Below are 112897 nucleotides of genomic sequence, written 5' to 3' on the forward strand. Positions count from 1 at the left end.
TCGAGCGTGCGGCGGTGGTCGGCCCATCGCCGCCCGCGGACCGGATCGGCCGGCATCAGCGGCTCGATCCGGTCCCACATCGCATCGGTGATCACCAATCGGACGGACATATCCGATCAACTGACCAATCCATCAAAGAGACACGCTCTAGGCCTATGGCGTTGTGTCCGGTGATCGCAGGATCGGGTTCCAGGCGAACCAGCCCAGGTTTCCTGCGCCCAGTTCCCACGGGGACTCCAGCAGCAGTTTCCGGGTTGCCTCAAGGTCCGCGGTGACCGAAGCAGGAACGGGACCGATGCGGGTCATCAAGTTGCCCCGTGCGTGCCAGAACTCCTCGTCCTCGCCGCGCAGCCTGCGTATTGCCGCGTCCACGCAGGCTGGCCATTTCGGCATGCCGTAGTGGTCGTGGTGGGTCCCGATCCGGGGAGCGCCGGCAAAGACGAGGAAGTCGTCCGGCGGCAAAACCTTCTCGAAGTGCCAGAACATGTCAATGCGCTGTTTCACCTGCTTCTTGATCTCCCCGAGGAATCCCCAGCCGAAGTCTGTCAGGGTCCCCTCGCATCCCGGCCAGACCGTGTCCCGGTCCAGAAGCAGGTCCTCCAGCTCATAGAGACGGAACTGATCGTCGGAGCCCAGGACGTCGAAGGCCTGCCGGGTGAGCCAGGTGTTGCGGGCGAACATCGTCCCGTCGTGCAAGGCCCTACGTCGGCTGGTCGGCCGGGAGGGGTGCGCGTCCTCGATCGGACCGTTGCGCCACACGGACAGGACGAGCCCGTGAGCCGCCGCCCACCGCAGTCCGTCCTGCGTCGTGAAGACACCCAACTCCTCAAGGCGCTGCCGTGCCCAGCCCAGCGCATCCTGAATGTCATCGCTCACCGGCTCGCTCTCCCCCATGACTCCCCGCTCCCCGCTCTTTTTGGGTGTTCGTGTCATCAGCGATGCCGCGCCCGCAGGAAGGGCCGGCTCGTACGCGAGCCTCGCCGACACACCCCTGTGCCTCTTCTGGGACAGCCGTGGCGCCCGGCACCCTGCTCTCAGGCGGATGGGGGCCGTTGGGCGGCCGTGCCGAGCCCGCGCAGTTCAGCGCGGCGGGCCTGCATGAGTTCTTCCGGCTGGCGCAGGGCGGTGTCCAGGAGCCACACCCCGCGGCGGAACGGCTGGAAGCCGATGCTCTCCCACAGTGCAGCGATCTTCTTCTTCGCCTGGAGCCGATAGGTCTCGGAGACCTGCTCGCGGTCCTCCGGGTACTCGCCCATGCCGGGAAACACCGCTACCGCGCAACAGCCCCCGGACAGGCGGCGGATCGCCTCGCTGGCCAGAGCCGGGCCCAGCCCGAAACCCCTCCACGCCTTGTCGAGACTGACGCGGTCGAGGATCAGCAGATCACCAACGGGATGTGTGACCGCTTTCTCGAACGCGGCGCTGTAGCCCGTGCGTCCGGAACGGCCAAGGACCACGGAGACAATGACCTCAAGATCGCCGGATTCGGCGTCCGCCGCCTCCCACCGATTGTCGCCGGTGCAGTCACGCAGCCTCCACAGGATCAGATGCCCGATCTTGGAGCCCGCGGCTGGGGCCTGGCCGCCCCCGTCCTCCTCTTCGTCTTCCCACTCCTCGTCACCCACCGCCCCATACGTGACCGTGACGTGCCAGGGTTCCAGCGTGTCCTCGTAGTCGTACGGCACCGCGGGATGTCCATGGCCGTAATGGAGGTGAAGACGGGCGGGATCTCCCGGGAGTTCACTCACCGGCCGTTTAGGCATCCCTGATGTCATGCCAGAGAGACTAGGATCAGGCACTGACATCCCACCGGGAAACGGCATGAACAAGACTGCGGACCTGGGCTGGTCCCGTTTGGGCTGAGCGCCTTGGCCCGGCTTCTTGACCGAGGGCGTCACTTGACGCCGGATGTGCCAGCTCGTCCATTCGACTGCCGTACGGATCGTCAACTCCGCACGGCAGCTGACCCAGGCGACGAAACGGCACCAGCGGAGACGCGCGCGTCGTGGAGCGCTATCCGCCCGTCGCCGACCACGGGCCGATCGGGACCTCCAGACCGCCGCGCTGGTGATCTCCGAGAGAGTCGCCGCCTGAGGGGCGACGCCCACGCTTCGACTCGCCCAGCGTCTTCGCGTCCCGGCAGTCCGCACCTACGCCACCTCACCAAGCCGTCGGACAGGCAACGTGGAAGAGGGCAACCGCAGCGTTCCATCGACCACCACTACCGGCGGCTCCGCAACGCTGAGCAACCAACGCCCGCATTGCGCAGATCTAAGAAAACTGCAGGTCAAGGGACCTAAGCCAATGCAACCCCAAACATTACCCACCAGTAGATCTCGGCACGTCCCGCTCACCGAACCGAGCAATGACCCGGTCAGCCTCGAAGGACTGCTCACTTCGAGCAGGGCCGCAACAAGAGGTGGACCATCTGCACGTCGCGCCGTTCGGAGGGTTTCTCGTCGGTGTCGTCGTCGGCTGTGATCGTGTGAGTGTGTGGCGGGGTCAGCAGGGACTGGACGTCTTGGACGATTCGGGGCAGGAGGCGTAGGAGCCGGAGGTTGTCACGGAAGCGGCGGCGTACTTCTTGTTCGGGGTTGTCGGAGTTGTGAAGGGCGAAGGCGAGAGGGAGCGTGATCTCGGCTTTGTAGAGGTCGGCGATGTCGTAGACGAAGGCGTGCTGGGTGCCCGTGTGGACGTAGCCGAGGGCGGGAGAGAGTCCGAGGGCGAGCAGGGCGGCGTGGACGACGCCGTACAGGCAGGCGTTGGCGGCGGACAGGGCGAGGTTGACGGGGTCTTGAGTGTCCCATTGGTCGGGCCGGTAGTTGCGGCGGAAGCGGCCGATGCCGTGCTGCTGCGCGAGGATCCTGTAGAAGGTCTTCATGCGCTCGCCTTCCATCCCGCGGAGCTGTTCCAGGGTGACGGATGCGGGTACGTCGGCGTCCTTGAAGCGCTTCCGGTACATCTGGACGGCGATTTCGAGGCGCTGCATCGGGTTGGACCATGTGGTGACCTGCTGGTGCAGCCAGTGGGTCGTGAGGGAGTCCGGGAGAATGCCGGCGTAGGCGCGGACGCCGCCCGCTCCGACGCAGACGACGCTGGTGCCGTGGCGTGCGAGGGTGGTCAGGGCCGGGGTGGTGATGGAGACGCCCGGGCCCAGGAGCAGGCAGGACAGAGCTGCGGTGGGGATGTAGACGAGGTCGGTGTGGTGTTCGTCAATCTGGATCTGCGCGCACACTCCGGTGTCGTCCTGTACCACTCGGACCATGTCCAAGTGGAGGAAGGACAGGGAGTCAGAGTCCTCCCCGCCGATGCGCGAGTGTTCCGATCCGCGAGCTGAAGGCCAAGCGGACCAAGCTGTGCTCCCCGCCGACGCGGGGGTGTTCCGTACCGGATCGACACGCCGCATCGTGACGGTGTGTCCTCACCGCCGACGCGGGGGTGTTCCGCCCAACCAGCTCATGGTGTACGGACAGACCTTGCCTTCCCCGCCGACGCGGGGGTGCTCCGCCCGGATCGCTGCACGACGCCATCGCCGCGCCGGGTCTCCCCGCCCAACCTGGGTGGCGTGCGGGTACTGAGCGTCCTCTCCGCCGACGTGAGGGTGTGCCGTCATTCTGCTCGTCCGTGAGCTGGAGGGCCGAGTCCTCCCCCACCACTGGGGTGCTCTGCCGACCAGCGACACCGTCCCCTCGGCACTGCGGTCCTCCCCGCCGGCGCGGGGTGTTCCGGCGTCCCACTCGTACGCGTTCGCGCCGTGGGGTCCTCCTCACCGACGTGGGGGGTGCCTCTTTCCCACGGGTCGCCCCCGGCATCGGCGGGGGGCTGAGCGATCCACACGCGGGGTCCGGACATCCTCCCTCCGGCGAAAAGGACGTCGAGGTACAAGAAGCACAGGAAGTCGGCGACGCCGGGGATAGCAGGGCCAGGGCGGTCGCGGCCAGGCGCTTATGGGCCTGACCGCCGTCGAACGTGGGCTCATGCGGCCGCGCGGGCAAGGCTGAGCAGCCCAGCGCCGTAAGACTTGGCCCGTCCGATGCCGACCAGTACGGCCTCGGCCAGGGCGTCAGGGTCGGTGACAGTGGCGGTGCCGTCGTAGCGCACCAGGTGATGCCGCACGGCGGCGGCGCTGTCACCGCTGCCGTGCACGGCAGCGACCAGGGTGGGCAGCGCTGTGGTCAGGTGCAGTCCGGCCTCGTGGGCGCGGCGTGCCCACCACTGGTCGGCGTCCGGTCCGGTGAGCGCGATACGTTTGCCACGTCGGCCCTTGTTCTCCAGTGGCAGGCGTTCGGTTTTGACCGGGTTGACGACGATGCGGTAGCGGACGGCGAGGCCCTTCTGAAGGGCGTTGAACACCGGGGTGAGGTCTTTGACGTCGGTGTGGCCGTAGTCGTCGGGCAGGCGTGTCGGGTCGAGGGTGGCGGCCTGGACCAGGAGCGTGCTGAAGGTGTCGGTTACGTCGAGGCGGTACAGGAGCCCGGCCGCCTGTCGGGGACTGCCGCCCAAGCCGTCGGGTACCAGACGCATAAGGGTGCGGTGCATGTCGGTAGCGTTGCGCAGGTCGCGCTGGACGGCGCGGCTGTGGGGATTGAGGCGGATGCGGGCAAGGGCCGCGCTGGGGCTCATGCGGCGCCCTCCTTCATGGCGTAGTGGACCAGCTTTGTGGGCAAGGTGTGGGGCCGGTAACCAGGTGCAGGGAGTAGCGTTCCCCGGTGCGGTGGAGCTGGCATCGTGCGTAATTGCGGCCGTGCAGGGCGAAGCAGAGGGGCATGTCGTACACGGTGTGCACGTCTGCTTCGCCGACCGCCGGGCCGGTCCACCCGGACGGTGAACTCCAGAGCCGCGTACCGGTCGAGTGCGCCTGTGTCCTGGTAGGTGATGCCCTGCGCCGCGGCAAGCGCGCCGAGCAGCGCGGAGCGCCTGGGGGACGGGGCGGTGTCCCCGTCGGGGGTGAACGCCGAGCGTTCGCCCCCCCGGACTGCATCAGGCCGGCCAGCCGGAGTACGAGCCCGTTCGCGCCCGCGCTCTGGCGGAGCAGGCAGCGTCGATGAGGGTGTAGCAGGAGTCGTACGCCGCTTCGAGCGCGTCGGGGAACATCTGCACCATGCTCTGGCACGGTCGAATGCCCTGCACATTGCCGCTCAGTTCGGCGAGCCTCGCGAGAGCAGGGCACGATGGGGGCTAGCCATGCAGTCACCCGGTGCTCCTTTCCGCCGTCGCGAAGTGGGTGTCGATGTAGTTCTGGAGCGTCTCCAGGTAACCGGTGCCGAAGCCTTTGTAGGCGGCGTCCGGTAGGTGCACGGCACGCCGGTACAGCGGCCGAGGCCGGTACCGGCGTGCCAGTGGTGCGTAAGACATAGGCTCGTCGGTGACCTCGCTGCTGTGGTGATCCCCGTCGCCCTTGTCCGGGGCGTCGGAGTTCACGGGGAGCGCACCGAGCGGTCTGTCGCCGTAGAACTCAACCGGCTGCCGGCCGCTGCGCGGCCTCTTGGCAGCCAAGGGCAGCTGTACCAGGTGGCGCAGCGGATCTTCCCCGCAGCCCAGCAGGATCGGGCCTTCCGGCGGGCATGACCGGCGGCCGAGAAAGAGCGGCCAGTACGGGTCACGCAGGGCAGCGGCGCACGCGTGCAGCAGCGCTTCATCATCGGACGTCAGCGCGAGCGTGAAAGCAGCGTCGGCTAGGTACTGGCGCCTGGATACCAGAGTGCCCTTACCCTCGGGGCGGTGTTTTCCGTCGACAGTGATCACTGTCTCATCGGCAGGCAGTCCACCGCCGACGGTGTGGAAGTCGGACAGCACGACACCGGGTCGGTCGACACGTACGGTCATCGACAGCTCCGTGAGGTCGCCCAAGGACGCCTGGCGCACTCGCCCAAGACCTGCGGCTAGCATGCCCACGATGCCCGACCGGGTGGGGAATCGGGCTGTGTCACGTCGCGCGTACTTGCTGTGCGTGCCCCAGGACTGGAGTGGGCCTGCCAGACGCAACAGCAGCCCTCGGGAGGGGCGGTCGGTCACTGCGGGGCCTCGGCGAGAGCGAAGTCGACGGTAGCGGTGACGAGAGCGTCGAAGGACGAGTGACGCTCGCCGAGGTGCTCGAGCTTGTCGAACTGGAGGGAAGCATGTGCCGCGTGCAGAACTCGGTCGGGGCCGAGGAGAGTGTTCGCGGCCTTGGCGTACGCATCGATGCCTTCCACGGAGCGCCCGACGAAGCCGCCGTGTCCGGCTGATCGTACGGGTTCCTCGAAGGCTGCGGCGAACGACAGCGGCCGGTCGGAGCGGACCGCCACGTGGACCAGATGCGGGATGGTGTGCGGGGCGGTGGAGTTCTTTTTCGCCTGCGGCAGGGACTCGATGAAGGAGAGCAGGAACTGGCCGACGAGCTCGCGGGCGGCATCGAGTGCGATCTCGCTGTCATCGCTCAGATTCTTGATGAGTTCCTTGAGATCGACGGTGGCGAACCGGTAGAAGGTGCCGGTGCTGAACTCGGCAGTGCCCATGTGGCCACTGCCCGTTTCATCATCCTTCGCTTCGGTGACATCGTCGACAGCTGCGAAGTAGTCGAGTTCGACCTCAGTGGTGTGCGTGGTGAAGGCGTGCGCGACTTGGACGGCACCGTCCACATTGGCCTGGTCGACCTCGGTGAGCATGCGGCCGAAGAGGTTGATGACCCCGTTCCTTTTGACAAGGATCTTGTCGATCTTCCCTTTCAGGGCGCTTTCGGGCTTGTTCTTTCCTTTGCCGGTGAAGTCGGTCGTGAGCGCGTCCTTGTTGGCTTCGGCGATGTCGGCCAAGTCCTTGACAGCGTCTTCGGGAAGATAGACGAGCGCGTTGGTCAGGACCTTGTTCGTGATCGGTTGCCTGTCCTTCCCCTTGGCCACCTCCCACTTGATGCTGCTCCCCGCCGCAACATGCGCGCCCGCGCGTTCGGCAAGCGCCTTGTCCCACCCACGCTCGCGAAGCACCTCGGCGACCCGCTCGCCGATACGGCGTGTGCGCAGCGCGTTCTCGCTGAGCGTGTCCTGGAAGTGCTTGCGGGTAGCCCGCTTCCAGGACTGGCTGGAGATGCGGGTACGCAGGGCGTCGCCGTAGAGCATGCTTTTCACCGAATTGGTGTCGTCCCGATTCAGGTTCGCGTAGGGGACTGGTTGGACGACGTGGATGTCGATGAAGCGTGGCTTGAGGTTCATCGGGGATCTCCTGTGGGTGAGGGTCAGTCCTGGTCGGCGCCGGCCGTGATCCGGTAGAAGTCCTGCAGCCAGCGGCGGCTGATACGCCCCGACTGGTACGGCCAGTCGACGAGGTCTGCCAGCAACTGTTCCCAGTCGATTGAGGCGTCGGTGGTGCGTACCTGATTCACCGCAGCAGGGAGGTGCAGGTGGATACCGCGGAGGCTCTGCCGCGTCAGGAGGTTGATACGGCTTTCTGCGGCGCTCATCCGCATTGAGGCGCCCTTTGCGGTGACGGCTTGGCCCAGGGTGGCACCGAACGAAGAGCCATACGGGGTCGGCCCGGGCGGAGTCCCCCTCTCGTCCGGTTCTCCCCCCTCCCGAGGAGCCTGCTTCTTTGCCGCCCCGTGCTCATCTGCGGTGTCTTCGTCGTCTCCCTGGTCGGGTGAGAAGGCGTGTCGGGGCTGAGCCGCGATCAGCGAAGCTACTGTGTAGTGAGCCTGCGCTGTCTTGTCGTCGCACCCTTCCGGCAGTCGCGGCGTCAGCAGCCGGTGCATGGGGCGTGTGCGCGGGTGGTCCAGGTCGCGGCGCAGGCCCGCGCGCAGCGCCGCACGGGCACCGGGGTCTGTGCGGCACAGATGTTCAATGTGTGCGGTGAATGCGGCGTACGTGGCGCGATTCCTCTGCCGCTTGCTCGCTTCAGAAGCTTGGAAGGTCACAGCTTGTCCTCGGGTCGGCGGGCGACGGTCACGACTTCTTGGCCGCACTTTTCGTCGCCAGTTGCTCCATCGCTTTGTGCGGGTCTTTCAGGGCGGCGAGAATGATGGCCTTCGCCCTGGTGACGGCCTTGGCGCCTCGTGGTGTGCGCGTCACGGAGCCGGTCACTGCCTCGTAGGCGTCGAGCGCGTGCCGTCCGAAGGCTCGGCACGCGGCCTCGAAGTCGAATCCGGTGTCCATGGGTCCGCCAGAGCGTGTCAACTGCCGGAACCGCGACCAGAACTCGTCCTCCGCCGACGGCCAGTACCGTGCCGCGACCGCATCCAGCCAGGCCCCCGGATCGTTCCTCTTGTCGTCCGTGTACTTCAGCCAGGCTTCCTTGGTGGCCTGCTCCAGCCGGTGCCCGAAGAGCTCGCCGAGTTCGCGGAGCTGGCGTACGGGCCGCTCGGTGCTCGCCGCATCCTCTTCCACTCGGGATAGGAGCACCGGGGTCACAGAGTCGAAGTACTGGTGGTTGGCTGCCTGGCTGGCGTCCTGTTCGAAGCCGAGGGCGCGTACCCGTAAGTACTCGCTGACGTCGAAGGCATGGTCCATGACCTTCGGCTGGATGGGGTTTGCGTCGTCCAGTTGCTTGAGCAGGAGGGCGTCGATGTCACGCCACAGAGAACGGGAGGAGCATGCGAGCCGGGGGGATGTCTTCCCGTCCTTGGCGATGTCCCAGATCAGGTAGTCGTCTTCCGGCCGGATCCGCTCGGCGTCATAAGCCCAGGTGATGTACGCGTCGGCCGTATGCTCGCCGTCCGGGGCGGGGATGAGACAGAGTGCGTGCTGTGAACAGGCGGTGAGCCGTGAGCACGGGCCCTGCGGCTCGGGCATCGGCTTGAGCGGGTCTGGGAGGTCTTCGCGCTCCCATGGGCACAGGTCCGTGTGCCGGCTGACGTCGCCGTCCGGCGGTGTGAGACCGGCCAGCAGCGTCAGGAGCAGGTTGTCGCACTGCGGGTGGTACGACAGCGCGGCTCGCAGTGGTGAAGCTTTCGCATAGTGGCTCCTCACTTGCCCGACCGCACGTCTCGAAAGGGCGCCGGGGTCTCCCCAGTAATGCCAGGTCAGCAGCGATAATGCCGTCTGCGAAAGATCGAGAGGTACGGGAGTGTCGTGGCTCCAGTGCTCGAACCAGGAGTGGTTGTTGCCCGCTGCCCGGCTCATGACCAGCTTGTGGACGCCGGCAGTGTTGTTCCTATCGCACTGGTCAGGGAGGCGGGGGTCCTGGAGCCACGGACGATCGCCGTCGAACAGATTGAAGCGGTGACTCCACTGACCGAAGTAACCTTCGATGCCGGCTTGGCGGCCGTCAAACAGGTCGATGCTCTGCTCAGGAAACCCTTGTTCGAGGACCTGTTCCCGCCGGTCGCCCCAGCTTCCGGGCCCTGCCTCGTCCAGAGCGGTGATCCGGGCGGTCAGCGCGTACAGCAAGCGCAGCAGCGCCGAGTGAGCCGGAGCCTCCGGGATCAGCAGAGTACGGATCTCTCGAGCGTGCACAAACAGATCCCTGAGCCCCACTTCAGGTGGGCCCGACTGCCCGTTCACCCATGCGACCGGAATCCATGGCTGGCCGATCAGATTCGACGCAGACGTGTTCACGCCCCTCCCCCATCATTGCGCGTCACCAGATCCTAGAAGGACAAGCGGGGAGGATGTGGGCCGTTAGGGCAACCGGTCGACAGTCAGGCCCAGTTCGCTTACGTGGAACCGGTGCCTCTCGCCGGTTCGCACCCACGTACCGTCTTCCCAGGTCATGTTCAGCCGGAGGACAGTCTTGAGGGCGGCCATGTCGCGCCAGACGCTGTTTGCATCGCCCGCCACGCCGTCGACGAGTCGCTGCGGTACTGGGATCAGGTAGGGGACAAGCTGGCCCGGCTTCGGTCTGCGCTTGGAATCGTGTGCAAGCTTCTCCTTGAGGACCCCGTCCTCAAGGAGAGACCCCGGGTACAGGCACACCACATGCACCATCTCCTCGCCGAGCACGGAGGAGAGCAGTTCGGGCTCCATACCGGGGTGGTCGCGGCTCAGCAGGCCGAGGTCGCCATCCAGCTCCCGCGGCCCCGGCACCTGCAGCCAACCTGCACTACCGGTGGCTCTTCGTTCTCGGACCGTCCGCCGATTGTCCAGCTGCTGAAGCTCACGCGCCGCAGCCTCCCCCAGCCTGTCGACGAGTTCGTCGGCGTACACCTCATCCAACAGCAGGGGCACTTCCTCCGGCATGGAAATCGTCCTGCCTGCCCCCAGGACTAAGTCAGTACGCCGCACCAGGGCGGCGTCGTCCAGTTCAGACTTGTTGTCCGCTCGGAGCACCACGAGCCGCGGCTGGTCACCCGCGCCCTGTGCCGCACGGGCCAGCAGGTCCGCGAGCGGCGCCGGCCCCGATACGACGAGGTCGAATCGCAGACCTCTGACGTGTTCCAGCATCGGCGTCGTCACCAGCGCGGAAGGGCCGCTGATGCCGCCGTGGGGAGAGAAGGTTTTTCGGCAGGCGGCGAGACGCCGCCATCGGTCCTTGTTGCGCATCTGTTCATGAACCAGGGTCACATCGAGTCCGGGCAGGTTCTGCGAGAGCTGACGGAACGTACGGATGGCTTCCGCAGGCGTCGACCGGTAGACGACGGCCCTGCCGTTGCCGGCCTCGACCAGGGGCACAAGAGCCGCCTGGATCTCGTCGTACGGTGCACCATCAAGGACCTTGATGCTGAGCGTGCTAGCACGAACGGCTCCCGCAGGCTGCCAAGGCAGGTGCCCGCCTCCGGAATGAGCATCCACGAACGACCACGCCGGCAGCCGGCGAGGCTGCACCATCGGCTGCCTACCCCCTCCAGCGCCACGGCGATAGGCCGCCAGCATCGCATCAACCGATTTGTCCGCAGACATCGCGGCCAGGACAACTGGAATCCGCAGCGCAGCGGCCCACTCCAGAAACCGGAGCATCAGCTTCTGCCCCCAGGCACCGCGGGCATGGGCCTCGTCCACCACGACGACCTTGCCGGAGAAGGCAAAGAGTCGCATCACGTTGAACTTCACCGGCATGACCGCCTGGAGAAGTTCGTCCACCGTCCCCGTGCCCAGCGGGGCAAGCAGTGCGCGGTGATGGGAGTTGAGCCAGCTGTTCGCTGCCGGGGCCCACTCCTCACCAGGCTCCGCGCTGACATCACCGGTCGCATGGGCCTGCGCCCACTGCTTCGCGGCTTCCGCCGGCTTCAACCGCGAAGAGCTGTGAAGCAGGAGCGACCGCCAGGGGCCCGTCAGGGCCTGCTCAGCGAAAGCATGCACCTGCGCCATGTGGCTGTCGGCCGATGAACCGGTCGGCAGCGCATAGAAAAGACCGCGCGCGCCCGCTGCATGCCCGAGGACCGCCGCTGCGCGAAGAGCCGCTTCCGTACGCTCCTCCGACGGCGAAGACGTCACCACCACCAAGCCCGGACCGTGTCCAGTCACCAAATCAGGCAACTGGCCCTCCATGCTGGCCAAAAGGCTGGTCTCATCCGCACACTGAACCGGGTCTGGCCGGGCGAAACCCGTCCCGAGCAGGTCGGTCTTCTGCACCAGACGGAGAGCCGCCTCGCGGGCGATCTTCCAGTAAGCGTCCAGGTCTTCAGGAGCCCCAGCCCATCCCTCCTCCCTGAGCCTGGCCCGGATCTCTACTTCGATGCTGGCCAGCCAGTCCGACAGGGTCACCAACCCCGTCAGAACGACAGCCGCTCCGGGCGTCATCCGCCCTTGCGGAACCGAGGTCGCCCCTGTCACTCTGCGCACCTCATCAAAGTGGGCCCGCCGCTGCTCCTCCCAACTACTCGTGCCCAGACCGGGGTGACGGGCGACCGGGCACCTGTAATCCTTGCTGTAGACGGTCGGGTGGTAGCGACCGCCGTGCCCCCCGAGCATTTGGGCCACCGCGTGACTGAGCTGGGACTGCGGACGCCGCTTCGACGACGGATAGCCGATCTCCTCGAAGATCCCCGCCAGCCACCAGTGCGCTGCCGCCTCGTGCGACTGCCTGTCCTGCGCGGCGTCAGCCGCGAATCGGTACCCCTGCTCACCGCCCAACTCCTGCGCCAGCAGCTCTCCATCCGCCTTCTTCGGGCCGCTCCGGTGGAGCTGGAACGGCACGCTGATCTTCCCGATGTCGTGCAGTCCCGCCCAGAACGCCGCGAGCGCCCGCACCTCCTGGTCCGGAACCTGCAGTGCCCCGACCACCACGCTCCGCTGGTGCGAGGTCAGCAGTTCATCCCAGACGACCTCCGCAACGGCTGCCGTATCCAGCAGATGACAGATCAAAGGGTGCGTGCGGTGAGCCCCGCGGGCGTTCTTGCCCAGCCCGGCAGCCTTGCCCCACAGGCGGGAGTCCAGGGACATGGGGTACTCCTTGTCGCGGATGCAGTGCAGGCGTGCCTCAAAAGGTCGCGGCAAAAGGACTTGACCACAACTCCCCCTTCATCCTGCTGCACCTCGTTGAAGACCGGAGGGGGGAAATTCCCTCAAGCACTGCCACACCAATGTGTTTCCGCCGTAGAGTACATACCGCTGCACGCCTCCCTGGGAGGTGCGCGGAGCCTGATTGACTCTCCAGGCGACGACAACGCCGAGACGAACGCACGACCCTCCCGAGGGATGTGGCGCAACCTCGGCCCAGTTTGCGCTCTGGAGATGCAGTGTCCCGGTTCCTGCACAGGTTCGTCCTGCGCCGTGAGGCACTTCTCGGTACCTCACGCGTAGTGGTCAGCGCGGTGATCCGTGCTCTGATCAACGAACTCGTCAGCTGGCTCTTCTGAGCCAACGGTGACGGACCCCAGGGGTCCGTCACCCCTTATGTGTCTTATGTGCAAACGCTCCCGCTTGCCGAACACATTGTGCGCAGCCGGGTTACCCCGCAAGACGAGACGTCCGGCTACAAGCAGACGATGCCGACTCCACACGAGCGGAGGTGATCCCGCCCTCGCTGCTGCGCTGGACGGCACGCGTCGCCTCGAGCGTGTCGAGTCGACGTACCTGGGCGTGCAGCAGGGCCCCAACAGCACGCTCGTGTCCTACTTCAACAAGCTGGCCAGGTGGCCCGCCCCTCCGAGACTTGTCCTCCCCGCCGACGCAGGGGTGTTCCGTGTGGCATGCAGAACGCGGACACCGGATGGAAGGCGTCCTTCCCGCCGACGCGGAGGTGATCCGCGGTCCGGGCGACGGCCCAGGTTCTTCTCGTCGTTCTCCCTGCCAACGCAGGGGTGTTCCGCTCTGCCCACGCCACCAGTCGCCAGCCTGGTCGTCCTTCCCGCCGACGCGAGGGTGTTCCAGCCCAGCCGGTTTGATTGATGTCCCACCGGTAGCCTCCCTGCCGATGCGGGGGTGTTCCGATCGCACTCGACAAGCACGGCTTCGCCACACCGTCCTCCCCGCCGACGCGGGGGTGTTCCGCGGTGGGCTGTGAAGGCCGGCATCACCATCGAGCCCTCCCCGCCGACGCGGGGGTGTTCCGGAACTCGACCTCTGCGGATTCTGCGCCCTCGTGTCCTCCCCGCCGACGCGGGGGGTGTTCCGTGGCTGGCCAGACGCTCGGCGCCCTCAAGCGTGTCCTCCCTGCCGTGGCGGGGGTGTTCCGTCGGTACCGAAGAGCACCGCGTCGCGCTCGTCGTCCTCCCCGCCGACGCGGGGGTGTTCCGCCGTACCCGTGGCAGGTCCCGCCCGAGCACATGTCCTCCCCGCCGACGCTGGGGTGTTCCGTTGATCTGGTTGATACGGCTCACGCCCGCGACGCCCGCCCCACCGACGCGGGGGTGCGCCGAAGTCGCCGTCCAGGCCCAGCTCCTCGTTGACCGGCTCCCCGCCGACGCGGGGGTGCTCCGCGGGCCATGCCCACCCCGCCCGGGTCGGCGTCGTCCTCCCCGCCGACGCGGGGGTGTCCGTTTCCGCCACCGCTCGGGCAACTGTGGCCGCAGTCCTCCCCCGCCAACGCGGGGTTGTTCCGGCGACGCCTCTGCCCTTGGGCAGGTGGAGGGCGTCCTCCCCGCCGACGCGGGGGTGTTCCGTCCGCGAACGAGCGGCTCCTGCTGCTCGCCGAGTCCTCCCCGACGCGGGGGTGTTCCGGTGATCGCCGCCCCGAACGCGTCCAGCAGCACGTCCTCCCCGCCGATGCGGGGGTGCTCCGTTCGCCGAGATGCAGGCCGAGCGTGAACGCAAGTCCTCCCCGCCGACGCGAGGGTGTCCCGCCGACCCCATGTCGCAGGGCGCCGGCCTGCACGCCCTCCCCGCCGACGCGGGGGTGCTCCGATCGTGGCCCTGCCAGAACCCGTCAGGTCCCGGTCCTCCCCGCCGACGCGGGGGTGTTCCGGTGCCGTCCGGGCTGGCGATCGAGGTCGAGGAGTCCTCCTCGCCGACGCGGGGGTGCTCCGTCGAGGTGTCCATACGTGAGTAGGAACTGGTCCTCCCCGCTGACGCGGGGGTGTCCCGTCCGGGGCGATACCGAACCGTGCCGGGTCGTCGTCCTCCCGCCAACGCGGGGGTGACCGGTCACCGTGGCGACCCCCATGCCGAAGCGGGGGTGTTCCGCTCTCGGGGCGCGGGACGTCGAGGGCCAGGCGCTCCTTCCCGCCGACGCGGGGGTGTTCCGGTGATGCATCCGCCGTCGTTGTGGTGCAAGAGGTCCTCCCCGCCGACGCGGGGGTGATCCGTCCCGGCAGGTGCACTGCAGGGTCGCGCCGTCGTCCTCCCCGCCGATGCGGGGGTGTTCCGCGCATCACCTGGTCGAGCTGGTGCACGTTGAGGTCCTCCCCGCTGATGTGGGGGTGTTCCGATGCCTGCGGCTAAGCCAGCCACCTCCGGGAATGTCCTCCCCGCAGTCGCGGGGGTGTTCCGTAGTCGGTGCCCTCGGTCGTGAGGTTGAACGTGTCCTCCCCGCCGACGCGGGGGTGTTCCGTACTCCTCAGGACGAGCCGGGTCCCAGCCAGCGTCCTCCCCGCCGACGTGGGGATGTTCCGCTGGCGATTGCTCTGGACCGCCGGGTGGACAAGCCTTCCCCGCCGACGTGGGGGTGTTCCGAAGGCGTACATCCTCGTCCCGGCCGGGATCGCCGCGGTCCTCCCCGCCGACGCAGGGGGCGTTCCACCTGTCGGCGCGCCAACGGACCCGATCCAGTGGTCCTCTCCGCCGACGCGGAGGTGTTCCGTCGGTCAGCAGCTTCCTGTGGAGTGAGTGCTGGTCCTCCCTGCCGACGCGGGGGTGATCCGGACTGCGTTGTGGCAACCACGTTGCCGGGCAGGTCCTCCTTGCCGACGCGGGGGTATTCCGTAGTAGCGCGCCTCGTTGTCCTGCAGCAGGTCGTCCTCCCCGCCGACGCGGGGGTGTTCCGGAGGCTGGTAAGGCCGTCGAGCTCACGGACAAGCCCTCCCCGCAGACGCGGGGGTGCTCCGAGGTGGCGAGGCTTGCGTGTCTCTCTTTCTACGGTCCTCCCTGCCGACGCGGGGGTGTTCCGGTGGGGGCCTCCGGCCAGGAGGCGGAGCCGACGTCCTCCCCGCCGACGCGGGGGGTGTTCCGACGCCCGAGCCGCGGGAAGAACCCGGGGCCCTGTGTCCTCCCCGGCCGAAGCGGGGGTGTTCCGCAGCTGGCACCCCGAGCCAGATCGGCGCCTTCGACCTCCCCGCCGACGCGGGGGTGTTCCGCAGACATGCGGCCCGGCCGGTCCAGGTGTCGAGTCCTCCCCGCCGACGCGGGGATGTTCCCACGACGCCGTCACCCACGCCCAGGACGCCCCGTCCTCCCAGCCGACGCGGGGGTGTTCCGCGGAGGGTGAGGTTGGGGTCCTCGATGAGGACGTCCTCCCCGCCGAAGCGGGGGTGTTCCTTCGGACGTCCTCGGCGGTCTGACGATCGGGTTGCCCTCCCCGCGACGCGGGGGTGTTCCTCCCTACCAATGGGCCGGCAACGGCGACCCGTCGTCTTCCCCGCCGACGCGGGGGTGTGCCGTTCGCCGAGGACTACGACCTGCTCCACAGCGCGTCTTCCCCGCCGGTGCGGGGGTGTTTCGCTGGCGATCGTCCAGCGGTGCGCGTCGACCTGGTCCTCCCCGCCGACGCAGGGGTGTTCCGTACGTCTACCGCGACGTGCGCATGTGCCTGGAGCCCTCCCCGCCGACGCGGAGGTGATCCGATCTGGAACAACCTGACGAAGCCGATCCTGATGGCCTCCCCGCCTACGCGGGGGTCCGGTCTGGACGACGGAGATCGGCGGGTGGCTCCAGTTCTCCCCGGCGACGGGGGGGTGTTCCGTCATTCGGGTCCGTACCGGGGTGGCGGACGAGTCCCCTTGCCGACTACCGCGACATGGACCTGCTGGCGGTCCTCCCCGCCGACGCGGGATTCCGATGCCTTGCGCGCCGCGATGCCCGCCGCCGTGCCGTCTTCCGCCGACGCGGGGGTGTTTCCGCAGGTCGGGCCGGTTCAGTGGTCCTCCCTGCCGACGCGGGGGTGTTCCGTCATCCAGCCAGTGAAGGACGTAGACCCCGTCGTCCTCCCCGCCGACGCGAGGGTGATCCGTAGCAGCCCTGGACCAGGATGTTGCGGGCCGGGTCCTCCCCGCCGACGTGGGGGTGTTCCGCCCGACCCCGCCGGCCCCGTGGCCGGATACTGGTCTTCCCCGCCGATGCGGGGGTGTTCCGTCGTGGCAGTAGCCCTCCACGTACACGCCGGTGTCCTCCCGGCCGACGCAGGGGTGTTCCGGTCTACGGCAGGGAGCCGACCGTGTGGCTGGCGTTCTCCCCGCCAACGTGGGGGTGTTCCGTTCGAGGCGCAGCTGGCGGCTGAGGCGCAGGGGTCGTCCTCCCGCCGACGCGGGGGTGTTCCGTTCCGCAGAATGCCCGAGTTGCCGATCGCTTCGTCCTCCTCGCCGACGCGAGGGTGCTCCACCTCCACAGGGCAACTCCGGCAACGCAAACCGGTCCTCCCCGCCGACGCGGGGGTGTTCCATTCGGGGGACAGCGCCCCGTATGAGTTCGGGGTCCTCCTCGCCGACGCGGGGGTGCTCCGTACGGCGTCACGAAGGGTGCCGTCTACCTTCAGTCCTCCCCGCCGACGCGGGGGTGTTCCGGCGGTGCCGGACCAGTTGGAGACGATGAGGTCGTCGTCCCCGCCGACGCGGGGGTGTCCCGTCGAACGCCTCGTGTGCGAAGACCTCGGTACGGTCCTCCCCGCCGACGTGGGGGTGCTCCGGCGATCCGGCTGACGTTCCGCGTCGCGGACGTGTCCTCCCCGCCGCCGTGGGGGTGTTCCGTGGGTGGCGTACCGGCCGTAGGCTCGCTGCACATCCTCCCCGCCGCGGGAGTGTTCCCTTCTCCCCCGCCGTGGAATCCGAGGTGGCCCGGCTCTCCCGCCGACGCGGGGGTGCTCCGCCGATGCTTGATCGCTGAACATCGGTGAGGGCGTCCTCCCCGCCAACGCGGGGGTGCTCCGCCGGGGTCGTCGTGAGTGCGGCGGATCCGCATGTCCTCCCCGCCGACACGGGGATGCTCCTGCCCGCAGCCTGGTCCGCAAGGACGACGCGGAGTCCTCCCCACCGACGTGGGGGTGTTCCGGCCGGCTACACCCGGTCCGACAGCACCTTCCGGTCCTGCCCGCCGACGCGGGGGTGATCCGGACTGGGCGGTCGGAAGGCGCTGGAGCTGGTGTCCTCCCCGCCGATGCGGGGGTATCCCGTAGGTCATGGAGCGCGGCACGTCCGGGAGCAGGTTCTCCCCGCCGACGCGGGGGTGTTCCGTTGCGCCGCACGGGCGGGACGAGCAGGGGGTTGTCCTCCCCGCCGACGCAGGGGTGTTCCGGTCGGGAGGGACGGCGGAACCCCTGAGCTGGTGTCCTCCCCGTCGACGCGGGGGTGTTCCGTCCCGCTTCTTCCCCTTGGCGACGGACCAGTTGTCCTCCCCGCCGACAGGGGGGTGCTCCGATCAGTTCGAACGATCTCGCCGGACGTTGTGGTGTCCTCCCCGCCCACGCGGGGGTGATCCGGACCAGGCGAAGGCCCTCGCCGACCAGATGGGGTCCTTCCCGCCGACGCGGGGGTGCTCCGCGCTGGCCCGTCGGGTGGCAGGTCCAGGTGGTGTCCTCCCCGCCGACGCGGGGGGGGTCCGCTCTACGAACGCTTCACCGCAGTGCAGGAGGCGTCCTCCCCGCCGACGCGGGGGTGTTCCGATGCTCACGCAGGACGCCACCGTGGCGCTCCCGTCCTCCCCGCCGACGCGGGGGTGCTCCGGTTCGTCCGTGAGCATGGACGTCGCCGCCATCGTCCTCCCCGCCGACACGGGGGTGTTCCGTCCGCGGTCCTCCTCGGCATCCGCGAGACTGGGTCCTCCCCGCCGACGCGTGGGTGTTCCGCCGTCCTTGCCGAACTGGTCGAGGGAGGGGACGTCCTCCCCGCCAACGCGGGGTGTTCCCCTACACGGTGCGCTCGGGTGACACCCTGTGGGGTCCTCCCGCCGACGCGGGGGTGATCCGATCGGCGCCCTGAACGCGGTGGTGCTCGCCGGGTCCTCCCTGCCGACGCGTGGTGTTCCGCGGATTCCGCGGGAGACGACGAACTGTTGCCCGTCCTCCCCGCCAACGCGGGGGTGTTTCGACGACCGGGGCATCGAGGTCATGAGCCAGATCGTCCTCCCGCGGACGCGGGGGTGCTCCGCGCTCGGGTGCCCGGTACACGGTCGCCGTCGTGTCCTCCCCGCCGACGCGGGGGTGTTCCGTTGATGCAGGCCCGGTTGTTGACCGGCAGGTAGTCCTCCCCCGCCGACGCGGGGGTGTTCCGGTGTTGCCCGAGGCGTCAGCGAACCCCTTACGGTTCTCCCCGCCGACGCGGGGGTGTTCCGGCCATCAGCCTGTCGGCGCGGGACCGGGCGTCGTCCTTCCCGCCGACGCGGGGGTGTTCCGCCGCAGGCGTTCCACGCCGTGACCCAGATGCCGTCCTCCCCGCCGACACGGGGGTGTTTCGCTGGATCGTCCAGCGGTGCGCGCCGACCTATTCCTCCCCGCCGATGCGGGGGTGTTCCGGACCCGACCATGGCCGTGATCCTGTCCCTGGAGTCCTCCCCGTCGACGCGGGAGTGTTCCGCCGACCGCCGCCGGATGGAAGGCGCTCGTGCTGTCCTCCCCGCCTATGTGGGGGTGTTTCGTGCGTCGACGTCGACGGCAAGGTGATGTACTCGCCTCTCCGCCGACGCGGGGGTGTTCCGTTCATCGACGCGAGCCACTTCGGTGCCGGCGCATCTTCCCCGCCGACGCGGGGATGTTCCGTCGCCGTTCTGCGCGAGGATGCCCGTGCCGCTGTCCTCCAGGCCGACGCGGGGGTGTTCCGGCCATCGGCAACACCGGACTGCTCAGGAACTTGTCCTCCCCGCCGACGCGGGGGTGCTCCGCGCACCGACTCCCGGATAGCCAAGGAGATCCGGTCTTCCCCGCCAACGCGGGGGTGCTCCGATCCCGCTGATTACCCAGCCGGGCCAGGCCTGGCTGTCCTCCCCGCCGACGCGGGGGTGTTCCGCGGATCACGTTCGTCTTCTGCGGCTCCTCGACGTCCTCCCCGCCGATGCGGGGGTGCTCCGGGCTGGGGCAAGGACCCGTTCCTCGCGGTCCTCTCCTCCCCGCCGACGCGGGGGTGTTCCGGCCATCGGCAACACCGGCCTGCTCAGGAATTTGTCCTCTCCGCCGAAGCGGGGTGCTTCGTCGGGCAGGGGGCCAGGACGGTGTCGGTCTTGTCATGCCCGCCGACGTGGGGGTGCTCCGCGCTTCAGTCACTGTCCGAAAGCGATCGGTCGGCCCTCCTCGCCGAGGCGGGGGTGTTTCGAAGCGGAAGGACCCTCCGCGTGGACGAATCCTCCCCGCCGACGCGGGGGTGTTCCGGCCGCTCCGCCGGTCCTCCGCCGGTTCTTCCCGCCCTCCCCCGCCGACGCGGGGGGTGTTCCGACGCGCATGGAGGCTTGCACGGTAATGAGTGAGTCGTCCTCCCCGCCACGCGGGGTTGTTCCGCTCGTGACCTGCACATTCGCGGCAGGAAGGGCGTCCTCGCCCAGCCGACGCGGGGTGTTCCGTGCAGGATCTCACCGTTGGCCAGTCCGAACCCGTCCTCCCCACCGACGCGGGGGTGCTCCGATCCAGCCGCGCGCATCGATGAGCCGTCCCATGTCCTCCCAGCCGACGCGGGGGTGCTCCGCCGCGCTCCCTCGCCCAGCTTGGATGGCCTCGTCCTCCCTGCCGATGCGGGGGTGTTCCGCCGTAGATACGGCCGACAGTCGCCCGACGCAGGTCCTTCCCGCCGACGCGGGGGTGTTCCGCGGTGGGCTGTGCAGGCCGGCATCACCATCTAGGGACTGTCTCGTTGAAAGGCTATGGGCGCCATTCCTGCTGGTAGGCGGGGTGTTCGGCGTATGACTGGCCAAGGACTCGCAGCGCATATGCCAGGCCGGCCGAGCGGGAGTCCGAGGGGTCCATGGCCTTGTAGGCATTCGCCAGTTGCTCGATCAGGTCGAGCATGGGGAGATGGCTGTCGAGAAGAGCTTCGCCGCCCAGGGTGTCGGCCACGTAGGCGTAGGCGTGGTTGTCGTCCATGATGCGTGCGAAGAGAAACTCCACAAGATCGTCCATGTGGCCATCCTCGCGGGCAAGGTGGTTGGGCGGTCAAGCAGCTGTCCAGATGAGGATGGCGGCGAGGTGGAGTGCGGCCTGGTAGGCGATGGCGAGCTTGTCCGTTCGCATGGCCAGGCCGCGCCATTGCTTGAGTCGGTTGATGCACCGTTCGACAGCGTTGCGCTGCTTGTATGTCTCGGCGTCGAAGGCTGGTGGGCGGCCTCCGTCGCGGCCTCGCCGCAGCCGGTGGCCGACCTGGTCGGACAGCTGGGGGATGACAGCGCGGATTCCACGTCGCCGGAGGCGATTGCGGATCGCGCGGGATGAATACGCCCGGTCCGCCAGGACGGTATCGGGTCGGGTTCTGGGTCGGCCGGGTCCGCTTCGCAGAACACGGATGCCTGCCATGACGGTCTCGAAGGCCGGGGCGTCGCCCGCCTGGCCTGCGGTGACGCGAAGGGCCGGGGGACGTGCCCGGCTGTCGCTGGCGAGGTGAACTTTCGTGCTCAGGCCGCCGCGGGAGCGTCCGAGGGCGTGGTCTTCGGGTTCGGCCCGGCCTGGCGCCCCTTTTTCCTGGCACCGGCAGCGTGCTGGTGAGCCCGGCAGACGGTGGAGTCCACCGAGACGGTCCAGCCGATGTCGGCATCAGCGTCGGCTGCTGCCAGAACTGCGGCGAGGATGCGTTCCCAGGTGCCGTCCATAGCCCACCTGATCAGGCGTTTGTGAGCGGTCTGGAACGAGCCGAGCTGGTTTGGCAGGTCCCGCCAGGGCGAGCAGGTGCGGTACTTCCACGCGATGGCTTCCAGGGTTCGGCGGTGATCGGCCCATCGCCGACCGCGGATCGGATCGGCCGGCATCAGCGGCTCGATCCGGTCCCACATCGCATCAGTGATCACTAATCGGACAGCCATATCCGATCAACTGACCAACTGATCAAAGAGACACGCGCTAGTACTGCAACGGTGCTTGCCGTGACTGATGGCCAGGTCACGGGCTGTGTCCGCGTCGTTTGTAATCCGTCTTCAAAGATCATCCGGGTGGTAGATCACGGTGTCGTGGTACGTCGTCATGTCCCCGGGCCGTTGCAGCACTCGCTGGCCGTGCTGTTCGCTGCCAAGTGCGCCCCGGGCGGGGGCTGGGACAGTGTGGAGACCGAGGGTCAGGCCGGTGTGGTGTCTTTTGGGTCGAGCCGCCGGAGGGTGAGGAATCAGCCGTCCGACGGTCCGGTCTCCGAAGGGGAGCTGATGTCGGTGTTCGCGCGGCTGGCGAGTGCGGCCCTTCGCGGAGTTCCTCAGCGAGCTGGACCAGGTGCCGCAGGACGTGGACCGGCTGACGACGGCGCACTGGAATGCGTGGCGGCTGAGCCTGCCGCCGATCACGACCGGGTACAGCAAATACTCCATCGTGGCGGGCCTGCTGCAGCAGGATGCGCGGCTGGCGCGGCCGGTGCGGGAGGCGATGGCTCAGCGGTTCGCGTGGACACCAGGCCGCGAACTGACGTATACGCAGGAGGAGTTCACGGCCATCCGTGTGGCAGCGCGGCGAACGTTTCGTACGGCGCTGCTGCGGATCAGGGAGAACTCCGAGCACCTGGCTGCTTGGCGGGCGGGCCGGATCGAGGCGGGCGGCACCGCCTGGCTGCTGGGCGAGGCGTTGGACGTCTTGCCCCGCACTGGTGACGTGCCCGTCTATGACAAGCCGCGCACGATCCGCAGGCGCTACCGGGCGGCGCTAGCCGGCGGCTCGTCGCGGTGCACCTGGGGGCGGCTCTATCTGAGCCGCAAGGAGACGGCCGCGCGTGAAACTCGGACTGCCCGACGACCGTAAGAAGCCCCAGCACAAGCAGAAGGGGGAATGACCGTGACCACCGCCATCGACACCCTGCTGAACGAAGCGCAGATTCCCGTCTCCAGCACCAAGCGCTTCGATGTCGCCGCCGCCCTGCGGCGGCTGGCCGCCGACGCCTCCCGCCGGACACCCACCGTGGAGACCGCCCGCGCCGCCCAGGCCGGGCAGCGCCTGGAGGTGGTGTGCCGGTGGCTGCTGAACGAGCCGGACGCCGCCGCCCATGTCGACAAGATCGCCGACGGCCCGGGCCGCGGACCGCTGACCGGAGAACAGATGGACCTCGACGGCGCGCTCGTCTTCGCCTGCCTGCTGTACCTGACCGGCCACCAGGAATCCGCCCAGTTCTGGTGGCAGCTCGCCGCCGGCGCCGGCAGCCGCGCCGCCGCCTACTGCCTGCACCTGCACCACCTGGCCCTCGGCGAGACCCGCGCAGCGTGGCACTGGTTCCACCAGCTCACCCATTCCATGGCCGACACCACCCCGCCCGACGCCGCCTTCCTCGAGGGCCTGGAGATTGTCGCCCGGTACGTACGGCACAACGGATCCCGCGCACTCGCTCCCAGCGGCCGCCTGGAGAGCGAGGTCGACCGGCTCGCCGCACGCACGCCCGACTGCTCCGTCATCGTCGCCCGGCCCGACCGCCAGCTGGTCGCCCGCCTGGAGGAGTTCACCGCAGGCCGCTGACCAGGTCATCCAGCACAGCAAAAAGGGGAGCCCCGCCCAGGCCACCGGTTCCGAGGCCACGGCCAGGCGGACTCCCCACACAACGCCGCTTCAGACAAGGACGTCTGCCATGCAGCCTAACTACCACCCACCCCACGCGGGCAGGAAACGACTCACCACGCTCCGGCAGCGGATCGCCCGCCGCCGGCGCATCGCCCTGTCCCACATGCTGCGCGGCGCCTGTTACGGCATCGGCACCGGAGCGATCGGCCTCGCCTTCATCTGGCTGGAACGCCTCATGTAGCCGCCCTCATTCAGATGCTCTACCAGTTGGTCAGGTCCACGAGGAGCTCGCAGTGTGGGTCGTCCAGAGACGGTCTCTGGTGCTGCGCTTCCTTGATGAGACTCGGAAGGGAAGCGATCAGGGCGGTGGTCGCGTCGGTCAAGCGAACGTCGACGCCGACGGCTCCTGGGCGTTCGGGGTGCTGGACGTACAGGCGCAACAGGCTGTCGCCCAGCATCAGGAACCCGATCAGGAAAGGGTTCTCCTCGTCGTCGGGCTCGGACAAGGCGCGTACGGCGGTGAGGGTCTGGCCGTACTCCGCTTCCGGGTCCGGGGTGATCTCCTCGGGATGGAGGCGGACGACGGTCATCCCCATGGCTTCGCTGATGTCGCTCGTGCCGTAGAGCTGAGTCCCCGCCAGCACGGTGCGCAATATGCCGGGGATGTAGTACGGAGCAACGGTGTCGTGGGGGATCTCGTACAGGAAGGTGGTGCCGTCCTCGTCGTCCCCGGCATGGACGGCGACCCGGACAGCGCCGGGCGCGGGCAGAACTCCGCGAAGCCGGCAGCCCTCGGCCAGGGGGCTGTTGAGGTAGTACAGCAGCAGGCGGCTGACCGCCGCCTGCTGCTCACGGTCTTCAGAGTCGATCACTGGTTCATCCATGCAGGACACTTGTTGTGCGGCTGTTGCGGCAGAAGGCGTTGATGACGCCGATCTTCTCTCCGCGGCCGGCGTCGTACTTCTTGTCCTTAGGTCTTACGCGAGTACTGAACGATCACCACGAACTTAACCTGCGCTGGGCGCCCGCCGGTCCTGATGGCGACGCCGTCGTACTCCAGTCGTCCGTGACCGTCGTCTTCGTCGACCTTGTCTTTCAGTGCCGCGTTGAGGATCGAGCACTTCTTGATGTTGTGCCGGTGGGTGAAGTGGTTCCAACCGAAGTCGGAGTTGCCGTATCGGGTGACGATCTTACGCCCGTCGGCGTCGGTCGACGTGCATTTGACCCTGTGGTCCCAGGGGTGCGGTACGACCGGGGCGGGCCTGGCCTGCGCGGGCAGGGCTGTACCGGCCAGGAGAGCTGCGGTGGTCAGGGCAGTGACCCCGATCGGAATGATCTTCCTCATGGCGTGGGCATGGCATTGATCTAATGTGTCCGCACTACAGTTTTGGGCCGCATCATCCTTTTCCGGCCACCTCTATGAGGCCAGGCGGAACGCGGGAACGAAGTCGCTCGAGGAGCGAGGGCCGCACGCGAGCGGACGCTGGTCGGGCGCAGATGGGCCCCTTTCAGGGCTTCAGCGCAGTTGCACGATGTCCGGTTCGTGATCATCTGAGGCCGAGGAGTGCGAGGGGCGGCGAGGATCGCGGACTTGCGGCGAAGGCCGGCCGCGATGTTCTTCACTCCGGCCGTGCGGTCATGGTGCAGGTCCTCGACCTTCCAGTGTTCGCGGACGAGTTCGGCGAGCTGGGCCGTGGTGGCCTGCTCAGCGGCCAGGCTGGCGACGGCGTAGACCGTCTTGACTGCGCAACGCTGGGTCGTGGAGCGCGCGTTCGCCCATCTGCACTGGTTCAGCCGTCTCTGGATCCGCTGGGAGATACGCGACGACATCCACGAAGCCTTCCTCAGCCTCGGATGCGCACTCATCTGCTGGCGGCGCCCGGCCGCAGTTCAGCGCCGCCACTCATAGGCACCCGGTGAAGACTCCAGCACTTCGCTCGGCCACTCCTGCAGCACCTGCCCGAGCAGCTTCCGCTGCTCGTCGATCCAGCCCTCTTCTAGACTCATGGGAAGGAACACGGAGACGCACGAACTGCCCAGATCTTCTACGCGGACAGCGACAGTCTCATGCTCCTCGTTGTACGGCTGGATCTCGATCTCAGGGCTGTGGTCGTCATCCCTCCAGCAGATGTCCTGACCAGCAGCAAGCAGGTCCAGAGCACGCGACCACGCTTCCAGGTCGGAAGGGAACAGGGACATGGCCAACCGACCGCCGACGAAGCTGCTGGTCACAATGACCTCTGCGTCGAGCTGGTCGTGAAGATGCAGCACGCCCGGCGACCTACGCCCCAGCACACGCACCCGGAAGCTGTTGTCGCCATCCGAGAGGCTGATCAGTTCCACCCTGCACCCTCTGCCCTGCCCGCTCACTTCTGTCAGAGCTCAGGGTCCCTGAACCAGATCAACAGGCACAAGCAGGTTGTCCCCGCCTCATTCCGATAGGAGTTCTTAGAGGGCATCTGATCAACGTTCAGGCCGTTGTGGTAGTCATGTCCGTTTCGATACGCCAGGTTGGCGCGGATTCTCCCGTCAGTTCGCGGGACATTTTGTTAGCCATCGCCCAGTGGATCATTGCTCGAGATCTCTGGGGCAGGGCTTCGTAGTCCCGGGCCAGGCGGCGGTGCTGCATCACGCAGCCGAAGGTCCGCTCGATCACCCACCGTTTTGGCAGGGGCTCGAACCCCTTCGCTCGAGGTCGCTGCACGACTTCCAAGTCGATGCCGAGGAGGGCGCCGTGGTTGAAGATGCTGTTCTGGTATCCGCCGTCGGCCCAGACTTGGACACGCTTGGGTGGTTCGCAGCCACGCCGTTGAGCAGGAGCTTGCCGCCGGTGGTGTCCTGCACGTTCGCGGCGATGATGACGACGGCCAGCACGAGACCGAGCGTGTCCGTGATCAGGTGCCGTTTGCGTCCTTTGATCTTCTTGCCGGCGTCGATGCCCTGGCTGGTCTCGGCCACGTTTGCCGAGGTCTTCACGCTCTGCGCGTCGATCACGGCCGCGGTCGGCTCGCCTCTGCGGCCGTGGGCTTGGCGGGTCTTGTCACGTAACAGGTCATGCACCTGCTGGGTAGTGCCGTCCGCTTCCCACTTCGCGTAGTAGTCGTAGACGGTCTTGTACGGCGGGAAGTCGTGGGGCAGGTACTCCCACGGGATGCCGGTGCGGTTGACGTACAGGATCGCGTTGACGATCTCCCGCAAGTCATGCACCCGGGCCGCCGTGCCGGGACCGGTCCGTCTCGCCCGCCAGGCGGCGAAGACCGGCTCGATCAGAGCCCAGCGGGCATCGGACACATCACTGCGGTACGGACGGCGAGCACTCACGCACCGTGCAACGACCGCCAACGCCGCCAGTCACAAAAGCATCCCAGAACACCAACTACCTAGATCAGATGCCCTCTAAGTAAGACATCAGGGTGGTGACGGCTATCACGTAGGTGGGCAAAGCCGTATGCAGGCACGTCCGCTTCCTTCGTTCGCTCCAGTAAGACGACTTGAACGTAGCCACCCGCCTTGCACGCCGCGATCTACCTTCGAGGTAAGCCCCGGACGGGCCGCTCAGACCCGACCCCGTGGCTCACCGCAGACCACTGGGCGGCCAAGATTGCGGCATTCGGTGCCACTCAGTGCGGCAGCCCTGCCGCGTAGATCCAGTCGAAACCGTCGTATCCCGCTCCGTCGAGGTGCTCTGCCCGGGTCAGTCCAGCGCGCACAGCCACGCGTTGAGAGGCGATGTTGTTCGGCCTTACACGGGCGATCAGCGGGATGTCGGGAACGCCGCGGAACGCCCAGGTGGTGACCGCAATTGCGGCCTCGCTGGCAAGGCCCTGGCCCCAGGCCGAAGTGGCGAAGCGGTAGAAAAGATTGAGGACCTTCATGCCGTGCAGTTCCATGGGCTTGATCCCGCAAAAGCCCGGCTGCAAGGCGGAGCCGTGGCGCCGGACGACCCAGTACCCGTATCCGCGCTGCTGCCACTGATCATTCCAGCGGCGATACAGTTCCCTGGCCTCCTCGAGCCGGGTGAGAGCGTCGGAGGGGTTGTGCAGACAGGTCTGAGGGTCACGATGGAGGGCCAAGATCGCGTCGATGTCGACTTCGGTCGGACGCTGCAACGACAGTCGGGAAGTGTGCAGCTGCTCGCCCTCAGGGCTCCGGTCACTCATGTGAAGGTCGTAGAACTGCGCCACACGGCCCTCCCCAAGTCCCGAGCGGGCAAGCACGCCGCGTTCCTGCCCTCAGCTCCGCCGGCACCTCCAGTGGTTCGCCGAGAACGAATGGGACGGCCTGATTTTCCTCGGGGACAAGGGTGCCCCTTTCCCGCACTCGGCCTTCGGCCGCAAGTGGCGCGGGGCGAGCACCAAGGTCGGCATGCCGTGCCACTTCCGCTTCTCCCTCCGGCCCCCGTGGGCGTACTCGCGTGAACAACGCTCCGGGTCAATACACCTAGGGACCAGCGAAGCGCCCTCGTCACCGCCCCTGCGGGCATCGGAACCCCCGGCCAGAAGATCGGCGCTACGGAGGACGTGGTGGGCCCAGGCTCGGCCCACCACTGGTTTCGGTGCCGGGTTTCCCACCAGAGGATGATCAGGGTGACGATGCCGCTGCCGAGTTTGTATGCCGCGCCCTGCAGGAACTGGGACGGGACGCTGTGTCGATGGCGTCCGATCGCTTTTCGCAGGTAGCAGGCAGTGATGGTGCGCCATCTGCCTAACTGACCAGCCGACTGCGCCAGTTCGAGCGGCACGGCATCGTCACCCGCACGACGTATGCGGAGATCCGCCGCGCGTCGAATACGCGCTGACCCCTCTGGGCGACGGGCTGCGCGAGGTCCTGGAGGCCATGGGGACGTGGGCCATGGGGGTGCCGGACCCCGAGTCCGGCGTCACCGCCTGGCGCACGCCTGGTCCGGCGCCCCGGACACGGTCACGATCACAGTCATGCCGAGGATGCGAGCCTCTCCCACAGGGCGTGGTTGTCGTCGTGGTGGACGACCTCCTCGAAGCGCAGCCGCAGCCCGTGTCTGTGCAGCAGCTCCGCCACGATCGTGTCGAGTTGTTCGCGGTGCTCCTTCGTCCGCGCCTGGAGGTACGCCTCGCGGACGTCTTCGGGCTCGTCGGCGAGCACCTGGTCCATGCGCTCGCGGATGTACCGCTTGAGGTTGATGTGCTCCATGAACACCTCCCCGATTCCTGCCTCGACGAGCTGCCCGAAAAGGTCGTCCAGAAGCTCGGGCTGGGTGGCGAAGTGGGGCAGAAGCGGGCCGACGAAGGCGTAGGTGGGGATGCCGGCCTCGTTCAGCTCGGCCAGGGTGCGCAGGCGGCGGGAGGCGAGCGGGGCGCGGACCTCCAGCCAGCGGCTGACGTTGTCGTCGGTGGTGGTCACGGTCATGCCGACCTCGGCGCGCGGCAGACCGGTGAGCAGGTCGACGTCGCGGGTCACGACGGGTGACTTGGTCAGGATGCGCACCAGGCCCGGGTACTCGACCGCTTGAAGTTCGCGCAGGATGCCGCGGGTGAGCCGGTACTTCGTCTCGTGACCCTGGTAGGGGTCGGTGACCGAGCTGAGCAGCATCGTGCCCCGCCGTTTGTCCTGCGGCATCTTCGCCAGCTCCTTGCGGGCGAGTTCGACCGCGTTCTTCTTCACGTACAGGTAGTCGCCCCACTCCTTGACGGACCGGCCGAACTGGCGCCCGGCGAAGCTGGCGAAGCAGTAGGCGCAGCCCAGCACACAGCCGGTGTAGGGGTTGATGACGTAGTCGTTCGACGGGGTCTTCGACTTCTGGATCAAGGTCTTCGCTTCGATCTCGACCGGTTCCATGGCGGCTTCCTTCCTGCTGGCCCGGCGGTCCCGTACGAGGGGCCGGGTTCCTCCACCGTCTGCGGGCCGGTCATCCGAGAACCACCGAACCCACACCCGTGGAACAATAATCTAAGGAAGTTGCTTCCATGGAATACAAATGGTTTGCTGGACCCCGGGCCGGTTCCGGGCCCTGCCCCCTGCCGGTCAGGCATGTCGCCCCACTGCCGGGTGGCCTTCATTGCCTGGATCCGGCATGCCACGGAAGACACATTTGCCCCTACAGGGCGTAAGGAGTGAGCGCCATGACCCTTCCCGCCTTCAACTCGGTGGCCTGGTTCGAGTTCGGCACCGACCAGCCGGAGAAGGTCAAGGAGTTCTCGGCGAGCTCTTCGACTGGCAGTACATCCTCACCACCAACACCCCGGGGGTCGCCTATCACTCGGTGATGACGCCGGGCGCCCAGCAGCCGGCCGGTAGCGTATGGGAGTCGGAGGGCGGCTTCCCCGACTACACGATCTTCTACGTCTTCGTCCAAGACGTCGCCGCAATTGTCGAGCGCGCCGAGAAGCTGGGCGCAGAGGTGCTCATGGCGCCGGTCTCCGACTCCGCGGGTTTCACCTTCGCGCGGCTCAAGGACACGGCGGGCCACCACTTCGGCGTGTTCTCCGTACCCGCCCCGTAAGCCCGGCCCTGGGCCGCCGGCCCGGCTCAGAGAGCGGGCGGCCCCGTAACCCGCGCGTGCCTCTTGCGCCCTGCCTCCCCGCCGGAGCACGCCGCAGGGCCACGTACACCGTTCACCCGACCGAGAGGTTCCGATGTCCGGCGCCAGCGTCACCGGCGAAACGATCCCCGTCCGCGTCTACGGCGGCCCCACCGCCCTGATCGAGTACGGCGGACTCAGGCTCGTCACCGACCCGACCTTCGACCCGCCCGGCGAGTACCCCATGCCCCTCCCCGGCGACCACAAGCTCGTCAAGACCGCTCCGTCGCCGGTCACCGCCGCCGGCCTCGGCCGCGTCGACGCCGTCCTGCTCTCCCACGACGAGCACGACGACAACCTCGACAACGCCGGCCGCGGCCTCCTGGCCGAGGTGCCGGTCGTCTTCACCACCGAGAGCGGCGCCGGCCGCCTGGGCGGCAGCGCCCGTGGCCTCGCCCTCTGGCAGACCGCCGAGCTCAAGCGGCCCGACGGCGGCAGCGTGACCGTCACCGGCGTGCCCGCCCGGCACGGCCCCGTGGGCTGTGAGCCGATCACCGGCGACGTCATCGGGTTCATGCTCACCTCCGACGACCTGCCCTCGGTCTACGTCAGCGGCGACAACGCCGCCCTGGAGCACGTCAAGGAGATCGCCGAGAGGTTCGCACCCGTCGACACCGCGATCCTCTTCCTCGGCGGCGCTCGCATGCCCTTCGCCTTCGACAGCGCCCTGCTCACCCTCGACAGCGCCCAGGGCGCCGAGGCCGCCAAGACACTCGGCGCCCGACGCGTCGTCCCCGCGCACTACGACAGCTGGACCCACTTCCAGGAAGGCCACGGCGAGATCCAGGCCGCCTTCGCCGAAGTCGGCCTCGCCGACCGCCTCGACTTCGCCCGATGACCCCGACCGAACCCACGGAGACCACGATGACCACTGCCAACCTCGACCTGGCCCGCGCTTACTTCCAGGCCGTGCAGACCGGAGACATGGCCGCCCTCGGCGGCCTCCTCGATGAGCAGATCGTCTGGCACCAGCCCGGCGCCAACCAGTTCTCCGGCGACCACAAGGGCCAGGGCGCCGTCTTCCAGATGCTCGGCAGCATGATGGAGGCCAGCCAGGGCACCTTCGCCATCGACAAGATCCACTCCCTCATGGGCAACGGCGACCTGGTCGCCGCCACCATCCACTTCACCGGCCGCCGCGGCGACACGTCCATGGCCATGGACGGCGTCGACCTCCTGCGCATCCAGAACGGCAAGATCACCGAGATGTGGCTCTTCTCCGGCGACCAGAGTGCCGAAGACGCCTTCTGGGGCCGCTGACACCCACCATGTGCCCCGAGGCCGACCCGGCCTCGGGGCTTGGCGACGGCCCCACCAGTGAAAGGCATCGCATGCGGAAGATGACCGACGAGCAGTGGCGGGCGTTCGTCACGCACGGCACCCGCACCGGCAAGCTGTCGACCGTCAAGGCCGACGGCAGCCCGCACGTCACACCGGTCTGGTTCCTCCTCGACGGCGACGACATCGTGCTCACCACCGAGAAGGACGGCGTCAAGGGCCGCAACCTCGCCCGCGACGGACGCTTCGCCCTCTGCGTCGACGACGCCCCCCCGTACGCGTTCGTCATCCTCCAAGGGCATCGCCGACTGAACGACAACGTCCCGGGCACGGCAGCGGGGCAGGCAACCGTGGTTGCCTGCCCCGCTGCCGTGCCCGGGACGTCCTGGCTCACGAGGCCGGCCGGCCGGGCTGCTTCGGCGCCCGCATCGCCGGCACCGGCGTCTGACCCGCGGCCCTCCGCTCCGCATCCAGAGCACGTCCGGCCGCCCGCAGCGTACTGAGGACCGCGGTCACCTCGCGTACCGACTCCTCAGGAATCACCGACCCGATCCTCAGTTCCAGCTCCTCCTCGAAGACCTTCAGCGCCCCCTCCACCAGCTTCCGCCCCTCAGAGGTGAGCTCGACGATCGAGGAGCGGCGGTCGTTCGGATTGGCCCGCCGCCCGCACAGGCCTGCCGCCTCCAGACGGTCGACGACCTTGCTCGTGCCGCCCACCGTGATCGAGAACTCCTCCGCGATGTCCTGGATCCGCCGCCCAGGCCGCCGCAACAGCAGGTGCAGCACCTCGAACGAGGTCAGCGCCAGGTCATACTCCGCCCGCAACCGCCCCTCGATGCCGTCCCACAACTCGATCTCCAGCGAGACCAGCTCCCGGTACAGCAGCTTCAGATCAGCGCCAGCCATCACTCATCTTCCAAAGAATTATCTTCCACAGACAGTTGATTGTAGGCCACCGGTATCGGGACTCTCAGCCAACGCCAGGGTGTTGGCACCGATGCGGGCGGGTTGAGGCCAAGATCTCAGCCGGTCGGTGGTGGCAAAGGGCTTGTCATGTGCCGAGGGTGGCCTGCGCGGGCAATGTGCGGACGACGGCATGGCGATCGGCGAGTTGCTGGTTCAAGTGGCTGTTTTCCATCGTGACCTGGTGCAGGGTGCCGACCAGTGCTTCGACGTCGGCCTTGAGCTGGGCGATCTCTTCGGCGTCCGCCGCTCGCAGTTCTCTTCGGCGCCGAACCTGCTGGCACAGCCGTTTCTCGCTGTCGGGGGTATGCCCGCGGGCGCGGACTTTGGCGTAGGCGTCGTTCTTCAGATCCTGGTGGCCTTGGGTGAGGGCGTTGCGGGGGACCTTGGCTTCGGCGGCCAGGGCGACGATGGTCACGGTCATCCGTGGACTGGTTGGTCGTTCTCCGCCAGGTGGGGCAACCGGGAGACGTTGAACGTCACGCTGGTGGAGCCCGAGCTGGTGGTGGAAGTCGGCGTCGATGTCGCCCGCGTTGCCTCCGACCGGTGGCGCCAGCCCGCACGCTGGCACCGTGCCCGCCCCGACCTCTCCCCGCCGACATCCCGACCTTCTGACGGCGACGTTGCGCAGCAAGGGCCTCCCGCTGCTTGGCCGGGTCGCCACCAAACGCCCAGGGTCACCGCCCGGGAGTGGTCCGTCCCGTCCCTGACGCTTGTGAGGCGTCGGTGAGGTCGGCGCCGGTGGCGGCGTCTCGCTGGAAGTGGTTAATGCCATGCCAGTCCAGGCACATGACGGTCGCGTCGTCCTGCAGGTGGCCGTCGTTCGCGTCGACGATCGCCGCGATGAGAGTGCGGGCGGCCTCGCGGGGATGCAGCGGGCGGGTGCGCACGATCAGGTCGGACAGGTTGAGGCTGCCTGCGTTGTGCTCCAGCATGCCGTCGGTCAGCATCACCAGCCGGTCGCCCGGACGCAGGTCCAGCGACTGGACCCGGTAGGTATGAGGGGCGTCGAAGCCGAACGGCATATCGACAGTCGGAGAGATCTCCCGCACCTGGCCGTCCCGCATCCGCAGCGGCCAGGGGTGCCCGGCGTTGACGAACTCGGTCGCGCCGTCGATCAGGCTGATACGCAGGAGCTGGCCGGTGACGTAGCCTCCGTGGCCGTGCTCGCGCATAGCCTGGTCGGCCTGGCGGGCCTGTTCGGCGAGATCGGCACCGGCCCGCCGTGCCCGGCGCAGGGCGCCCACCGCAAGGGTGGCCAGCAGCGCGGCCTCGACATCGTGACCCATGGCATCGGTCACGGAGAGCTGGACGGTGTCCCGGTCGATCGCGTAGTCGAAGGTGTCACCCCCGACGTGGTCGGCCGGCTCCAGCGCCCCAGCCACCGCGAACTGCGCCGCCTCGCATGCCAGCGACGCCGGGAGCAGCCGGTGCTGGATCTCCGCGGCCAGACTCAGGGGCTTGGTCCGGCGGCCCCACTGGTACACGTCGGTGAAGGACCGGTTCGCGATGACGATGTACGCCAGCGCGTGCGCGGTCTCACCGATCTCCCGCATCACCTCCGCGTCAGGCGCCGCCGGCAGGAACAGTTCGAGGAGCCCGATGGCGTCCCCGCGGTTGGTCACCGGGGCCACGATCCGCACCAGAGCGCCCTCGCCCTCGTCCTCCGCGCCCGGCCGCTGGGTACGGATCACATCGTCGTACAGGGTTCCCCGCAGCGTGATACGCCGGGCGGGTTCGTCTGTGTCGACGCTGCCCGCCGCCCCCAGCCGCACGACCGAACTGCCGGTGAAGTCAGTGATCAAAAACGACACCGACACCGCCCCGAGGCGCTCCTGGAGCATGCGCGCGACCACATCGAGCGACTCCACCGGCGCCGCTGCCTCCGCCGCCTCCAACGTCCCCGCCAACGTCATCACCCTGCCCCGGCCACTCCCGCCCCGGAGAAGACGAGAGACCCGCCCACCATCCGGCCCTCCTACCGTCACAGCGACTCCTCCATTGCTCGATGACGCTCAGGACTTCGCCGAGAAAGACGCGGAAGACCAGTACCGATCCCGGTACCCGGACAGGTCACATTGCACCCCCGGGCCCGACTTCTGCCCGCAAACACCGTTACTGGGTGGCTGCGAGGAGGATGGCCGTGTAGTGCGCGGTGAAGGCGGCGATGGTCAGGGCGTGAAAGACCTCGCGGAAGCCGAACCAGGCCGGAGATGGGTCCGGGCGCTTGAGTCCGTAGACGACGGCGCCCCCGGTGTAGAGCAGACCGCCGGCGATGACGAGGACGACGACGCCGGCACCGCCGGTGCGCGCGAAGTCGGGCAGATTGAAGACGGCCACCCAGCCCAACGCGATGTAACACGGCGTGTACGGCCACCGGGGAGCCCCGATCCACAGGACGCGGAAGGCGATCCCGGCCAGCGCACCCGCCGCCCGCTCCACCCCGCCCTCCAGCCGGTAGCGGCAGTCAGCCGGCCTGTTGCGACCGGAGACGCATCCATCGCCGGGATACGCAGGGTGCCGGGCGGGTTGCCCGCGCCAGGCTGGGGCTCCCGTCCGTTTTGACTTCGTCACGGAGAAGCCGCTCGAGGCGACCGCGGCCATGCCCAGCCGGCCGCCGCCTCCGCAGGACACGAATCCGGACGGCTCGCCCACAGGCGGTGTCCTCTACTCGGCTGTCCAGCCGCCGACGTTCACCGCAGGCGACATGCGGGTCGACTTCACGGCATTCCCGCCCAACGTCGGCCAACTGCCGTCGTAGCCCTGCCCTGTCCGGGTGGGTTCAGGCCGGGCAGGCCAGGTTCGCTGAAACGGGCGACCGTAGTAGTGCGACGAGGAGCCCCGGGGCATTGCCCGGGGCTCCTCATCATTGCTGCCGAGCACCCGCTGGAGACGTTGACCCGCTGGTCCCTCGGCTGGGGCGGGCGTCAGGGGGACGTCGCGTATCCCGCTGCCGGCTGGCCGAACATCTGGGCGAGGTGCCAAACGGCGTGGTCCGTCCCGTGGAAGAACACGTCCAGGCGTCCGTGTCCGTCGGCCTCGACGACGGGCTCGCCGCCGATGTTCTGCGCGATCTGCTCCCAGGCGCTCCAGTCGGTGCCGTTGACGATGGTCTGCTCGTTGACCCACAGGTGGCCGCCGCCCCAGTGGAAGGTGGCAAGCCTGGCGTCGGCGGCCCGGGCGACGGCCGGGTTCCCGGTCAGGGTGCCGCCGAGGCTGCTCAGTGTGGCCCAGCCGTTGTAGTCGTCTGTCTGCGGCAGGTGCCACAGTGCGTTGTCGGTGCCCCGGAAGAACACCTCCAGGCGGCCGTCGGCGTTGGTGCCGACGACGGGGTCGCCGCCGACGTTCTGCACGATGTTCTGGGGGCTTTCCCAGGCGTTGTTGTTGACGTCCCGCTGTCGGACGACCCACAGGTGACCGTCGGTACCGCGGAAGAACACCTGCAGACGGCCGCGGGCGTCGGTCGCCACCGCCGGGTCGCCCGACAGGGTGCCGCCCAGGGCGGCAGGGCCGGTCCAGTTGCCGTAGCCGGACTTGGTGGTCTCCCACACATGCCACAGGGCGTTGTCGGTGCCCCGGAAGAAGGCTGTCGGGCGGCCGTCGGCGTGCAGCCCGGGGACCGGGTTACCGCCGATGTTGTTGGCCAGCACGTTCCCTGCGCCGTAGCCGCCGTTGATGACCGTCTGCCAGGGATGTGCGAGGTTACCCTGCCCGTTTTTGAAGAACACCCCGATGCGCCGCGCGGCCGTGTGCAGGGCGGAGGGATCGCCGGCCAAGGTGGCGGCGCCCAGGTTCTCCCACTCCGACCAGCCGCCCCAGGTCTGCTGGTGGCAGTGCGACAGCGCGTTGTCCGCGCGGCCGCAGGCGAACACCTCCAGCCGGCCGTCCGAGGAGAGCGCCACCGTCGGATTACCCGTCAGCTGCCCGCCGAGCGAGGCCACTGGGCCCCAGGACATACCCGGCGTCGAAGGAACCGTCATGTTCTTCCCCTCCTGCTTTCGCCCCCGGAACTCTGACCAGGGGAGCCACACCTTGGGTTTGTTCAACTGCCTTTCGTGACCGCAGGGCAGGCGTGCCCCGCGGTTCTGTGGCGGAGCGTCGACAGCCGCCGGGAGCCGGCGTCGGCCAACGCACCCCTGTAAGGGCCCCGTCACCGCCCCAGCGAGCCCTTGGTAAGGGGCTGGCAGGAATCACGGGTCCGCGGGACGATTCGAGGCAATGGTCGGAGCGCTCGCCGGCTCCCCGACCTCGCCCGGGCGCTGCGGTTCGGCAGGTACGACACCGAGGGACCGCTTGGTCATCAACCGCACCACGGCCCTTCAGGCGGTAGGCGGTGCGGTCGCCGGCCTGCGAGCCGCCGGGCGGCGCGCCATGCACCGACAGGCTGGTTCAGCGCCGGCCGGGTGCGACGGTGATGTTGCGTTCGCGGGCATTGGTGTCGAGTTGGACGGCCTGGTAGCCGCCCTCGCCGCCGATGGCCGGTCGCCGTGCTGCAGCGGTGGAGGGCCTTGGAGGATTATCGGGTTCTGAAGCGGCGGAAGAGGTTTCGGGCCACGTACACGCCCGGCCCGCCGAAGCCGACGATGTCGACGCGTCCGTCACCGGTGATGTCGGCGACGAAGCGGGGGTGGTGGCCGACCCGCCAGGCGCCTGCGTCCTCGTTGTAGCCGAAGCCGCGGCACACCAGCTGCGCCTGCTCGAACCGGCCGTCGCCGCAGTTGCGCGACACCCAGACCCCTTCGTCGCCGAAGCCGACGATGTCCGGGTTGCCGTCGCCGGTGACGTCGGCGAGGAACCGGAGGTGCTTCTTGCCCGTCCACCCCTGGGCGAGCCCGAAGTCGTTCAGGACGAGCTGGGAGGGCTCGAACGTGCCGTCGCCGCGCCCACGCGCGACGACGACGCCCTGCGGGCCGAACCCGACGAGGTCCACAGCTCCGCCGTCGGCGGTCCGGACCAGGGCCCGGGGATGCTCCTCGACCGAGCTCCACCCCTGGTCGACCCCGAAGTCGTCGAGGACCCACAGAGGGTCGGCGAACTTTCCTTCCTCGTCCTGGAGTGAGATCCAGACGCCGTCGTCGTGGAAGCCCACGACGTCCGTGCGGCCGTCACCGGTGGTGTCGGCAAGGAAGCGGGGATGCCTGTCGGCAACCCACCCGCCCGCCTTCTCGTCGTGGCCGAATGCCCGGAGAGCCGGTTCCGCGGCGAGTGGGGCGAACTTCCCTTCCTCGTCCTGAAGTGAGATCCAGACGCCGTCGTCGTGGAAGCCCACGACGTCCGTGCGGCCGTCACCGGTGGTGTCGATGACGAAGCGGGGATGCTTGTCGGCAACCCACCCGCCGGCCGGCTGCCCGTGGCCGAACGCCTTGATGACCGGCTCGCCGCCCGCGGACGCAAATTTCTTGTTCTCGTCCTGCAGGAACACCCGGACACCGTCGGCGGCGAGGACGACGACGTCGGGCCTGCCGTCACCCGTCGTGTCCGCGAGGGTCCACAGGTCCTTGGGGCTCGGGGAGGGTACGGATGGGTGCAGGACGCGTTCGTCGTCCGCGAAGGTGCCGTCGCCTTCGCCGGCGGCCGTCACAGCTCCCTTCGCAGGTTTGAGCCCGACGATGTCCGCTTGCCCTGCTCCGGTGGTGTCGGCGAGGAACCGGTCACCGAGCCCGGCCCACCAGCCCGACTGCGCGCTGGGAGTGCGGGTGGCTCCGGCGCTCTGCCATGCGCCGGCGTCCTGGTCGCTTCCGAACCGCTTGACGACCAGCAGCATGTCGCTGAAGGAGGGTGTCGCTGCGGGGGCCGGCCGCAGCGCGGCCGAGCGGGACAGTCGCCAGGACTGGCGGCTGTTCCAGTGGCTCAGTGGTGCCCAGCGCAGGACGGGGTCGCTGGTGCGCTCGGGTGTGGCTGTGATGAACCGCCAGCGCTGGCTTTCCGCGCTGTCGTCGTACGCGCGCAGGACCACCCGGATGTCGTCCGCCGTGGGGTCGGCGAGGTCGAGGACGACCCCGTCGGTGGCGCCCTCGATGAAGTAGAGGCCGGCTTCGCCGTCGACAGGGACGACGTGCCAGTGCTGGTCCTTCTTGCCTGCGGTGGCGTCCCACTGGCGGACACCGCGGTCCGCGGCGGCGGGATTGTCGAGGACCTTGCCGCTGACCGCGTTGCGGATCACATAGGCCCGCTCGCCTTGTGTTTGTCCGCCTTGCGTGGCCTGTACGGGCGTGAGCTGCCACGGTTCCGGGCTCGGGCCACCGTCAGGAAAGTCGCGCACGACCAGTGCCCCGTCCGTTCCCGGCGTGGACCTGGCGCCGAGGATCTTCCCCGTGGCCGCGTTGACGATCTGAAGTTTCATTTCTTGCGTGGGCACGGGCATCGTGGTGCCTCTTCCAGGCGGTAGGGGCGTGGACTCGGGACAGGTGTGACGGAGAGGCGGCCGCGGCTCATGTGAAGACGTGGTGGTAGGGGACGTTCCACTCGTTGGGCAGCCGCGGGTAGAAGGTGTTGATGACCGTCCCGGTGAAGTCCCCGCCCCAGTTGTAGGTCACGCGCACCTCGCTGTCGGCTGCCACCGCGTGGTCCTTGAAGCCGAGGATGGCGTCGGGGTGGGTGATCGGCACGAAGGTGATCCCGCCCCACGGCGTCAGCGTGACGACCCAGAGCTGGGTGTCCTCGGGCGCGCCGTTTTTCCCGCGCCACAGGTCACCGACCTTGTCGGGCAGGCCCACCTGGACGGTGTCGGCCGTTGCCTCGGGGGCTTTCTGGTGGACGGTGATGCGCCGACGCTGCGGCTTGGGCGCGCCGTCGTCGCCGCGCCCGGCATCGGCCTGGCCGGCGCCGGTGGGCTTGGGTGTCACCTGGCCCGCGGCGCTCTCGATGAAGTACAGCGGTCGCTGTCCGAAGAAGCCGGCCGGGGTGATGTACCAGAGGTGGCCCTGCGCTTCCTTGGTGGCCGAGTCGAGCGCGGTGGACAGCTTGACTCCCTTGTCGTGGACGCTGTCCTTCAGGTCGGCGGGCCGCAGGAAGCCGCCGTTGAAGGCGTGGACGAGCATGACCGGCCGGTTCTCGACGAGCGCGGCCACGATCGCGTTGTCATAGCTGTTCACCGCCACCGGGCCGCCGACCACGAGGTTCGACATCGTCGTGCGTTCTTGGGTGTACATCGCGGGACCTCACCTGTTCTTGAAGTGGAGAACCATAAGCCAGCCACAGTGCAGCGCTTTTCCGTGCGACATTAGCGACGGTTTCAACCGCCCTGGATCGAAATAATCCGGCCTTTATGGACGGCCGAATCAAACACCCCCTACCGCCACATGAATCACGTCTGCAACAATCGTGTGCAAGACCTTTCGAAGCCGCTGATCGAGCGGCCGGCAGCGCTTCAACTTACCGTGTTTCTCGGCGACTTGGGAATGGCCGGTGCATTCCTTTCACTCGATTGAGCGTGATATGCCAAGGCTTCTTCCCGGAAAATGAGGCCGCTGATAGCTTCGAATTTCGAAAAGCGCGCAGATGCCTGTTCGGTTCCATCGAGCGCGTTTCGGAGAGAATCAGCCGAGGACTGGGAATGCCTTCCACTGCTTACAACCTGGAACGGTTCAAGCGCCATCCGCTGACGAAGAAGAACCTGCGGGAACTCAGCATCGACCTGCCGTCCCTCCTGAACCACCCCAACCTGGTCTACACCGACAACAACGGCGTGCAGCACAAGCCCGTCGGCATCTCCATCAACAAGTCGAGCTCCGGCACTTTCGCCGGCTCCGCGTTCGATCTGGGCTGGCTGGCCTACATGAATCTCGGGGAACCGCTGATCGAAGAGCGAGGCGACGTCACTCCGCCCCCGCCGGACACGTTCTCCTCACGCGCCTACGTCAACCGCAGCGACACGCACGAGATGACCTTCACCGACTCGGTCGAATTCACCGTGTCGAACGGAGTGACGTGGTCACTCCACGGGGACGCCAAGCTCACCTTCGGCGGCAGCATCGGCGCACAGCTGCAGCTGCAGCTGCAGAACCAGCTCAAGATGGACCTTCAAGCCCAGTTCGGGACGCAGCTGCGGAACGACATGGCGAACAAGAACGCCAACACGGTGACCAACAAGAACAGCAAGGACAGCGTCGGGGTCGACAACGCCAACGCCAACGAAACAGCCACAACGAACTCGACGGGCAACTCCGCGTCCAACTCCATGACGAATTCGGTGGCGTTCACCACCCAGGGCAGCGCCACCGGCAGCGCTTCGCTCAACGCGCAGCTGGCACTTGGCCTCGCGGCCACCGTCGGCGGCTCCCTGACGACCAGCTGGACCTCAAAATCCCAGATCTCCGGCAAGGTCCCGAAGGACTCCCGTGTGGAAACCATCGCCACGCAGCGGCGTGCCCACAGGCATTACGAGTACGAGATCCCGGTGACCTTCGCCGGGTTCCTCGCGGTGAGATACGCCGTGCCGGTTCCGGTCCTGTCTCCCCCGCAGCCCGGGGCCTTCCCCGGCCTCGCCCAGGTGGTCGCCCGCGACATCGCCGACATCAACCTGGCCGGCGGCGGATACCGCATGAAGGGGCGGATGGAGGTCGTGTCCTCCCTGGACGTCCACCACACGATGTTCGAAGCCGAGCCCCTGACCTTCAGTCCACGAGCCCTGTACAAGGGACCTTGACCGGCCGGCAGCACCGCCACGACGACGACCAGGGGTAATGACCATGGTGTTCGACAATATTCTCGGTTTCGCGCAGAACAGCGCGGGGCTCTTCTCGGTGAAGGCCGGCGCAGCCGAGTCGCAGCCGGGTGCGGACGTCGACTTCGAGGACGCCCAGGAGGACACATACGACGACAAGAACACGAGCCTGTTCGTCCAATCGATCCACGGGGCATCCTCCCGGGCGAAAGTCGTACAGGAGCAGTCACCCGAAGCGCGGGTCATCATGGGCATCCTCGGCTCCTTCATCCAGACCACCCGGGACTCGGCCCGTACGCAGTCCCAGCACGCCCACGCCGACTCGGTCTCCGGCACAGCGTCCGCCGGCATGTCAAAGGCGAGTGAGACGGTGAAGAGGGAAGGCGGCCTGCAAAAGAACGAGGACCTCCAGGACAAGCCGGACAAGGAGGCTTACGCCAAGGTCCCCGAGGCTCCGGAGTCACCCACGGCCGCACCGCCCCCCAAGGCGCCCCAAGCGGCCGCAGAGCCTCCGCAGAAGCTGGGGAAGACCAAGACGACCGAGACGACCACCGAGGAACCGTCCGGCTCCCAGTAGCGCTCAAGCCACGAGGAGGCAGGGGCATGACCGCCCCTGCCTCCTCGTGCGTCACACCGGGAGCAGGTGCCACTGACGGTCCCTGGGAGGACCCGCCGCCTCGTACTGCTTGATCACCGTACGGGCGTTGGTGTCGACTCCCAGGAGCAGACCACTGTTGCGGTTCGCGATCTCGTACACCCGCGGAGTGCCGGTCACCGCGCCCACCGGGATCAGCCGCCAGTGCTGGTGGTGCGCGTCAGCGCCCTCATAGGCGCGCTGCGCCACCACCGCCCCCTTGGTCTCCTGCGCTCCCACAATCTCCAGGACCTTGCCGCTGCGCACGTTCTCGATCCGGTACAGGACCTCGCCGTCGTCCTGGCCCGCCGCGATGAGCCGCCACCGCTGGTGATCCCTCGGGGCGGAGAGGATCTGGTGGACCTCGGCCCCGTCCTTGGTGGACTCACGCACGACCGACATCCGCAGCCTGCTGCGGACGTTGGCCCAGGAGACCACCGTGCCCGAATCGGGCAGCCCGGCCAGCTTCGCCGACGTGACCTTTCGGACCCGGTTGTTGGTGTAGTCAGCGATGTAGAGGGTGTCGACGCAGTCCACAGCGAGCCCGTGCGGGGAGCTCAGCTTGGCCGAAGCGGCCGACTCGCCGTCACCGCCGAAGGTCGCGGCGCCCGTGCCGGCGAGAGTGCTGATCTTTCCATCGGCCGCGACCTTCCGAACCCGGTGGTTGTTGGTGTCGGCGATGTAGAGAGTGTCAGTGCTGTCCACTACCACTGCCATAGGCGAGAACAACGGTGCCAAGACGGCCTGGACGCCGTCACTGCCGAAGGTCGCGGCACCTGTGCCGGCGACCGTGTTGATCTTCCCGTCGGCCTTCGTGACCTTCCGGACCCGTTGGTTGCCGCAGTCGGCGATGTAGAGGTCGCCTGCACTGTCCACCGCCACGGCGGTGGGGTTCTTCAGCTGGGCGGAGGTGGCGACGGTACCGTCAGGGGCCAAGGCCGGGGCGCCCGTCCCGGCGACCGTTCTGATCTTCCCATCAGCAGCCGTGATCTTCCGGATCCGGTGGTTGCCGTAGTCGGCGATGTAGACGTCGCCCGCGCCATCCACCGCCACACCGAACGGCGTGTTCAGATGGGCGGTGGTGGCGGAGACGCCCTCACCGCCGTAGGTCGCGGTGCCGGTTCCGGCGAACGTGTGGATCTTCCCATCGGCCATGGTGATCTTCCGGATCCGGTGGTTGCCGGAGTCGGCGATGTAGAGATCGCCCGCGCTGTCCACGGCAATCCCGCGCGGGTAACTCAGCGGGGCTGAGACGGCGGACACACCCTCTGCCCCGCGCCCTGCACTCCCCGTTCCCGCGACCGTGCTGATCTTCCCGTCAGTCGTGACCTTCCTGATCCGGTGACCGCTGTATTCGGCGACGTAGAGGGTCCCGTCGCGGTCCACCGTCATCCCGTACGGACCGCTCAACAGAGCCGAAACGGCCAGCTCCTTGTCCCCTTTGGGCGCCCCCGCGGTACCCGTTCCCGCGACCGTGCTGATCAGGGCAGTGAACTCCTCGCCCGCTGCAGCTCCCGTGCTACCAGTGCTCATCTGCATCCCTTCACCGTTCACCCGACCGCCGACCTGATGATGACGTCCACGGCGGACAAACAGAACGAAAAGCAGGACCCCGGATCACACCTCCGTCTGGAAACGGAGCGTTTGCCCATCTGGGGCTTTGCGGCGCCTCCCGCACAAGGCCAACCACTCGCCGACACACGGCCGAAAGGCCAGCCACCCTCACGAGGGAACAACAGGCGCGGCATTGACGAAGCCCGGCTCCACTTTCGCTTTGCGTCGCGGTATGCGGCGGCGAAGGCGGTGAGCCTGGTCGTGGTCCCGGCCGCGACGCCGGCTACACCGTTCTCGGGAAGGTCGTCAAAGGCATGGACGTGGTCGACATCATCGCGAAAGGCCACACGACAATCAGGCAGGGCATGCAGGACGTGCCAATCGACACCGTGGTCATCAGTTCCACCCAGCTCGCCTCCTAACCCCAAGACTGCAACCGTGATGTGCCGGGCAGCGGGACGGTGTCGGGCTGGCGGAGGTAGTCAGCCGTGACGGCGGTGGGGCTGCATGCCATGAGCTTGCTGACTCCGGCGGCCCGGACGCATCCGTTGTCCGGTGAAGGGCGGCGGGTGGGGATGTGCTGGCCGTACATCCATACGGTGTGATCGCTCGTTGGTGAGTTCTCCCCCCTCTCCACCTGGTGTGACACGACGCTGGAAGACGCGGCGCTCAACCGGCGCCTTCACATTCTTCCGTGGGTGGGGGTAGGCATGACACGGGGAGCGGAACACCGTGGAAGTCCGGAACAGCAAGTGGTGCTGCTGGTGGCGGGGCTGGCCGATCTGGCGGTGAGCACCTTGGGTTCGGCGCTCGGCACGGTGCGAGGGCTGCTGCGTCGCTCGGACACGGCGGAGCTGGCGGCTGAGGCCGAGCAGGACCTGATCGCGCGCGGTCGCCTGGTGCTCGACCAGTACGCAGCCGCGCCACCGGCCCATCTGGAGGTGCTCGCCCGGCAGGCCATGGCCCGGCAGGCCGGCGATGGTGTCTGAACGCTGGGAGCCGCTTGCGTTCAAAGCGCGCGTCGATGAGGTGCTGTGCGACTTCGTCGCCCGGGAGGCCGACCAGTTCGCGGCGGTCGATCCGGCTCTGGAGCCCGTCGCCCGGCAGCTGGAGCAGGCGGTCGCGGAGGGCAAGCGGCTGCGGGCGGCGTTTTGCTACTGGGGCTGGCGTGCGGCTGGGCAGCCGGACAGTGATGCTCTGGTGCGGGCGGCGGCTTCCATGGAGCTGGTGCACGCCGCCGCGATCGTGCACGACGACCTCATCGACGACAGTGCGCTGCGTCACGGCCGCCCCACGGCGCATGTCGCCCTGCGGATCGCGTTGCGGCGCCGGCCGCGTGCGGTGAACGCGGCCCGCTCGCTGGCGATGCTGGTGGGGGATCTGCTGATGTCGCTGGCCGGTCAGTTGTTTGTCTCCAGCGGTTTGCCGGCCGCCTACCTCGGTCGGGCCCGCCCCCTGTGGGTGGCGCTGGCCCGCGAGCTGATCGCCGGAGAGTGCCTGGAGATTCTGCACACCGGTGCCATGCCGGACACCTCCGCGTCGTTGAAGGTGATCCGGTACAAGACCGCCAAGTACACCGTCGAGCAGCCTCTGCTGATCGGCGGCGCGCTGGCCGGCGCCGGTGAGCGGCTGCGGGAGGGGTATTCCGCGTACGGGTTGCCGCTGGGCGAGGCATTTCAGCTCAGGGACGACCTACTGGGCCTGTTCGGAGATCCGGAACGCACCGGCAAGGCCAACCTCGACGATGTGCGCGGCCACCGGCCCACCGCCCTGCTGGCGGAAACATGGCGTATCGCCAGTGGCGAGGAGCGGGAACAGCTGCGTGCCCTGCTCGGCCGACGCGACCTGAACGGAGACGGTCTGGAAGCCGTGCGCGCGCTGATGCAGCGGCTGAAGGCGCCGGACCGCATCGAAGAAATGATCACCGCGCGCGTCGAAGAAGCCACACGCTGCCTGCACGACCTGGACCTTCACGGTCACGCCACCGCTGCCCTGACCGCCCTTGCTCAGTCGGCGGCGGTCCGCCACCACTGACGCCCTCGCAGCACGGCCGCACCGCACCGCCACATGCCCGCGACGGCGCCCCGCTCGCCCCGCACGACCAAGGAGCCCTGTGATGAGCTACACCGAGGCATCGATGGACGCCCTGCGCCAAGCCGGTGACGAACTCGCCGACGCCACCGTCGCCACCCTGTTCGAGCGCGGCGAGGTCGGCACGTTCAACACCCTCATGCGGTACGTGTCCACCGCCGGCGCTCCCCTGCCCGACGGGCTGCCCGACGTGGCCCGGGAATACCTCCAGGTCACCAGCGCCCCGCCGGCCTGGGTGGACTGGACCGAGATGGAAAAGGCCCGCCTGTTCTTCATCGACAACAACGTGCACATCTCCACCGCGCTGTCGTTCGCCTCCATGCCAGCCTGCTACGTCGTCCCGCACGTGGCCCAGCTGCTGTCGGCCACCCACGGACTGAAGTACCCCTCCAAGCGGATGGCGGAGACCGGCCAATTCACCGTCTACCTCATGCAGCCAGGCGCTTTCGAGACCGGCAGCCGCTTCATCCCGGCCGCCCAGAAGGTCCGCCTCCTGCACGCCTCCATCCGCCACCACCTCAAGCGCGAGAACCGCTGGGACACCACCGCACAGGGCGTGCCGATCTGCCAGGAGGACATGATCGGCGGGCAGATGTTCTTCTCCTTGCTCGTCCTGGACTCCCTGCACCGCCTCGGCATCCACATGTCCACCGAGGGCGCCGAGGCCTACTTCTACGCCTGGCGAGTCGTTGGAGCGATGCTCGGCGTCGACCAGGACACCGTCCCCAAAACCCTCGAGAAGGCCCGCCAGTTCCTCGACCTGTACATGATGCGGCACATGGGCCCGTCCGCGGAGGGCACCCATCTGACCCGGCAGCTGATCGACCTGTACGAGGAAGTCGTCCCCGGCACGTTCTTCGACCCGATCGTCTCCGCCCTGATCCGCCACCTGATCGGCGACACCTGCGCCGACTGGCTCCAAGTCCCGCGCACCCCCTGGGACACCGTCGTCAAAGCGGTCCCCCACCTGCTCGGCATCCTGGAGACCATCGAGGACCGCTCACCGCTCGGCGCCTGGGCACTAGACCGCCTCGGCCACCTCACCACCATCCTCGAACTGTCCTCCCTCACTCGCGGACGCGTCATGCACTACGCCATCCCCGAACAACTGAAGAACGACTACGGCGTCACCCCCACCATGCCCCGCACCCACCGCTGGACCCCACCCGCACCCAGCATCACCTGACACACAGCGCAGCCAAAACGCCACGGCCACAACGACCGCGACCCGAGTGGAGACGAGCCCTGACGATGCCCGTCATTGGTTGTCCCATCGGAACAGGCGGACCGCGAGAGCGGCGGTCACGGCCCCGAAGCAGGCGAGGGCCATGGTCGGATGGATGGGCGTCGTCGTGGGGTTGTGCTCGCTGGAGAGGGTGGCGAGTAGTGCGGTGTTGAGGTGGCTCAGGGCATCGGTTCGGCGGTCTGCCGCAGCCCCGTCGGCGCCTGGGCGAGGTCGAAGAAGGTACCGGACAGCAGGGCCATGGGCATGACGAGGAAGTTGGCGAGGGCAGAGGCCGCTTCCTCGCTCTGACAGACGGCTCCGACGAGCAGTCCGAGGGCGGAGAAGGCGATGGCGCCGAGAAGGATCACGGGCAGGCTCAGACACCAGTGCTCGCCGAGCCGGACGTCGAAGACGGGGAGCAGGGCGACGCCGAGGAAGGTGGCCGTCTGGGCGAGGGTGACCGGGAGGTTGGTCGTCGAGCGGGAGAGGAGTACGGCGGTCACGGTCACGGGGGCGAGCCGGATGCGACGCAGCAGTTGGCGGCGGCGCCAGGAGACTACCGACATGCCCATCCCGAAGAGAGTGGTCGTCGACGGCAGAGTGGACGTAGTCGACGTGGTGCCGCGGCGGCCCGGGCAGCGGAGGAGTGGCTGGCCCACTTCGTCGCCTTCGATCTGCTGCGGCTGTCCGGGACGGACACGACCTCTAGGCCATATCGGGGGCGCAGGGCCGCGCTGGAGTCCGTGTTCGTCGCCGGTCGGCTGTCGGCGCCGTGGGCGCTGTGCCCGTCGACCACCGAGCCGATGTCGTCCGCGAGTGGCTGACGTCGGCGCCGGTCGGCATGGAGAGGGTGGTCTGCAAGCGGCTGGACGGCGCCTACGAGCCGTCAGGGGCTGGTTGAAGTAGGTCCGCGAGACGAGCGGGTCGGGCGGCCACCCGGGCAGGTGACCGCCCGCGCGTTGTCACACGCTGAAGTAGAAGCGCACGGCCGTACCGTCGTCGCCGCCGCGCCCGACGTACCGGACAGCGCACCCGGCCGGTCGCTCGCCACGCCGTCCGGCATGAAGTTCGACGGCACCCGGCAGGGCGTCACCGCCACCTGGAACAAGGTCTTCGGCGCGCACACCTACGACGTTCAGTGGCGTGAGGTCACCACCGACTCGAACGCGGACTGGCAGGACGTGGTGCCCGGTGTGAGCGCCCCGCGCTACGACCTGTCCTGGCAGTTCACCGACCAGCCCTACGACGGCCACACCTACGAGGTGCGGGTCCGCGCGGTCGCCGGTGACGGCGCGGCCAACCGTTCCCCGTGGTCCTCGGTGGTCCGGGGCAAGGCGGCGCCGACGACGGCGGGGCGGCCGCCGGGGCTCACCGCGACGGCCGGCGCGGGCTCGATCGACGTGCGCTGGTCGGCTCCGACCGACTCGCACAGCGGCTCGATCGTCCGGTACGCGGTATGGGTGTACGACAAGAGCACCCCGGTGAACCACTCCCGGATCATCGGCTACCCGGCCTCCGCCCGCTCCGCCCGCTCCGCCAGGATCACGGGGGTCACCGCGGGTCACGCGTACGTGATCCTGGTCTGCGCCTGGAACGCGTCGGGTGAGGGGAAGCCGAGCATGAGCGACACGGTGGTCCCGGGCTAGCGACCGGGTGCGCCGTCTGTGCCGAGCGCTCCGTTCGGGGAGACGGGTGGGCTGCCGGCGAGTGTCATTTTGTCGGCGTGCCGATCCGAAGCCGGTTGCCGTCAGGGTCGCGCAGCTCAATCTCACGCGCCCACGGAGCGTCCTTCGCCTGCACACCGAACTCGGAGGCGATGGCCTCGACATCACGCATGCGGAGGTAGACCAACGTGTCAGGGCGGGCATCGCCCTTGTGCTCCGACAAGAACAACCGCACCCCGCCCCGGGCGACCTCGACGAACACGGGAAGCCCCGGTTCGAAGCGATGTTCCCACTGCTTGACGAAGCCCAGCCGCTCGTACCACGCGAGCGCCGCCGCAGCGTCCTCGACGCGAAGAATGGGAATGACTTCCTCGTTCATGGCGCCATCGTACGCAGACCGCCCAGGGCGAACGTTGCCTGCCGCGGCACGATGCCGTGCTTGAGATGCGGTGACAACGCATGGCGTATCAGCGTGAGTTGGACGATGGCTTCGCAGCGGACGGCGAGTTTTTCGTAGCGCGTCGCGACTCCTCCGGCCTGTCTGAGGAGCCCGATCCGGCATCGGACTTTGTGCCTGGCCTTGTATCGCTCACGGTCGAAGCCGGGCGGGCGGGCACCGGTCGAACCTCTGCGAAGGCGGTGCCCCGCCTGGTCGCGCTTCTGCCCAAATGGTGTGCGGGATCTGCCGGCGCCGCAGGTAAGGCGGATCTGACAGGAGGAGTATGCGCGGTCGGCCAGGACATGAGCTGGCCGGGTGCGCGGATGTCCGCCACCGATCCGCGGAACACTGATGCCGTCACGGCCGCCGGGCCGTCCAGCAGGAGGGTGATGAGCGGCGGCTCGTGCGCGACCAGAGCCGTCACGTCTGCCGGATACTTCGCCACGACCTCGAGCGCGGTGACCGCTCCCCCACTGCTGGCGAACATCTCAACCGGCCCGTCCCCGAGCGCCTCGATGACAGCGTGCACGTCGTCGGCCTGAGCCTGCGGCGTGTGGTCGACCCGCCCGTCCTTACGAGCGCTGCGACCCAGGCCGCGCGGGTCATAGGTGACCACGGTCCGCTCAGGAAAGCGCGCGGCGAGCGCGACGAAGCCACTGGCGTCCATGGGTTGCCCGATCATGAACAACGGCGCGCGTCCCTCTGCCGCCGGCAGCGGCCCGCGAACGTCATAGACCAGGTCCGCGCCGGCTGTTTCGAGCGTGTGAGTCTCCATACCTGTGCAGACCGGCCCCGTCCCCGAAACTCATCGGCGCGGCAGGCACCGCTCCGCGAGAGGGCCACGCTCCCACCTCGGAGCGCGCCCGCGCCTGATGACAGGAGTGCTACCGGGAGCTCCGGCGCCGCGGCGGCCGACGACCCGGACGCGTTCATCCGTACCCGGAACCGCCCCTGATGTCCGCCATCACATGCCGTCCCACGGCATCACGGACCCAGCGCCCCGCCTGCGAATCCTCCACGGCAGCGGACCACCACACCCAAGCGCCCTCCAGGCGGGCTCTGCGTATCCATGCCGACAGGTTTCCATGAGTGCCGCCATCAGCCTTCATACGGACCCTGGGGTCGGGTGTACGACCTGTTCCGTCGCCGGCAGCGGGACGGCACCCGGCGGCGGATCTTCACCGCGCTGCAGGCACGGGCCGACACCAAAGGCCTGATCACCTGGGATCCCAACGTGGACTCCACGGCGTGTCGGGCTCACCCGCACGCGGCCCGGGCGAGGAAAAGGCGGACCTCCCAAAAAGAGCCGGCCGGCGGCATCGCCACCGAGCCGGACGACCACGCCCTGGGAAGCGCTCCGGCCTGACCGCCAAGCTCCACCTGATCACCGAGCAAGGACAAAACCCCCATGCCGGACGTGGACGCCGCTGCGCAGCCCGGGCCCCCCGCAGTTCGAGCCCGTCCTGGAGAAGGCCCGCGTGCCCCCCCATCGGGACAGGCCGCCCCCGCGCCCGGCCCGATCGTGTGCGCGCCGACAAGGCGTACGCGTCGGGTGCCTCTGCAGAGACGGCACACGTTGATGAGGGACGCCGCGGTCCTCCCTCCGGGATTGATCGTTCTCACGGGTACGGTCAGCCCCTCCGCCCGGACCGCTGCAGAACCCGTCAACTACGAGAATCATTAGGTGCGCGGCTCCGGCAAGACGGCGTCGGCGGTGATCGCATCGGCTATCTGTTCGACGGTATATCCGTCGGTGTCTATGCGCAGATCACCGATCCCGGCATCTTCCAGGCCGGCGGCCGATGCCACCGCCTGGTCGGCGACGTGGAGCAGGCGTGTGACGGACTGCCCCCGCAACGGGTCGCCCGGTTGGGCCCAACTGCCGCCTTGTCCACGGGACATGATGCGTTCCGTCAGGTGCTTCCGTCCGGCGTGCAGTCGGCACAGCGTGAGCTCGGTCGCAGGCAGTGCCTCGGAGTACGCCTTGACCGTGGCCTCGTCCTCGACCGGGCCGGACATGATCAGGCACTGGGCCCCGGCCGCACGGTAAGTCCGCCAGACGGCGGCCAGGTTGCGGGCCTTGACCCGGTGGTTGGCGGGATCATCCGGAACCGGGCGGCAGAAGCCGAGCTGGTCGAGATCAAGGTACGCGGCGGTGGCACCAGCGCCCAGGACTCTTTGGTAGACCTCGAAGCCGACCGTCGACTTGCCGACGCCGGTCGCGCCGCACAGCCACAGAACCGGAAGATCAGCGGAAGGCTCCGCCTGTGCCAAGGCCGAGCTCCTGCCCGCAGCGGTGACCGCCGACGGCTCGGGCGGGTCAGCTGACCGGCCGAGAGCCGAGGCCGGCCATCCGCCGGTTCGCTCCCCGACACGCCGCGCCACCTCGTTCACCAGCGATTGGCTGGTGTCGACGCAGGCATCTGCGAAGGTGCTCGCATCCAGGGCGTCGGCTTCCCGCAGCACCCCGTCGACCAACTCGGCAGGATTCGCACGACCGGTGAACCGCTGCCGAAGCACCTCCCGGTCGGCACGCAGGCGGCAGACCGTCACCGCGGCCTGCGGAATCTGGTCGACGTGCACTCCGCAGGCGGGATCGACGACACCCGAAACGATGAGACACCGGACGCCGGCCGCCCGGAAACCGGCCACCACCGCATCAACGTTGCGTGCCTTCATACGGTGCCGCCCTGGATCTGCCGCAGGCTCGGGGTAGCAGATCCCCAACTGGTCAACATCAACGAAACCGATCTCGATCCCGGCCCTTTTGAGGTGGGAGTACATCTGCCAGGCGACCGTGGTCTTCCCGACTCCTGGCGGACCGCAGAGCCACAGCACGGGGAACACAGGGCCCCTCACCAGCTTGCCGCCGGATCCGGGCGACGCGCCCCGAGCTTTGGAAGCGCGGGTTCGATGAAAGAGACCATGGCCCCGGATTCTCTCCATCGCGCACGTGCCTGTCGACAGACTTTGGCGCGCTCGCGGAACGCCCCAGCGAGGAGCAGGAACAGGCACTCATCAAGGGCTGTCCCGTGAGCGGTGCTTCAGTCGGCGGGGCAGGACGCAGGTGACAGGAGTCGGTGGCAACGCTGACCGCCGGTAGGGGACGATCACGACATGCACGGCCCTGCTCTCGCCGGACGGCGTCAGAACACGTCGAGCGGTGTGGTGCCCTGCTGACGTCGGATCGATGCTCGGCTCGATGCTCGGCCTGGCGCTTTCCACGCCGGGCGGGAGAGGACGGGTGTGTCGCTCACTGTTCAAGATCGCCTGGCCGTCATCGACTGAGTTCCTCTCCTCGTCAGCATCGCAATACCGGCTGCACGAGGTCCGCGGGACCCTGATTCTCGACCGCGTGCTTTTCGAGCGCATGCGGCAGACGGCCACTGCCGTCGGCCGCAGGAGCGGCCACGTCCCGGACAGTTCGGTTGCCGCCTGGATCTGGACGGATGGGAACCGGAACGCCTCACCGCCATCAGGTCTGCCTTTCCTTCATGCACGCCGCCGCCGAGCCTCCTCGTGCCGCTGCGCACCTGCTCGAATGCGCGTTGTTCACCACCGTCTGGGAGACATCCGACGAGCAGCACCACAGCGCGCGCCGTTCACAGCCCTGCTACTCCGAGCCGTGCCGGGGCGTACTCGGTGTCTGGTCATGACACGGTCGACGAACGCCTCCGTTGGCGGCCGGTTTCGGCCGGTAGGCTCTGGCCCCGACGGAGGCCCGCGAACCGCCGCGCCACGGCCATTGCGGAAGGGGAACGTGATGATCGCTGCGGAGTACGGCTACGAGGTGCTGCCCGGAGCGGCGGTGGACACGCCGGGCGTGCAGGACGTCCTGCGGCGGCGTGAACGCGGCCTGCGGTGGGGCCTTTTCGCATTGACCGCCGAAGTGCTGCTGCTGGCTGCCGTCCTCTCTCTTGCGGGCCCCGGCTCCGCCCCGGGCTTGGTCACCGCCGCCTGCATGATCCCCGTCATCGCGGTCACGGCCGGCCTGACGCTGTTGTGGCGCCGGGCGCGACGTCGGGAGCGGCTGGTGATGTCCACCTACGGCTGGCAGGTCTGGCCCGTGCGGACTCAGGACGTCCGGGTGGTGGCCGCCGAGGGTGAACGGGTCCAGGGCCGCCGCTGGGGTACGGACGGGCGGGTCGTGCTGCTCCAGCCGGACGGCCAGAGCCACTGCTCGTTCCCCCTCCCCGCGGACGGCTGGGACGGCCCCCGTCCGCGGGGGTCCCGCCCGCCGGAGCGAGTGTGGTTCGCCGGTGACACCCGGTTCGGCGGCATGGTCGCCGAACCGGGCGGGCTGCCCTTCCGCTACGTCGTCCGCTCCGTGCCGGGCACGCGTCGTGGCACCAAAGCGGAGGACGAACTGGCCCGCCGCGCCGGACTGATGCCCCGCAACCGGCGGCGGTAGGCGTTTTGGACGCCTGTCAGCCGGATGTCGGGTGCTGGAGCATGCTGGGCCTGACGAAGACGGCGTGCGGCAGGCCTGTGCCCGGCCGCTGCCGAATGCAGGCGCCGGTCGGGCGGTCGGTCCGGCTGTGGTGGGGCGCTCAGTCGAGGAGGCGGCACAGCAGCAGATACCGAGTCCGCCGGCCCTGCTCCGCACCTGCCCCAGGAAGACTGAGCCCCTTGCCGGTTTCGTCCCCGCCGCGGGCCTCTGGTCTGACGTCCTCCCCGGAGCCCGTGCCAGGTTCGCCTCCTGCTCAGGCCAGCAGGACATCCTCACCCGCCGTCACAGGGACGATCTGCTCGGCCGACGGCGCCTTGGCCTTCACCGGCGTCCCGAAGTTCGACAGCGTCATCGTCGTCATGGCCTTCACACCGCCGAAGCAGGACAGCCGGACCTGAACGGCGCGCCCCTTCCCATCGACCCACACGTCCGCGTAGACGGGCATGTCGTCGCCCAGCTTCTCACGCAGGTCGTTCAGCCCTCGCTTGGTCTGCGCCGTCATCCGCAGCGTCGCGGTGGCGTGGTCGATCGTGCCCCGGTAGTGCACCGCAGGGGCGCCGTTCACCTGTTCCTTGCCCTCGTTCGACACCTGCCGCATCGCCTTCACCTGGCGCAGCAGGTGCTCCGGGTCGTTCAGCGGCGCCCGCAGGAAATAGCGGGTGAGTGCCTCGCTGCGGACGGCCGAGGCCCACTTGTCCTCGCCCACCTCCCGCGAGCCCCGCACATAGACAGTGTCGCCGACGAAGACCTCCTCGACGGGGTCCATGCCGCTGTCCTCGAACTCCACCGTGAGCCGGCCCCTGTCACCCGCCAGGTCGAAGGCGCCGGCAATGGCGAACACGTAAGTCCTGGGGCTGCCGACGGACTTCAGCTCGATCTTCTCGTCCACACGGGCGCTGTCCGCGCTCGTCCTGTCGATCGCGGCACGCACGGCCGCCCCGTGATCCTTGGTCTTGTCCGCACTCTCCTGCGAGTCACTGTCCGTGCTGCCGGAACAGGCGGTGCACAGCAGGAGGACAGAAGCGCAGAGGAGGTGGGCGCGGCGCATGAACTCTCCGGGGAATCGTTACTGTGGCAGGGCGGAGCCCGAGAGGGGGCCTGCAGATCGTCGCACAAACCGGTGACGGGGCCGGAGGGTTTGGGCCCTGACGCCCTGTTCCTTTAGCCGGAGGTCGCCGTCACCCCGTTCGCTTATCCAGCCCGATGGGATTCGCGCGCCGAAGGAGCCCGGAAGCTCCAGCGAGTGTCCAGTGTCGACATCGGCGCAGCGGTCCCCGGGTGGGGTGAACCAGGAGCGCATCGTGGCGTCCCGGTCCCGGCGGGCAGTGCCTGTGGTACGTGATCGGAAACCTCATGCGCACCACTGCAATCGCCGCCCCGGCGCTCGCCCCGGTGGCCGTCCCGGCCTCCGCGTCCGGCAGTTCCGGTGCGGTGAAGGCGTCGCGGCACGGGGCACTCAAGACCGGCCACCTGAGTTGACCTCGGGGTACATGGACACGCAGCCGGACGGGCAGTCAATCGCTAAGCTGGGCACTCCTTCCGCCTCGTCCGGGGAGTAGCGTGCCGCCGGCCTTCGTCCACCGGATCACCAAATACGACCCCGCCGACCGCGACGAGCACGGCCACTACACCGGCGCCGAGGACGCGGTCAGCGACCACGGACCCGTCGAAGCGGCGTACCTGGCGGCGATCGCCGCCTTCGCGGAGGCATCCGACATCGACCGGTTGGAGATCCGCGAACCTGCGGTCACCGGCTTCGTCCACTTCGGTGTGGAGCCGCCGGTTGAGGGGCACGGCCTCGGCGGGCTCTTCCCGCCCGACCTCACCGGCTACCACGATGGGGCCGAGGTCCCGCTTCCGGTAGCCCTGGAACTGGTCCGGGTCATGCTCCGCGACCAAGGCGCTTGGTGCCGACTGGAGGTGGGGGATTTTTTCACCGTGCATGTCGGGTGGGACCAGTATGTGTACGTGGGCAGCGACCGGCCCTGTGCGGAGGCCGTGGCCCGGACGCGGGCACTCGGCCTCTTCCCGGAACCGCTTACGGCCTCGCCCTACGCGGCCGAGGTCGACGAAGCGGAAGTGACGGAGCCAGCCGACGAGCACTTCTGGATACGCGTGCACACCGCTCTGGCCTCACGGCATGCCTTGCTCCTCGAGGAAAGCTACGTTCGCAACGCCGCACGCTGGCACCGAATCACGCCGGAGAACCTCGACACAGTGCGCGCCGGTCTCGGCCCGCGCGCCCTGCTGACCGTCTGGCCCGACCTGACCCCAGACGTCGGCGCCGTCCTCGCCGCATTGCCCCAGGATGAATCCATCGACTTCGTCTGGGAGGCGCAGGACGGGACGATCAGCCACGCGATCGTCGACGACACCGACTACCAGGAGCTCAGCGCCCACGTGGCCGATGCCCGCGCCGCCTGCGCCCTGCCCCTGTCCCTCGCCGGACAGCACCCGCTGCTCTGTGCTGCCCTCCCGGACAGCGACGGCGTCCTGCGCGCCCGGTGGTGACCCGGTTAGCGCGCCGGCACCCGCCCGGTCGGTGGGCGTCCCTTGGTGGAGCTCGAGCCCACCGACCACTCTCTCGCCGCAGAACAGCGCACGGGGATCAGCCTGGACCGCGTACGGGAGATCGCGGCGACCGTGCTCCACACCGGCGACGGCGAGGAGCAGTGATGGCTGACAGGCCGATGTCGTCCATCCCTGTCGGGCCCCTCGGTCTGAGTCGCAGGGCCCAGTGGTTTGTCGAGGTAGAGGGCATCCACGGGCACCGGCAGGACGTCCTGCGACACGCGAGGCGTGGATGAGGGGGGATCACCGCCGCGGAGATCGACCGGGTCGCCGTATTCCAGGACCGCTGGGGCGGTCTCGCCCTGCCGCCGGTCCCGTTCTACGAGGGCGGTCCGCGCATCTTGGACTCCTACTGCCCGAAGCTGATGTCCGCAGAAGGCTGGTCGTTCCCCGCACGGACTGCCGGGTGTCGATGCCCTATGGATGCGCGATCGGCCCCAACGGGACGTTTCGGGATCGATGCCCACCGCTGGACACCCCTGCATGCCGACACGGACGGATGGGTGGACTCCCTGGCGCTGGCCGCCCATGCCCGTCGCTGGGCCAAGACCATCACGAGAATCACGGGCGAAGCCGTCGAGTCACTGGGTTTCGGCGGATTCGAGCCGGTTCCCGAAGTGCAGGGCGTGACCGACACCTGGTGGCGGGGCATGGACTCGCTTATCGCCCTGTACCGGGCGAGGCCGTGGGTCTTGACGCCCCGCAGTGCCTCGAAGCACACGTTTACGGCGGCCTCGACGAGTGGGGGCTCCACGGCGACTGACTCGTGGGGGCCGGATCTGAGCATCCAGATGGCCAGAAGGGCCAACTATCGTGGCCCGCAGCAGCTCCCACAGTTGCCGGGATCCTGAAGCCCACACGGCCAGGGTCTGGCGGTCCACCAGCGCAGCCGCTGCTCTTCGGCGAAGTCCACCGCCGACCTGGTCACCTGCCGTTGGTCACGATCACCGCGATGTCCGTGCCGTGCACTGGCCGTGCCTGCCTTTGAAGATCTGCAGATCCGGTGTGCCCACGGCCGAGGTGCGGGCACCGTTGCGCCGGTGCTGGCACCGAACGGCGGCCGACCGCGGTGGAAGGCATCAGGTGTGACCTGGACGCTGCCGGACCCGATGCTGAGTTCGCCCGTACCCGAGACCCGCCTACGTCCCGGCCGGCCGCGGAGTTGAAATGGGACGGCTTCCGGGCGCCCGTATCCGTCGACGCCGGGAGAGTGGTGCTGCGCTCCCAGCGCGGCACCCAGTCGGGCCCCGCCTTCCCGGAGATCGTGGACGGCGCCGCGCAGCTGCCCGACGCGACTTCGCTGGACGGTGTTATGTGACCTGTACGGGTGTCTCAGACCCAAGGTGTCTCAGGGGACGCACCCCCATAGCCGAGACGCGTTCGCCTCCGATGGTTCGGGGAGCCGGAAAAGGAAACAGGGCCGTGCGGCCGTCGGCGCGGCGCAGATAACCTGCGCGAATGAAGCGGATTCAGCGGGCCGCTGGCGCGGTCGTCGGCTCAGCGGTGGGTGACGCCCTGGGAGGCCCCTTCGAGTTCGGTCCCCAGGGAGCGTTATCGGTACGGTTTCCCGCGCCTGGTGCCGGTGGCGAGATGTGCGGAGGCGGCGGCTGGGACCGCGGCGAGGCCACTGACGACACACAGATGGCCGTCCTGGTCGCGGAATCGCTGCTGGAACGGGGCGGACTGGATCTGCCGGACATCTTCGCCCGCTTCCAGCGGTGGGCAGCATCAGACCCCAAGGACATCGGCCTGCAGACCGAAGACGTCCTGACCAACGGCATGCCCTGGGGCCTCGCCGCCGCGATCCATTCCCAGTTCAATCAACGAGCAGCCGGAAACGGCTCCTTGATGCGGGCCTCGGCCTCCGCGGTCCACTTCGCAGCAGCCGGCCAGGAAGCCACCATGGATGCGGCCCGCCGCATCGCCGCCCTCACCCACGGCGACCGCGCGGCCTGGGAAGGCACCGCGATCTTCCACGAACTCATCCGCGTCACGCTCGAGGACACCGACCCCCTCACCGCGCTCCCGGACATCCTGGCGCTGGTCCACCCCGAGCACCGCGGCCGCTACTCCACAGTCCTCGCAGCCGACTGGCACCCCGATCAGGCGACCGAGTTCAACGGTGCCGTCTGGTCTTGCCTGGGCTCCGCCGTCTGGTCCCTACGCAACAGCACCAGCTTCGAAGACGCGATACGCGCGGCGATCGACCTCGGCGGTGACACGGACACCGTCGCCGCGGTGACCGGAGGCCTCGCGGGGGCGTACTACGGGCTGGATGCAATTCCCGCACACTGGACCCAGCCGCTCCATGTCCCCCTCCCAGGATTCGATGGACGGGTGCTGCACCTGGCGGATCTGCTCCACCTTGCCCACCGCCTCGCAGGCTGAAGCCGGATCCTGCTCCGCGACGGAATCTTCTGGAAACTCCAACCCTCAGCCGCGGTCACCTGACCAGCGGCTCCGCCAGGAGAACAACTCGATCAGCTCAGACAGACACGCAGGTTCGGGCGCTCAGCATCCGCCGGCCGGGACAGCACGGCCTCCGCCCGAGGCACCGGAAGCACTACGTCTCCCTCGGAGTACTGGCACTTCCAGCCCTTCTCCACGACAAGCAGCGGTGGTGGTTGCAGGTGTGCAGCGACCACCTCGGCATCCTCGCCCGCATCCGCGACCACGTCACGATCGACGTGGCCACGGCCACACCCCCGGGTGAAATCTGCAGCAGACACAAGGCATTCACAACCGCTACCTGGTCCCCCTTCAGGACGACGGGCTGAACGTAGACCCAACCACCGGCGGTGTTCTTACGCGGGTGAACTGTCCTTCACCGAGTGGGTGGCTGTGCGGCGCAGTGCCGGTCGGCACACAGGCGCGACCGGTAGGGAGCAAGTGAGAAGGACCAGTGCAAGGATGCCCCAGCCTGCTCCCCCGGCGCCGCTGACCAGCGTGACGACCAGCGCGGGCCCGGTCGCCACCACGGCGCCTTCTGTAGTGCCGCGACAGCTTGGTACTGGCCTTGGGCGCCGTGTGCCATGAGCTTGATGGACAGTCCCCACCGGGCTGCCACGTAATACAGCTCCCCCAGCACGTGCCGGCCCAGTCCGGCGAGGACGACGACGGCGGCCACTACCGGGCTGGCGGGCCCGGCGGCTGCCGCGAAGGCCAGGCAGCATCCGGCGAGTGCGACGCTGGCGCGCCATGAGGAGCGTACGGCTCCGGTCAGTCGTTGCCCGGTGCGGGTGACGGGCACCTGGAAAAGGGCGATCAGGAGGGAGCTGGCGAGCACAGACAGTGGGGCGATCCATACCGGTGCCGTGGTGTCCTCCTTCAGCCACAGGGGCAAGCCGCTCGACAGAAGTGCCCAGCGGGGCAAGGAGAGCGGGTCTGGTGGCGATACAGACTTCTGAGGGGCTGTTCAGGGCGTCTGCTTCCAGGTTCGCCCCGCGTACCCTGCCAACTTCGGTCGGGGCGTGCGTCCGCGCTGCGCAGCGCCCGCGGCCGCACACCACCCACTTCAGCCGGTCCGATGGCGGCCGCCCTGGCCATCTCGGCGAGGTGTCGGCCCCCGCTTCGTCTTGACCCCTACCCCTTGGCATGCCGCGGCCTCGGGGTCGCCGTAGGAGATCCCGAGGCCGCGGCGCCGGTGATACGTGTGCTGCTCGGCCCTGGGCAGGACGACCGGGAGCGGTGTCACTCGTCGGGGTGGAGGACGACCTTGGTGCAGCCCTCGATCCGCTTGTCGAACTTGTCGTGGCGCCGGCCTCCGGAAGGGGCCAGCCCGCCGACGTCACTTCACGGGCCGGTACGGACCGGCCCGAGCGGACCGCCGTCGGTGCTGGGGGTTGCCGCCGGCCTGGATGAGCGGGGAGAGGTCGAAGACGCTGATCAATCCGGGTGTCGGGCCGCCTCAGCCGGAGGCGCGCTCCAGAGCTGCCTTGAGTTCTGCCACCCGCCGCGGGATGTCGAGGGAGCGGACCAGCTCCAGGGCCTCGCCGTACGCCTCCCGGGCGAGGGCAGGCCGGCCGGCGTGGAAGTGGATGTCTCCCGCGATCGTCAGCATTGTCGCCAGGCCTGCCTGGTCGCCGCGGTGCCGGTGGAACTCGGTGGCCGGCGCGAGAGTCTCCTCGGCCTCGGCGTACCGGCCCATCTGGTCGTACGCCAGGGCCAGATGCCATTGGCACCAGACGATCTCGGCGGGGTCGCCCCGGCGCCGGCTCGCCTCCAGGGCGTCCGTCAGCACGCGTGCCGCCTCCTCCGGCCGGTCCAGTTGGCGGTAGGCGTCGGCCATGTGGGTGGAGAGCCAGATCTCGGCGCCCTTGTCACCCCGCTGCCGATAGATGGCCCGGGCCTCGGTGTAGCGGCGCAGTGCGTCGCGGGGGCGCTCCAGGTCACACTGGAGGTCGCCGAAGTGGGTCAGGATCCAGCCCTCCTTGTCCTCGTCGCCCCGCGAGCGGGCGATCTCCAGTGCGCGCTCGTACAGCCCGGTCGTCTCCTCACGGCGCCCCAGGATGCGCCGTGCCTCGGCGAGATGGATGAGCGACCCCAGTTCGGCGGACTCTTCGTGCCGCGCGCGGGCTGCCTCGACCGCCATGGTCTTGGCGGCCTCCATCTCCTCCCACTGGCTGCGGTAGAAGAGGAGCCCGTACAGCGGCTCCACCAGACGCAGCACCAGCTCCCACTCGTGACTTTCGTACGCACGACGGATATTGGCCTGGACGTTGAGGTGTTCCTCCGCGAACCAGTCGATCGCCTCGGCGGGCAGGTTCTCGTGGGCTCCCGGGCGGCTCATCCAGGTGTCCAGCCGGGTCGCGTACCAGTCCGCGGAACGCCGGAAGGCCTGGTGCCGCTCGGCCTCCGGTTCGGTGCGCTCGGCGTGCTCCCAGGCGTACAGGCGCAGCAGGTCGTGCAGCCGGTAGCGCTCGCCGGTAGGTCCGTCCACCTCCACCAGTTGTCGGTCGGCGAGCTCGCCGAGGAGACGTCCGGCCTTCTCCTCTCCGATGTCGGCGCAGCGCGCCGCCAGTGCGGGCACGAAGTCGGCTCCCGCGAGCAGGCCGAGGTACCGGAACAACCGGCGGGTGTCCTCCCGCAGTGCCCGGTAGCTGATCTCGAAGCTGCTGCGTACTCCGATGTCCTCGCCGTCCAGTTGGCCCTCCAGCTGCGAGATGCGCCGCCGTTCGTCGGCGAGCAGTCCGGCGTGCTCGCTCAGTGGCCGCCTGCGCTGGGAGGGGGCGATGAGGTTCCCTCCGGTGATGCAGATGGCCAAAGGCAGTCCTCCCAGGAGGGTAACGATGGTATTCGCGGCGTCGTGCTCGCGGGCGACGCGTTCGGTGCCGATGATGCGCTGGAAGAGCCGCAGCGCCTCCGTGTCGGGCAACGGTTCGACCTCCACCCGGTCCGCGCCTTGGATGGAGGGCAGGGCCGAGCGGCTGGTGAGGATCGCGGCGCTGCCCGGTGCCGCGGGCAGCAAGGGGACGACGCGGGCCGCTTCGGCCACGTTGTCGAGGACGAGGAGGCTCGGACCGGCTCGCAGCTGGTCCTGGAGCCGCTGCCGCCGCGCCCGCGCGTCGGGCGGCAGGCTGTCGCCGGACAGCCCGAACGCCTGCAGGAGCTCGATGACGGCCGCCTCAGTCGACACGTCGAAGCCCTCGCCGCCGAGGTCGATCCGGATGCGGGCGTGCCAGAAGGTGGGCGCCAGGCGGTGGGCGATCTGGGTGGCGAGTTCGGTCTTGCCGACGCCCGCCATGCCGTGGAGGACCACCACCGGGGCGCTGTCCTCCAGTTGGTCGACGAGCAGGCCGGTTGCCCTCACGATGGCCCGCTCGCGGTCGGTGAAGTTGGCGCGGGCCCTGCCCAGGTTCATGTGCCGGGTGGTGCGCGGCAGGGCTCCGGCCGGGATGCGTGGCAGGGCGACCCAGTTGTCCGCCCGCAGGTCCCACCACCACGGTGTCCCCCGGCCAAGCTCGATCAGTCCCGTCAGGGGTACCACGGTCAGGGTGGACGACCCTTCGGGGAGGTGGTGTTCGCTGACGACTCCCACGGCCAGTGCGCCCAGCAAGGGGTCGTCGCTGAACACGACCGCCCCGGACATGCCGCGCCACTGTGAGCCGTTCCTGCCGGGCGCCCCTTCGGGCGTCGACTGGGTCCGGAACTCCAGCAGGCCGCGCCGCAGATGGGAGCCGGGCGGGATGACTCCGTTGATCTGGGAGCTGTCGCGCAGGGGCACGTCGGTGCCGGACTGCGGGTGCTCGTTCCAGCCGGGGTAGCCCATGGCCCAGCAGTCGACCAGCGCGGTCCGTCCGCGGTCGATGCGGGCGTACCGGACGGCGGGCAGGTCCGTGAGGGAGGGGTGGTCGGCGACCCGCAGGACGGCGAGGTCCTGTGTGGGGTGCGCGGCGAGGACCTCCGCCGCCAATTCGAACCGGTCCCCCCGCCGGACGCTGATCACGTCGTCCACGGAGCCGTCGGTGAGAACGTTGTGCGCGGCGGTGAGGACCAACCGGCCGCCGACGAGGCACCCGGAGCCCACGCTCCAGGGGCCCGTCCGGCGTCTGCGGAGGATTTCCACCGCGCGCTCGATGGGGGCGGTCACCTCGGTCGTCCAGGTGTCCGGGTCAGGGCTTGGCGAGGGAGGCCCGCGTGACACGCACCGGCCGTCCCGTACGGTCGGTCGGCGCCTCCAGCGTGACCAGGACCCGTTGGATCTCCTCGCTGCGGTACTGGCCGTCGCCTCCGAGTTCCAGCACCCAGAACTTGGCGCGGCCCGTGCCCGTCGCCTGGTGTGTGACCCCGACGCTCAGCTCCAGTTGCACCTCGCCGACACCGAAGTGGAAGTTCGCGTCCGAGCCGGCGGCGACGGCTTCGGCGAGTTCCTCCCGCAAGGCGGCGATGGTCTCGGCAAGCCCAAGGTTCCCCACTGTGATCCCCCGTGTCCGTGTTCCACTTCGGCACGGCGTCCGGCGGCCGCCGCGACGGTCGCGGGCCGCGGGGCGGAGAGAGGTCTCCCGCCGTGCGGGACGAGTATTCCCAGGCGGGCGGCGGGTCACGCGACAATCCCGGGAAAGCCCGCGGCGCACCGCGTGTCGTGGTAGAGCGCTGGGCTCGGTCCACGCCGCTGGTGCTCCGCCCGCACCCCCCGTGCTTCAAGGGTCAACTCATCTGTGAGCAGCTGCTCGGACACCCACGCCATCGGGTGAGGACCAGGTCGTCGGCGGGCTAGGTGGGTGCCTCGCCGGGGCCTTCGATGTCGCGGTACGACGAGAATGGGCGGGTGGTGCCGTACATCCGCCATCGTTTCGCGCCGTCCAGCTGGACCACTGTCGTGTCGTGGTCGTCCCCGTGGACGCCGAAGCCTTCGGTGCTGGTCGACGAGGCGTTCAGGTTCGCCTGCACTCGGGTGCGCAGACGGACCTCGATCGCTTGGGCGAGGCGGGCGAGTGGCGTTCGTCGACGCTGTCCAGGGCTAGGGAGGCACCCTCGCCAGGAGTCTCGCCGTCCGGGGAGAGCCTCATGCGGTGGTGGCCCGGGGTGGAGCGGGCCCTGTACTGGGAGCGGAGAAGATCTGGCCGCGCCGTCTTGCGCCCTTTGGCGGGCGGCAGCCGTGGGTGGGAGTTGATGCACTTCGGTGACCGGCTGAGCGCGGCGGTCAGCCGGTGTGGCCCGGATGGCCCTGGGTCAGCAAGGTGTTCCACGCCAGGGCGAAGACGGGGAAGCCGAGTTCGTTGACAGCGAGACGAGCCGTCTTGACCTTCACGTTCGCAGCCCCAGTGGCTTCCTCGACGAGGTCGACCACGTAGTACAGATGGGTACCGACGAGGGCGTACCAGCTGCGGTTGGGGTGTGGATCTGCGGAGTCAGCGGGTGTCAGGCGGGCGGTGGCAGCCCGGATCTTGTCAGCAGTGAGCTGGTAGGTGACGTCATCGGTGGTGAAGGCCGTCTCGGTGGTGATGGACATGCTGACTCCTGGGCTGTATCGCGGTCGAGGGCCCATATGGTAGGCGCCGGCAATACCGCCAGATCACGGCCGAGTGCAGACAGTTGCGCAAGAAACCGCTCGGCGGGACCGACTCGTTTCGCAGCGGAGCTTGCGTGCGACCCCTGGCCCCCGTGGCCGGTGCCGTCGTCGAGGCTGATCCCGAAGGCGACGTAGTCGTCCTGGGCGCGGCCCGCCAACCGACCGGCGTAGGCGACGAGGACTCCTCGCGGCCGTGCGGTGTCTGGACAGGCCTGGTGGGGCGAGGAGTTGATGGGTCGTGTGGGCCGGAGTGTCGCAGCGGGACGTCCCCGTTCGGGTCGGGGAGGAGATGCAGCAGGAGCGTGGGCCCGCGCCGCGAGCAGGGGGCGCGCCAGCGGGAACGGAGGTGGTCGAGTTTTCGACCTGGGGTCGTGATCCACTGGCGTGACCTTCTGTCCTCCCGTTCGTGGCCGCGATGCCAGATCACCCGTATGGGCCTAATGTGTCTAATGCGTCGATTTGAGCCCGCTGCGGTTCGAGGGGTTCCGCCGTGCGACCTCATCGCCCACATCCGCCCACTCCGCCCCCCCCACCCGTCGACTCCAGCCGTCGACTCCAGCCGTCGGTGGATCGCGGTGCGCGGTCTCCGAGGGAAGGAAACAAGGCCATGACACGTGACGAGCACACGTCCGTCTCGAACCAGCCCGAAGGGCTGTCGGCAATCGCCGCGGAGCAGCCCCTCTTCCGCGGCCCGTCGGAGGGCGTGGAAGGAACGCCCGCCCAGCCGGGTTCCGACGGACTGGAACAGCTGGAGGGCTATCGCCGTCCGGAATACGAAACACTCTCGGCCGAGGTGTGGACGGCACCGACCGCCGAACTGCGTGACATCGGCGAGGCGTCGTTCGGCCCTGCACACCCGGTGGCCGAAACCGTCCACGGACCGGACGACCGCGTCCAGGTCACGAACACGACGACCTACCCGTGGCGGGCGCACGCATCACTGCTCATCACCGCCGCGGACAACTCCCGTTGGATCGGCACCGGGTGGTTCATCGGGCCGCACACGCTGGCGACCGCCGGCCATGTCGTGCACATCAAGAACAGCGGTGTCGCCGGACGCGACGGCTGGGTCAAGAGCATCCAGGTCATGCCGGGCCGCAATGGCACCGCGCTGCCCTACGGATCCGTCACCAGCACCAGCTTCCGCTCGGTGACGGGCTGGACCGACTCCGGCGACGAGAACTACGACTACGGCGCGATCATCATCCCTACGGAACTGGGCTCGACCACCGGCTGGTTCGGGTTCGGGGCGTGGCCTGACGCGGACCTGCTCAAGGTCGTCGGCAATATCTCCGGTTACCCGGGCGACAAGCCTCCGGGTACGCAGTGGTACGACGGCCGTGCCGTCAGCTCGGTCAATCCACTGAAGGTGTACTACGACATCGACACCGCCGGCGGCCAGAGCGGCAGCGCGGTGTACCGCATGTTCAACGGCGGCCGCTATGGCATCGCGGTTCACGCCTACGGCGGTGCGACCACCAACTCCGGGACCAGGATCACCCGGCCCGTCTATGACAACCTGTTGGCCTGGACCGCGTGACGGGGCGCCTCAGGGCGTCAGGCAGTCGCCGAAGGTGGTGGAGATGCCGGAGCCGCGCAGCGAGAAGCGGGCAAGCCTGATCACCGGAGTGGTGCAGGACGCGACCGGCAATCCCGTTCCGGACGCCAGCGTGTATCTCACCGGCGGTCCGGAGCCGTATCCCGATGTCGCCGTGCTGTCGGCCGCCGACGGGAGCTTCACGCTCTCCGTCCGCGGCGACGGCGTCTACACCATCCAGTGCAGGACCCCGGACGGCAGAGTCTCCGAGACGAGCGTCACCGCACACGCCGGCCGGCCGTCACGGGCGCTGCTCCGGCCCTGAGCGATCCCCGCCCGCTTCTCCACCACCTGAGCGCCGATCGACATCAGGAGGAAGAGATGAGCGACAACGCCCTGCGCAGTCAGCCCGATCCGACGAACGCCTTCGACATGCAGGCATCGTCACAGCGGGCGGACACCGACCTGTGGGAGGCGTTCCACGCGGCTCAAGGCGCCGAGCCCTCGGGGGCGGGCGCCGGCCGTGCGCCGCAGACGGACGAGCAGCTTCCGGCGGCCGACGATCCCCTGGATCTCCGGCCGCTGCACCAGCAGTTCCGAGGGGAGGAGCGATCCGGCGAGCAACGACTCCCCGACCCGCCGTCCGCCTTCGGCGACGCGCCGATGCCGTCCCTGCGCGGTGAGACGGACGGGGTGTCGAACCACCGGCTTCCGCCGGGCGAAGACCCCGTCGATCTCAGGCCGCTGCGCATCCGGTTCCAGGAAGGAGAGCACTGACCATGGAACTTCGCATCCGCAACCGCTACCACTTGACCGTCTCGACGTGCATTCTCTTCTTCAGCCCCGATACCTGCGCCGAATACGGCCGTTGGGGGACTCGCGGCTGGTGGAACATCCCGCCCGGTGGTGAGGCGTACGTCCTGAACACGAACAACACCTGGTCGTACATCTACGGAGAAGCCCCCGACGGCACCCTCTGGACCGACGAGTACGGTCCCCGGATCTACGTCCGGCAAGGGGCGTTCGACTCCTGCCAGCTGATCGGTGACACCCAGAGTCGGGTGGTCAGTACGGTCAAGGTCAAGTCCGGACCCGTCAACCTCAACCCGCCGGTGCGGTCCGCCACGGCGCTCCCGGCCGCCGTCGCAGGCCGGGTCGAGGTGTCCGCCGCCGGGCCGGCAGGGCTCGTGGGACGCCGCTGAGCCGGTAACGCTCCGTGCACACGCCAGGCGCTCCGGGTGGCGGATCCTGCTGCGGTGGTGTGCACTGATTCCCGTTGGCGAAGTCACTGAGCCGTCCGTTCGGGGCGGGCTCGCCGGCCCCGGTTCTCCCGGCCTCCTTCGTCTGGACATCCCCCCGAAGTGCGAAAGGCGTTCGCATGCCCGTGAACGAACCCATCAACCTGGCAGAACTCAGAACCCATCTGGAACAGGCCGGGAACCCCTGGCGGTCGACCAGCAACTCCGTGACGCGCCTGACCGAGGAACAGCGCGTCAGGCGCCTCGGCGTACCGGTGGACGAGACCGAGCACGGCGAGATCATGGCCGCCCGGGAACAGCACATCACCGCCGCGCGGGAAACCGCGGTGCAGGCAGCGGAACTGCCCTCGGCGTTCGACCTGCGCAATGTAGGAGGCCTGGACTACACGACTCCCGTGAAGGACCAGGGGACCTGCGGATCCTGCGTCGCCTTCGGCACCGTGGCGACCATGGAACATGTGGCCCGCTACGTCGACCGTGCGCCCTACCTGCCGATCGACCTCTCCGAGGCCCACGCCTTCTACGGCTACGGCCGTGAGGACGGCGCCACCTGCGAGACCGGCTGGCTTCCGGAGCCGCTGCTGGAGAAGGCCCGTGCCTCGGGTATCACCTTCGAGGACTACTTCCCCTACACGCCCGGGAACCAGGACAGCAGCAAGCTCAACGCGGACTGGCCCAACCGTCGTGCCAGCGTGGTGAACTGGTCCAACGTCACCAACGATCCGGCGGAGATCAAACGCCACATCGCCACCTACGGCACCGTCACCGCCTGCTTCTTCGTCTACCAGGACTTCTTCAGCTACGGCGGAGGCGTCTACCGGCATCAGAGCGGTGAGCTCGCCGGTGGCCACTGTGTCTGCCTCGTCGGCTACGACGACGCACAGTCCTGCTGGATCGCCAAGAACAGCTGGGGCACCGACTGGGGGGAGCGCGGCTTCTTCCGGATCGGCTACGGCGAGTGCGGCATCGAGAGCTGGCACACCAGCGGCGTCCAGGGCGTCAGTCTGCGCGCCTGGCTGGCCGACCAGCGCATCCTCGGGCTGTGGAGCAACGAGGCCGACGCCAACGTGTGGGCGTACGGGGAACTCCGCGGCTGGCTGAGTCTCGGCAGCAATGTGGCCCCGACGGACGCGGCGATGCTCGCCGAGCTGGCCGCCTCCAAGTCGGCCGGCACCAAGGTGGGTCTGTTCGAGGACAACGGCAGCGTCCAGCAGCTCTACGCCTGGTGAGACCCGGTGGGCAACGAGACGGCACAAGACAGCAGGAGTACAGGATGACCCCGCAGCAGATGAACACGCTTGAGGCGCCCTCCGCCAGGGCCCGCACCGGATACAGCGCAGTGGCGGCCGCCGCGGTGGACGGAGGCGCCGGCAAGCCGGTCATGCCACCGCCGGGCGTGGAGGTGGGCATGTCCGCCATCCCGGTCACCGAGTTCGGCAAGCCGAAGACCGACGCCATGGCGGTGCGGTTCGAGGAGACGGTCGCCGGCGAGGCCCGACCGCTGGTGCACCCGGACGCCAGGGCCACCGAGCAGGCCATCCAGGCCGTCGAGGCCGGCGGTTCCGTCACAGGTGTCTGGACCCAGAACGTCATGGTCGACGGAATGTGGTCGATGGACCAGGCCCGCAACGCGTACCTGCACGTCAAGGGCGGCACGTGGAAGAAGATCCACAACGGATCCGACGGCGCTTTCACGGCGCTCACCACACTGGCGTCCCAGGCGCGTCAGACGGGCCGGCCGATCACCTTCCGTGAGGAGACGGACGGGATGGTCCACGAGATCTACCTGTGGTGAGCTGACGCGCCACCTCCCCCAGGGCCGCCTCCGTCGAGGGGCGGCCCTGGCCGTCTCAATCACTGACCGAGATCCGGACACTGTGCTGGTCCTGCACGGCGCTCTCCCAAGGCCGTTTCAGCACCAGCCGCACCACTCCATCGCCGGCCGCCGTAGGCCGGACCCGCACGACCCGCTGCCCCTCGGCCCCGGGCAGCACCTGCCCCGGAGCCCGGTACTCGTCGCTGGTCACCTCGAGGCCGCCGTCGATGTGCTGGACCGACCACAGATAGCCGGTGGTGGCGTTCTCCGGGAGCTCCACCACGACCTCGTCGCCCAGTGACACGCGGACTTCGGAGTCCCGCGGGGAAACCCGCACCTCGCCCATCACCGCACCTCCTGGGACACCTTCGCCTGACCTCCCCATTCTCCTCCCATGCCCTGGATGTGCTGTTCGGGAAGGTTGATGGCGCGGCTGGTAGGTGTGCGACCGCTGGTGCCGGAGTGGGGTCGGTGGTAGTTACACCAGTCGAGCCGGCGGGAAATGCAGCCTGGCGTCCGGTGTCTGAGGTGTAGGGCCGGCGGTAGGCCCACTCGTCGAGCAGGGTGCGGTGAAAGCATTCGACCTTGCCGTTCGTCCGCGGCCGCCAAGCGCGGTCCGGTGAGGGCCAAGGGCCAGGTCGCGGCAGTGTGTCCACCAGGTGTTCATGGCTGGTCTTGCGGGCGCCGTTGTCGCCGATGACGGCGAGGACCTCGCCGGGCCGACCCCACCGGTGCCACCATCACCTCCGGCAGCGCGGCGCCGGGAACGTTCTTCGCCTACGGCGCCCTGCACCTCGTGACCACCGCGACCCTGCTCCGGCTTCGCTCGGCTCAGCCGGCCGGGGACTTCGCCCCCCGCCGCTTCCGGCCCAACCTCGTCATCGACACGCCGAGCGAGCCGGGCTTCGTCGAGGGCACCTGGATCGGTGTCCACCCGCGCATCGCGAGGCCCTCCTCCGTCCCCTGGTGCCCACACCCCGCTGCGCGGTCCCCACCCTCGGCCAGGGCGACCTCCCACCCGACCCTCGCATCATGCGCACAGTCGCTGACGAGCACCGCATCGCCGTCCTCGGCCTCGGCCGGCTCTCCTGCGTCGGCGCATACCTGGACGTCGTGGAACCCGGGACTGTGCGCGTCGGCGACCCGCCCCACCAGAAGACGGCTTTTGACCAGCCGTAGCCACTGAACCGGCAGCCCTCCGTGGTCACTCACCGCTCTGCAGGGCAACAGCGGACCAGTGCCTTGCTAGCGTGGCGCAACAATTGCCCGCTGCATCTGTATCGGTCCTGGGGGAATCTTGCGCCATGTCGCCAGAGCATCCGTGCTCGCCGCAACTTGTCTGAGCCTCGCTGCCTGTTCTGACGGTGACGGCAAGAGCGATCCGCAGCCGAGTCCGCGCACCGCGCTCCAGTTCGGGCAGACCGCCGACACCGCCGACGCCGACGGGAAGGGCATCGTGCAGATCACGCCGGAAACCGTCGTCTACGTCGACAAAGCCGGCGCCCATGCTCCGGAGCGCGATCTCTTCGCTGTCGTCGCGTTCAAAGCAGGAAATCGGGCCAAGCACGCGGTGACCACCACTGCCGCCCAGGGCGGCTTTCGGTGGAAGACGCTCGACGGGAAGACCATCGAGGCCGGAAACAGCGAGGGGGCAGGAAGTATCGACCCCACGGGCTTCAACGACGGTGGCGGCAAGCCAACGGTGCAGGCCAACACTTACCAGGTCAACACCGTCGCGTTCGACATCACCACCGTCCAGAAGGGCGGCACCCTCGTCTACGTCGACGGCGACGGCGTCACGTTTCGCTGGAAGGCATCTTTCACCAGTTCAGGGCCGACTGCGGATGCGCTGAAGTCCGCACTGAAGTAGGCCGTGACCGCCGAGAGGCCTACAAGGTCGAGGGCTTGGCCCGGTGGGGATTCCGAGGTTGACGACGTGGTCGCGGACGAGCCACAGCCCCCTCGCTCTAGGGGCCAACCGCACCGGGCTAGGCAGCGTCGTGGATGACGAGCTTGAACTCGACCAGGGTCAACAGACGCGGGGTGGCGTCGTTGTGCGTGACACGGAGCGCAACCGGAGTACCCGGGACAACGAACACGCCATGGTTCTTGACGTAGTACTGGCCGCCGGGCGTCGGCGTGCGGTGCTCGGTCGCCGTGGTGTCGTTGGGATGTGGCGTCAGGCCCAACGGGTCACGGACGTACTGGTCGCGCAGCTCGGTGTAGCCGGCCGTGCCGCTGGCGGGTTCCCACTGGATCATCGCGTGCAGGTGTCCCCAACCCGCTTTGGACGGCCAGATCAGGCCGCTCCGGTCGTCCGTCGCCCAGTCACTCACCACATAACCGTCCGGCTGGACGGCTTGGTGCATCTCAAATCGGTCCGTCGACTCTTCCGCTCCGAAGGGAAACCGGACAATCTTGTACGTGGTCCCCGGCGAAATCAGCTGAGGTGTATCGACCTTGAGAGAGCTGACCTGCACTCCGGCCGCAACGCCACCATCCGTAGCCATGGTTCAGCATTGCCCGCGGTCGGCCGACATCATGCCCACGCCGCCACCCGGGTGCCCGCACTGCCAGTCCCGCATCGAGCTCCGCGTACTCGACTGACCGTCCGCCTGAGTGGTGACTTCGTCCCGAACGAGTTCGACGGTCCGGACGTCGGCCTGCTCCGCCTCGGCATCGGTGCCCTGGGGGCGCAGAGCCCGCAGTTCCAGAACGACTACTGGCACCACACCCTCGAGGCCACCCGCCCCGACCTCATCGTCCCCGTGCACTGGACGGCTCCGGACGATCACTGAACAAGAAGCTGCGTCCCATGCCGCGGTACTGGACAAGTTCACCAGGACCAGGGGAACCACTCGACCGCAGAAGCGCCGAGTCCGGCATTCCCGTGCGTTTCCAGAGGTCGTACGAGACGATCACCCCATTCAACTGATCGGAGTCCCGTGACCTGCGTGGACATGCGGCAGCGCGCCGGTTTCCAGCCTGTGCCAGGCGCCCTGCTGGCCGGGCCGTGATCCCAAGGTGCGGACATCTGACCTGCGGTGTCTCATAAGAGACACACCAGTGGGGCTTCGACCGTGCCGATGCGTGCGCGGTGCACGAGCCCCCACTGGCCGGCCGGCGGCATGGGATGGAGTGGGCGGTCATGGCACGTGCGATCTGGACCGGTGTGATCACCTTCGGGCTGGTCAGCGTGCCAGTCGGTCTGTACTCCGCGACCGAGGACCACACCGTCCACTTCCACCAGCTCCAGCGCGGCACCGCCGACCGGATCCGCAACCGCAGGGTGAACGAGCGCACCGGTGACGAGGTGGGCACCGGCGACATCGTCAAGGGCTACGAGGTGGGCGAGGGCGAGTACGTCATCGTGGAGCCCGAGGAACTGGAGGAGATCGCGCCGGGCCGTTCCCAGACCATCGACATCACCGACTTCGTCGACCTCGAGGAGATCGAACCGGTCTACTTCGACCGCACCTACTACCTCGCGCCGCGCGGCAAGGAATACCTCAAGGTCTACGAACTGCTGCGGGCGGCGCTCGCGCAGTCGAACAGGGTCGGCGTCGCGACGTTCGTGATGCGCGGCAAGCAGTACCTGACCGCGCTGCGCGCGGAGGACAAGCTCCTGGTGCTTCAGACCCTGCATTGGGCCGATGAGGTCCGCGACCCGGGCAAGGAGCTGCCCGAACTGCCCTCCGGCCGTGCGGGGAAGGGCAAGGAGCTGGACATGGCGCTGCAGCTGGTCGACTCCCTCAGCGGGGTCTGGGAGCCCTCCCGCTATCGCGACACCTATCAGGAGAAGGTACGCGAACTCGTGAAGGCGAAGGCCGAGGGCCAGGAGGTCGCCGCAGCCGAGGAGGCGCCGGCGGCGACCAATGTCGTCGATCTGATGCAGGCGTTGCAGGGCAGCATCGACCAGGCGCGCGGCGGCGAGCGGAAGCAGCCGGGCTCGGCACGTGGGACGGCACGAAAGCCTGCCGCAGGGACGTCGAAGAAGACCGCCGCCCGGAAGGCGCCGCCTACGACCGCCCGTGCGTCGTCCGCATCGCGGCGCGAGCGAGGGGCGGGCAAGAGCGAGCTGCGGCAGCTGAGCAAGGCAGAGCTGTATGAGCGGGCCACCGAGCAAGACCTCCCAGGCCGGTCGAGGATGAGCCGGCAAGACCTCATCGACGCTCTCAGCCGTACAGGACGCCGGCGCAGGAAGAAGAGCGCCGCCTGACCCGCAAGCATGTCGTGAAACCCGCTCGAGTCCAAGCTCAGCGCCCCTCCCCCCAGCCCGGCCTGCGGCCCGGCTGGACCGCAACCGCCTCCAGCGCCAAGATGCCGATCCAGCCCTGGCCCCCGCTGACCGAAGCGCCGGCCGACTTCGTCACGGACACGGCCGCTTCGGCGAACGTTCGGGCATCCAGGTCTTCAGCAGCGCACGCCGGGTGATCCTCGCCGCCGCGCAGGACGCCCCGTCCTGTTCTGGCTGCCATGTCCGCGGACCGCCCTGCGGAATTCGATCGGGGACTGTCCCGTGCGGTGCGTGAAGTACTTGCTGAACTGGGAAGGGTTGGCGAAGCCGAGCTGGTCCGAGATCTGGGCCGCGGTCCGGTCGCCGTGCGCCGGCAGACGCTTCGCATCCAGCTCCACCCGGCGGTCGACGAACTCCTTCGCGCTGAGCCCGGCGCTCGCCGCCGTCGCCCAGGAGAGGGTCCGCGCCGAGTAGCCGAGCATGCGCGCGTAGTCCTCCACCCTCCGGGTGCGAGTGAAGTCCCGTTCGACCGCGTCCCGGAACCGCAGGTACGTCTCGTCAGGTTCCGGTGGAGGGCCGTCGGCCGGGGCGGTGAGGTGGGCGAGCCGCAGCAGGAGGACCGCCGGCACGTGACGCAGGGCCGCCCTGTGGACCTCAAGCGGCAGCCGCGCGAGCGCCTGGAACTCGTGGCTCAGGTGCTCCGAGGCCCGGGGGCGCGGCGAAGGGGATCTCGGGGATCTCCTTCGACGAACCATGTCGGTTTTTGACCATCATCACCAGCACAACCCCGAGGCCGCCGACGGCCTCGACGGCTTCGGCGCGGCCGCGGCCCGGTGGGCCGAGCAGGGCAAGGACCTCGTCTACGAGAAGGTGAACAAGGTCATCGCCGAGGGCGAGTTCGTCCTGACGCAGTCCGAGGGCGAGTTCGGCGTGCCGGTCGCCTACTACGACCTGTTCCGCGTGGCAGACGGCAAGATCGTCGAGCACTGGGACGTCGCCGTGCCGGCTACGGCCGAACTGCCGCACGGCAACGGGCTGTTCGCGACCGGTCCGCACCCGGCCGGGCGAAGAAGGAGTTCCCCGGATCGGCCCTCCCTGCCGCCCGTCACACCGTGTGGAGGCGATCCGCACCGTCGCCCTCTGCGCCGTGAGCACCGGCGTGTTCGGTTACCCCGAGAGCGAGGCCGCCTCCGTCGCACTTCGGACGGTCGCGGACTGGCTCGAAGCGCACCCCGGACGTTTCGACCGCATCGTGTTCGTCGTGTTCGGGCAGGACGACGAACTGGCCTACCGGCGGGCCCTCGGCGCGGGCGCTCGGCCTTGACTCGATGGGCCCCGGTCACAGCTGGGGCTGATCGTGTATCGGCACCCGAACGGGGGACGCTCGGCGGCCGACCGCATCCGGTACCGCTCCGGTGGGCGAAATCTCATCGCCCGTACGCATGCCTCACCCCGGCGGAAGGCTTCCTGCCATGTCCACCCCGCACTGGCTCTTCGGCGACCAGCTCGGCCCGCATTTCCTGACTCCCGCCGGTGCGCAGGGCCCCGACCATGGGGCGCCGGTGGTGATGATCGAGGCGAGGTCGGTCTTCCGGCGCAGGCGTTTTCACCGCGCCAAGGCCCATCTGGTGCTCTCGGCGATGCGGCACCGTGCGGCGCAGCTGGGTGAGCGGGTGACGTACGTGCGGGCGGAGACCTATCGCGAGGGTCTGCGCCGGGCGGTGGGCGACACCCCGGTGACCGTGTGCCACCCCACCTCGTACGCGGCACTGCGGCTGGTGCGTTCCTTGCCGGGGGTGCGGGTGCTGCCCGCCCGTGGCTTCCTCGTCACGCACGAGGAGTTCGCCGGCTGGGCCGAGGAGCTCGGTGGGCGGCGGCTGCTCCAGGAGAACTTCTACCGCTGGGTGCGTGAGCGGCACGACCTGCTGATGGACGGCGGCGGTCCGGCCGGGGGCCGGTTCAACCACGACCATGCCAACCGTGAGCCGCCGCCGCGCGGTGCCACCGCACTGGACGTACCGGGACCGTACCGGCCGCGGGAGGACGACATCGACGCCGAGGTGCGTCAAGACCTCGATCGGTGGGAGCGCGAGGACGGGGTGCGGTTCGTCGGGCGGGACGGCCCCCGCCGCTTCCCCGCCACCCGGCGGGAGGCCCTGTCGGCGCTGCGCCGCTTCGTGGCGCACCGGCTGTCCGCCTTCGGACCGTACGAGGACGCGATGCTGGCCGGTGACCCGGTGATGGCCCACAGTCTGCTGTCGTCCTCGATGAATCTGGGGCTGCTGCACCCCGCCGAGTGCGTGGAACGCGCCGAGCGCGCCTGGCGGGAGGGCGCGGTCGCGGTGAACAGTGCCGAGGGGTTCGTCCGGCAGGTCGCGGGCTGGCGGGAGTACGTCTGGCAGCTGTACTGGCATTTCGGCGAGGACTACCGGCACGGCAACGCACTCGGGCACACGGAAGAACTGCCGGCCTACTTCAGCGAACTCGACGCGGACGCGGTCACCGCCCGCTGCCTGTCCGAAGCCCTCGCCCAGGTCCGGGACACCGGATGGACGCACCACATCCCCCGCCTGATGGTGCTGGGCAGCCACGCCCTGCAGCGTGGCTGGGACCCGGCCGCCGTCACCGACTGGTTCCACCGCTGCTTCGTCGACGGCTACGACTGGGTGATGGTGCCGAACGTGGTCGGCATGTCCCAGTACGCGGACGGCGGCCGGATGACCACCAAGCCGTACACCTCCGGGGGTGCCTACATCCACCGCATGAGCGATCTGTGCGACGGCTGCGCCTTCCGGCCCACCGACCGCACCGGTCCGCGCGCGTGCCCCTACACCGCCGGGTACTGGGCCTTTCTGCACCGGCACCGGCATCGGTTGTCCGGCAACGCCCGCATGCGGCGCGTGGTGCAGGGTCTGGACCGGCTCGGCGACCTCGACGAAGTGCTGCGTCAGGAGCGGCGCCGAGGGGACGAGGCACCGTGACGAGGCCGCACGACGGCAGGTCGCGACGAGACCACGGACAGCCGCTGCCCTGACAAGTGTCAGGAGCTCAAGTTCCGATCCCTCGCCGGGTTCTGACCACGGTGCTTCCCGTAGGTCCGCTCCGGCTACTACAACGGCTATCGATACGGCTGGGGTCGGCTCGTCGGCTCCGGCTGGGACCTGCGTGGCTGGATCTGGCTGGACATCAGCAGGAACGGCGGCAGAACCTGGTCCTTCGCCGACGGCACCTATCTGTCGGACGGCGGAGCACACGGATCATGCCCCGGGGCCGTTACGCCGCTCACCGGCTGCGCCGCCCCGTGGAGCTTGCCGAGTCCCTCGACCGGGCGGGGCTGTCCGCGAAGGACGTCTCGTCGTTCAAGCCGCGCGACGTTCGCAGTCTGGTGCGCGCGACGCGTGGGCGCCGGCGTGGCACGCTGACCGACGATCAGCTGCCGGAGCTCGTCGACATGGTGCTCGAGCCGAAGGGCAGGCCGGTCGTCACGTACTTGGGATACGCGGTTCACCGGGCATGAGTCATGCCGCCGCACCCGCCCCGGTCATCCCGAACGGCACGGTCGGTCAAGGCTGCGTCGTCGCGACCTTCAGGCCGAACCCGATCAGGACGACGCCGGTGACGCGGTCCATGGCCCGACGCACGGCGGGCTTCTGGAAGAAGCCCCGGGCCTTGGCCAGCAGCATCACATAGCCGCCGAGCCATACGGCGGTCAGCGCCGCGTGGAGAAGGACCAGCAGCGCCATACCGGTGTGAGGGGACAGCCCGGAAGGGGCGAGCGTCGGCAATAGACCGGTGTAGAAGACAGCGATCTTGGGATTGAAGACGTTACTGACCAGGCCGGTCCGCCAGGGGTTGCCGACGGGGGCGCCAGGGACGGCGCCGGCGACCCGGGCCCGAACGCGTCGGCTGTCGAGCAGCGCCTGGACACCGAGGAGGACCAGGTAGGCGGCGCCCGCCAGTTTGACGACCGTGTACGCGGTGGCGGAGGCGGCAAGAACCGCAGCGAGGCCGACGACCGTGAGCACACCCCAGATGAGCAGCCCGCCTGTGATGCCGCCGACCGTCCGCAGCGCGTCCTGCCACCCGAAGGAAACCGCCCGCTTCGTCACAACGGCCATGTCCGGCCCGGGCACCATGGTCAGCACGGCGAGCACACCGGCCGCCGTGAGGAACTGTATGAGCATGCCTGCAGTTTCACACTCCGTGGTCCGGGCCCGGGACCGCAGCGGTGTGGACTCCGGCGAGCGGATGCGCCTGAGTACGCGTACTCAAACCGTCCGAGCTGTCCGCCCCTGCTGCCCGCAGGCCGGTCGTAGCCACACTGGACCGCCTTGTCCCCGTACGAAGAGGTTCCGATGGCCCGTGCCCTCAGCCTGCGTTCCGCCACAGCCGCCGACCTGTCCTGGATTCATGAACTGCGGCACCGCGTCTACGCGGAGGAGTTGGGACAGCACGTGCCCAATGCCGAGGGGCGGCTGGTAGACGGGTTGGACGGCGACAACGTCTACCTGGTCGCGGCACGGGGTGGGGGTCGTGCCGGGTTCGTGAGTGTGACGCCGCCGTGGGCCGGCCGGTACGGGCTGGACAAGTACCTGACCCGGGCGGAGCTGCCGCTCCTCGACGAGGCCGACGTCTTCGAGGTACGGCTGCTCACCGTCGAGCCGAACGCACGGGCAGGGGCGGCAGGCGCACTGCTGATGTACGCGGCGCTGCGCTGGATCGCGTCCCGGGGCGGACGGCGGGTGGTGGCGATGGGTCGTGCCGACCTGGTCGGCATGTACCGGGCGGCGGGTCTGCGTCCCGTCGGCCGTACCGTCCGCAGCGGGGCGGTCGACTTCGAAGTACTGACCGGGGAGGTGGCGGAGCTGTCGCGGTGTGCCGCAGCCCGGCATGCGGCGACCCTGGCCCGGTTGGCGGCCTGTGTGGACTGGCGGCTGGACGTGCCGTTCGCGCCCCGGCCGGACGGTTGCGAGCACGGTGGGGCCTCGTTCACCGCGGTGGGCACGGACTTCCGCACCCTCCAGCGGCGGCACGAGGTGGTCACGGCCGACGTGCTCGACGCCTGGTTCCCGCCGGCCCCCGGGGCGCGTGCCGCGCTCGCCGAGGACGTGGGGTGGGTCGCCCGCACCTCACCACCGACCGGTGCGGAGGGCTTGCTCGCGGAGCTCGCCGCGGTTCGCGACCTGCCCCCGGGGACGCTCGCGGTCGGTGCCGGCTCCTCCGACCTGATCTTCCGAGCGTTCGGCCGGTGGCTGACGTCGACGAGCCGGGTCCTGCTGATGGACCCCGGATACGGCGAGTACGCCCATGTCACGGAGCGGGTGATCGGCTGCCGCGTGGACCGGTTCCGGCTGCGGCGCGACGAGGGCTGGCGAATCGATCCGGTCAGGCTGTCGGCGGCCGTCGCCGACGGGGCGTACGACCTCGTGGTCGTGGTCAACCCGAACAACCCGACCGGCCGCCACGCACCGGCCGCCGAGCTGCGCGAGGTGATCACCGCCGCCCCCGCAGGGACCCGGTGGTGGATCGACGAGGCATACCTCGGCTACGTCGATCCCGCGGAGTCGCTCGCCCCGTTCGCCGCGCGGGACCCGCGCGTGGTGGTCTGCACCTCGATGTCGAAGACGTATGCCCTGTCCGGCGTGCGGGCCGCATACCTGGTGGCCGAGCCGGGTACGGCGGCGGAGCTGAATCGGTGGACGCCGCCCTGGGCGGTGGGGCTTCCGGCCCAGCTCGCGGCCGTGGCGGCGCTGCGCGACCCGGCGTACTACGCCACCGCGCTGCGGCGCACGCACGAGCTGCGCCGTCGGCTCGCCGCCGACCTGGCCGCGGTGGACGCCTCGGTCACGGTCGAGGAGTCGGTGGCCAACTTCCTGACGCTGACCTTGCCACAGGGCGGGCCGAGCGCCGCCTCTCTGGTCGCAGAGTGCCGGCACCATGGTGTGTACCTGCGGGACCTGTCGCCGCTGTCGCCGGCCTACGAGGGGCGCACCGTGCGCGTCGCGGTCCGCGACAGCGGCGAGAACGCGCGCATCGTGGACGCCTTCCGGGCCGCCCTCGGTCGACTGCGCGCGCATCCCAGTGCCGTGCCGGGCGTCGGGGCGGCGCAGTGACCTCGGTGGCCGCGCTGGCGCCGTGGCTGGGTGGCGCGCTGCTGGTGAGCGGCGTGGCGGTGGGGGCGTCGCGGCGGCGGGAGTTGCTGGTCCGGTGGTGCGCGTGGGCCGTGGGTGTGCCGGTGGTGACCGCCGCCTTCTGGTGGGGGCGGCCCGGGATCGCCCTGCTCGCCGGAGTCGTCGCGGTGGTCGCGGTGCTGGAGTTCGGGGCGCTGGCCCGGCTCCCCCGCGTCGACCGGACGGTGCTCGCCGCGGCCGTCACCGGGCTGATCGTCGCCGCCGCATGGGCGCCGGACCACGTCTGGCGGGCGGGCGCCGTCGGGGTGCTCGCGCTGGCCGCCGTACCGCTGCTGGCCGGCGACGCCGAGGACGGACTGCGACGGCTCGGCACCGGTCTGCTCGGCTTGGTCTGGCTGGGCGTGCTGGCCGTGTTGGCGCCGCTGGGGGCGCTGGGCCTGGCGCTTTTCGCCGCGGTGTCGATCGCCGACGTGGTGGCGTACTTCACCGGCAGGCGGCTGGGCGGGCCACGGTTGTCGCCACTGTCCCCGGCCAAAAGGTGGAGCGGGACGCTGTGCGGCGCGGCGGCCGGCCTCGCCGTACTCGCGCTGTTCTCGGCGTGGAGCTGGCCGGCGGCGGCCGCGGTGGCGGTCGGCGGACCGGCGGGCGACTTGGTGGAGTCCCTCGTCAAGCGGGGTGCCGGGGTCAAGGACTCGGGTCGGTGGCTGGCGGGAGCGGGTGGGCTGCTGGACCGGATCGACTCACTCGTGGGGGCGCTGGCGGTGGCCATGGTGCTGGGGTGAGCGTGCGGCGGATCAAGGCCGCGAATTCGACCACGGGACAGGGACCGCACTCCGCCGGGGTGGATGCGGAGCCGGTTTGTCCGTGACCCCCTGCGGAATTGTCCGAGATCCGTAACGGAGGGATCCCCCAGCCGTCGTCCCTCGTCCTGTCAGGTGGCCGCAAGGTGGCCGGGATCGGGCGAGGAACTTCTCAAGAGCGGGGCGGACATGGCGCGGCACGGTGGTGAGCGGGGCTGGTACGGCAAGGTCATCGGGGCGGCGCTCGGGGTGACGGTGCTCGCCACCGGTGCCTCGGTGTGGACCGCGCAGGCCGGCGCCACCGGCAGTTCGGCACCGAACGCGACGGCGTCCGTCTCGCCCGGCGGTGACACCAAGCCGGTGGCCGTCAGCATCGCGCACGCCTCCGAAAAGGGGGCGCGTGGCGTCAACATCACCATCGACGACGGCCCCGACCCCGTGTGGACCCCTCAAGTGCTGGACGTGCTGCGGGAGTACGGGGTGAAGGCCACGTTCTGCATGGTGGGTACGCAGGCGCAGGCGCACCCGGACCTGGTGAAGCAGGTCGTCGCGGACGGGCATCGGCTGTGCGACCACTCCGTGTCGCACGACACCGCCATGGACAAGAACTCCCGGGCCTATCAGTCACGGCAGATCCTCGACGCCGAACGCATGATCACCAAGGCGTCCGGAGGCGTCCGGCCGATGTATTACCGGGCGCCCGGCGGAGCCTTCACCCCGTACAGCCGCAAGCTCGCCGCGTCCCGGGGCATGCGGCCGCTGGGCTGGAACGTGGACACCAAGGACTTCGAGCGGCCCGGCACGGACGCCATCGTCGCCACCGTGGAGCGGGAACTGCCCAACGGGCCGACGCTTCTCTTCCACGACGCGGGCGGCGACCGGTCCCAGACCGTCGAGGCGCTGCGGCGGATCCTCCCCTGGCTCAAGGAACAGGGCTACTCCTGTGGCTTCCCGGTGCGTTGAGCAGCCCTGCTCCAAGGGGTCGGGGCCGGTTGTCCCGCCCTCCCGAAATGCCGCGAAATCGCCGCTGTACGAGAGGAATGCGCCAAGCGCCTCGTGGGGCGTGACTCACGCTGCTCCGGCGTTGTCCAGCCGCAGTGCCGCGCGCAGCCAGTCGTCCGCGGAGCCCGGGGTCGGCTGCGGGCGGCTGCCGGGCGGGGTCAGGACGACGGCGGCGAGTTCCCAGTACCGGTCCAGCCGCGCCTCGGAGGACAGACGGGTCGCCAGCATGCGGCGGAACTCGTGGGTGTCGCGGCTGCGGTAGGCGCTCGCGTACGCCGCGACGTAGGCGTCCAGGGCCTCGCCCGGCTGCGGGTCCTGTGCCCGTAGCACGTGTGGGGCGGCGAGTTCGAAGGCTTCGGCGAGGCCCGCGTACAGCAGGACGGCGCCGTGGGCCCCCGCTGCTCGGTGTATCTCCGGCTGGGGCTGCCGGCCGCCTGGACAGGGAGCCGTCGTCATCGCGTGCAGCCGGGCGAAGGCGAGTACCTGGGACGGGTGCGGTTCGTCGGGCGGCTGGGGGACGGCCGCCTCCAGGAATGCCGCAGTTGCCGGGCGCGGCATCCGTGCCGGCAGCCAGGTGCGCCAGAACCTGGCCAGTGGTGCGGTGCTCGGCGGGGTGTTCAGCGCGCCGAGCAGCCTCAGCCGACCGGCACGCTGCGTCGGCGGGCAGTCCCGCACCAGTTGGAGTGACGCTTCCCGCCAGCGCAGTGCCTTCAGCTCATTGCCGAGTTCACGCAGTCGGCTGTCCAGGGCGCCCTCCAGTGCCCGGCCGGCCGCCTCCTCGTCCTCGATGATGCGGCGTACCTCGGGCAGGGGCAGGTCGAGGGTGCGCAGGGAGCGGATCAGCCGCAGTCGCTCCAGTGCCTGATGGCCGTAGCGGCGGTGTCCCCCACTGGTGCGGGCGGCTTCGGGGAGCAGGCCCTGGTCGGAATAGAAGCGGACGGTCTTCACGGTGGCACCGGCACGCTCGGCGAGCTCTCCGATGCTCCACAACGGCTCTGGTGAAGCGGACAGTTGAACCTCCCTCAGGGGGAGTTCCTACCGTACCGGGGCGCGGGCCGGGCAGACGCCGTTACCCGCGGACGATGGCGTACGCGACCGACGCGGACGTCATGGACGAGTCCGGGGAGGGCTTTGTGCAGGTGTTCATCATGGTGGCGGGCGTGTTCACCGGGGCTCATGTCTGGCAGGAGACGGCCGCGCGGCTGGTCGCGGCGGGCAGCGCGGCGCACGCGGTCCCGCTGACGGGCGTCGACCCGGCCCGGCCGGCCACGCCGGCACACGTAGGGCTGGAGACGCACATCGAGGACGTGATCGCGGCGATCGACGCGGTGGACGTGACATCCGGGCAGGAGATCGTGCTCGTGGGGCACGACTACGGGATCCACCCGGTGCTCGGCGCCGCCGATCGGCGGGCGGAGCGCATCGCACGCGTCGTGTACCTGGACAGCGCGATGCCGCAGAACGGTGTTCCGGCGCTGGCCGCCGTGCCGGACCAGGCGCTGCGCGCGCGGCTGGCCGAACGCGCCGAGGCAGGCGAACGCGAGGGCGTTCTCGCGCCACCGGCTCATGACGAGTGGGGCCGCTGGGGCAGTACCGATGGGGTCGACGAGGCGGACCTGGAGCGGCTGACCGCGCTAGCGGCGCCACAGCCGCTGGGCACCCTGCTGCAGCCGCTGCGGCTGACCGGAGCGGTCGCCTCGGTTCCCGTCACCGGCGTGCTGTGCGCCGGGAACGGTGCCCGTATCGGCTTGGTGCAGCGGCTCGTCGACTTCGGCGACCCCGCGCTGGCCGCCCTGACCCAACCCCAGGTCACCTTCTTCGAACTTCCCACCGGGCACTGGCCGATGCTGTCGTGTCCCGCCGCACTGGCAGACGTCCTGCTGCGGGCCGCGGCCGGTGAGGGGCACCGCCTGCGACCGGCCGGTGACGATGCGCCGATGCCCGCCCATCTGCGCCCGTTCCCCCTGGACGTCCCCGAGCTGCCTCGCGACCGCCAGGGTCACGTCGATCTGTACGTCCCCGACGGCGACGGCCCGCGACCGGCCGTGCTGTTCGTGCACGGTGGGCCGGTGCCCGCCGGAGCGCGGCCGCGCCCACGCGAGTGGCCGACCCTGGTGGGCTACGCCCGGTTGGCCGCCGCCGAAGGCATGATCGGCGCGACCCTCGACCACAGTCTTCACGACGTTTCGGACTACCCACGCGCCGCCGCGGACATCGCCGCCGCGATCGAACGGGTGCGGGCCGACGCCCGGGTGGACGCCGACCGGATCGCCCTGTGGTTCTTCTCCGGCGGCGGCCTCCTCACCACGGACTGGCTGGCACAGCCTCCCGCCTGGCTGCGCTGCCTGGCCGCCTCCTACCCCATCCTCGCTCCTCTCCCCGCCTGGGGATTGACAGAAAGCCGCTTCCACCCCGCCAGGGCGGTCGAAGAGGCGGGGCCCTTGCCTGTCGTCCTCCTCCGTGCCGGGCGGGAGACACCCGAGATCGCCGCGACCGTCGAAGCGTTCGTGACCGCGGCCGAAAAGTGCGCAGCGCGACTCGAAGTGGTCGATGTCCCCAACGGCCATCATGGGTTCGAAACCCTCGACGCACCTGAGGAGACGGTCCCGGCCCTGCAGCATGCGATGCGCTCGGTGGTCACCCATCTGACCGGGTGATTCCCCGCCTCAGCGACGCGCGGGGTCGTCGGCTGCACAGGGGGAGAGGTTCGTTCGTTCCGGGCATGCTGCCGCCCCGGGTGCGGTGAACCGTGGATGGCCGGTTGCCATGGCGGGCGCCGCCCTGGACTTGGCCGTGTCTGCGGTCTCCCCCCGGAACCATGGTGGCGCTGACTCCACCCCCCTTCAGGGGGTGGACGTCATTATGCCGGCGGAGAATGCTCTGGATACTGAGTTTCATGACCAAATCGATGGCGCTGCAGATGGACCCACCGACGCGAGAAGAACGACAGCAGCGGAACAGGGGGAGTGACTTTGCTGAATTGTCTCGGCGTATATCCGAGGCCGGGCTTCTCCGGCGCCGGCCGCTGTATTACACCGTCCGTTTCGGACTGGTCGCCCTGGCTCTCGCGGGGTGCGTCGGCGCTTTTGTCGCACTGGGGGACAGCTGGAGCCAGGTGTTCGTCGCCGCCGCCCTGGCCGTGGTCTTCGGTCAGCTCGGGCTGGCCGCCCACGACCTCGCTCACCGACAGGTCTTCTCCCGTCGGCGGCCCAGCGAGGTGGGGGGACTGCTGGTCGCCGACCTGCTGCTGGGCATGAGCTACGGGTGGTGGATGAACAAGCACACCCGGCATCACGCCAACCCCAACCACGAGGGAAAGGACCCGGACGTCTCGCCGGACATTCTCGTCTGGTCGCGCCGTCAGGCGCGGACGGCCCGGGGTCTGCCGCGTTTCGTCGGAAAGCACCAGGCGGCGCTCTTCTTCCCGCTGTTGACCCTGGAAGGGTTGAATCTGAGCTTCAGCAGCTTTCGAGCTCTCAAGAATCCTTCGATGAAAAGGCCCGCGCTCGAAGGGACGCTCCTGGTGGCGCATTTCGTGGTGTACTTCGGCGGCCTGTTCACCGTCCTCTCCCCCGCCAAGGCACTCCTTTTCCTCGCTGTCCACCAAGGCCTGTTCGGGATCTACCTCGGTTCGGTGTTCGCGCCCAACCACAAGGGGATGCCGATGATCGAGGAGGGGAGCAGGCTGGACTTCCTGCGCCGCCAGGTTCTGACCTCGCGCAACGTCCGGGGCGGCGCACTGGTCGACGCCTTCATGGGCGGGCTCAACTACCAGATCGAGCACCACCTCTTCCCCAGCATGCCGACACCCGCACTCGCCAGGGCCCAGTCCATCACCGAGCGGTACTGCGCGGAGTTGGGCATCCCGTACCACCAGACGGGACTGATCGCCTCGCACCGGGAGGCCCTGCGCCATCTCAGGAGCGTCGGCGAGCCGCTGCGCGCCCCGGCGGCGGGCTGACCCGACGAACCGCCCGACTGTGACCTTCCGCATGCGGGTGGTGGAATCCGCAGGACGCCTCGCCCTTCCATTCCGTCCGACCGGCGGACAGCGGTGTCGGGCGCCTCGTTCTGCCACACATGCCCCTCCGGCCCGGGCGCCGGAGCGGTCCTTGCGTGGAACAGTGGAGACGAGGAGACACAGCGCCCTGAAGGGTGCGGGCCGGACGAAGGAGGCCGGGATGCGTCCCCCTGTTCTGGCGGGCATCGACGGGTCCGAGTGGGCGGCGGCAGCGGCCGAGTGGGCGGCGCGGGAGGCCGCTCTGCGCGGTGTTCCGCTACGGCTGCTGCAGGCGGCTCCGCGGCTCGCCGGGGCCACCGTTCCAGGCCCGGCGCTGGAGCGCTTGCAGCTGATGGGCGCCCGGGTGGTTCAGCGGACGGTCGACGACCTCGCCGCCCGCTACCCGGACCTCGAAGTGAAGGGTGAGCAGGCGGACGAGCCGCCCGGCGTCGCACTCCTCGGCGCGGCACGCGATGCCGGACTCCTCGTCCTGGGCAAGCGCGGAACAGGCGGTTTCCAGGACCTGGTGGTCGGCTCGGTCGCCCTGCGGATGGCGGCAGCGGCCGCATGCCCCGTCGTGCTCGTCCCTCGCCCTGCCGGCACCTTCGCCCACGGAACGTCCACGCCTCGCGGGACCGGCCTCATCGTGCTGGGCTTCGACGCCCACCGGCCGGCCGGTGAAGCGGCCGACTTCGCGTTCAGGACCGCCGACGCCCGCACGGCACGCCTGCGCGTGGTGCAGGCCTGGGCCCTTCCCGCGGAATCGGTCTCCCCGCGCACCTTCGTGGTGACCGAGGAAGACCGCGCCACCTGGGAAGACCAAGAGGTGCTGGGGCTCTCCGACGCACTGCGTCCGTGGCAGGAGAAGTATCCGCGAGTGGCGGTGGCCACCGATCTCATGCTGCTCCATGCCGCGGAAGCGCTCCTGAACGCCTCACGGAAAGCGGACCTGCTCGTCGTGGGGCGCCGCACCGACCCGAGGGCGGCTGAGGGCCGGCTGGGCCCGATCGCACATGCCGTGCTGCACCACGCCCGCTGTCCGGTCGCGGTCGTACCGCACGGAGACTGACGACTCAGCCGAAGAACACCTCGAACTCGTCGTACAGCGACGGATCCACCACTTTGTTCTTCGCCGTGGCGTCCGCCAAGGGAACCCGGACGATGCGTGTGCTCTCGAGAGCGACCATGCAGCCGAAGTCCCCGTCCCTGACGGCCTCGATCGCGTGCAGCCCGAAGCGGGTGGCCAGCCATCGGTCGAAGGCGCTCGGAGTGCCACCGCGCTGGATATGCCCCAGCACCGTGGTGCGGGCGTCCTTCTCGGTGCGTGCCGAGATCTCCTGGGCCAGCCATTCCCCGATGCCGGAGAGTCGTACATGACCGAACTCGTCCAGCGACTGGTCCTTGAGGATCATCTGCCCTTCCTTGGGGGCGGCGCCTTCGGCAACGACGACGATCGGCGCGTAGTTGATCTGGAACCGGCTCTTCACCTGCTCACAGACCTGTTCGATGTCGAAGGGCCGCTCCGGGATGAGGATCACGTTGGCGCCGCCGGCGATGCCGGCGTGCAGGGCGATCCAGCCGGAGTGCCGCCCCATCACTTCCACCACGAGGGCTCGCATGTGTGACTCGGCGGTGGTGTGGAGACGGTCGATGGCCTCTGTCGCGATGCCGACGGCGGTGTCGAAACCGAAGGTGTAGTCGGTGCCCGTGACGTCGTTGTCGATGGTCTTCGGCACGCCGACCAGATCGATCCCCTGCCGGCTCAGCTCCGTGGCCGCCCCCAGGGTGTCCTCTCCGCCGATGACGACGAGTGCGTCCACATCATGCGCGGCGAGGGTCTCCCGAACGCGTCGCAGCCCGTTCTCGTGCTTGAACGGGTTCGTGCGGGAGGACCCGAGGATGGTCCCGCCCCGGGGGAGGATCCCCCGGACGCTGGAGATGTCCAGGGGAACGACATCGTTCTTGAGCAGACCCAGCCAGCCGTCGCGTACCCCGACGAAGTCGAACGAGTACTCCTGGACGCCCTTGCGCACGACGCTGCGGATCACGGCGTTGAGGCCGGGGCAGTCACCGCCACCGGTCAGCACTCCGACCTTCATGGGCCTTCTCCCGTCCGCCGCACACGCTGCCCGTCGGCGCCCCTCGCGACGGCCGTGGCGCAGCCGGGCGCGGGAACCGCCGCCTCGCTTACAGCGTCCCTCGGTTCCGTCCACGATGGCCACTCGAAGGACGCCCGCGAGGGCCCTGTCCGGCGCGCCGTGGGACGCCCCCCGATCCCGCGGGCCCACGTCTGCGGTCCGCCGTGCGGGCGGGCCCGCCCGACAGTACGGTGCCTGCACGGCGTCCTGATGGAACCCCGGAGCGGGAGACGGCATGACGGACAGCAAGGCGACGAAGCTGCCACGCAAGGTGTACGAGAAGGAACTGCTGCGTCTTCAGATGGAGTTGGTGAAGCTCCAGGAGTGGGTCCGGGCGGAGGGAGCCCGGCTGGTCGTCGTGTTCGAGGGGCGCGACGCAGCCGGCAAGGGCGGCACCATCAAGCGGGTCACCGAGCACCTCAACCCGCGGATCGCCCGGATCGCCGCGCTTCCGAAGCCCACCGAACGCGAACGGAGTCAGTGGTACTTGCAGCGGTACGTCGAGCACCTGCCGGCCGCCGGAGAGATCGTGCTGTTCGACCGGTCCTGGTACAACCGGGCCGGCGTCGAGCATGTGATGGGCTTCTGCACCAAGGAGGAGTACCAGCTCTTCCTGCGGCAGTGCCCGATCTTCGAGCGGATGCTGGTGGAGGACGGCATCCTGCTGCGCAAGTACTGGTTCTCGGTCAGCGACACCGAGCAGCAGGAGCGCTTCCGCAAGCGTCTTGAGGACCCGTTGCGCCGCTGGAAGCTGTCACCGATGGACCTGGAGTCGATCACCCGCTGGGAGGCGTACTCGCGCGCCAAGGACGCGATGCTGGTGCACACCGACATCGTCGAGGCGCCGTGGTACGTCGTCGAGAGCGACGACAAGCGCCGGGCCCGGCTGAACATGATCGCCCACCTGCTGGGCTCGGTGCCCTACCACGAGGCGCCCCCGCCGGTGCTGGCGCTGCCCGACCGACCGCCCTCGACCGGCTATCAGCGCCCGCCACGCGATCTTCAGACCTACGTTCCCGACCATGCTGCGGGGCTTTGAGCGTCCCCGTCGCAGCCTCCATGCTTCGTGCGGCCGTCGGCGTCGTCGAGATCGTTCACCAGTCGGGGAACAGGGCCCGCTCGCTTCCCGCTCCCGGCCGCCTGCTGATGGGCCTTGTGTATCGGGACGTCTCGAAGTGCGGAGTCGCGGTGTGATGGGGGGCGTGCTGTCCTGATGTAGTACGCAGGGAGTGCACCGATGCGGCGTTTCCGGACTTCCGTCCTCGTCTCCGCGCGGTCGCCCGCCCCCACCGGGCCGGGCGGGGGGTTGCTGCCGGTGCGGGAGCTCGCGGTCGCCTGGTCGCTGGTCGTCCTGATCACGGTGCCGGCCTGGGTGCTGACCGTGGGGCAGGCTCAGGACATGGGCGTCGAGCCCGGCACGATGGGGTTGGCGCTGCCACTGTTCCTGCTGCTCTGGGTGGCGATGACGGCGGCCATGATGGTGCCGTCCATGGCACCGGTGGCCCTCACCTGGGTGCGGGGGCTCGGGCGCCGGTCGTCCGGGTGGAGCCGGGCGGGGCACGTCCTTGAGTTCGTCGGCGGGTATCTGCTGGTGTGGACGGCCTTCGGGCTGCTCGCTTACGTCGCTCTGGACTTCACCGGTGGCGTGGTGGCCGATCATCCGGCGGCGGGACGCTGGGTCGGAGCGGTGGCCTTCCTGCTGGCGGGGCTGTACCAGCTGGGCCCTCTCAAGAACGTCTGTCTGCGGCATTGCCGCGACCCCATGAGCCAGCTGGTGCGCTACGCCGGGTTCCGGCAGCCGGCCCGCGATCTGCGGGTGGGCCTCCACCATGGCGGCTACTGCGTCGGGTGCTGCGCGGGGCTGATGGTCGTCCTCGTACCGCTCGGGGTGATGAACGTGGCGGCGATGGCCGGGCTGGCGGTGGTGATCTTCGTGGAGAAGCTGTGGTCGCGGGGGCCCCTGCTCGCGGGAGTGGTGGGTGTGGTCTTCCTCGTCCTCGCCGGGCTTGCGCCGTTCCAGGATTGGCTGCTGCCGGGGCTGCAGGAGTCTGCGCCTTCGATGAGCAACATGTGAGCTCCTGCGGCAAGCTGGGAGAGAGGCCGCCTCGCGATCCGCGTGCGGGCTCGGGACATGCGGTCTCGCCACTCCGATGGAGCTCCTTCGGGCTCGACGGGAGGGACGCGAGATGACGGAAGAGGTCAGCGCCGGGACCGGCTGGCACCTGGTGGGCGACTGGTTCGACGTATGCAAGTGCGCAATACCGTGCCCCTGCACGTTCGCGCAGCCCCCGACCTACGGTGACTGCGAAGGCGTGCTGGTCTGGCACATTCGTGAGGGGAACTACGGCGACGTCCGCCTGGACGATCTCAACGTCCTGATGCTGGGCGTCTTCGTGGGCAACGTCTGGGCCGGCGAGCACAGCGACGCGTATGCCGCGGTCTTCCTCGACGAACGCGCCGACGACCGGCAGCGCGCCGCGCTCGGGACCGTCTTCGGCGGCGAGGCAGGAGGCTGGCCGGCACGGTTCGGGGAGATGCTCCGGCCCGAGATACGCGGGATGGACTTCGCGCCGATCCGTGTGGAGATCGACGAGGACCTCGCCACCTGGAGAGCCGAGATCCCCGGCCGGGTCACGGCCACCGCGGAAGCACTCGCCGGCCCGACGACACCGGAGGGCGCCCGCGTCCAGGTTCACAACGCCCCGGGCGCCGAGGTGGGGCCAGGCCAGGTCGCCACCTGGGGACGGGCCACCGCGGACCGCGCCGACGCCTTCGGCTTCTCCTGGGAACGCTCGGGAAAGTCGAGCAAGTACTTCCCCTTCGACTGGACCGGGCCCGACTGACCGGGGGCACGTGGGCCACCCCTCCCCCACCCGAGGTTCCCACCGACCGCCTCACCATCCGGGCGGCGGCCCCGACTCCTCGACCTCGACGAGCCGTGGCCGCCGATGGCGCCACCAAGAGGTGCTGCCGACTCTTTCGGAACGGTGGGCCAGGGCGCCGCAGCAGCTCCGGCCGGCACCTACCGAGCAGTCGACACTGCGGTGAGTTCCACGGCCGTCGCGGGGCGGGAGGCGGCACTTCATGCGTCCTCGGGGTCCTGACGTTCCGCCGAGTCGAGCAGATGCTTCGGCAGTTTCGAACTGGCCGCCAACACCTCGATACCGATCACGCGTCCCCGGTCATCGAAGTCGATGTTGATCACGCCGCCTACCTCGACCGGGTCGCAGGGGTACATGCGCGCTGCCTGCGGGCGGGCTTGTGGATCCGTGAAGTACAGATATGCGGCATCCACCGTTCTGTCGTAGGTGACTCTGACGTCCGCCATGGTTCTCCTGCTCCCTCGGTCTTGAGGCCGGCCTCGCTCAGTATGTGCGCCCGCAGATACAGGCTGGAAATGCGCTGCCGTCGGAGGGCACCCAGGCGCCCGGGCGGTCCGGGAGCCCGCGCAAACCGTTGGTGGGTCGTGGCGGCCGATGCTACGTTTCCGGAGGCCGTGCGAGAGAACGAGGAGGTGGTACCCGTGAACGCAGAATCGACATGGGTGCTCCCCTCAGGGGTCACGGTCGGGCGGTAGGTCGTCCGGGAGCGCCGTTCCAGCGCACTTCCGGAAGGCACGACCATGCAATTCACCACGGAACAGCGTCTCGACGACGGTGTCCTCGAGCGCGGATTCACCCTCGGTGAGATCCCCGGCACCCTGTGGACGCCGGGTTCCGCGCCCTCCCCACTGGTCCTGATGGCGCACAACAACGGCCTGCCCAAGGCCGATCCCCGGCTCGTGGCCCGGGCCCGGTACACCGCGGGGCGCGGCTACGCGGTGGCCACCATCGACGCCGCCGGGTGCGGTGACCGTCCCCGTTCCGCCGCCGCCGAGCAGGCCCGCGCAGACCTCCGGCGGGCTATGCGGGCAGGCGAGCCGGTCGACGGGATGTTGGAGTCCCTCGTCGGGCCGCTGGTCGCGAAGGCGGTCCCGGAATGGCGAACCACTCTGGATGCCCTTCTTGAGCTGCCCGGGATCGACGGCCGGGTCGGGTACTCCGGGGGGTGGGCCGCCCTCGGCATTCGGCTGGCGGTGGTCGAGCCGCGTATCGCGGCCGCAGGCTTCTTCGCCGGGGGGTACGTGCCCCGTGCCCAGCGAGAGGAGGCCCCGCTGGTCACCATCCCGCTGCTGTTCCTCCTTAAGTGGGACGACGAAGGGAACCCCCGGCAACGGGCCCTGGACCTGTTCGACGCCTTCGGCAGCAAGGAGAAGACACTGCACTCCAATCTGGGCGGGCACACCGGCACTCCGTCGTTCGAGCTGGAGGACGGGTGCCGGTTCCTGGACCGGCACCTGAAGTCAGGCCGGGCCGAGACCATGCGCGATACCTGACCCTTGACGTACTGGGTGCGGCCGTTCATCCACCTGAGGTCGAGAAAGTCTCCCAGGGCGTCGAGGACGGGCGTGCCGGGGGGACTGAGGGCGGGTCGGCCTGAAGAGGGCGACCTGGAAGGGGTCTGCCATGTGGTGGGCGGTCACTTGGGCGGGGACGGTGTGTGCCCCGTACAGTTAAGTGAAGGGAGGCGGCCTCTTCTCCCCCTCTCGAACCCATCCGTACGGGAGCACTCATGCACCACCCGTCCGGCAGCACGGACGACGACCCCGACGCACTGTTCGGGCTCGACGCCCTCTCCCCCGGCCCCGCCGCACCCGACCGGCCCTCCGCGTTCCGCACTTCCGCCGTGGCCGGCCGGCTGCTGCCCGTGCGGGAGATCTACGCCGAGCCCGCGGCTGCCGCGTCCCCGCGCGGGAGGCAGATCAGCGCCCGGTTTCCCGACGCCCGGGTGACCATGGTCGACTCCCACTGGCGCATCCCCGGGCTGCACGGCAACCAGGGCAACATTGAGCGCTGGGTGCGCATCAAGGGGGAAACGCTGGTCCTGGGTGAGAAGAAGACCCTCACCACTCGCCCCAACGGCCGGTCCGCGGATTGGATCGCTCCCGGCACCTCCAACGGTTGCGCGATGGCCTGCGCCTACTGCTACGTGCCCCGGCGCAAGGGGTACGCGAACCCCATCACCGTCTTCACCAATATCGACAGGATCATCGCCCACCTCGCCCGGCACGTGGCACGGCAGGGGCCCAAGCACGAGCCGAACCAGTGCGACCCCAAGGCGTGGGTGTATGACATCGGGGAGAACGGCGACTGCTCCGTGGATGCGCTGATCTGCGACAACACCGCGGACCTGGTGCACGCCTTCCGGCAGTGGCCCACGGCCAAGGCGTCCTTCGCCACCAAGTTCGTCAACCCCGACCTGCTGGCCCTCGACCCGCGTGGCCGCACCCGCATCCGGTTCTCGCTGATGCCGCCGGACGACGCCCGGCTGCTCGATGTGCGCACCTCCCCCGTCGCCGAGCGGATCGGCGCCGCCGCGGACTTCCTGGACGCGGGGTACGAGGTGCACTTCAACCTCTCCCCCGTGGTCGTCCGCCCCGGGTGGCAGGACGCCTGGGCCGAGCTGCTCACCCACCTCGACGACGTCCTGCCCCGGCGGGTGAAGCAGCAGGCCGCCGCGGAGGTGATCATGCTGACCCACAACCAGGAGCTGCACGAGGTCAACGTCGGATGGCACCCCCGCGCCGAGGAGGCCCTGTGGCGGCCTGAACTCCAACAGGCCAAGCGCTCCGAGAACGGCGCGCTGAACCTCCGTTACCGCAACAGTGTCAAGGGCGAGGCCGTACAGACACTGCGCACCCTGATCGACCGCCATGCGCCGTGGCTGCGGGTGCGCTATGCCTTCTGAGCACCGGGCGGGACCAGTGAGGCGGCCGTCCGGGTCAGCGACCGATACGGCGGGCCCTGCGGTTCATTCCAGCGGAGTGACAAGGCAGAAGGGATGACCGACCGGGTCGGCGTACACCCGGTAACCGACCGGCTTGTCCGACCCGTCGAGCAGTGTGGCACCCAACGCGAGTACTTGTGGCTCGGCCAGGTCGAGATCCGCGACCATGACGTCGATGTGCATCTGCTGGGATGCCCATAGAAGTTGGCGAGCTCGGCCGGGGCGGGGCAATCGATGACGATAGCGTGAAGCTTTCCGATCATCCCGTCGACTATGGCGCCTACGGCGCTGAAGCACCATGTGCCGCGATCCCTTCAGCCCCTGTTTGTGTCGTACCTGAGGGAAGCGGCCCCGTCGGCATCGACGGATTCGCCCGGCCCCGCCCGGAACGCGCCGAGGAACTGGAGCGTCTGCTCCTTTCGTTCGTCGAGCCGACGCGCTCCGAGCCGGGCGCCTGGCAGTACCAGGTGCACCGCGATGTCTCCGCCCCCACCACGCTCTCCGCGAGCGCTGTCACCCCTTGAGAAGCAGAGGTCACCAGGCGTCAGCGATCAGTTTCTCCACCTCCGGCGGCAGTTCGTTGCCGCGGTGGACCGCAACGAACCTCACGTCGTCGGGTGCGTCTCCGACGGCGATGGCCACGGTGGGAGAGATGCCGTCCACGGCGTAGGCGGTTTCCGTAGTGGACGGCTCCTCGCCCTTGTTCCGGCCGCCGGTGTCGTCACAGGGCGGCTGGGTCGCCGTGCCCAGTTCGTTGCCCACGGTGAACTCCACATTGGCCACATCCCGGTAGGTGCGCCCGTCGTAGGTCACCACGTAGACGCACGACGCCGCGGCCTCCCCGCTGTCCTCCTCCGGCTCGCAGGCGGAAACCGACGCCGCTGCGGCCGCCGTCAGCAGTGCGAGCACGGATCGCTTGGCCCAGCCCATGATCGGACCTCCAGGTTTCAGTTCTGAACCGACGTGTCTGAGTCCGAAGACGTGTCCGGCCTCATCAACACCGACGGAGTGGAGGTCCTGTTCGTTCGGGTGACTTCTGGGGCAACCTCGCGGGGCCGGGGTCCGTACAGACGGCCCCCGGCCCCGCGAGGTCGGTCTCACACGCGGTCGGCCGCGATCAGGACGTACTGGAACGAGCCGTCCCGGTAGGACTCGATGAACGCCTTCTCGATACCGGTGACCAGCGAGGACGTGGCCCGCAGCTCCCAGTAGGGCAGCGTGTCCGGGGTGAGGTCGACGATGGTCTGCGGCACGAGCCGGTTGTCGGCCATGGCCCGCAGATACTCGCGGCGGGAGTGGATGTTGCACTCGAAGTGGGCGTTGATCTGGGAGACCCACTTCGACGGCTGGCCGTAGCGGGGGTTCCAGCAGCCGGTGATCGTCACATACCGGCCGCCCACCTTGAGGAAGCGGGAGTGCTCGGCGAACAGGTCGTGCAGGTCGACGTACATCGTCGACTCGTTGTTCCACGAGGCGGTGACGCTGCCCTTGTCGAAGGGCGTGTCGAGCATGTTGCACACGCGGGAGCGGACGTGGTCCTCGATCCGCAGTTCTCGTGCGCGCCTGTTGCCGAAGTCGGCCTGGGTGGCGGACAGGGTGACGCCCTCCACCTTGCAGCCGAAGCGGCGGTGGGCCATGACCATGGACCCGCCGCGCCCGCAGCCGGCGTCGACGAGGGTGTCGTCGGGTCCCACCGGGCCGAGGTGGTCCATGAGGAACTCTGCCTGAGCCGACTCCAGCCGGTGCAGCTCCGCGATGAGCTTCTTCTCGTACTCGCTGTGGGCCGGGTCGCCGAGCGCGGCGTGGTCCACGGCGCCGATGCCGTAGTGGTGGTGGTAGAGCCCGTCCACGTCACCGAGACGGAGGTTGACCGGCCGCGCCTCGTTGTTCCAGTAGCGGGCGATGTCCCCCTGGTACGGCGTCGCCGGAGCCGGAATCTTCGCGGAGAGGGGGGAGGTCGTTTCAGTGGTCACAGAGATGTCCGTTCCTTACCAGAAGTCGGGCAGGCTGTAGCGGTAGGTGTTGGTGCGGTGCCAGTCGTGGTTGCCGTCGACCCACGCGGCCACGCCCTTGAGGAAGCGCAGCACGGGGGGCAGGGGGCAGGCCTCCGCGAGGTCGGCCGCGGCGGCCTCGAAGGCGAGCTGGAGTTCGTTGTGGACCTCGACGGCCTTCAGGTAGGCGTCGCGTTCGCAGAGCTGCTCGCGTTCGGCGATCACCACGGGCAGGTTCAGATGACGGCCGGGGCTGTTGAGTTCCTTCGTGTACGAGTAGAGGTCGTTGACGATGGTGGTCGCGTTGCCGGCGAGGGCGATGACCCGCTGCATGTCCGGCCGGGCATGCAGGTCCGCGGGCAGTTCGTAGCCGCCGACGGTGTCGGTGATCGTGGGGCAGGGGCGGAAGTTGTTGAACTGGCGCATCGCCAGGTACTCCCACACCTCCGGGACGTGCTCGGTCTGTGCCCAGGCGGCCTCGGCGAGGTAGCCCATGTGCAGCCGGGCCATGTCGTGCCGGTAGCGGTCGGCCTGGGAGTCCGTGGCCGCGCGGACGAAGTAGTCCATCGCGCTGCGGTATGCCCGGCGCGGGGCGTCCGAGGTGAGCGACTCCTGCCACGCCGGCGTGTACTCCGCGGTGGTGTGGAAGTGGTCGAGTGCGGTGTGCGCAAGCAGGAGGCGCCCGCCGAGTCCGACGGGTGACCCGCCGTGGTCCTCGCAGTAGCAGTCGTCCACCGCGTTCTCCGCGACCATCAGCCGCGTGGCGAGCATCAGGTGGTCGACCGTCGGCGCGTCGGGATGACAGGCGACCATGTACCGGCCGACGGAGAAGCCGTCGAACTGCCCCTCCCACTCCTCGGGGTAGAGCTGGACCTCGTCCTCGGCCCAGGCCTTGATCCGGCGGCTCACCTCCTCGACACGCACGGGGTCCGGCTCCGGGACGGGGTGGTAGTAGAGGCCGGGCACGGCTTGTCCGGCGGCGGGCTCGGCGGGGGCCGGGGGCACTGCATCCGGGAGCGTGGCGGTGTCCCTGCTCGCCGAGGAGAGCGAGCTCGTGCCCGGTCCGGTCGGTCCACGCAGGATCCGCTGGAGGGCGGAGCCGCCCGCGGCCGCGTCAGCCGTGGCTGGTACGGCGGAGGCGGCCGTAGGGGCCGGTGGCGTCGGCAGGCCGGAAATCGGGACCGGCGGATGCAGTGCCGCCAGGAAGTGCCGGGCGGTCGGCGTGATCTGACGGTCGGGGGCCGACGCGAGGGTGTCCGGCAAGGCGGTGGGCGATGTCGGACGTCGCTCAGGGGGGGATGTTCCGAGGGGCCCGGAATCGGGCATCGGCGGCTCCTTGCTGCGGTGGGGTGGGCGCTCCGTGGCGGGCGGGGGCGACAGTCGTGCCCCTGCCGCGGATCGGGGCTTCAGCGCGGCCTGGGGGCGATCTGCACGTTCTCCATCACTCCGAGCGCGTCGGGCAGGAGCACCGCGGCCGAGTAGTAGGTGCTGACGAGGTAGGAGATGATCGCCTGTTCGTTGATGCCCATGAACCGCACGGAGAGCCCCGGTTCGTACTCGTCCGGCAGTCCGGTCTGCCACAGGCCGATGACGCCCTGGTTCTTCTCGCCGGTGCGCATCGCGATGATGGAGCTGGTCTGTTCCTTGCTGATCGGGATCTTGTTGCAGGGCAGGATGGGGACACCGCGCCAGGCGGGGACGGATTGCCCGCCGAGGTCGACATGGTCGGGGTAGAGGCCGCAGGCGTTGAAGCCGCGTCCGATGGCGGCGATGGTCCTCGGGTGGGCGAGGAACATTTTGGTGCCGCGCCGGCGGCAGAGAAGATCGTCCATGTCGTCCGGGGTCGGCGGGCCGGAGCGGGGCTGGACGCGCTGCTTGAAGTCGGCGTTGTGCAGGAGCCCGAAGTCGCGGTTGTTGATCAGCTCGTGTTCCTGGCGCTCGCGCAACGCCTCCACGGTGAGCCTGAGTTGCTCCTCGCTCTGGTTCATCGGACCGTTGTAGAGGTCGGCCACCCGGGTGTGGATCCTCAGGACGGTCTGTGCGACGGAGAGCTCGTACTCGCGCGGCTGCAGTTCGTAGTCGACGAAGGTGCCGGGCAGTTCGGCTTCGCCGACATGACCGGCCGACAGGGCGATCTCGGCCTCGCCGTGCTTGTTCTGCCGCAGCCGCGTGCGGGAGCTGAACCGGTCGACGTGGGCTTGAAGGCTTGGGGCGGAATCCATGACCGCGCTGAAGTCGGCGCGGGTGAGGGTGAGGAGGGTGCCGGAGGTCTCGGCGGTGGTCGTGCAGTCGTGGCGGGCTTCGGAGTCCAGCAGGGCGCTCTCACCGAAGTGGTCGCCGTCCGCCAGGACCCCGACGGCGACCTCTCCGCCGTACTTGCCCTCGGAGGTCTGGCTGACCCGGCCGTGGGCGATCAGGTGGAGCCGGTCTGCGGGGCTGCCGCGTTCGGCGAGGACTTCTCCCGCCGTGAAGTCGCTCTGCGTGCAGCGGTCGGCGAGGGCGGTGAGGACGTCCGTGTCCTCGAACCCGCGCAGCAGGGCCAGTTCCCCGAGCTCCCGGGGGATCACCCGGACCGTGGCGCCTTCCTGGACGAACTCGATGTGCCCGTCGCCGAGAGTGTGGCGCAGCCGCCGGTTGACCCGGTAGGCGCCGCCGCCGGCCTCGACCCAAGGCAGCATCCGCAGCAGCCAGCGGGAGGTGATCTCCTGCATCTGCGGCGCGGACTTGGTGGTGCTGGCGAGATTGCGGGCGGCGGCGGTGCTCAGGGACTGCTGCGGCGGGTCGGACGTGGTCTGGGCTTCCGGGATGCTGTCGACGGTCATCGAGGGCAGATGCTCCTTGCACGACGGGTCGTCCGGTGCACAGGGGTGCGCCGACCGGGGGACAGGGAGGGAGTGGGCAACGAGCGGGAAGGATCACGGGAATCCGTCCACCTGCAGAAAGCTAGCCGCTGAAGGGGCCGCATCCGCCGGCGAGACGAGATGCTTACCTCGAAGCAGTGACAATCACTTGAATGCGGTTTATCGGCCCGTCACGTGTCATTGCCCGGCACAGCTGGGGATGTTCAGGGCATTCCGGGAAACCGAACCGTCCACGAGGAGACCGCCGGCGGGGCGGGCGACGAGGTCGAGGGTCCCGTCGGGGGTGCGGACGACGCTGTGCACGATGGCGAGGCCGAGGCCGACAATCGCAGCGAGATCCGCTTTTCGATACGGCGGCGATACCACCACGGCGGGAAGAGCACACCTCTCCCCAGTGACCAGATCCGCTTTATCGCGGCAGGCGGAGCGCTAGTGTCTGATTCCATGATCGTATGGCTCAACGGCACTCATGGCGCGGGCAAGACGACGACCAGCGCACTCGTGCAGAAGCTGATTCCGGATTCACGGGTGTTCGACGCCGAGAAGGTCGGCGAGACGCTCATGGACATCACGCCGGCGCTGCCCGACACGGACAACTTCCAGCACTGGCCGCCGTGGCGGCCGCTGGTGGTCGAGACGGCCCGTCGCGTGCTCGACTACACCGGAGGCACTCTGGTGATCCCCATGACCGTCCTGGTCGAGGAGTACTGGCGGGAGATCAGCGCCGGGCTCGCCCAACACTCCATCGAGGTACGGCACTTCGTCCTTCACGCCGACCAGGACACCCTCCGACGGCGCATCGAGGGGGAGCATGTCGTCCCCTCCCCGTTTCGTCTCAAGTACCTTGCGCCCTACGCCGAGGCGGCCCGCACCTGGCTGCACAGCGCGGCCGAGGTCGTCGACACCACGCACCTCACGCCCGCCGAGGCCGCTCTGCGCATCGCGGAGGCCGTCGGGACGCAGCGACCCTGACCGGTCGGCCCTGTTCATCGGTAACGTGCGTCACCATGATGCGTGCTTGGATCCTGCCCATGCTGCTCGCGCTCTGCGGCTCGGTCGCCGCGACCGGACTGGTCTTCGCAGGGAGCCCGGGCACAGCAGCCGGATTCCTGCTGGTGTTCCTGCTGCTCGCCGGCGTGAAGTCGCCGCTGATCTTCCCGAGGTCGATCGGTGCGCGGGAGGCACGACAACGCAGCGCGGTCGACGGCCGACCGGTCGTGTTCTGGCGGCCGGGCTGCGCGTACTGCCTGCGCCTGCGTATCCGGTTGGGGTGGAGCGCTCGCCGGTTGTACTGGGTGGACATCTGGCGTGACCCGGCCGGAGCCGCGGCGGTCAGGGAGGTCAACGACGGCAACGAGACCGTGCCGACTGTCGTCGTGGACGGCCGCTCACACACCAACCCCGATCCGGCGTGGGTCCGCAGCCGGCTCTCCCCGTCTCGGTGACGCCCCGGTCATCAGGTGGCGGTTTCAGGGGCCGTGGGTGGCGAATCGATGGCCAGGACTGGCAGACCGACTTCCTGCGGCCACCCCGGTCGCCAGCCGCTGAGCCACTCGGTGAAGTCCTCTCGCAGGAACCGCGCATCCACCGGCTTCAGCCGAGTCTGGGGCCGCTCGCCTCCCACTCCTGCGTGCTCACCATCGGGCATCGTCTACCTGCCGGGCGTACAGCTCCTCCAAGGGCCGTCCGCTGCTCAGCTGGGCGGCGGAGTCCGACCCGGCGGAGGCGCCCACGATCACGTCGGCCCCGGTCACGTCATGCCCGGCGTCCGCCAGGCCCGCCGGCAGCCCAGTGATTCGGGCGATGCCCCCGACTCCACCACCGTCCAGCACCACGCCTCTGTCATGGCCGCCCCTTGCGTTGTGGAGTGCTTCGCTGAGGTCGGAATCCTGGTGCCCAGCAGTACGAAACCGTCAGTCCGGGTGGCGCCGGGTCGGGCTCGTCAGGCCTCTCCGGCCGGTGCACCGCCTGGTAGGTGCCGCGGGGGCGAGTTGTCCGAAGGCATGGTGGCCAGCCGAGAAGATGCTACGTCGTGCCCGGTGCGAGGTGGGCGCGGATCCGGATCGATTCGCCCTGTGGGAGCCGGCGTTGCCGCAGGCCCGGAGCCGGAGGCACCCGACGCGCCGGAGGGGTCAGAGGGGTCGGTCAGGGCGATGCGGGCCGTGATGCGCTTGCCGACCGCCTCCCGGTCGACGGACAAGCCCTCCGATACCGCCTTGACGATCTCCAGGCCGTGACCGCCGATCCTGCCCGGATCCGCGGCCCGGGCCGCCGGGACCTCGGGATCGCTGTCCCATACGACCACTTCCACGACGCCGGCGGTCAGCCCCAGCTCCACCAGGACGGGGCCCGGAGCGTACTTGCAGGCGTTGGTGACCAGCTCGCTCACCACGAGCTGGGTGAGATCTTTCGCGCGCGCGGTCACCGGCAGGCCGTACACTTCGCCCGCCTGGTCGAGGAAGGCGGCCGCGTGCTGGCGTGCGTCCGCGATACAGCCGTCGTCGCCGCCCAGGGCGAAGCCGACGCGCACCAAGTGTTCGTCGCGTGCTGTACAGCCGTCGCCGTCGGTATCATCTGCCACTGGCCTCGCCTCACTCCCCCGTTTCGCGCGCGACTACCCCCCTTGCCGGCATGCATGCCGCTCGGGTGATGTTCGAAACAATCCCGTGGGTGCATCCGGGCCGTCGGTGGGGCAGAATCATCCGCGCACGTCCTGAACCGGTGACAAGCCTAAATCGCAGTCGAGGAGACCGTGGCCCACATCGAACCAGCGGACCGGCCGGCACGGCTCTCCGTCGAACACCGCATGGTCGAGGGCATCCGTGTCGTGACACTGCGGGGTGAGATCGACCATGACGTCCAGGATGTCCTGCGGCAGGCCCTGCAGGCCGAGGGCGGGGCTGTGCCGCCGCGGATAGTCGCCGATCTCAACGCCGTGACGTTCATGGACTCCAGCGGCATCAACGTCTTCGTCGCGGCGTACCAGCAGCTGAGCGACGCAGACGGCTGGGTGCGCATCGCGGGGGCCCAGGATTCCGTCCTGCGCGTCCTGCAACTGGTCGGCGTCGACACGCTCATCCCCTGCCACCCCACGACCGAGCAAGCCCTGACCGCCTGACCGCTGCCCGCGGACGGGCCGCCGGGCAGCAAGGTGAGACACAGGGCGCCGCACGGCTGTGCCCGTGCTGCCGGCTCAGGCGAGCGCCTGCGCTGCGTAGAGTGCGCCGATCGCGGCGGCCAGGGTACCCAGCAGGAGGCGGAGGAACCCCTCTGGCAGCCGGGGTTGGAGGCGGGCACCCAGGTAGCCGCCGGTCAGCCCGCCCAGTCCGCAGGCCAGTCCGAGAAGCCAGTCGGGGGCGATGTCGTCGCCACCGGTGAGGGCGAGCAGTCCGTAGGTGCCGGCGCCGACCAGCGAGGTCAGGAAGGTGGAGGCGAGTGCGGCCGGGGCGACATGGGCGACGGGCATGCCCCGGCCGACCAGAATGGGCCCGAGAATGGAGCCGCCGCCGATGCCGTAGATACCGCCGACCGTGCCGACTGCCAGCGCCAATGTGGTGATCGTGCGCGGCGAGGTCTCGGTCGGGGTGCGGGTGGATGGTGTGCGCAGCGTGCGGATGATCAGCCAGAGCCCCAGGGGGAGCAGCAGGACGGCGACCAGCAGGCGGAACACGCCCGGTCCGGGAAGGGCGAAGACGCGGATGACGGCGCCGAGGACGACGCCGGGCAGCGTGCCTGCGATCAGGCGGCGGGTCAGCGGGCCGTAGAGGTTTCCGTCGCGCCGGTAGCGCAGCAGCGCGCCGGGGCCGGCAACAACGTTGTACAGCAGGTTCGTCGGAGTGACGGCGGGGCTGGGGACGCCGAGGACGCTGAGCTGGACCGGCAGCAGGAACACGGCTCCGGAGACTCCGACCGGTGCGGTGACCAGCGCGATCAGGGCGCCTGCGGCGAAGGCGAGTAGCGATGCCGACCAGTCCAACCGTTTCCGCCCTTTCCGAGCCTCCGTTCAGTATGGGATGCGGCCCGGCGGCGGTGGTCGGCGCCCCCGACGTGATCGGCGAAGTCGGGGAGACGCGCCGCTGCAGGGCACTGCCGCCTCCACGCGCGGTGGCGGAAGACAGGCCTGAACTCGGGCACTGCCGCCTCAGCGCGCGGTGGCCGAGGACAGGCCTGAACCTGCGGTGACCCGTATGACACCGGCAACGTCCGCTGCTCCATCGGCTTCGCCGTGCGCGGTGGCTTCGTCACCGCCGGTCACTGCGGCTCGCCGAGCGCGGCGGTGTGCGGCCGGGGCCGGTCGTGCACCGACGGACTCTCGTCAGCATGCCGAGCGGGTCCCGGCACGCAACGGCCGCCGGAGCCCGCCCGCACCGCTGCACGTCCTCCCGTGCCTGCGCCTGGGTCAAAGGCGTTCGATGATGGTCACGTTGGCCTGGCCGCCGCCCTCGCACATCGTCTGCAGTCCGTAGCGGCCGCCCGTGCGTTCCAGCTCGTGCAGGAGGGTGGTCGTCAGCCGGGTTCCGGTGGCTCCGAGCGGGTGGCCGAGGGCGATGGCGCCGCCGTTGGCATTGACCTTCTCTGGGTCGGCTCCGGTCTCCTTCAGCCAGGCCAGCACCACCGAGGCGAAGGCCTCGTTGATCTCGACCAGGTCGATCTCGTCGAGCGTCATCCCGGACTTCTTCAGGGCGTACGCGGTGGCCGGGATCGGAGCGGTCAGCATGCGGATCGGGTCCTCGCCGCGTACCGAGAGGTGGTGGACGCGGGCCCTGGGGGTCAGACCGTGCTCCCGCACGGCCCGCTCCGAGGCGACCAGCATGGCCGAGGCGCCGTCGGAGATCTGGGAGGACAGCGCGGCCGTGAGCCGGCCGCCCTCCACCAGCGGCTGCAGTCCCGCCATCTTCTCCGGGCTGGTGTCGCGGCGCGGGCCCTCGTCGTGGGCCACGTCGCCGTACGCGACGGTCTCCCGATCGAAGCGGCCCTCGTCGATGGCCCGGACGGCCCGTTGGTGGGAGCGGAACGCGAACTCCTCCATGGCCTCACGGGATATGTCCCACTTGCGGGCGATCTCCTCGGCGCCGAGGAACTGGTTGACCGGCCGGTCGCCGTAGCGGGCCCGCCAGCCCGCCGAGCCGGCGAACGGGCCCTCGGTCAGGCCCAGCGGTGCGGCGGCCTGCCGGGTGGCGAAGGCGATGGGGATCTGCGACATGTTCTGCACGCCGCCGGCGACGACCAGGTCCTGGGTGCCGGAGAGGACGCCCTGCGCGGCGAAGTGCAGGGCCTGCTGCGAGGAGCCGCACTGGCGGTCGACGGTCACACCGGGCACCTCTTCGGGCAGTCCGGCGGCCAGCCAGCAGGTGCGCGCTATGTCACCGGCCTGTGGGCCGACGGTGTCGAGGCAGCCGAACACCACGTCCTCGACGGCGGCCGGGTCGACGCCGGAGCGCTCCATCAGCGCGGTCAGCACATGGGCGCCCAGGTCGGCCGGGTGGACGGCGGACAGTCCGCCGCCCCGCCGGCCGACCGGGGTGCGCACCGCTTCGACGATGTATGCCTCGGCCATGACGTCTCCTTCTCTGTGTCTGCGATCTGCAGGACTGGCTAGGAGTCGTGCAAGGCGATGCCCTCCAGCACCATCGACAGGTACTGGCGGGCGATCTCCTCGGGGCTGTGCCGGCCGCCCGGCCGGTACCAGGACGCCGCGACCCAGACCGTGTCGCGCACGAAGCGGTAGGTGAGCCGTACGTCCAGGTCGGGTCGGAAGACCTTGGCGGCCACTCCCCGCTCCAGCGTGCCCAGCCACGCCTTCTCGAACTTCTGCTGCGACTCGACGAGATACGCGAAGTGCGGCCGGGTCCCCAGGTGCTTGGACTCCTTCTGGTAGATGGCGACCGCGTCGAGGTGCCGGTCGATCTCCCGGAAGGACTCGGTCACGAGGGCCTCCAGGGTTTCCCTGGGGCCGAGCCCGGCGCCCAGCACGGCGTCGTACCGGGACCAGAGCTCGTCCAGGAAGCCGGAGAGGATCTCGTCCAGCATCGACTCCTTGGAGTCGAAGTGGTAGTAGAGGCTGCCCGCCAGCATCCCCGCCGCGTCGGCGATCTTGCGGACGGTCGTGGCGTTGTAGCCCTGCGCGGCGAACACCCGAGCCGCGATGGCCAGGAGTTCCTCGCGCCGCTCGGGCGGGCTCACCGTGGACTTCTTGTGGTCGCTGTCGCTGCTTTTCGGCACGGGACCATTCTCGCCTCACGGGTGCTGGCTGCTGACCGACAGGACCTCGCCGGTCAGGTACGACGAGTAGCCGCTGGCCAGGAACACGATCACGTTGGCCACCTCCCACGGTTCCGCACAGCGACCGAAGGCCTCGCGGCCGGTCAGTTCCTCCAGCAGTTCGGGGGTGGTGACCTTGGCGAGGTGTGGGTGCATGGCCAGGCTCGGGGAGACGGCGTTCACCCGCACTCCGTAGGCGGCGGCCTCCACCGCGGCACAGCGGGTGAGGGCCATGACACCGGCCTTCGCGGCGGCGTAGTGGGCCTGGCCTTGCTGTGCGCGCCAGCCGATCACCGAGGCGTTGTTGACGACGGCACCGCCGGCGCCCGCGGCTTTCATCCGGCGCAGTGCGGCGCGGGTGCAGCGGAAGGTGCCGTTGAGGGTGACGTCGAGGACCTTGTTCCATTGCTCGTCGGTCATGTCGACGACATCGGCGGTACCACCGAGGCCCGCGTTGTTGACCACGATGTCCAGGCGTCCGTGGTGTTCCTCGGCATGGTCGAACAGCGCGGTGACCTGGTCCTCGTCCGTGACGTCGCAGCGCAGTGCGGTGACGCGGTCGGGGCCGAACTCGGCGGCCAGCGCCGCTTCGGACTTCTTCAGGCGGCGGGCATGGGCGTCGGAGATCACGACCCGGGCGCCCTCCTCCAGCAGCCGGCGGGCGGTCGCGCCGCCGATCCCGGCGCCCGCGGCGGCGGTGACGACGGCCGTGCGGCCGGTGAGCAGGTGGTGGCCGGGCAGGTACGGCGGTGGGGCCGCGGTCATGACCTACCTCCTCGGGCAGCGTGCCACCGATGCCGCCGCCGTCCGTTTCCTCGGCTGTGGCGCTGGGGCGACTCTCGACGGCCGACGACCCGTACGTTAACCTACCAAACACTTGTTAGGGAAGGAGGAGGCGATGTCCACCGCCCGCACCGCACCCCCGGACCCCGTGCGCTACGAGCGCCGCGGCGCCGTCGCCCTGGTGACGATGGACCGGCCCGAGTACCGCAACGCCCAGAACTCCGCGATGACCTACGCGCTGGACCGGGCCTTCTACCGCGCGGCGGACGACGACGAGGTGAAGGTCGTGATCCTCGCCGGAGCGGGGCAGCACTTCTCCGCCGGTCACGACATCGGCACTCCGGAGCGGGACGCGCACCTGCCGTTCGACCGCACAGCGGGACTCTGGTGGGACCACTCTCAGAAGGCGGGGGCCGAGAGCCGCTTCGCCCGCGAGTCCGAGGTGTACCTGGGCATGTGCCGGCGCTGGCGCGAGCTGCCCAAGCCGGTCATCGCCTCGGTGCAGGGGGCGTGCGTGGCCGGGGGGCTGATGCTGGCATGGGTGTGCGATCTGATCGTCGCTTCGGAGGACGCCTTCTTCGCCGACCCGGTGGTGCGCATGGGGATCCCGGGGGTCGAGTACTTCGCCCACCCGTGGGTGATGCCGCCACGGATCGCCAAGGAGTTCCTCTACACCGGCGACCGGATGAGCGCGCGGCGCGCCTACGAGGTCGGCATGGTCAACCGGGTCGTGCCCCGTGAGGAACTCGCGCGGCACACCCTGGACCTGGCGGAGCGGATCGCGGCGATGCCCCGGATGGGGCTGGCGCTGACGAAGCGTGCCGTCAATCAGGCGGAGGACCTTCAGGGCCTGCATTCGGGGCTGGACTCGGTCTTCGGGCTGCACCATCTCGCACACGCGCACAACGCGGAGACGAGCGACGACTCGCTCGGCGGGATGGACGTGCGCGCGATGAAGGAAGCGCGCCGCTGATGGACCTCGACTTCACCGCCGCCGAGAACACCTTCCGGGCACAGGCGCGGGACTGGCTCGCCGCCCGTGTGCCGTCGGTTCCGCTGCCGTCGCTGGAGACCGCGGCGGGGTTCGCCGCCCACCGGGAGTGGGAGGGCACGCTGTTCGCCGACCGCTGGTCGGTGGTCTCCTGGCCCGAGCGGTTCGGCGGCCGGGGCTCCTCCCTGCTGGAGTGGCTGATCTTCGAAGAGGAGTACTACCGGGCCGGCGCGCCCGGCCGGGTAGCCCAGAACGGCATCAACCTCCTCGCCCCCACGCTCTTCGAGCACGGCACCGAAGAGCAGCGCGCGCGACTCCTGCCGTCCATGGCGAGCGGCGAGGTCATCTGGGCGCAGGCCTGGTCCGAGCCGGAGGCGGGGTCCGACCTGGCCTCGCTGCGGTCCACCGCCGTGCGGACGGAGGGCGGCTGGCGCATCAGCGGCCAGAAGACCTGGTCCTCCCGGGCGGCCTTCGCCGACCGCGCGTTCGGCCTGTTCCGGAGCGACCCGCACACGGACCGGCCGCACCGGGGTCTGACGTATCTGATGTTCCCGCTGGACGCCGAGGGGGTGACCGTACGGCCCATCGCACGGCTGGACGGCAAGCCCGCCTTCGCCGAGTTGTTCCTCGACGATGTCTTCGTGCCGGACGAGGACGTCATCGGGGAGCCGGGGCAGGGCTGGCGGGTCGCGATGAGCGCCAGCGGCAACGAGCGTGGGCTGACCCTGCGCAGCCCCGGCCGCTTCACCGCCGCGGCCGACCGGCTGACCGCCCTGTGGCGCTCCACCACTGACCCCGGCTCCACAGCGGACTTCACCTCAGGCTCCGGCTCTCACGACCCCGCGTTGCGCGACCGGGTCGCCGACGCGGTCATCGGCGCCCGTGCCTACCAGTTGTTCACCTACGCCCACGCCTCACGCATCGCCGCCGGCGGATCCATCGGCGCCGAGTCCAGCCTCAACAAGGTCTTCTGGTCCGAGCTGGACATCGCCGTGCACGAGACCGCCCTCGATCTGCTCGGCCCCCGCGGAGAGCTGTCCGACGAGTCCACCGAGGCGGTTGCGCACGGCAGTTGGGCCGAGGGGTACACCTTCTCCCTGGCCGGTCCGATCTACGCCGGCACCAACGAGATCCAGCGCGACATCATCGCCGAGCGGCTGCTCGGCCTGCCGAAGGGACGCCGGTGATGCGGTTTCTCCTCGACGACGAGCAGCGGGAGTTCGCCCGCGCGCTGGACGGCATGCTGGGATCCGCCTGTACACCCGGCGTCGTACGGTCCTGGGCGGCCGGCGACCACGGACCCGGACGCGCCCTGTGGGCCAGGCTCGCGGAGGCCGGCGTCTTCGCCCTCGCCGTTCCGGAGGAGCACGAGGGTCTGGGACCGCTGCCCGTCGAACTCACCGTCGCCTTCGGCGAGCTGGGCCGTCATGCCGTGCCGGGTCCGCTGGCCGAGACGGCCGCCGCTGGTGCCCTGCTGGGCAGGCTCGGGGGCGACGCGGCGCATGCCTGGCTCCCGCAGTTGATGTCGGGCAAGGCCGTGGCGTCCCTGTGCGTCCTGTCGCCCGGGGGCAGCCCGTACGCGCTGGACGCCGACGCCGCCGACGCGGTGTTCGTGGTGGACGGCGACACCGTACGGCTCGCGGCCTCGCACGGTCCGGTGCAGTCGTCGGCCGACCCGGCGCGGCGGCTGGCCCGACCGCTGGGTGGAGCCGTGCTCGCGCAGGGGCCCGCGGTGACGGCGGCCGCCGCGTACGCCGCCGATGTCGCGGCGCTGGTCACCGCCGCGCAGGCCCTCGGGCTGGGAAGATCGCTGCTGGAACGCACGGTGGAGTACGTACGGCAGCGCACCCAGTTCGGGGTGACTGTCGGCTCGTTCCAGGCGGTCAAGCACCGCCTGGCCGACACCCTCATCGCCCTGGAGTTCGCCCGGCCTCTGGTCCATGCCGCCGCTCTGGCCCTGGCGGCGGGTGATCCGGCAGCAGGCCGGGAGGTGGCCGCCGCGAAGGTGTCGGCCTGCGAGGCGGCGTACGGGGCGGCGCGTACGGCCCTGCAACTCCACGGCGCCGTCGGCTACACCGAGGAACCGGACCTGTCCCTGTGGATCCGCAAGGCCCGCCCCTTGCGTGCCGTCTGGGGTACTCCGGCCGCATGCCGAGCCCGGGTACTGGCGGACGGACCGGCGGGATGAGGTGGGCGGCAGATCAGCGCGAACTGTGTCTGACGGTACGGCCGTCGGTCGGCAGCCTGCCGAGCGTGGCGTGTGCCTCCGCCATGATCGCGTCGACGAGTTCGGCGCAGGACGGCAGGTCGTCGATCAGCCCCCCGACCTGGCCGCAGGCCATCACGCCCAGGTCGGTGCGGCCGTCGACCATCGCGGCCTTGAGGAGCATCGGGGTGTTGGCGGCCAGCAGGACCTGGCTCCAGGTCAGTTCCTTGCCGTGTCTCATGGCGAGGCCGTCGCGCACCAGGCCGGTCCAGCTCATGCCGGAGTCCCGTTTGAAGGCGGAGGCGTGCCGGAGGGCGCGCAGCAGGGAGGCTGTACGGCCGGAGCGCTCCAGCGCGTCGATCAGGTCGCTGCGCAGCATTCGGTGGGGCAGGCCGTCGACCTTGGTGGTGACGGTGACGTCCTGGACGCCCGCGGCGAGGTAGCGGGCCTTGACGGCGTCGGGGACGGTGCTGTCGGAGGTGAGCAGGAAGCGGGTGCCCATGGCGATGCCGGCGGCGCCGTAGGCCAGGGCCGCGACCAGTCCGCGGCCGTCCCGGAAGCCGCCGGCGGCGATCACGGGGATGTCGACGGCGTCCACGACCTGTGGCAGCAGCACGGTGGTGGCGACGCTGCCGGTGTGGCCGCCACCCTCGCCGCCCTGCACGAGCACGGCGTCGGCTCCCCAGGCCGCGACCTTCTCGGCATGCCGCCGGGCACCCACGGAGGGGATGACGACGACTCCCGCGTCCTTCAGACGGGCGATCAGTTCCGGCCGGGGCGCGAGCGCGAACGAGGCGACCTTCACGCCCTCGTCGAGGATGATCCGCACCCTCTCCCCCGCGTCCGAGGCGTCGGCCCGGAGGTTGACTCCGAAGGGCGCGTCGGTGCGGGACCTGACCTCGCGCACGGCCGAGCGGAGCTGATCCGGGGTCATGGTGGCGGACGCGAGGATGCCCAGGGCTCCGGCGTTGGCGGCGGCGGTGACCAGGCGGGGTCCGGCCACCCATCCCATGCCGGTCTGGACGATGGGGGTGCGCACTCCGACGAGTTCGGTGAGGGCCGTGGCGATCGCGGTGCCGCTCATGCGGGCACCTCGCGGTCGCGGGCGCCCTTCGGGTCGATGACCTCCCGGATCAGGCGAAGCTCCTCGGTGGTGAGGTCACGGGTGTACGGCACGTCGTCCGGGACGGTGAGCGCGAAACCGGTGGCCTGGAGCACCTGCTCGATCGTGACCCCCGGATGCAGCGAGCGCATCCGCATCGAGTGGTCCGGGGTGGCGAAGTCGAAGACGCCCAGGTTGCTGACGACCTCCGGGACGTGGTGGTAGCGGGTGGCGGACGGGCCGGCCTCGGCGGCGCGGTCGTAGCCGACTCCGCACACCATGTCGGCCTGCTCCACGAAGACGCGCGGAGAGTGCTTGGGTATCCAGTAACTGGTCGGATTGTTCAGAGTGTTGATGGGCGCGCCCCGGACACCCAGGAGTTGCCGGGTGGGACGGGACCAGTCGCCGATGCACGAGATGTTCTGGTTGCCGTAACGGTCGAGCTGACTGGCTCCCATCATCACGTGCCGTCGGCCCGTCGCCACGAGGGCCAGGTGCTGGCGGTAGGGCAGCCAGCCCTCCACCACCTGGGCCCGGGCACCGAGCGCCGGGACGTCGCCGATCAGCAGTGCCTCGCCGTCGGTCAGCAGCAGGTCGGGTGCGAACGTCAGTTTCGCCAGGCGGGCGCCGATGGTGGGCACGGTGCCCATGGGTGCGGCCAGGACCTCCCCGGCGTGGCGCCAGGCCTCCGCGCAGGCCACCACGCAGTACTCGGCGCGTGTCGTGTTGATCGTCCTGGGACTGCTCACGTCCGCTCCTCATGGAATGCCGCGACCGCGGCCTGGTACGTCTCTTCGTCCGCGGACAGGTAGCGATCGGTGAAGGCCTGCCAGGCTTCCGGGTCGCGGGCGGCCTGGGCATAGGCGCGCTGGAAGGGCTCGTCGCGGTCGTGGTCGGGGGCGCAGGAGGTGAAGTGCGCGCCGTTGGGTGTCTGGACGACCCCGGTCACGAACGCCCGCTTGACGAGCAGCGTCTGCGGGACCGCGTCCTCGAGCAGGTCGGCTGTGCCGACGAGCTGCTCGCAGGATATGTACGCGGCGTCGGCTGCCTGGCAGAACAGGTCGTCGAAGTAAGGGTCGGGCCCCAGGTACTGGGCGTTGCCCTGTGCGTCCGCCCGGTTGAGGTGCACCAGCGCCGCGTCCAGGCGCAACGCCGGGACCGCGACGAACTCCTCGCCGTCCGCATAGGGCGAGACCACCGTGCGCAGGTGCGGGTTGACCCTCATCACGTCGGAGCCGAGACCGGCACGGACCGGCAGGAAGGGCAGCCGCTGCGCGGCAGCGGTCAGGGCCCACATGAACATCGCCTCGTCCAGCTCCACCAGGTCGAACGCACCTCGTTGCCGGGCCGCGGTGAAGTGCGGCTCCAGGGGGACGGAGTCCAGGGTGGCGAACGGGGCCACGAGGGTGCGGATCCGTCCTGCCGCGGCGAGCAGGCCGACGTCGGGACCGCCGTAGGACACCACGGTCAGATCGGTGATGTCGGAGCGCAGCAGCGCGCGGATCAAGGCCATCGGCTTGCGGCGCGATCCCCAGCCGCCGATGCCCAGAGTCATGCCGCTACGGAGCCGGCCGGCCACCTGCTCGGCGGTCATCGTCTTGTCGCTCAACGCGTCTCCCCTTCCGACGACGTGACCGCTTTCGGCGACTGGGAGGACACGAAGGCCTCGCGGTACCGGTCCGACACGCCCCTGAGGTTGGCCTCGAACGTGAAGCCCTGCTCGAAGCGGTAGCTGCGGCGGACGTCCACCGGGTCGATGCCGTTGATCGAGGCCTTGGCGAAGCGGATGAGGAGTCCGTCCTTGGCGGCGATCTCCCTGGCCAGCTCCATGGCCGCGGTGTGCAGCCGCTCGCGCGGGACGACCCGCCACACCGAGCCGTGGCGGTGCAGTTCCTCGGCCGTCACGGTGCGCGAGGTGTAGTAGAGCGTCCGCATCAGATGCTGCGGGACCAGCCGGGCCAGGTGGGTGGCCGCGCCGAGCGCACCCCGGTCCAGCTCGGGCAGCCCGAAGGTCGCGTCGTCGCTCGCCACGATCGAGTCGGCGTTGCCGACCAGGCCGATCCCGCCGCCCACGCAGAAGCCCTGCACCGCGGCGACCACGGGGACCTCGCAGTCGTAGACCGCTGCGAACGCCTCGTAGCAGCCGCGGTTGGTGCCGACGAGCGCCGTGTACCCCTCGGTGCGCTGCATCTCCTTGATGTCGGCGCCGGCGTTGAACCCGCGCCCCGCCGCGGTGAGGACGACGCAGCGCACGGCGGGATCGGAACCGGCCGCGCGCACCGCGGCGGCCAGGTCGTACCAGCCCTGGACGGGGAGGGCGTTGACCGGTGGGAAGTCCACGGTGATGACGGTGATGCCCTCTTCGGGGCTTGCGGTGGAGACACCCATGGGCGGATCAGCTACCTTTCCACCAAACGTTTGTTAGGTATGAAGGTAGCAGCGGAGTACGCCTCGCGGGAGGTCCCCCATGGCAACGATCACCGATCTGAGCGGACGGGTGGCGGTGGTCACCGGCGGAACCAGGGGCGTGGGCGCGGGCATCACCCGGGCCCTGCTGGAGGCCGGGGCCGAGGTGGTGACCTGCGCCCGGCGCCCCGCGGACCGGCCCGTCGAAGCGGCCGGGCGCACCGCCCGCTTCCTCCCGGTCGACCTGCGTGACGCGGACGCCGTCGGCGCCTTCTTCACTCACGTGCGGGGCGAGTACGGGGGGCTGGACGTGCTCGTCAACAACGCCGGGGGCACGCCGTACCGGATGCTCGAGGAGGGCGGGGCCGAACGGCACAGCCGGGTCGTCGCATTGAATCTGCTCGCCCCGCTGACCGCCTCCCTCGCCGCCTACGAGCAGATGCGCGCCCAGCCCGGCGGCGGGTCGATCGTCATGATCGGCAGTGTCAGCGGCAGCCGTCCGTCACCGGGCTCGGCGGCCTACGGCGCGGCCAAGGCGGGGCTGGAGCAGCTGGCCCGCAGCATGGCCGTGGAGTGGGCCCCACGGGTCAGGGTCAACACCCTGGTCCTCGGCATGGTCCGCACCGAGCTGTCGCATCTGCACTACGGCGACGAGGACGGCATCGCGGCCGTCGGCAGCACCGTGCCGCTCGGCCGGCTCGCCGACCCGGCGGAGGTGGGCGACGCCTGTGTCTTCCTCGCCTCCGAACGCGCGGCGTACATCAGCGGTGCGAGCCTGCTCGTCCACGGCGGCGGCGAACGCCCGGCCTTCCTCGACGCCGCCACGGCCGGCGACTGAGCCCACCGAGCCCACCCGTTCCCTGGCCTTCCAGGCCTCTCGATGAAGGGACCCGAAGAATGTTTGGACTGTGCAGCGAACGTGTCGCGATCGTCACCGGGGCGGGGCGCGGACTCGGCCGGGCGCACGCCCTCGCTCTCGCCGCCGAGGGTGCGAAGGTCGTCGTGAACGACCTCGGTGTCGGCCTCGACGGGACAGGTACCGAGGCGGGGCCCGCCCAGCTCGTCGTCGACGAGATCGTCACCCGCGGCGGGCAGGCGGTCGCCCACTGCGGGGACATCGCCACGACGGCGGGCGCGGCCTCGTTGATCCGCACCGCGGTCGAGACCTACGGCCGCCTCGACACCCTGGTGAACAATGCCGGATTCCTGCGCGACCGCATGCTCGTGAACCTCGACGAGGACGACTGGGACGCCGTCATGCGCGTCCATCTCAAGGGGCACTTCCTGCCGCTGAAGCACGCGGCGGCCCACTGGCGGGCAGAGGCGAAGGCGGGCCGCGTCCCCGCGGCCCGGGTCGTCAACACCAGCAGCGGGGCAGGGCTGCTGGGCAGTGTCGGCCAGGGCAACTACTCCGCGGCCAAGGCCGGGATCGTCGGGCTGACCCTGGTCGCCGCGGCCGAAATGGGCCGCTACGGCGTCCTGGTCAACGCCATCGCCCCCGCGGCCCGCACCCGGATGACGGAGGCGACGTTCGCCGAGACCATGGCGGCCCCCGACAGCGGCTTCGACGCCATGGCCCCGGAGAACGTGTCCCCGCTGGTCGTGTGGCTCGGCTCCGCGGCCTCCGCCGGGGTGACGGGGCGGGTCTTCGAGGCTGCGGGCGGTCGCATCACGGTCATGGAGGGGTGGCGCCCCGGCCCCGCGGCGGACAAGGGCGTCCGTTGGTCCCCTTCCGAGGCCGGGGAGGCCGCACTGGAACTCCTGGCGGAGGCGGCGACTCCGGAACCGGTGTACGGGGCGCGGTGAACACCGGTGCGGGTGTTCGACTCCGACGCATTCGTCGCGGACGGGTGGGTGTCGACGGACAGCGCGTCAGCCGGTGGGGGACGGCTCCGGCAGCGTCCCGGGTTCTGCGGCGGGGGCGTTCGGGTGTCGGCGTTCGTTCCGCCACGAAGCCGCCCAGGCGAGTACCGCGCCGCCCACGGCGTAGGCGCCGAGCACCCAGAGTGCCGCCGTGACGGCATGGCCCGAGAAGTAGACCGTGTTGCGGACCAGCGTGGTACCGGCCCCCGGCGGCAGGGCCTGTCCGATCGCGCTCCAGAACGCGGGGAGCAGCGGCGCCGGGTAGACGCCGCCGGAGCTCGGATTGCCCAGCACCACGAACAGCAGGATGACCACGCCGGTACCCAGCAGGCCCAGCAGGGTCTGCAGGGCGAGCGCGGTCGCCGCCGAGGCGAGGACGACCAGGGCACCGATGCCGCTCAGGGCCCAGAAATGACCGTCGAGTGCGCCGAACACCGGCCCCACGACTGCCGCTCCGGCGATTCCGGACACGGCCGCGTACAACGCGAGCACGGCGAG

At 69.4% G+C, this 112897-nt stretch carries 104 protein-coding genes and 13 pseudogenes (1 of these 117 cut by a window edge); 57 read left to right on the forward strand and 60 right to left on the reverse strand.

All coding sequences use genetic code 11. The annotated features are described in order from the left end of the window. The 14 genes and pseudogenes from ACFY5B_RS23565 to ACFY5B_RS23630 all read right to left on the reverse strand — a co-directional run. A pseudogene (locus ACFY5B_RS23565) lies at positions 1-110 on the reverse strand (IS5/IS1182 family transposase); the annotation flags it as partial. Between the two features lie 43 nt (positions 111-153). Next, positions 154-894 carry a hypothetical protein gene (locus tag ACFY5B_RS23570; RefSeq protein ID WP_389972222.1) on the reverse strand — a complete coding sequence of 247 codons (741 nt, stop codon included), beginning with the start codon at positions 892-894 and terminating at the stop codon, positions 154-156. A gap of 140 nt (positions 895-1034) precedes the next feature. After that, positions 1035-1685, reverse strand: a complete 651-nt coding sequence (locus ACFY5B_RS23575) for a hypothetical protein (RefSeq protein ID WP_389972224.1) — start codon at positions 1683-1685, stop codon at positions 1035-1037. A 707-nt stretch (positions 1686-2392) separates the two neighbouring features. Next, positions 2393-3310: a type I-E CRISPR-associated endonuclease Cas1e gene (cas1e, locus tag ACFY5B_RS23580; RefSeq protein ID WP_389972743.1), complete on the reverse strand. Its 918-nt coding sequence runs from the start codon at positions 3308-3310 to the stop codon at positions 2393-2395. Between the two features lie 665 nt (positions 3311-3975). After that, positions 3976-4623, reverse strand: a complete 648-nt coding sequence (gene cas6e, locus ACFY5B_RS23585; RefSeq protein WP_389972226.1) for a type I-E CRISPR-associated protein Cas6/Cse3/CasE — start codon at positions 4621-4623, stop codon at positions 3976-3978. Further along, positions 4620-5039: a type I-E CRISPR-associated protein Cas5/CasD gene (locus ACFY5B_RS23590; protein ID WP_389972745.1), complete on the reverse strand. Its 420-nt coding sequence runs from the start codon at positions 5037-5039 to the stop codon at positions 4620-4622. The genes cas6e and ACFY5B_RS23590 overlap by 4 nt, the downstream gene beginning before the upstream one ends. Beyond that, positions 4981-5103 (reverse strand): hypothetical protein, encoded by a 123-nt coding sequence (locus tag ACFY5B_RS23595; RefSeq protein WP_358448458.1) that lies wholly within the window; start codon positions 5101-5103, stop codon positions 4981-4983. Before ACFY5B_RS23595 ends, ACFY5B_RS23590 begins: the two co-directional genes overlap by 59 nt. A gap of 87 nt (positions 5104-5190) precedes the next feature. Then, the gene (gene cas5e / locus ACFY5B_RS23600) at positions 5191-6015 is read right to left on the reverse strand and encodes a type I-E CRISPR-associated protein Cas5/CasD (protein WP_389972228.1); all 825 of its coding nucleotides are present in this window, start codon (positions 6013-6015) and stop codon (positions 5191-5193) included. After that, positions 6012-7187 carry a type I-E CRISPR-associated protein Cas7/Cse4/CasC gene (cas7e, locus tag ACFY5B_RS23605; RefSeq protein ID WP_389972230.1) on the reverse strand — a complete coding sequence of 392 codons (1176 nt, stop codon included), beginning with the start codon at positions 7185-7187 and terminating at the stop codon, positions 6012-6014. Before cas7e ends, cas5e begins: the two co-directional genes overlap by 4 nt. A 23-nt stretch (positions 7188-7210) precedes the next feature. Further along, positions 7211-7885, reverse strand: coding sequence for a type I-E CRISPR-associated protein Cse2/CasB (gene casB / locus ACFY5B_RS23610; RefSeq protein WP_389972232.1), 675 nt, complete (start codon positions 7883-7885; stop codon positions 7211-7213). A 28-nt stretch (positions 7886-7913) separates the two neighbouring features. After that, complete coding sequence (casA, locus tag ACFY5B_RS23615) at positions 7914-9524, reverse strand: type I-E CRISPR-associated protein Cse1/CasA (protein WP_389972234.1); 1611 nt, start codon at positions 9522-9524, stop codon at positions 7914-7916. 63 nt (positions 9525-9587) lie between these two features. Continuing rightward, the gene (locus tag ACFY5B_RS23620) at positions 9588-12287 is read right to left on the reverse strand and encodes a CRISPR-associated endonuclease Cas3'' (RefSeq protein WP_389972236.1); all 2700 of its coding nucleotides are present in this window, start codon (positions 12285-12287) and stop codon (positions 9588-9590) included. A gap of 7987 nt (positions 12288-20274) precedes the next feature. Then, the gene (locus tag ACFY5B_RS23625) at positions 20275-20532 is read right to left on the reverse strand and encodes a DUF6221 family protein (protein ID WP_389972238.1); all 258 of its coding nucleotides are present in this window, start codon (positions 20530-20532) and stop codon (positions 20275-20277) included. A 33-nt stretch (positions 20533-20565) separates the two neighbouring features. Further along, positions 20566-21425, reverse strand: a protein-coding gene (locus ACFY5B_RS23630; RefSeq protein ID WP_389972240.1) for an IS5 family transposase whose coding sequence is annotated in 2 segments (ribosomal slippage) — positions 20566-21083 and positions 21083-21425 — 861 coding nt in all. Because the reading frame shifts where the segments join, the coding sequence is not laid out codon by codon here. Between the two features lie 409 nt (positions 21426-21834). Between ACFY5B_RS23630 and ACFY5B_RS23635 the strand changes: the two genes are divergently transcribed. From ACFY5B_RS23635 to ACFY5B_RS23645, 3 genes are all read left to right on the forward strand, one after another. Continuing rightward, a complete protein-coding gene (locus ACFY5B_RS23635; RefSeq protein WP_389972242.1) occupies positions 21835-22341 on the forward strand; it encodes a hypothetical protein in 507 nt (168 codons plus the stop codon). 27 nt (positions 22342-22368) lie between these two features. After that, positions 22369-23046, forward strand: coding sequence for a hypothetical protein (locus ACFY5B_RS23640; protein ID WP_389972244.1), 678 nt, complete (start codon positions 22369-22371; stop codon positions 23044-23046). A gap of 109 nt (positions 23047-23155) precedes the next feature. Next, entirely contained in the window at positions 23156-23329 is a 174-nt protein-coding gene (locus ACFY5B_RS23645; protein ID WP_389972246.1) for a hypothetical protein, read from the forward strand. A gap of 19 nt (positions 23330-23348) precedes the next feature. On the opposite strand, the gene ACFY5B_RS23650 is transcribed toward ACFY5B_RS23645, so the two are convergent. Next, on the reverse strand, positions 23349-23960 hold the full coding sequence (locus ACFY5B_RS23650) for a hypothetical protein (protein ID WP_389972248.1): 612 nt from the start codon (positions 23958-23960) through the stop codon (positions 23349-23351). Between the two features lie 98 nt (positions 23961-24058). Continuing rightward, entirely contained in the window at positions 24059-24433 is a 375-nt protein-coding gene (locus tag ACFY5B_RS23655; protein ID WP_389972250.1) for a hypothetical protein, read from the reverse strand. Positions 24434-24838: 405 nt separating this feature from the next. Between ACFY5B_RS23655 and ACFY5B_RS23660 the strand changes: the two are divergent. Then, positions 24839-24997 (forward strand): annotated as a pseudogene (locus tag ACFY5B_RS23660) (IS5/IS1182 family transposase); the annotation flags it as partial. Here the strand turns inward: ACFY5B_RS23660 and ACFY5B_RS23665 are convergent. The 4 genes and pseudogenes from ACFY5B_RS23665 to ACFY5B_RS23680 all read right to left on the reverse strand — a co-directional run bounded on the left by ACFY5B_RS23665 (position 24979) and on the right by ACFY5B_RS23680 (position 28902). After that, positions 24979-25431, reverse strand: coding sequence for a DUF5959 family protein (locus ACFY5B_RS23665; protein WP_389972252.1), 453 nt, complete (start codon positions 25429-25431; stop codon positions 24979-24981). The pseudogene ACFY5B_RS23660 and the gene ACFY5B_RS23665 overlap by 19 nt on opposite strands. A 127-nt stretch (positions 25432-25558) precedes the next feature. Further along, positions 25559-26409: pseudogene (locus tag ACFY5B_RS23670) on the reverse strand (IS5 family transposase). A gap of 299 nt (positions 26410-26708) precedes the next feature. Continuing rightward, entirely contained in the window at positions 26709-27272 is a 564-nt protein-coding gene (locus ACFY5B_RS23675) for a GNAT family N-acetyltransferase (protein ID WP_389972254.1), read from the reverse strand. Between the two features lie 748 nt (positions 27273-28020). Then, the gene (locus ACFY5B_RS23680) at positions 28021-28902 is read right to left on the reverse strand and encodes a radical SAM protein (RefSeq protein ID WP_389972256.1); all 882 of its coding nucleotides are present in this window, start codon (positions 28900-28902) and stop codon (positions 28021-28023) included. Positions 28903-29329: 427 nt separating this feature from the next. Between ACFY5B_RS23680 and ACFY5B_RS23685 the strand changes: the two genes are divergently transcribed. From ACFY5B_RS23685 to ACFY5B_RS23700, 4 genes and pseudogenes are all read left to right on the forward strand, one after another. Beyond that, positions 29330-29566, forward strand: a complete 237-nt coding sequence (locus tag ACFY5B_RS23685; RefSeq protein ID WP_389972258.1) for a VOC family protein — start codon at positions 29330-29332, stop codon at positions 29564-29566. A gap of 133 nt (positions 29567-29699) precedes the next feature. Next, positions 29700-30482: an MBL fold metallo-hydrolase gene (locus tag ACFY5B_RS23690; protein WP_389972260.1), complete on the forward strand. Its 783-nt coding sequence runs from the start codon at positions 29700-29702 to the stop codon at positions 30480-30482. A 26-nt stretch (positions 30483-30508) separates the two neighbouring features. Beyond that, on the forward strand, positions 30509-30904 hold the full coding sequence (locus tag ACFY5B_RS23695; RefSeq protein WP_389972262.1) for a nuclear transport factor 2 family protein: 396 nt from the start codon (positions 30509-30511) through the stop codon (positions 30902-30904). Positions 30905-30975: 71 nt separating this feature from the next. Further along, positions 30976-31234, forward strand: a pseudogene (locus ACFY5B_RS23700) (TIGR03618 family F420-dependent PPOX class oxidoreductase); the annotation flags it as partial. A gap of 78 nt (positions 31235-31312) precedes the next feature. Here the strand turns inward: ACFY5B_RS23700 and ACFY5B_RS23705 are convergent. From ACFY5B_RS23705 to ACFY5B_RS23735, 7 genes and pseudogenes are all read right to left on the reverse strand, one after another. After that, a complete protein-coding gene (locus tag ACFY5B_RS23705; RefSeq protein WP_389972264.1) occupies positions 31313-31828 on the reverse strand; it encodes a MarR family winged helix-turn-helix transcriptional regulator in 516 nt (171 codons plus the stop codon). 145 nt (positions 31829-31973) lie between these two features. Further along, entirely contained in the window at positions 31974-32309 is a 336-nt protein-coding gene (locus tag ACFY5B_RS23710; RefSeq protein ID WP_389972266.1) for a hypothetical protein, read from the reverse strand. A 253-nt stretch (positions 32310-32562) separates the two neighbouring features. Next, positions 32563-33801, reverse strand: coding sequence for a PP2C family protein-serine/threonine phosphatase (locus ACFY5B_RS23715; RefSeq protein WP_389972268.1), 1239 nt, complete (start codon positions 33799-33801; stop codon positions 32563-32565). 199 nt (positions 33802-34000) lie between these two features. Then, a pseudogene (locus ACFY5B_RS23720) lies at positions 34001-34315 on the reverse strand (hemolysin III family protein); the annotation flags it as partial. Positions 34316-34812: 497 nt separating this feature from the next. Further along, positions 34813-35865 carry a hypothetical protein gene (locus tag ACFY5B_RS23725; RefSeq protein ID WP_389972270.1) on the reverse strand — a complete coding sequence of 351 codons (1053 nt, stop codon included), beginning with the start codon at positions 35863-35865 and terminating at the stop codon, positions 34813-34815. Positions 35866-36401: 536 nt separating this feature from the next. Continuing rightward, positions 36402-38249: an FG-GAP-like repeat-containing protein gene (locus tag ACFY5B_RS23730; RefSeq protein ID WP_389972272.1), complete on the reverse strand. Its 1848-nt coding sequence runs from the start codon at positions 38247-38249 to the stop codon at positions 36402-36404. 67 nt (positions 38250-38316) lie between these two features. Next, positions 38317-39036, reverse strand: a complete 720-nt coding sequence (locus tag ACFY5B_RS23735; RefSeq protein ID WP_389972273.1) for a hypothetical protein — start codon at positions 39034-39036, stop codon at positions 38317-38319. Between the two features lie 404 nt (positions 39037-39440). Here ACFY5B_RS23735 and ACFY5B_RS23740 point away from each other — a divergent pair, with 404 nt between their 5' ends. Both ACFY5B_RS23740 and ACFY5B_RS23745 read left to right on the forward strand, forming a co-directional pair. After that, positions 39441-40532: a hypothetical protein gene (locus ACFY5B_RS23740; protein WP_389972275.1), complete on the forward strand. Its 1092-nt coding sequence runs from the start codon at positions 39441-39443 to the stop codon at positions 40530-40532. Positions 40533-40575: 43 nt separating this feature from the next. After that, entirely contained in the window at positions 40576-41127 is a 552-nt protein-coding gene (locus ACFY5B_RS23745) for a hypothetical protein (RefSeq protein WP_389972277.1), read from the forward strand. A 51-nt stretch (positions 41128-41178) separates the two neighbouring features. On the opposite strand, the gene ACFY5B_RS23750 is transcribed toward ACFY5B_RS23745, so the two are convergent. After that, on the reverse strand, positions 41179-42717 hold the full coding sequence (locus ACFY5B_RS23750) for an RICIN domain-containing protein (RefSeq protein ID WP_389972279.1): 1539 nt from the start codon (positions 42715-42717) through the stop codon (positions 41179-41181). 308 nt (positions 42718-43025) lie between these two features. Between ACFY5B_RS23750 and ACFY5B_RS23755 the strand changes: the two are divergent. The 4 genes and pseudogenes from ACFY5B_RS23755 to ACFY5B_RS23770 form a co-directional block, all read left to right on the forward strand. Then, positions 43026-43160, forward strand: a pseudogene (locus ACFY5B_RS23755) (peptidylprolyl isomerase A); the annotation flags it as partial. A 288-nt stretch (positions 43161-43448) separates the two neighbouring features. Next, positions 43449-43727, forward strand: a complete 279-nt coding sequence (locus ACFY5B_RS23760) for a polyprenyl synthetase (RefSeq protein ID WP_389972281.1) — start codon at positions 43449-43451, stop codon at positions 43725-43727. Further along, positions 43717-44772, forward strand: coding sequence for a polyprenyl synthetase family protein (locus tag ACFY5B_RS23765; protein WP_389972283.1), 1056 nt, complete (start codon positions 43717-43719; stop codon positions 44770-44772). Before ACFY5B_RS23760 ends, ACFY5B_RS23765 begins: the two co-directional genes overlap by 11 nt. An 82-nt stretch (positions 44773-44854) precedes the next feature. Then, a complete protein-coding gene (locus ACFY5B_RS23770) occupies positions 44855-46015 on the forward strand; it encodes an oxygenase MpaB family protein (protein ID WP_389972285.1) in 1161 nt (386 codons plus the stop codon). A gap of 218 nt (positions 46016-46233) precedes the next feature. On the opposite strand, the gene ACFY5B_RS23775 is transcribed toward ACFY5B_RS23770, so the two are convergent. Then, positions 46234-46626, reverse strand: a complete 393-nt coding sequence (locus ACFY5B_RS23775) for an ABC transporter permease (protein ID WP_389972287.1) — start codon at positions 46624-46626, stop codon at positions 46234-46236. A gap of 200 nt (positions 46627-46826) precedes the next feature. On the opposite strand from ACFY5B_RS23775, the gene ACFY5B_RS23780 reads away from it, so the two are divergent. Both ACFY5B_RS23780 and ACFY5B_RS23785 read left to right on the forward strand, forming a co-directional pair. Beyond that, entirely contained in the window at positions 46827-46955 is a 129-nt protein-coding gene (locus tag ACFY5B_RS23780; protein WP_389972289.1) for a hypothetical protein, read from the forward strand. A 58-nt stretch (positions 46956-47013) separates the two neighbouring features. Further along, positions 47014-47700 (forward strand): fibronectin type III domain-containing protein, encoded by a 687-nt coding sequence (locus ACFY5B_RS23785; RefSeq protein ID WP_389972291.1) that lies wholly within the window; start codon positions 47014-47016, stop codon positions 47698-47700. A 64-nt stretch (positions 47701-47764) separates the two neighbouring features. Here ACFY5B_RS23785 and ACFY5B_RS23790 read toward each other — a convergent pair whose 3' ends face one another. Together ACFY5B_RS23790 and ACFY5B_RS23795 are read right to left on the reverse strand one after the other, a co-directional pair. Continuing rightward, positions 47765-48097, reverse strand: coding sequence for a glyoxalase superfamily protein (locus tag ACFY5B_RS23790; RefSeq protein WP_389972293.1), 333 nt, complete (start codon positions 48095-48097; stop codon positions 47765-47767). 88 nt (positions 48098-48185) lie between these two features. Beyond that, complete coding sequence (locus tag ACFY5B_RS23795; protein ID WP_389972295.1) at positions 48186-48932, reverse strand: alpha/beta fold hydrolase; 747 nt, start codon at positions 48930-48932, stop codon at positions 48186-48188. Between the two features lie 351 nt (positions 48933-49283). On the opposite strand from ACFY5B_RS23795, the gene ACFY5B_RS23800 reads away from it, so the two are divergent. After that, positions 49284-49523: a hypothetical protein gene (locus tag ACFY5B_RS23800; RefSeq protein ID WP_389972297.1), complete on the forward strand. Its 240-nt coding sequence runs from the start codon at positions 49284-49286 to the stop codon at positions 49521-49523. Positions 49524-49837: 314 nt separating this feature from the next. Here ACFY5B_RS23800 and ACFY5B_RS23805 read toward each other — a convergent pair whose 3' ends face one another. Further along, a complete protein-coding gene (locus ACFY5B_RS23805) occupies positions 49838-51016 on the reverse strand; it encodes an AAA family ATPase (protein WP_389972747.1) in 1179 nt (392 codons plus the stop codon). A 904-nt stretch (positions 51017-51920) separates the two neighbouring features. Between ACFY5B_RS23805 and ACFY5B_RS23810 the strand changes: the two genes are divergently transcribed. Continuing rightward, entirely contained in the window at positions 51921-52568 is a 648-nt protein-coding gene (locus ACFY5B_RS23810; RefSeq protein ID WP_389972299.1) for a hypothetical protein, read from the forward strand. 292 nt (positions 52569-52860) lie between these two features. Here the strand turns inward: ACFY5B_RS23810 and ACFY5B_RS23815 are convergent, their stop codons facing one another. Continuing rightward, on the reverse strand, positions 52861-53655 hold the full coding sequence (locus tag ACFY5B_RS23815; RefSeq protein ID WP_389972301.1) for an LppX_LprAFG lipoprotein: 795 nt from the start codon (positions 53653-53655) through the stop codon (positions 52861-52863). Positions 53656-53960: 305 nt separating this feature from the next. Here ACFY5B_RS23815 and ACFY5B_RS23820 point away from each other — a divergent pair, with 305 nt between their 5' ends. From ACFY5B_RS23820 to ACFY5B_RS23835, 4 genes and pseudogenes are all read left to right on the forward strand, one after another. After that, positions 53961-54086, forward strand: a complete 126-nt coding sequence (locus ACFY5B_RS23820; protein WP_389972303.1) for a hypothetical protein — start codon at positions 53961-53963, stop codon at positions 54084-54086. Positions 54087-54167: 81 nt separating this feature from the next. Then, positions 54168-55118: an RNA-binding protein gene (locus tag ACFY5B_RS23825; protein WP_389972305.1), complete on the forward strand. Its 951-nt coding sequence runs from the start codon at positions 54168-54170 to the stop codon at positions 55116-55118. Between the two features lie 18 nt (positions 55119-55136). Then, a pseudogene (locus ACFY5B_RS23830) lies at positions 55137-55283 on the forward strand (DUF2199 domain-containing protein); the annotation flags it as partial. Positions 55284-56636: 1353 nt separating this feature from the next. After that, the gene (locus ACFY5B_RS23835) at positions 56637-57566 is read left to right on the forward strand and encodes an ADP-ribosylglycohydrolase family protein (RefSeq protein ID WP_389972307.1); all 930 of its coding nucleotides are present in this window, start codon (positions 56637-56639) and stop codon (positions 57564-57566) included. 1519 nt (positions 57567-59085) lie between these two features. On the opposite strand, the gene ACFY5B_RS23840 is transcribed toward ACFY5B_RS23835, so the two are convergent. The 4 genes from ACFY5B_RS23840 to ACFY5B_RS23855 form a co-directional block, all read right to left on the reverse strand. Further along, positions 59086-61767 carry a tetratricopeptide repeat protein gene (locus tag ACFY5B_RS23840; RefSeq protein WP_389972309.1) on the reverse strand — a complete coding sequence of 894 codons (2682 nt, stop codon included), beginning with the start codon at positions 61765-61767 and terminating at the stop codon, positions 59086-59088. 22 nt (positions 61768-61789) lie between these two features. Then, positions 61790-62092, reverse strand: a complete 303-nt coding sequence (locus ACFY5B_RS23845) for a trypco2 family protein (RefSeq protein WP_389972311.1) — start codon at positions 62090-62092, stop codon at positions 61790-61792. Between the two features lie 298 nt (positions 62093-62390). Then, on the reverse strand, positions 62391-62567 hold the full coding sequence (locus tag ACFY5B_RS23850) for a JmjC domain-containing protein (protein WP_389972313.1): 177 nt from the start codon (positions 62565-62567) through the stop codon (positions 62391-62393). Positions 62568-62820: 253 nt separating this feature from the next. Next, positions 62821-63129: a hypothetical protein gene (locus ACFY5B_RS23855; RefSeq protein ID WP_389972315.1), complete on the reverse strand. Its 309-nt coding sequence runs from the start codon at positions 63127-63129 to the stop codon at positions 62821-62823. A 667-nt stretch (positions 63130-63796) separates the two neighbouring features. On the opposite strand from ACFY5B_RS23855, the gene ACFY5B_RS23860 reads away from it, so the two are divergent. The 6 genes from ACFY5B_RS23860 to ACFY5B_RS23885 all read left to right on the forward strand — a co-directional run bounded on the left by ACFY5B_RS23860 (position 63797) and on the right by ACFY5B_RS23885 (position 67780). Further along, entirely contained in the window at positions 63797-64729 is a 933-nt protein-coding gene (locus ACFY5B_RS23860; RefSeq protein ID WP_389972317.1) for a trypsin-like serine peptidase, read from the forward strand. Between the two features lie 43 nt (positions 64730-64772). Next, positions 64773-65051: a carboxypeptidase-like regulatory domain-containing protein gene (locus ACFY5B_RS23865; RefSeq protein WP_389972319.1), complete on the forward strand. Its 279-nt coding sequence runs from the start codon at positions 64773-64775 to the stop codon at positions 65049-65051. Positions 65052-65107: 56 nt separating this feature from the next. Beyond that, positions 65108-65503 (forward strand): hypothetical protein, encoded by a 396-nt coding sequence (locus tag ACFY5B_RS23870; RefSeq protein WP_389972321.1) that lies wholly within the window; start codon positions 65108-65110, stop codon positions 65501-65503. A gap of 2 nt (positions 65504-65505) precedes the next feature. Next, positions 65506-65928, forward strand: coding sequence for a hypothetical protein (locus ACFY5B_RS23875; RefSeq protein WP_389972323.1), 423 nt, complete (start codon positions 65506-65508; stop codon positions 65926-65928). 176 nt (positions 65929-66104) lie between these two features. Continuing rightward, positions 66105-67214: a C1 family peptidase gene (locus tag ACFY5B_RS23880; protein WP_389972325.1), complete on the forward strand. Its 1110-nt coding sequence runs from the start codon at positions 66105-66107 to the stop codon at positions 67212-67214. A gap of 44 nt (positions 67215-67258) precedes the next feature. After that, positions 67259-67780, forward strand: a complete 522-nt coding sequence (locus ACFY5B_RS23885; RefSeq protein WP_344460033.1) for a hypothetical protein — start codon at positions 67259-67261, stop codon at positions 67778-67780. 55 nt (positions 67781-67835) lie between these two features. Here ACFY5B_RS23885 and ACFY5B_RS23890 read toward each other — a convergent pair whose 3' ends face one another. Both ACFY5B_RS23890 and ACFY5B_RS23895 read right to left on the reverse strand, forming a co-directional pair. Then, positions 67836-68147 carry a protease inhibitor I42 family protein gene (locus ACFY5B_RS23890; RefSeq protein WP_389972327.1) on the reverse strand — a complete coding sequence of 104 codons (312 nt, stop codon included), beginning with the start codon at positions 68145-68147 and terminating at the stop codon, positions 67836-67838. After that, positions 68147-68465 (reverse strand): annotated as a pseudogene (locus ACFY5B_RS23895) (integrase core domain-containing protein); the annotation flags it as partial. The gene ACFY5B_RS23890 and the pseudogene ACFY5B_RS23895, both read right to left, overlap by 1 nt. A 368-nt stretch (positions 68466-68833) precedes the next feature. On the opposite strand from ACFY5B_RS23895, the gene ACFY5B_RS23900 reads away from it, so the two are divergent. Then, positions 68834-68980, forward strand: coding sequence for a hypothetical protein (locus ACFY5B_RS23900; RefSeq protein WP_389972328.1), 147 nt, complete (start codon positions 68834-68836; stop codon positions 68978-68980). Positions 68981-69122: 142 nt separating this feature from the next. Then, on the forward strand, positions 69123-69671 hold the full coding sequence (locus tag ACFY5B_RS23905; protein WP_389972330.1) for a hypothetical protein: 549 nt from the start codon (positions 69123-69125) through the stop codon (positions 69669-69671). 118 nt (positions 69672-69789) lie between these two features. On the opposite strand, the gene ACFY5B_RS23910 is transcribed toward ACFY5B_RS23905, so the two are convergent. After that, complete coding sequence (locus ACFY5B_RS23910; protein ID WP_389972332.1) at positions 69790-70311, reverse strand: hypothetical protein; 522 nt, start codon at positions 70309-70311, stop codon at positions 69790-69792. A gap of 51 nt (positions 70312-70362) precedes the next feature. Here ACFY5B_RS23910 and ACFY5B_RS23915 point away from each other — a divergent pair, with 51 nt between their 5' ends. Both ACFY5B_RS23915 and ACFY5B_RS23920 read left to right on the forward strand, forming a co-directional pair. After that, positions 70363-70599, forward strand: a complete 237-nt coding sequence (locus ACFY5B_RS23915) for a hypothetical protein (protein WP_389972334.1) — start codon at positions 70363-70365, stop codon at positions 70597-70599. Positions 70600-70949: 350 nt separating this feature from the next. Further along, positions 70950-72020, forward strand: coding sequence for a Ku protein (locus tag ACFY5B_RS23920; protein ID WP_389972336.1), 1071 nt, complete (start codon positions 70950-70952; stop codon positions 72018-72020). 194 nt (positions 72021-72214) lie between these two features. On the opposite strand, the pseudogene ACFY5B_RS23925 reads toward ACFY5B_RS23920, so the two are convergent. Beyond that, positions 72215-72745: pseudogene (locus tag ACFY5B_RS23925) on the reverse strand (helix-turn-helix domain-containing protein); the annotation flags it as partial. 46 nt (positions 72746-72791) lie between these two features. On the opposite strand from ACFY5B_RS23925, the pseudogene ACFY5B_RS23930 reads away from it, so the two are divergent. From ACFY5B_RS23930 to ACFY5B_RS23945, 4 genes and pseudogenes are all read left to right on the forward strand, one after another. Further along, positions 72792-72965: pseudogene (locus ACFY5B_RS23930) on the forward strand (hypothetical protein); the annotation flags it as partial. A gap of 220 nt (positions 72966-73185) precedes the next feature. Then, positions 73186-73362 (forward strand): hypothetical protein, encoded by a 177-nt coding sequence (locus ACFY5B_RS23935; protein ID WP_389972782.1) that lies wholly within the window; start codon positions 73186-73188, stop codon positions 73360-73362. Between the two features lie 148 nt (positions 73363-73510). After that, entirely contained in the window at positions 73511-75019 is a 1509-nt protein-coding gene (locus ACFY5B_RS23940; protein ID WP_389972338.1) for a cryptochrome/photolyase family protein, read from the forward strand. 278 nt (positions 75020-75297) lie between these two features. Next, on the forward strand, positions 75298-75555 hold the full coding sequence (locus ACFY5B_RS23945) for a hypothetical protein (RefSeq protein WP_389972340.1): 258 nt from the start codon (positions 75298-75300) through the stop codon (positions 75553-75555). A gap of 46 nt (positions 75556-75601) precedes the next feature. On the opposite strand, the gene ACFY5B_RS23950 is transcribed toward ACFY5B_RS23945, so the two are convergent. Then, complete coding sequence (locus ACFY5B_RS23950) at positions 75602-76222, reverse strand: LysE family translocator (protein ID WP_389972342.1); 621 nt, start codon at positions 76220-76222, stop codon at positions 75602-75604. 171 nt (positions 76223-76393) lie between these two features. On the opposite strand from ACFY5B_RS23950, the gene ACFY5B_RS23955 reads away from it, so the two are divergent. The 3 genes from ACFY5B_RS23955 (at position 76394) to ACFY5B_RS23965 (ending at position 79932) form a co-directional block, all read left to right on the forward strand. Beyond that, positions 76394-78151, forward strand: coding sequence for an aminotransferase class I/II-fold pyridoxal phosphate-dependent enzyme (locus ACFY5B_RS23955; RefSeq protein ID WP_389972344.1), 1758 nt, complete (start codon positions 76394-76396; stop codon positions 78149-78151). Next, positions 78148-78951, forward strand: a complete 804-nt coding sequence (locus ACFY5B_RS23960) for a phosphatidate cytidylyltransferase (RefSeq protein ID WP_389972346.1) — start codon at positions 78148-78150, stop codon at positions 78949-78951. The genes ACFY5B_RS23955 and ACFY5B_RS23960 overlap by 4 nt, the downstream gene beginning before the upstream one ends. 207 nt (positions 78952-79158) lie before the next feature. Beyond that, positions 79159-79932 (forward strand): polysaccharide deacetylase family protein, encoded by a 774-nt coding sequence (locus ACFY5B_RS23965; protein WP_389972348.1) that lies wholly within the window; start codon positions 79159-79161, stop codon positions 79930-79932. A gap of 105 nt (positions 79933-80037) precedes the next feature. On the opposite strand, the gene ACFY5B_RS23970 is transcribed toward ACFY5B_RS23965, so the two are convergent. Beyond that, positions 80038-80982 (reverse strand): MerR family transcriptional regulator, encoded by a 945-nt coding sequence (locus ACFY5B_RS23970; RefSeq protein WP_389972749.1) that lies wholly within the window; start codon positions 80980-80982, stop codon positions 80038-80040. A gap of 122 nt (positions 80983-81104) precedes the next feature. Here ACFY5B_RS23970 and ACFY5B_RS23975 point away from each other — a divergent pair, with 122 nt between their 5' ends. The 3 genes from ACFY5B_RS23975 to ACFY5B_RS23985 all read left to right on the forward strand — a co-directional run bounded on the left by ACFY5B_RS23975 (position 81105) and on the right by ACFY5B_RS23985 (position 85040). Continuing rightward, a complete protein-coding gene (locus ACFY5B_RS23975) occupies positions 81105-82628 on the forward strand; it encodes an alpha/beta hydrolase (RefSeq protein WP_389972751.1) in 1524 nt (507 codons plus the stop codon). 239 nt (positions 82629-82867) lie between these two features. Continuing rightward, complete coding sequence (locus ACFY5B_RS23980) at positions 82868-83932, forward strand: fatty acid desaturase family protein (protein ID WP_389972350.1); 1065 nt, start codon at positions 82868-82870, stop codon at positions 83930-83932. A 220-nt stretch (positions 83933-84152) separates the two neighbouring features. Beyond that, positions 84153-85040: a universal stress protein gene (locus tag ACFY5B_RS23985; RefSeq protein ID WP_389972352.1), complete on the forward strand. Its 888-nt coding sequence runs from the start codon at positions 84153-84155 to the stop codon at positions 85038-85040. Between the two features lie 4 nt (positions 85041-85044). On the opposite strand, the gene ACFY5B_RS23990 is transcribed toward ACFY5B_RS23985, so the two are convergent. Further along, complete coding sequence (locus ACFY5B_RS23990; protein WP_389972354.1) at positions 85045-86070, reverse strand: 6-phosphofructokinase; 1026 nt, start codon at positions 86068-86070, stop codon at positions 85045-85047. 274 nt (positions 86071-86344) lie between these two features. On the opposite strand from ACFY5B_RS23990, the gene ppk2 reads away from it, so the two are divergent. From ppk2 to ACFY5B_RS24005, 3 genes are all read left to right on the forward strand, one after another. After that, a complete protein-coding gene (gene ppk2, locus ACFY5B_RS23995; RefSeq protein ID WP_389972356.1) occupies positions 86345-87148 on the forward strand; it encodes a polyphosphate kinase 2 in 804 nt (267 codons plus the stop codon). A gap of 198 nt (positions 87149-87346) precedes the next feature. After that, complete coding sequence (locus ACFY5B_RS24000) at positions 87347-88183, forward strand: DUF2182 domain-containing protein (protein WP_389972358.1); 837 nt, start codon at positions 87347-87349, stop codon at positions 88181-88183. Positions 88184-88295: 112 nt separating this feature from the next. After that, on the forward strand, positions 88296-88952 hold the full coding sequence (locus ACFY5B_RS24005) for a DUF1326 domain-containing protein (protein WP_389972360.1): 657 nt from the start codon (positions 88296-88298) through the stop codon (positions 88950-88952). Positions 88953-89191: 239 nt separating this feature from the next. On the opposite strand, the gene ACFY5B_RS24010 is transcribed toward ACFY5B_RS24005, so the two are convergent. Beyond that, a complete protein-coding gene (locus tag ACFY5B_RS24010) occupies positions 89192-89437 on the reverse strand; it encodes a DUF2283 domain-containing protein (RefSeq protein WP_389972361.1) in 246 nt (81 codons plus the stop codon). Positions 89438-89731: 294 nt separating this feature from the next. Between ACFY5B_RS24010 and ACFY5B_RS24015 the strand changes: the two genes are divergently transcribed. Both ACFY5B_RS24015 and ACFY5B_RS24020 read left to right on the forward strand, forming a co-directional pair. After that, positions 89732-90484: a dienelactone hydrolase family protein gene (locus ACFY5B_RS24015; protein ID WP_389972363.1), complete on the forward strand. Its 753-nt coding sequence runs from the start codon at positions 89732-89734 to the stop codon at positions 90482-90484. Positions 90485-90720: 236 nt separating this feature from the next. After that, on the forward strand, positions 90721-91896 hold the full coding sequence (locus ACFY5B_RS24020) for a spore photoproduct lyase family protein (protein ID WP_389972365.1): 1176 nt from the start codon (positions 90721-90723) through the stop codon (positions 91894-91896). A gap of 63 nt (positions 91897-91959) precedes the next feature. On the opposite strand, the pseudogene ACFY5B_RS24025 reads toward ACFY5B_RS24020, so the two are convergent. Further along, positions 91960-92130, reverse strand: a pseudogene (locus tag ACFY5B_RS24025) (VOC family protein); the annotation flags it as partial. A 2-nt stretch (positions 92131-92132) separates the two neighbouring features. On the opposite strand from ACFY5B_RS24025, the gene ACFY5B_RS24030 reads away from it, so the two are divergent. Then, positions 92133-92459, forward strand: coding sequence for a putative quinol monooxygenase (locus tag ACFY5B_RS24030; RefSeq protein ID WP_389972753.1), 327 nt, complete (start codon positions 92133-92135; stop codon positions 92457-92459). 10 nt (positions 92460-92469) lie between these two features. Here the strand turns inward: ACFY5B_RS24030 and ACFY5B_RS24035 are convergent, their stop codons facing one another. From ACFY5B_RS24035 to ACFY5B_RS24050, 4 genes are all read right to left on the reverse strand, one after another. Next, positions 92470-92865 (reverse strand): DUF6281 family protein, encoded by a 396-nt coding sequence (locus ACFY5B_RS24035; protein ID WP_389972367.1) that lies wholly within the window; start codon positions 92863-92865, stop codon positions 92470-92472. Between the two features lie 167 nt (positions 92866-93032). Then, positions 93033-93908, reverse strand: a complete 876-nt coding sequence (locus ACFY5B_RS24040) for a geranyl diphosphate 2-C-methyltransferase (RefSeq protein WP_389972369.1) — start codon at positions 93906-93908, stop codon at positions 93033-93035. 15 nt (positions 93909-93923) lie between these two features. Beyond that, the gene (locus ACFY5B_RS24045; RefSeq protein WP_389972370.1) at positions 93924-95252 is read right to left on the reverse strand and encodes a family 2 encapsulin nanocompartment cargo protein terpene cyclase; all 1329 of its coding nucleotides are present in this window, start codon (positions 95250-95252) and stop codon (positions 93924-93926) included. Positions 95253-95332: 80 nt separating this feature from the next. Continuing rightward, positions 95333-96748 carry a family 2B encapsulin nanocompartment shell protein gene (locus ACFY5B_RS24050; protein WP_389972372.1) on the reverse strand — a complete coding sequence of 472 codons (1416 nt, stop codon included), beginning with the start codon at positions 96746-96748 and terminating at the stop codon, positions 95333-95335. 483 nt (positions 96749-97231) lie between these two features. Between ACFY5B_RS24050 and ACFY5B_RS24055 the strand changes: the two genes are divergently transcribed. Next, positions 97232-97759 (forward strand): AAA family ATPase, encoded by a 528-nt coding sequence (locus ACFY5B_RS24055; RefSeq protein ID WP_389972374.1) that lies wholly within the window; start codon positions 97232-97234, stop codon positions 97757-97759. A 35-nt stretch (positions 97760-97794) separates the two neighbouring features. Next, complete coding sequence (locus ACFY5B_RS24060; RefSeq protein WP_389972376.1) at positions 97795-98232, forward strand: glutaredoxin domain-containing protein; 438 nt, start codon at positions 97795-97797, stop codon at positions 98230-98232. 692 nt (positions 98233-98924) lie between these two features. Here the strand turns inward: ACFY5B_RS24060 and ACFY5B_RS24065 are convergent. After that, a pseudogene (locus ACFY5B_RS24065) lies at positions 98925-99368 on the reverse strand (ATP-binding protein); the annotation flags it as partial. Between the two features lie 171 nt (positions 99369-99539). Here ACFY5B_RS24065 and ACFY5B_RS24070 point away from each other — a divergent pair. After that, entirely contained in the window at positions 99540-99905 is a 366-nt protein-coding gene (locus ACFY5B_RS24070; RefSeq protein WP_389972378.1) for an STAS domain-containing protein, read from the forward strand. Positions 99906-99980: 75 nt separating this feature from the next. Here the strand turns inward: ACFY5B_RS24070 and ACFY5B_RS24075 are convergent, their stop codons facing one another. Continuing rightward, positions 99981-100763, reverse strand: a complete 783-nt coding sequence (locus tag ACFY5B_RS24075; RefSeq protein WP_389972380.1) for a TSUP family transporter — start codon at positions 100761-100763, stop codon at positions 99981-99983. 201 nt (positions 100764-100964) lie between these two features. Between ACFY5B_RS24075 and ACFY5B_RS24080 the strand changes: the two are divergent. Further along, positions 100965-101084, forward strand: a pseudogene (locus tag ACFY5B_RS24080) (S1 family peptidase); the annotation flags it as partial. 102 nt (positions 101085-101186) lie between these two features. Here ACFY5B_RS24080 and ACFY5B_RS24085 read toward each other — a convergent pair. Genes ACFY5B_RS24085 through ACFY5B_RS24095 form a run of 3 tightly spaced genes read right to left on the reverse strand, consistent with a single transcriptional unit; the run spans position 101187 to position 103813 of the window. After that, entirely contained in the window at positions 101187-102344 is a 1158-nt protein-coding gene (locus ACFY5B_RS24085; RefSeq protein ID WP_389972382.1) for an acetyl-CoA C-acetyltransferase, read from the reverse strand. A 38-nt stretch (positions 102345-102382) separates the two neighbouring features. Further along, entirely contained in the window at positions 102383-103009 is a 627-nt protein-coding gene (locus tag ACFY5B_RS24090; protein WP_389972384.1) for a TetR/AcrR family transcriptional regulator, read from the reverse strand. Positions 103010-103024: 15 nt separating this feature from the next. After that, positions 103025-103813, reverse strand: a complete 789-nt coding sequence (locus tag ACFY5B_RS24095; protein WP_389972385.1) for an SDR family oxidoreductase — start codon at positions 103811-103813, stop codon at positions 103025-103027. A 133-nt stretch (positions 103814-103946) separates the two neighbouring features. On the opposite strand from ACFY5B_RS24095, the gene ACFY5B_RS24100 reads away from it, so the two are divergent. Genes ACFY5B_RS24100 through ACFY5B_RS24110 form a run of 3 tightly spaced genes read left to right on the forward strand, consistent with a single transcriptional unit; the run spans position 103947 to position 107010 of the window. Continuing rightward, positions 103947-104804: an enoyl-CoA hydratase gene (locus tag ACFY5B_RS24100; protein ID WP_389972387.1), complete on the forward strand. Its 858-nt coding sequence runs from the start codon at positions 103947-103949 to the stop codon at positions 104802-104804. Next, on the forward strand, positions 104804-106009 hold the full coding sequence (locus tag ACFY5B_RS24105) for an acyl-CoA dehydrogenase family protein (RefSeq protein ID WP_389972389.1): 1206 nt from the start codon (positions 104804-104806) through the stop codon (positions 106007-106009). Before ACFY5B_RS24100 ends, ACFY5B_RS24105 begins: the two co-directional genes overlap by 1 nt. Further along, complete coding sequence (locus ACFY5B_RS24110) at positions 106009-107010, forward strand: acyl-CoA dehydrogenase family protein (protein WP_389972391.1); 1002 nt, start codon at positions 106009-106011, stop codon at positions 107008-107010. The genes ACFY5B_RS24105 and ACFY5B_RS24110 overlap by 1 nt, the downstream gene beginning before the upstream one ends. A gap of 13 nt (positions 107011-107023) precedes the next feature. On the opposite strand, the gene ACFY5B_RS24115 is transcribed toward ACFY5B_RS24110, so the two are convergent. The 4 genes from ACFY5B_RS24115 to ACFY5B_RS24130 are packed head-to-tail and all read right to left on the reverse strand — an operon-like array spanning position 107024 to position 110518. Beyond that, entirely contained in the window at positions 107024-108112 is a 1089-nt protein-coding gene (locus ACFY5B_RS24115; protein WP_389972392.1) for an NAD(P)H-dependent flavin oxidoreductase, read from the reverse strand. Beyond that, complete coding sequence (locus ACFY5B_RS24120) at positions 108109-108879, reverse strand: CoA-transferase subunit beta (RefSeq protein ID WP_389972394.1); 771 nt, start codon at positions 108877-108879, stop codon at positions 108109-108111. The genes ACFY5B_RS24115 and ACFY5B_RS24120 overlap by 4 nt, the downstream gene beginning before the upstream one ends. Further along, positions 108876-109739 carry a CoA transferase subunit A gene (locus tag ACFY5B_RS24125; RefSeq protein ID WP_389972396.1) on the reverse strand — a complete coding sequence of 288 codons (864 nt, stop codon included), beginning with the start codon at positions 109737-109739 and terminating at the stop codon, positions 108876-108878. The genes ACFY5B_RS24120 and ACFY5B_RS24125 overlap by 4 nt, the downstream gene beginning before the upstream one ends. Further along, positions 109736-110518: an enoyl-CoA hydratase family protein gene (locus ACFY5B_RS24130; RefSeq protein WP_389972398.1), complete on the reverse strand. Its 783-nt coding sequence runs from the start codon at positions 110516-110518 to the stop codon at positions 109736-109738. The genes ACFY5B_RS24125 and ACFY5B_RS24130 overlap by 4 nt, the downstream gene beginning before the upstream one ends. Before the next feature lie 79 nt (positions 110519-110597). On the opposite strand from ACFY5B_RS24130, the gene ACFY5B_RS24135 reads away from it, so the two are divergent. Both ACFY5B_RS24135 and ACFY5B_RS24140 read left to right on the forward strand, forming a co-directional pair. Beyond that, positions 110598-111374, forward strand: a complete 777-nt coding sequence (locus ACFY5B_RS24135) for an SDR family oxidoreductase (protein WP_389972399.1) — start codon at positions 110598-110600, stop codon at positions 111372-111374. Positions 111375-111433: 59 nt separating this feature from the next. After that, entirely contained in the window at positions 111434-112342 is a 909-nt protein-coding gene (locus ACFY5B_RS24140) for an SDR family oxidoreductase (RefSeq protein WP_389972401.1), read from the forward strand. A gap of 66 nt (positions 112343-112408) precedes the next feature. Here ACFY5B_RS24140 and ACFY5B_RS24145 read toward each other — a convergent pair whose 3' ends face one another. Beyond that, positions 112409-112897 carry the end of a DUF3533 domain-containing protein gene (locus tag ACFY5B_RS24145; protein ID WP_389972403.1) on the reverse strand. 624 nt of this gene lie beyond the right edge of the window, so 489 of the gene's 1113 nt are visible here — the last part of the coding sequence; its start codon lies off the right edge, out of view — the gene reads right to left on this strand; its stop codon occupies positions 112409-112411.

The sequence above is a fragment of the Streptomyces sp. NPDC013187 genome (genome assembly GCF_042899705.1).
In the GTDB taxonomy this organism is placed as follows: Bacteria; Actinomycetota; Actinomycetes; order Streptomycetales; family Streptomycetaceae; genus Streptomyces; species Streptomyces hawaiiensis_A.

Coding starts and splice junctions, on each gene's coding strand:
- ACFY5B_RS23570 (WP_389972222.1), bottom strand. CDS start 894: ATGGGGGAGAGCGAGCCGGTGAGCGATGACATTCAGGATGCGCTGGGC.
- cas6e (WP_389972226.1), bottom strand. CDS start 4,623: ATGAGCCCCAGCGCGGCCCTTGCCCGCATCCGCCTCAATCCCCACAGC.
- ACFY5B_RS23595 (WP_358448458.1), bottom strand. CDS start 5,103: ATGGTGCAGATGTTCCCCGACGCGCTCGAAGCGGCGTACGACTCCTGC.
- cas7e (WP_389972230.1), bottom strand. CDS start 7,187: ATGAACCTCAAGCCACGCTTCATCGACATCCACGTCGTCCAACCAGTC.
- ACFY5B_RS23620 (WP_389972236.1), bottom strand. CDS start 12,287: ATGTCCCTGGACTCCCGCCTGTGGGGCAAGGCTGCCGGGCTGGGCAAG.
- ACFY5B_RS23625 (WP_389972238.1), bottom strand. CDS start 20,532: ATGGACGATCTTGTGGAGTTTCTCTTCGCACGCATCATGGACGACAAC.
- ACFY5B_RS23640 (WP_389972244.1), top strand. CDS start 22,369: ATGACCGTGACCACCGCCATCGACACCCTGCTGAACGAAGCGCAGATT.
- ACFY5B_RS23645 (WP_389972246.1), top strand. CDS start 23,156: ATGCAGCCTAACTACCACCCACCCCACGCGGGCAGGAAACGACTCACC.
- ACFY5B_RS23655 (WP_389972250.1), bottom strand. CDS start 24,433: ATGAGGAAGATCATTCCGATCGGGGTCACTGCCCTGACCACCGCAGCT.
- ACFY5B_RS23680 (WP_389972256.1), bottom strand. CDS start 28,902: ATGGAACCGGTCGAGATCGAAGCGAAGACCTTGATCCAGAAGTCGAAG.
- ACFY5B_RS23685 (WP_389972258.1), top strand. CDS start 29,330: ATGACGCCGGGCGCCCAGCAGCCGGCCGGTAGCGTATGGGAGTCGGAG.
- ACFY5B_RS23690 (WP_389972260.1), top strand. CDS start 29,700: ATGTCCGGCGCCAGCGTCACCGGCGAAACGATCCCCGTCCGCGTCTAC.
- ACFY5B_RS23695 (WP_389972262.1), top strand. CDS start 30,509: ATGACCACTGCCAACCTCGACCTGGCCCGCGCTTACTTCCAGGCCGTG.
- ACFY5B_RS23705 (WP_389972264.1), bottom strand. CDS start 31,828: ATGGCTGGCGCTGATCTGAAGCTGCTGTACCGGGAGCTGGTCTCGCTG.
- ACFY5B_RS23710 (WP_389972266.1), bottom strand. CDS start 32,309: ATGACCGTGACCATCGTCGCCCTGGCCGCCGAAGCCAAGGTCCCCCGC.
- ACFY5B_RS23715 (WP_389972268.1), bottom strand. CDS start 33,801: ATGACGTTGGCGGGGACGTTGGAGGCGGCGGAGGCAGCGGCGCCGGTG.
- ACFY5B_RS23725 (WP_389972270.1), bottom strand. CDS start 35,865: ATGACGGTTCCTTCGACGCCGGGTATGTCCTGGGGCCCAGTGGCCTCG.
- ACFY5B_RS23730 (WP_389972272.1), bottom strand. CDS start 38,249: ATGCCCGTGCCCACGCAAGAAATGAAACTTCAGATCGTCAACGCGGCC.
- ACFY5B_RS23735 (WP_389972273.1), bottom strand. CDS start 39,036: ATGTACACCCAAGAACGCACGACGATGTCGAACCTCGTGGTCGGCGGC.
- ACFY5B_RS23740 (WP_389972275.1), top strand. CDS start 39,441: ATGCCTTCCACTGCTTACAACCTGGAACGGTTCAAGCGCCATCCGCTG.
- ACFY5B_RS23745 (WP_389972277.1), top strand. CDS start 40,576: ATGGTGTTCGACAATATTCTCGGTTTCGCGCAGAACAGCGCGGGGCTC.
- ACFY5B_RS23750 (WP_389972279.1), bottom strand. CDS start 42,717: ATGAGCACTGGTAGCACGGGAGCTGCAGCGGGCGAGGAGTTCACTGCC.
- ACFY5B_RS23760 (WP_389972281.1), top strand. CDS start 43,449: ATGACACGGGGAGCGGAACACCGTGGAAGTCCGGAACAGCAAGTGGTG.
- ACFY5B_RS23765 (WP_389972283.1), top strand. CDS start 43,717: ATGGTGTCTGAACGCTGGGAGCCGCTTGCGTTCAAAGCGCGCGTCGAT.
- ACFY5B_RS23770 (WP_389972285.1), top strand. CDS start 44,855: ATGAGCTACACCGAGGCATCGATGGACGCCCTGCGCCAAGCCGGTGAC.
- ACFY5B_RS23775 (WP_389972287.1), bottom strand. CDS start 46,626: ATGGGCATGTCGGTAGTCTCCTGGCGCCGCCGCCAACTGCTGCGTCGC.
- ACFY5B_RS23790 (WP_389972293.1), bottom strand. CDS start 48,097: ATGAACGAGGAAGTCATTCCCATTCTTCGCGTCGAGGACGCTGCGGCG.
- ACFY5B_RS23795 (WP_389972295.1), bottom strand. CDS start 48,932: ATGGAGACTCACACGCTCGAAACAGCCGGCGCGGACCTGGTCTATGAC.
- ACFY5B_RS23810 (WP_389972299.1), top strand. CDS start 51,921: ATGATCGCTGCGGAGTACGGCTACGAGGTGCTGCCCGGAGCGGCGGTG.
- ACFY5B_RS23815 (WP_389972301.1), bottom strand. CDS start 53,655: ATGCGCCGCGCCCACCTCCTCTGCGCTTCTGTCCTCCTGCTGTGCACC.
- ACFY5B_RS23820 (WP_389972303.1), top strand. CDS start 53,961: ATGCGCACCACTGCAATCGCCGCCCCGGCGCTCGCCCCGGTGGCCGTC.
- ACFY5B_RS23835 (WP_389972307.1), top strand. CDS start 56,637: ATGAAGCGGATTCAGCGGGCCGCTGGCGCGGTCGTCGGCTCAGCGGTG.
- ACFY5B_RS23855 (WP_389972315.1), bottom strand. CDS start 63,129: ATGTCCATCACCACCGAGACGGCCTTCACCACCGATGACGTCACCTAC.
- ACFY5B_RS23860 (WP_389972317.1), top strand. CDS start 63,797: ATGACACGTGACGAGCACACGTCCGTCTCGAACCAGCCCGAAGGGCTG.
- ACFY5B_RS23865 (WP_389972319.1), top strand. CDS start 64,773: ATGCCGGAGCCGCGCAGCGAGAAGCGGGCAAGCCTGATCACCGGAGTG.
- ACFY5B_RS23870 (WP_389972321.1), top strand. CDS start 65,108: ATGAGCGACAACGCCCTGCGCAGTCAGCCCGATCCGACGAACGCCTTC.
- ACFY5B_RS23875 (WP_389972323.1), top strand. CDS start 65,506: ATGGAACTTCGCATCCGCAACCGCTACCACTTGACCGTCTCGACGTGC.
- ACFY5B_RS23880 (WP_389972325.1), top strand. CDS start 66,105: ATGCCCGTGAACGAACCCATCAACCTGGCAGAACTCAGAACCCATCTG.
- ACFY5B_RS23885 (WP_344460033.1), top strand. CDS start 67,259: ATGACCCCGCAGCAGATGAACACGCTTGAGGCGCCCTCCGCCAGGGCC.
- ACFY5B_RS23890 (WP_389972327.1), bottom strand. CDS start 68,147: ATGGGCGAGGTGCGGGTTTCCCCGCGGGACTCCGAAGTCCGCGTGTCA.
- ACFY5B_RS23900 (WP_389972328.1), top strand. CDS start 68,834: ATGCGCACAGTCGCTGACGAGCACCGCATCGCCGTCCTCGGCCTCGGC.
- ACFY5B_RS23910 (WP_389972332.1), bottom strand. CDS start 70,311: ATGGCTACGGATGGTGGCGTTGCGGCCGGAGTGCAGGTCAGCTCTCTC.
- ACFY5B_RS23920 (WP_389972336.1), top strand. CDS start 70,950: ATGGCACGTGCGATCTGGACCGGTGTGATCACCTTCGGGCTGGTCAGC.
- ACFY5B_RS23940 (WP_389972338.1), top strand. CDS start 73,511: ATGTCCACCCCGCACTGGCTCTTCGGCGACCAGCTCGGCCCGCATTTC.
- ACFY5B_RS23945 (WP_389972340.1), top strand. CDS start 75,298: ATGCCCCGGGGCCGTTACGCCGCTCACCGGCTGCGCCGCCCCGTGGAG.
- ACFY5B_RS23950 (WP_389972342.1), bottom strand. CDS start 76,222: ATGCTCATACAGTTCCTCACGGCGGCCGGTGTGCTCGCCGTGCTGACC.
- ACFY5B_RS23955 (WP_389972344.1), top strand. CDS start 76,394: ATGGCCCGTGCCCTCAGCCTGCGTTCCGCCACAGCCGCCGACCTGTCC.
- ACFY5B_RS23965 (WP_389972348.1), top strand. CDS start 79,159: ATGGCGCGGCACGGTGGTGAGCGGGGCTGGTACGGCAAGGTCATCGGG.
- ACFY5B_RS23980 (WP_389972350.1), top strand. CDS start 82,868: ATGACCAAATCGATGGCGCTGCAGATGGACCCACCGACGCGAGAAGAA.
- ACFY5B_RS23985 (WP_389972352.1), top strand. CDS start 84,153: ATGCGTCCCCCTGTTCTGGCGGGCATCGACGGGTCCGAGTGGGCGGCG.
- ACFY5B_RS23990 (WP_389972354.1), bottom strand. CDS start 86,070: ATGAAGGTCGGAGTGCTGACCGGTGGCGGTGACTGCCCCGGCCTCAAC.
- ppk2 (WP_389972356.1), top strand. CDS start 86,345: ATGACGGACAGCAAGGCGACGAAGCTGCCACGCAAGGTGTACGAGAAG.
- ACFY5B_RS24000 (WP_389972358.1), top strand. CDS start 87,347: ATGCGGCGTTTCCGGACTTCCGTCCTCGTCTCCGCGCGGTCGCCCGCC.
- ACFY5B_RS24005 (WP_389972360.1), top strand. CDS start 88,296: ATGACGGAAGAGGTCAGCGCCGGGACCGGCTGGCACCTGGTGGGCGAC.
- ACFY5B_RS24010 (WP_389972361.1), bottom strand. CDS start 89,437: ATGGCGGACGTCAGAGTCACCTACGACAGAACGGTGGATGCCGCATAT.
- ACFY5B_RS24015 (WP_389972363.1), top strand. CDS start 89,732: ATGCAATTCACCACGGAACAGCGTCTCGACGACGGTGTCCTCGAGCGC.
- ACFY5B_RS24020 (WP_389972365.1), top strand. CDS start 90,721: ATGCACCACCCGTCCGGCAGCACGGACGACGACCCCGACGCACTGTTC.
- ACFY5B_RS24035 (WP_389972367.1), bottom strand. CDS start 92,865: ATGGGCTGGGCCAAGCGATCCGTGCTCGCACTGCTGACGGCGGCCGCA.
- ACFY5B_RS24045 (WP_389972370.1), bottom strand. CDS start 95,252: ATGCCCGATTCCGGGCCCCTCGGAACATCCCCCCCTGAGCGACGTCCG.
- ACFY5B_RS24050 (WP_389972372.1), bottom strand. CDS start 96,748: ATGACCGTCGACAGCATCCCGGAAGCCCAGACCACGTCCGACCCGCCG.
- ACFY5B_RS24055 (WP_389972374.1), top strand. CDS start 97,232: ATGATCGTATGGCTCAACGGCACTCATGGCGCGGGCAAGACGACGACC.
- ACFY5B_RS24060 (WP_389972376.1), top strand. CDS start 97,795: ATGATGCGTGCTTGGATCCTGCCCATGCTGCTCGCGCTCTGCGGCTCG.
- ACFY5B_RS24085 (WP_389972382.1), bottom strand. CDS start 102,344: ATGGCCGAGGCATACATCGTCGAAGCGGTGCGCACCCCGGTCGGCCGG.
- ACFY5B_RS24095 (WP_389972385.1), bottom strand. CDS start 103,813: ATGACCGCGGCCCCACCGCCGTACCTGCCCGGCCACCACCTGCTCACC.
- ACFY5B_RS24100 (WP_389972387.1), top strand. CDS start 103,947: ATGTCCACCGCCCGCACCGCACCCCCGGACCCCGTGCGCTACGAGCGC.
- ACFY5B_RS24105 (WP_389972389.1), top strand. CDS start 104,804: ATGGACCTCGACTTCACCGCCGCCGAGAACACCTTCCGGGCACAGGCG.
- ACFY5B_RS24110 (WP_389972391.1), top strand. CDS start 106,009: ATGCGGTTTCTCCTCGACGACGAGCAGCGGGAGTTCGCCCGCGCGCTG.
- ACFY5B_RS24115 (WP_389972392.1), bottom strand. CDS start 108,112: ATGAGCGGCACCGCGATCGCCACGGCCCTCACCGAACTCGTCGGAGTG.
- ACFY5B_RS24130 (WP_389972398.1), bottom strand. CDS start 110,518: ATGGGTGTCTCCACCGCAAGCCCCGAAGAGGGCATCACCGTCATCACC.
- ACFY5B_RS24135 (WP_389972399.1), top strand. CDS start 110,598: ATGGCAACGATCACCGATCTGAGCGGACGGGTGGCGGTGGTCACCGGC.
- ACFY5B_RS24140 (WP_389972401.1), top strand. CDS start 111,434: ATGTTTGGACTGTGCAGCGAACGTGTCGCGATCGTCACCGGGGCGGGG.